This is a genomic window from Paenibacillus aurantiacus (assembly GCF_042431225.1).
GTDB lineage: Bacteria > Bacillota > Bacilli > Paenibacillales > Paenibacillaceae > Paenibacillus_Z > Paenibacillus_Z aurantiacus.
This window is the reverse complement of the sequence record NZ_JBHMDO010000044.1, coordinates 55,350-169,664: the sequence shown is the minus strand read 5'-3', so window position 1 is coordinate 169,664 and position 114,315 is coordinate 55,350. Positions and strand designations below refer to the sequence as shown.

Here is a 114,315-nt window from a genome sequence, read left to right as displayed (position 1 = left end):
CTTGAGCGGGCTGAAGCCCGTGATCCCGTGGATCGTAATATCGCGGAACATCTTCTCGCGCGGCCGCAAATAATGGACGTTGCCAGTCGCGATGACCGGCTTGTTCAGCTTGTCCCCGATTTCGCATACGCGGCGAAGCGCCTGCTCGATCTCCGCGCGGCTGCCGACAAGGCCTTTGTCCACCAGGTGCATGTAGAATCCGACCGGCTGGATCTCCAGCACGTCGTAATATTCCGCGACATCTTCGGCTTCCTCGAGCGATTTGTTCAGCACCGCCTCGAAAAATTCGCCCTTCTCGCAGCCGGATATAATAAGCAGCCCTTCGCGCATATCGGACAGCTTGCTCTTCGGAATGCAAGGGACGCGCTTGAAATACTCCGTATGCGACATTGAGATAAGCTTGAATAAGTTCTTCTTGCCGACCGCGTTAAGCGCGTAGATGCCACAGTGGAACGGTCTGGAGTTCGAAATATCGAGACCGACGTAATCGTTCAGCATATGAAGATTCGTAATATTGCGGGCGACCGCGTCGCCGATCAGGCCGAACATGACGCCGCCCAACGCGATCGAGTCATCGATGGCGCGGTGGTGGTTCTCGAGGCTGATCTTGTATTTGTCCGCCAGCGTATTCAACCGGTGATTCTTCATGCTCGGATGGAGGAAACGGGCGAGCTCTAACGTGTCGAGTACGGGATTGGTTACTTCCGGCATGCCGAATCTCTTGCACGCCGCCTGAATGAAGCCCATATCGAACTTGGCGTTATGCGCGACAAGCACCGCATCTCCGACGAACTCCACGAACTCCCGCAGCTTCGGTTCGAGTTCGGGTGCGCCTTGGACCATCTCGTTCGTAATATTCGTCAGCTGTTGGATGTGATAAGGAATTTCCTCATGGGGATCAATGAACGTCGTGAAACGATCGATCTCCTTGCCCTCCTTCATCTTCACGCCCGCCAGCTCGATAATCTTGTTGTTAATGACCGACAGACCGGTCGTCTCGATATCGAATACGACGTAAGTCGCCGTCTGCATCACTTCATCCCGCGAATTCAGCACCATCGGCACGGCATCGTTAACGACGTTCGCTTCAAGGCCGAACAACACCTTGATCCCGTTCTTCTTGCCAGCCTTCGCCGCTTCCGGGAAACATTGAATGTTGCTGTGATCCGAAATCGCGATCGCCTTATGTCCCCACTTCGCAGCCTGTTTAATATAGACGTCCACCGGCGTGACCGCGTCCATCGTGCTCATCGTCGTATGGAGATGGAACTCGACGCGCTTCTCAGCGGCGTCATCCGTCGGCTCGGATGGCGCTTTGACCTCATGCAAATCGGAAGGCATCATCACAAGCTCCGGCTCCATCATGAACCGGTCGTATTCGACGCGCCCGCGCGCCTTCACCCATTTGCCGTTCGCCAGATTGCTGAGCACCTTGACGTCTTCCTTCGTCTTGGCGAACATCTTCATCGCGATCGAATCCGAGAAGTCGGTCAGGTTGAATGTGAAGAGCGTGCTGCCATTGCGCAGCTCTTTCACTTCGAGACCGAAGATCGTGCCCTGTACGGTGATCTTCTTCTCTTCCTCGATAATGTTCATGATCGGCACCGGCGGCTCCTTGATATCATAGCCGACCACAAGCGGAACTTCGCCTTCGTCAAGCGGCGGCGCTTCCTCCACCGGCACGCTGTTCATCATGGCCTCGATGACTTCGCGTTCTTCCTGCTGCCGTTTCTGGATAAACTGCTCGATATGCTCGTTGTTCACTTTGCCTACGGTCATCTTCATCTTCGGCGTCCGTTCGAACTGCCGCTCGAAAAATTGAACCGCCATCTCGTCGATCCGTTTCTTGCGCGCCAGCTCCAGACTGATCTCGTCCATCAGATGAAGCGTCACAAGACCGCCTTCCGCTTCGACCTGCGCTTTGCTGAGCCAGCCGTTGACGGATGCGTTGTTCTTCTGCACCCACTCCACGAACGCGGGCCAATATTCGCGCACGATCGTATCCGTATGCAGATCCTCTTCGTATGCGAACATGATATGAATCTCCGCTATATGCGCGAATTTAGCCTGCACACTGCGGCAGAATATACTAAATGCCGGCAAAGGCACCAAAGACGCTTTGCGAATGCAAAACGTCCACTCCCGGTTGCTGCGGCTTACGATGACTTTGTCAATATACCCGTCGCCAAAATGCTCTGCCGTTAATTGCGGCGACAACTCCGCCTGCTTCATGAGCAATTCGAAACGCTGTCGCTTTTCCCCGGTATGGCTCACCCTTCTTCCTCCCCAAATAAATAATCCCCTACAAGCGGTCGTGGTGAACGATCAGCGCTTCTGCAACTTGTAGGGGAGTGACAATCATTATGAAAAGGTTACGTTACGGCTACATTAATAAGCGCGTGCGAACACGACAGTATGCTGGGCTTCCTCGCCGCAGCATAGACACTTCGTCTTCTTCTCGGCCGGTTCGAACGGAATGTTGCGGCTCGTCGCGCCCGTCTCTTCCTTGACTTGTTTCTCGCACGCATCGGAGCCGCACCAGCCGGCCAGCGAGAATCCGCGCTTCTCTTCGAGCAGCGCCTTCATCTCATCCAGCGTCTCGACCGAATAGAAGTGCTCCGAACGGAACTGCAAAGCTCGATTATACATGTCCGCATGGATTTCGTCCAGCATGCGCTGCACTTCTTCCAGCAAATTATCCTGCTTGATAATACGCTTCTCACCGGAGATCCGCGATACGAGGACGGCTTGTCCATTCTCCATGTCGCGAGGACCGAGCTCGAGACGGATCGGCACGCCGCGCATTTCGTACTCATTGAATTTCCAGCCCGGGCTGACGTCGCTGCGATCGTCCACTTTGACGCGGACGCCGGCTTTCTTCAACTGCGCGAATAGCTCGTCCACGCGGCCAACGACTTGCTCCCGCGTCTTCGGCGGTCCGATTGGAATCATGACGACCTGGGTCGGCGCAATCTTCGGCGGCAGCGCAAGACCGCGGTCATCGCCATGCACCATGATCAACGCGCCAATCAAGCGGGTCGATACGCCCCACGACGTCGTATGGCAATATTGCAGCGTATTGTTGCGATCCAAATATTTGATATCGAACGCGATCGCGAATTTATCGCCCAGGTAATGGGATGTGCCGGCTTGTACCGCACGGCCGTCTTTCATCATCGCTTCGATGGAGTACGTATCCACCGCGCCCGCAAAACGCTCCGATGGCGTTTTCTGCCCGACGATGACCGGAATCGCGAGCACGTCTTCCGCGAATTCCTTGTACGTATTCAACATTTGCATCGTTTCTTGACGCGCTTCCTCTTCCGTCTCGTGCGCCGTATGGCCTTCCTGCCACAGGAATTCGCTCGTACGGAGGAATGGCAGCGTGCGCTTCTCCCAACGAACCACGTTCGCCCATTGGTTAATCAGCACGGGCAGATCGCGGTACGACTGTATCCACTTCGAATACATGTGCCCGATGATCGTCTCGGAGGTCGGACGAATTGCCAGACGCTCCTCCAGCTTCTCGCCGCCTGCTTCGGTTACCCAAGGCAGTTCGGGGTTAAATCCTTCGACGTGCTCCTTCTCCTTCTGGAAGAAGCTCTCCGGAATGAAGAGCGGGAAGTAAGCATTGCGGTGGCCCGTTTCTTTGAATCGACGGTCCAGGTCGCTCTGAATGTTCTCCCAGAGGGCAAAACCCTCCGGACGGAATACGATGCAACCCCGCACCGGAGAGTAATCCATCAGCTCCGCTTTCTTAATAACGTCGATATACCATCTGGAGAAATCCTCGCCCTGCGGCGTAATCTCTGTCACAAACTGCTTCTCTTTCGACATGAACGCTCTACTGCTCCCCTCTTACCAATCGCAAAATATCATTATACGTCACGGCCACCATCAGCAGCATGAGCAGCGCAAATCCGATAAAGTGGACCATGCTCTCCCGATTCGGATCGATCGGTCTGCCGCGGACCCCTTCAAGGCCGAGGAACAGCAACCGGCTTCCGTCCAACGCCGGAATCGGCAGCAAATTGAATATCCCCAAATATAAACTGAGTACCGCCGTCCATTTGGTCAACTGCGCGATGCCTTGCTGGGCAATTTGTCCTGTCACCTGCGCGGTTCGAACCGGACCGCCTAGATCGTCCATCTTGAATTGGCCCAGGATAAGCTTCTTGAAGCCGTCGAATATCATAATGGTCCAATTCTTCATATCCAGACCGGCAAGCTTGAACGATTCGGCGAAACCCGCCGGTCTCGTCTCATAGAATGACGCGGCACGGATGCCGATCTTACCGTCTCCGGATTCCGGGTCCAGCTCCGGCGTTATTTTGATATCCAACTTCTTCTCATCGCGTGTAACCGTAAACGTTATCGGCTTGTTCGGCGATTTGCTGATCATCGAGATCATTTTGTCTTGATCCGTGCCGACCGGCTCCCCATTGATCGCGACGATGACATCGTTCGTCTTCAACCCCGCCTTATCGGCCGGTTTCCCCGCAACAATCTCCCCGATAAATAGATGCTTTGGCGTATCGAGCGGCACGCCGGCCATCTGGAAGAACGCAAAGAACAAGACGAACGCCAAAATAAAGTTCATGACCGGTCCCGCCACAATGGCCAAGGAACGTGCGCCAACCGTCTTGCTGCCGAATTGACGATCGCGCGGCGCAATCTGGGTCTCTCTGCCTTTGGCAATGAGCATTGCCTGCGGATGTACGCTATACACTTCGCTGACGCCGTCGGCGTTCAACGTCACTTTCAGCCGGTCTTCCAAATCGATCGTTTCGACTTCACCGCGAATGACGTTCGTCCGCTCGTCGAGGCGGTCCAAATAAAAGCGGGTTACTTTGTCGGCTGCGATTCGCAATGCGACAGTCTGGCCGGGCTGAATTTCAACTAACTCCGGATCTTCGCCTGCCATGCGGACGAATCCGCCGGCCGGTACGAGTCTAAGCGTGTAGCGGGTTTCACCGCGTTTGATCGAAAATAACTTCGGTCCAAAACCAATGGCGAATTCTCTAACCAAAATGCCCGCGCGCTTCGCAAAATAATAGTGACCCCACTCATGGATGGTCACGATGACGAAGAATACCAGCACGGTCATAAAGACGACCTGTATCATGTGCATCGTTTCGAGCCTCCTGTTCGCAACGGCCTGTACTTAGATTATCATTATTCTCCCGTCCGATACAAGAGAACCGGTCTTTCAGACCGCCCCCGCTTCTCCTCTTGCCCATGCGTCCATTGCCGTGATGGCTGCCACGTCCGGCAGGTCTGTCACCTGATGTTTCTCCAATACGGTCTCGATGACTCGTTCTATATCCAAGAAGGCGATCTCGCCTTTCAGGAACCTGTCCACCGCGATCTCGTTGGCCGCGTTGAATACCGTTGGCGCGGATCGCCCCAAGCGACCGCTCTCGAATGCCATGCGCAGGCACGGATAACGATCAAAGTCCATCTCTCGAAAATGCAGTTTGCCGATTGCGGCCAGATCGAGCGCCTCCGTCGGCGTCGGCCGCCGCTCCGGAAAGGTAAGCGCGTACTGAATCGGCACCCGCATATCCGGCATGCCGAGCTGCGCTACAACGCTGTTATCCACGAACTCGACATACGAATGAATAATGCTCTCCGGATGGATCAACACCCCGATTTGGTCATACGTCACGCCGAATAGCCAATGTGCCTCGATGACCTCCAGACCTTTGTTCGCCATGGTCGCCGAGTCAATCGTAATCTTGGCGCCCATCGACCAGTTCGGATGATTAAGCGCTTGCTCCACCGTCACGCCGTTCAACTGATCGCGCGTCTTGTCGCGGAATGAACCGCCCGATGCCGTGAGCGTAATCCGTTTGATCGCTGCGCGACTCTCACCGTTCAAGCATTGGAAGATCGCCGAGTGCTCACTATCGATCGGTAGAATGGAGACGCCTTTGCGAGCAGCTTGCGACATGACCAGATGTCCGGCCGTTACAAGTGTTTCTTTGTTCGCAAGACCAATGTTCTTCCCAGCCTCGATCGCAGCCAATGTCGCATTCAACCCTCTGCTGCCCATGATCGCGGTTACGACCGTGTCGGCATCACCGCCCGCAGCTAGCTCCACGAGCCCTTCCTCGCCGTAGACGACTCGCGTTCCCGCAGGAAGCAGCGAAGCCGCTTCGTCCGCCAGCTCCCGCGTGGCTAGGCAAACGCTCTTGGGCCGGAACCTTTGGGCTTGTTCGATTAACAGCTTGATGTTGCCGCCTGCCGCCAAGCTTTCTACTTCGTACAAATCGGGATCGTTCGCTACTACATCCAGCGTTTGCGTACCGATTGAACCGGTCGAGCCGAGAATCGTTAATTTTTTCATCGATGCACACCTATCCTTCTCTTAAAACGGCAGCAGACCGGTCATTAGCAGCAGCGGGAACACGATGATCCAGCTGTCGCACCGGTCCAAAACGCCGCCGTGCCCCGGGAGCAGCGATCCAGAGTCTTTAATGCCGCGCACCCGTTTGTAGGCGGATTGAATCAAATCCCCGAGCTGGCCGGCTACCGCGGCTAGGATCCCGATCCAAAACGCGTCGGCGAATGCGATCGTATCCGGGTATATTGCCGCGAACAACAGCGCTACCGCTAGCGCAAGCAATACACCCCCGACCGAGCCTTCGATCGTTTTGTTCGGGCTGATCGCCGGCCATAGCTTATGCTTGCCGAACGCCTTCCCGAAGAAATACGCACCGATATCGGACGACCAAATTGCACAGAACGCGACGATCGTGGCGAGCAGGCCATGTTCGTCCGCGCTGCGTACTTCATGCATAGCCTGAAACCCTACCCCGACGTAAAGTGCGCCCAGCAGGAGCAACGCCGCTTCGTCGAGTTTCACTTGGTTTTTGGTAAACACGGTTATGCTCAGCAATCCGAACATGAGCAACCAAAGAATGAATTGGAAGCTTGGCTCGCCCAACGACCATTCTTGCCAGGGCAGCATCAGCGCCAGCACGCCGGCAAATCCAACCAGCGAAGCCGGGTGCGTCCAATTCATGCCGTTCATCCGTACATATTCGCCATAACCAATGATTGCCAGCAGAAGCAGCAAGCCATAAAAAAACCAGCCGCCTATTATCGTCAACACGATAAAAAAACTGCCGGCGATAACGCCGGTAATAATACGTTGTTTCAACTTTTTTGTCACGCTCCAGTAAGCCGCAGTCGATTACAATCCACCATAGCGGCGCGCCCTACGCTGATATTCACGTATTGCCTCGTTAAAATGTGCTTCCGAGAATTCTGGCCAGTAAACATTCGTGAACCACAGCTCGCTATAAGCTAATTGCCAGAGCATGAAGTTGCTTAGGCGCAGCTCGCCGCTCGTCCGGATGAGCAGATCCGGATCCGGCATGTCGCTCGACAGCAAATATTGCTCCAGATGCGATTCGTTCAGCTCATCAGCCGCTAGCTTGCCGTCGCGAACATCCTCGCCGATCCGGCGTACCGCCTCCATCATCTCTTTGCGACTGCCGTAATTCAGGGCGAAATTAAGCACAAGTCCCGAATTGCCGGCGGTTTGCCGCACCGCTTCTTCAACGGCCTGAAGCGTATGCGGAGGCAGATCCTCTTTATGTCCCATCATGCGCACCTGGACGTTCTTCTCGATCAGCTCGGCCAGTTCAATGGATAAAAACTCCTGCGGTAATTTCATGAGAAATTCCACTTCGGCCTTCGGCCTTTTCCAGTTCTCCGTCGAGAAGGCGTACAAGGTTAAATATTTGACGCCAAGCCGATCCGCTTCCATCGTAATTCGCTTGACGGTCTTCATCCCGGAGTGATGACCCGCAATTCTTGGCAGACCGCGATTTTTCGCCCATCGGCCATTGCCGTCCATAATAATGGCGATATGCTGCGGAATATTGTCGGCATCGAGTACGTCCTGCGAAGCGTCTTCCGGCGCTTTGGCGAATTTCGTTTTCAGTCGCTGAAACATAAGTCATCCCCTCCCACCGTTAGACGCATAATGGATGCAACAAACCCCACCTATCGGAGGGGCCGGTGAGTTTTGATTATACTTCCATGATTTCTTTCTCTTTGGCAGCCAGCACTTTATCGACCTCAGCCGTGAACTTATCCGTCGATTTCTGGATGTCCTCCTGGTGACGGCGGGATTCATCTTCCGAGATCTCGCCTTTCTCCAGCTTCTTGATATCATCGTTCGCGTCGCGGCGAATGTTGCGGATCGCGACTTTCGCTTCTTCACCGAACTTCTTCGTCAGCTTGACGAGTTCAGCGCGGCGCTCTTCAGTCAGCGCCGGGATCGAAAGGCGGATGCTCGCGCCGTCGTTCGATGGCGTCAGGCCCAAGTCCGACTTCATGATGGCTTTCTCAATCGCGGACACGGACGATTTGTCCCATGGCTGGATCATCAAAGTGCGAGTGTCCGGCGTGTTGATGTTCGCCAATTGATTGACCGGCGTCATCGCGCCATAATATTCAACCTGTACCCGGTCAAGCAGGGCAGGCGTTGCACGGCCTGCGCGAAGGGTTGCCAAATCGCGTTTCAGCGCACCAATCGCCTTATCCATACGTTCTTCAGCGTTTTTCTTGATTGCTTGAGGCACGAATTACACACTTCCTTTCACGATTGTACCGATTTTCTCTCCGAGTACGACACGTTTGATATTGCCTTGTTCCGTAATCGAGAACACGACCAGCGGGATGTTGTTGTCCATGCATAGGGACGTGGACGTGGAGTCCATGACGCCAAGATTGCGGTTAAGCACATCCAGATACGTCAGCGTCTCGAACTTCTCTGCCGATGCATCTTTGAATGGATCCGCCGAGTAGACGCCATCCACCTTGTTCTTCGCCATCAGAATGACTTCCGCTTCGATCTCTGCGGCGCGAAGCGCTGCCGTCGTATCGGTCGAGAAATACGGATTGCCCGTTCCTGCCGCGAAGATGACGACACGGCCTTTCTCCAAGTGACGGATCGCCCGGCGGCGGATATAAGGCTCGGCGATTTGCTGCATGGCGATCGAGGTTTGCACGCGCGTCGGCACGTCGATGGCCTCGAGCGCATCTTGAAGCGCCAGTGAGTTCATTACAGTAGCAAGCATTCCCATGTAATCGGCAGTCGCACGATCAATGCCTTTGGCCGTTCCTGCGATTCCGCGCCAAATGTTCCCGCCTCCGACGACAATCGCAACTTCGACATTCAATGCTACGACTTCCTTCACCTGCTCGGCAATCGACGAAATAACGGACGCTTCAATACCATATCCAATATCGCCGCTTAGCGATTCGCCGCTTACCTTGAGCACAATACGTTTATACACGGGATTCTGCAACGTGTTTACCTCCAATTCGAACCCTAGGGTCCGGTGCTAGATTTGAAATCGGTTCATTGTCAAAAAATAAAAGCGGGGCGAACGCCCCGCCCCGCCTAGTGCGTTCGGATTTACAGTTTTGCTTGCGACATAACTTCAGCTACGAAGTTGTCTTCTTTTTTCTCCAGACCTTCGCCCAGTTCATAACGAACGAAACGACGGATCGAGATGTTCTCGCCGATTGTGCTGATTTTTTCTTTCAGCAGTGTCGAGATTGTTTTGTCCGGATCTTTAATGAAGTTTTGCTCAAGGAGACAGAACTCCTCGTAGTATTTCGAAAGGCGGCCTTCAACCATTTTCTCGACGATTTTCTCCGGCTTGCCTTCGTTAAGGGCTTGTGCCGTCAGAATTTCGCGCTCTTTGTCCAGCTCTTCTTGGGATACTTCTTCACGGCCTACGAATTTAGGGTTAGCCGCCGCGATTTGCATCGCGATGTCGCGCGCGAACTCGCGGAATTGGTCTGTCTTTGCAACGAAGTCGGTTTCGCAGTTGATCTCGACCAGAACGCCGATCCGTCCGCCAGCATGTATGTAGGATTCAACGACACCTTCAGTCGCTACGCGACCTGCTTTGTTGGCTGCTGCCGCAAGACCTTTCTCACGCAGAATTTCAGCCGCTCTTGTCAGATCACCGTTTGCCTCTTCCAGCGCTTTTTTGCAATCGAGCATGCCTGCGCCCGTTTTTTCACGCAATTCTTTAACTGCACTCGCATTAACTGCCATAGCTTATAGACCTCCTGAAGGGTTCGTAAGTTTACGTTCAAAAAAAGGGCGGTGAGAGGCTTAACAGCTTCTGACCACCCTTTCTTGCTGTCTTATGAATAAACGACTTAAGCCGTCGTTTGCTCGCCTTGGTTAGCTTCAACGATCGCGTCAGCCATTTTCGCTGTAAGAAGCTTAACAGCACGGATAGCGTCGTCGTTGCCTGGGATAACATAATCGATCTCGTCCGGATCGCAGTTCGTATCAACGATACCTACGATTGGGATACCGAGTTTGCGAGCTTCCGCTACTGCGATACGCTCTTTACGCGGGTCGATGATGAACAGCGCGCTTGGCAGACCTTTCATGCCTTTGATACCGCCAAGGAATTTCTCGAGACGATCTTTCTCTTTGCGGAGAATGATAACCTCTTTCTTAGGCAGTACGTTGAACGTGCCGTCCTCTTCCCACTTCTCGAGGGTTTTCAGACGATCGATACGCTTCTGAATCGTTTGGAAGTTAGTCAGCGTGCCGCCGAGCCAACGTTGGTTGATGTAGAAGTTGCCGCAACGCTCTGCTTCTTCTTTAACCGAATCTTGAGCTTGTTTTTTCGTGCCGACGAAAAGGATCGTGCCGCCTTCTTCCGCTACCGAGCGAACGAAGTTGTAAGCCTCTTCGACTTTCTTAACTGTTTTTTGCAGGTCGATAATGTAAATGCCGTTACGTTCTGTGAAGATATAGCGATCCATCTTTGGGTTCCAACGACGAGTCTGGTGACCGAAGTGTACCCCAGCTTCGAGAAGCTGTTTCATGGAGATAACTGCCATCTTCAACACCTCCTGGGTTTGGTTTTGTGTTATCCTCCGTCCGATCTCATCTTCCGCCAAAACTTCGACCGAGCCGAAGCACCCTTGACGAAATTAATCGACGTGCGTTTTTAACACCGAGAATTACTATACCATATCTGGGTAGCCCATGCAACATGGACTTGCGTACTTTGACGAATGTTAACTATTATTAGCCGTTTTCGCCGTTGCATTCGCTTTACGTGCCTCGATTTCGGCTTCCGCTTTCTTGGCCTGTATCGGCGGACTGGTCAAAATATCGCGCACTTGCTTCAGCGTCAAGTTGCCGGAGAATCCGAAATATCCGGCTCGGACCGTCTTCCCTTTCATCAGCGTAAGCAACGCTTTCTTATCCGCAATGATTTTGCTTTCGTACAGTAAATCGGCGGCATCTTTGACACCCTTGCCCGGTAGAATGCGGATGATGATCCGTCCATTCGCCCCTTCAAATATCGGCGAGGTCGATTGCTTGACCCCCGCGGTGCCAGCCGTATTCCCCGTATTGGCAGTCGTGCCAGCGGCACTGCCGGCGGCCTGCTGCCCCGCTGTCTTCTGTCCCGTTGCAGGCGTCGTCTTCGCAGGCGTTTGCGTCGTGCCGGCGGCTGGTTTTTTGGTTGCCGCCCCGGCTTCTTTCTCTTGCGCGGCGATTTCGGCCTTTACTTTGGCCCGCTCGTCTTCTAGCATGAGATCGACTTCTTCTTGCGTGTACGTGTCCCCTGCCGCAAGCGGATTGGCGCTCCCGCTTTCATTCCCTTGTCCAATCAGAAATAGCTGAAGAAGAATGGTGCCGACGATAACCCCCGTCCCCATTCCGGTTAGAAACGAACGTTTACTCATGCGGCGCCACCTCTTCCTGCTTGGACAACTGTAATATCAGTTGCACTTCGCCTTTATTCATCCCAAGCTTCTTGGAGATCGATTCAATGGATTTCCCGCTCTGATACAGGTCGAACAGCTCCGGATAACGTCCTCGAATGGAGGTATCTTCTTCAGGCTCTTCCGGCTCAAAACTTACCACCGGCTCTGTGGCCAGTGGCGGGGTCTGATGAAGCGCTGCATGTTCAGCGTATGTAAGCTTATCCGTTATGTAGGAAGAAGGAATGGGGGCCGCCGACAACGCATGCTTGCCCATCTGACGTTCAAGCTCGGCGCAGCGTATTTCTAACTGCTTGATCCGCTCATCGTAAGCCTTCGCGTTCGTCTGTGCGTCTTTGCGCGACTTTGCGATCAACTCGACCATTTGGCGGTTTTCTTCTTCCATATTCTCCATAAACTGTTCCAGCGCCGCTTCCATACCATGCATGGAGTCAGTTCCTTGTGAATCGGGTTCTTTCGTCTTGCGGGGCATCATCATCCCGACGACAATGATCACCCCGCCAAGGAGCACGATGTAAAGCCAAGGTTGGTTCATTTCATCACCCGTGTTTTCTAAAAGATGCGACTAGAAGCTTATGTCGATATGCTTTCCTTTGAAAGGATGTTTACTCTCTTTCGTAGCATCTTCCGCATCTTTTTCTTCTTCGCCGCTCGCCAAGGTCGCTTTCCGTCTACCTTCGCGTTTAGAACCGGTGTCTTCCTTCAAGCGATGATCGTTAATATGCGCGTGGCCGCCGTTCTCGACAGCCGTACTCTTGCTGCGAAGCTGATCCGTATGCTTAAGCGTGTCGGTTTCCAACTTATTTTGTTCGGCATGCGCCCGATGAATGGCTTGCTGCTGCGTCATGCTCTGATCCGACACTTTCGGCACGGATACCTGAAAATCAATGGACCGGTAAGGCATATGCTTCCCCCCTGGTCATCGCTCATTTATTGATGAGTGCGAAATCAAGTATCAATTAGGCAGCATTACGATATCGCCTTCCGAATATCGGAAGCTCACGCGCTGCGCAGGATCTTTAATGAACCTGGTATAACGACCGATGACGATTTTGGAACCACCGTAAATCGTATGAATGACGTCGACTTTGGAGAGCTCCGTATCCTCCAGTGATCGTTCGATCTCGAGAATCCGGTCTTTCGTATGGGTAATATCGTCTACGGCTTGCCGTTTCGTGGCGGATAGCTTGATGCGAAGCGCAAGCTTGTCCGGCGCAAGCTGACCTGCGGCTGCCATCTGGTCGAGCAGCGTAAGCGCCTTGTCGGTCTTGTCCAAGTTGGCTGTGATCTCTTTGAGATGACCGCGAAGCTCCAATAGCTCCTCGCGCAATTCGGGCCGCACGCCGACTTCGATCGATGTAGGTGTAAACATGGTGTTGCCATATGTTCGGGCAATGACCGAATCGCCGGCTTGAATGGTTCCCCCAACGATCAGTCCTTTCGCGCCGCCGCATACTACGCTTCTGCCTGCTCTTACCTGCGAATGCATAATACTTTGCGTGACGAGCACATCTTCTCCAGCCGTGACGATGCCGTCTTGAATGAAGGTGCTTTTGATGTTCTTGCCTGCTTTGATATGACCCTTGTTATGCATCAGAATGCCGCCGGTAATCTCGATTGATCCGTCGGATTCAAGCTCTGCGCCTTCGACGCCGCCGACTACCCGTATATCCCCGGCAGCCCGCACCCGAAAGCCCGTCAGCACATTCCCGCGTATAACGACCGTCCCGACGAAATCGATGTTACCGACTTTATAATCCACGTCCCCGTTGACTTCGTAAACAGGGAAGACGTTGATTTTATTCTTATCCGTCATCGTGATTAGTCCGTCAATCGCGGAATAAAGCGCAGACTGATCTTGGCTGAGCACGACGTTCTTGCCGACCTTGAAGAAAGCTTCCTTCCCATTCCGGCCAACGGCTTCTTCGCCGGTCACCAGCTTGCCGTTCACACCAGGGGTCGCCGGCATTTTCTCCGCAATCAACTGACCGCGCTTTACGTTCTTCAGCTGCGTAATTTCCTTGAAATCGACGCTGCCATCCTCCAGTTCCGCGGGCCGCTGCCGATTCTCCATCATGTCGTAGGTGTATTGAATATAGCCATCATTACCCGCAACCGCCGGTTCACCCTGCGCAATGACGACCTGCTTGTTCATAAAAGATTTCGGATTCGCCACCAGACTGTCGATGAGCTGCTGCGCGATACCGTGCTTAACCCCTTTGTCATTCAAAAAGGCTGCCCAATCTTCGGAAGTAAATGCAATGGTGTCCTCTGTCCCAAGCAGCTGCAGCGTCGCCGTCAGCTTGTCTTGCGAGATCGAAATCACGGCCAATGATTCCAATGTTTCCGAAGCTGACATGACACACTCTCCCTTTGTGTTTTAATGCTGCATAAGTTGATCTTTCTGTTTGTCCAGCGCACCCCTTAGCCGAAGTATCGCCTTCGAATGCAACTGCGAAATACGGGAAGGAGACAAGTTCATCACTTCCGCAATTTCGCTGAGCGAAAGCTCTTCGTAATAAAACAAGGAGACGACGGTACGTTCTTTCTCCGTCAGCTTCTCAATGCCGCGAATCAAGGAATCCTTCAAATAAAACTCATGCACTTTATGCTCCGGATTTTTGGCTTTCTCGTCCACCAGCAGCGAAAGTCTTGTCTCCGATTCCTCTTCGCGAATCGGATCCTCGAGGGAGCATACCGTCGTCACTGCGATTTCCTGAAGCATGTTCTGGAATTCCTTCTCGCTCACATTTAAATATTTGCTGATTTCGCTGTCGGATACTGTGCGCATATATGTTTGCTCCAACTTTTGGTAGGCTTCTTCGATCCGTTTCGCCTTTTCTCGAACCGATCTTGGCACCCAATCTCCCTGCCGCAAGCCGTCGATGATCGCGCCGCGAATTCGCCAAGACGCATACGTCTCGAATTGAAGCCCGCGTCGATAGTCAAATTTCTCGATGGCATCGATAAGCCCCATTACGCCATTACTTGCCAAGTCGTCTTTAGACACGTTTTTGGGCAGTCCGATCGCCATCCGGTTGGTTACGTAGTCAACTAAAGACAAGTAATCCTCGATCAGCCGCTTTTTCGCTTCTATGTCCCCGTCTTCTTTCCATTTCTGCCAAATTTCGATATTGGACAGATGAGGCGTTTTCGGCTCAATCATCGTCTCACTCTCCTGTCAAGTGACGTATAGCTTTGGCTAGTTCTTCTGGGTCCCGGTTCTGGGTCGACACTAACTTCTCTGGCTGCAACGGTTTGAATACCGGTTGTTCCTCCGAGTTAACCGAAGGCTGCTTCCCGTTCATTTGCTCCCGGAGCAAATCGGAAAGCTCGTCGCTTTCATCAGGTGTTGCATAATCAACGCGTCGACCTTTGCTCTCGTCTTCAAGCACATCGGTCAGAATCGTCTGCTCCGGAGCTGGCTGGCGAGTAATAAAGGCAAGTACCGCCCGGAACAAATAAGCAAGCACGAAAAATGCCACAAACGCATATACGCAGCGCACTGCCGATATAAGAAGTCCGTTGCTGCCCATCGAGGCCAGCATCGTGAGCAAGCCGCCGATCATGCCGAGGGCGGCATTCCAGCGCCATGTCCCAATCATGAATTAAATCTCCTTTGCGCCAAACTGAACGCTGCGAATAACGAGTATTCCGGTTGCGCTGCTAAATTCGATCGTTCTTCCGAAATTGCCGCCCGTATCTTCCGCAACTAAAGGGATGGAAAACTTGCTTAGCGCGGCCTTGCACGATTCCACGTTACGCGGCCCGATGCGCATCGTATCGCTCTGCGATGAGAAAGCGAACATCTGAGCGCCCCCGGCCATTTTAGCCTTCATCCTACCGAGCAACGCGCCAGCTTGCTTCATCCGTTCGATTAGATCGGGGATGGCGGTATCAGCATATTTCGCAATATTTAATGTGGACTCCCTGGCGATGTCAGAGGATGGCAGCATCACATGGGCCATGCCGGCAATCTTGCTTTTCTCATCGAAGAGCGTAAGTCCGACACACGAACCGAGCCCTGTTGTCTTCAATACTTGTCCGCCGAGCGCAATGTTTAAATCCGCCATGCCTACTTTCACCATGATGTCTTGATTCATTCGGTCGGCACTCCCAGGGCGCTGAAAATTTTATCGAATGATTCCGGATCAGGAATAAGGAAGAAGAACCCTTCGACTTCTTCGTGACCTTCCAAAAATTTCGTATCGATGAGCAGCGCAGAATCCCCCATCTCACCATACAGCATCAATCCGTAGCTCAACACGGCCCCTGCCATATCGATGGCAACGGACGGAACGGTGGGCCCCATGGATAGCTGCGTGAAATCGGCAAGCGACGAGAGGTAGGAACCCGCCAATATGTTGCCGATTTCGGACAATGCGGAAAATTCCATTTCGGTATAGCCAAGCTCTTCCCGATGCTCGATGGCCAGTAAGTTGCGGAGCATTTTGCGGGCGGAGTCTTCCTGGATCAGGAAGAACATGTGGCCCGGCGCGTCGCCTTCAACGCGCAGATAGACGGCAATGACGACCTGCTCGGCACCGCCGACTTTATCCGCAACTTCCTCGAACGGGACTAAACTGACTGTAGGAACGTTCATATCAACCGGCTTGTCCAGCAGAAGCGACAAAGCCGTTGCTGCATGTCCTGCTCCAATGTTGCCGACTTCCTTGAGAACGTCCAGTTTGAATGCTTCCAGTTTCGATAGTGGGTTGTTCACTGTTTACCCCTCAATTTCCAGAATCTGATCGATTTCTTTCTGCTTGAGCACTTCTGCCAGATTCAGCATAATCAACAGTCGATTCTCGCCGATCTTAGCTACACCGCGCAAGTATTTCGCCCGGATGCCACCGACAATTTCTGGCGGGGTCTCAATGTTGTCGCTGTCGATGTCGATAACATCATTAGCGGAATCGACGATAAATCCGATTTCCACATCGCCTACGCCAACGATAATGATGCGGGAATTCTCCGTCGAAATGGATTCCTCCAATCCGAAGCGGCCACGAAGATCGATAACCGGCAGCACAACGCCACGCAGGTTAATAACCCCTTTGATAAAGGAAGGTACTTTCGGGACGCGCGTGATCGGCATCATGCGTTCGATCGTTCTTACTTTCTCAACCTCAATGCCATACTCTTCCTCGCCGAGACCAAACACGATTACTTTCAATTCTTCGCCCATACGTAATCCCTCCCTTATTTAATTAGCGCATTCGGATCGATGATCAAAGCAACTTGTCCGTCGCCAAGAATGGTCGCCCCCGAGATGGCATCAATATTCGTTAAATAGTTGCCCAGCGACTTCAAGACGATATCGCTTTGGCCGATGAACTCGTCCACTAGGATGGCGACCAGCTTCTCGCCTTTGCGGATCACGACGATCTCCGTCTCGGCTTCGCCGTTCTCTGTCCAAGATGTGCACTCGAGAATTTTGCTAAGCGAGATAACCGGAATGACCGAACCGCGGAACTCCATCATGAACGATTTGTGCACGGAGCGAATTTGCTCTTTGCGAATGATGCCCGTCTCCACGATCGACGAGAGCGGGATCGCGTATTTCTCAGCACCAAGCTTCACAAGCATAGCCGAAATAATCGAAAGTGTCAGTGGCAATTGAATGGAGAAAATAGAACCTTTCCCCTCTTGCGAAGTCACGCTGACATTGCCGCCCAGCGACGTAATTTTGGATTTGACGACATCCAAACCGACGCCTCGGCCGGATAGATCCGAAATTTTCTCCGCCGTGCTGAATCCCGGTGCGAAAATGAGCATGTTGATCTCGTTGTCCGTCAGACGCTTCGCTTCTTCCGGCGTCACGACGCCGTTCTTGATGGCGATTTGTTTCACTCGCTCACGGTTGATGCCATTGCCGTCGTCCTCAATCTCGATGAACACGTTGTTGCCGCTATGGAAGGCGCGGAGATGAACGGTTCCCGTCTCCGACTTGCCAGCCGCGACGCGCGAGGCGATCGATTCGATGCCGTGATCGCAAGAGTTGCGAAGCAAGTGTACGAGCGGATCGCCGATCTCGTCGATAACCGTACGGTCAAGTTCCGTCTCCGCTCCCGTGATCACGAGATCGATTTTCTTATCCAACGACTTGGCAATATCGCGCACCATTCGCGGGAATCGGTTGAATACGGATTCGACCGGAACCATCCGCAGTTTCAGTACGATACTCTGCAGGTCGCCGCTTACGCGCGCCATATGTTCGACCGTCTCGGTCAGATCGCTGCGGCGAATTTCGGTTGCCAGTTGTTCCAGCCGGACGCGGTCGATGAGTAACTCGCTGAAGAGGTTCATCAAAGCGTCAAGCCGCTCGATATCGACGCGGATCGTGCGGCTCACCGGCGCACCAGCCGCTGGACGCGGTTTGTCGTCCTTGGCCGCTTCCGCCTTGGCGACAGGCGCCGCCGCAGCCGGAATTGTCTCCGAAGTTGCTTGTGTTTCTTGCGCAGGCACCGGTGCAGGCGCTTCGTTCGTCCGGCGTCCCAGTTGGCTTAAGGAGTCCCGGTCAAGCTGGGTTACGTCCGCAGTCTCGATTTCCGAAACGGACAAGATGCCTTTGCGAATGTCATCCGCGCTCGAGGAGGAAATCATGAACACCGTGAACGACCGTTCGAATTTCTCCTGTTCGATGTCCTGTACGCTTGGGTGCGATTTGATGATTTCTCCAGCCCGCTCCAGGAAATCGAATACCATGTAAGCGCGAGCGGCTTTCAAGATACAGCCTTCGCTGACGTTAACCACGATGTGGTAGACCGAAAGGCCGGAATCGATCGACTGCATAAGCACAGAAGTTTGATATTCATCCAGCAGCGCCGCCGCGTCATTCGCAGCATCGGTCGTCTCGCTGCTCGCCGGAGCCGCCTCCGCAGTTTCCGCCGGCGCGGGCGCATCTGTCTTGTAGTCACCTTTGACGATCGATTTGAGCGCGGTAACGATCGTGGTGACGTCCAGTTTGCCCGTCCCTCCGCCAATGACGTCCTGGACCATGTTCTCGAGTGCATCCAAGCCTTTGAATAATGTATCGAAAATGAAGCTGTCCATCTTGATCTTGTTGTTGCGCACCAGATCGAGTACGTTCTCCATCTCATGAGTCAGCGCGGCCAAGTCCTCGAAGCCCATTGTTGCCGACATGCCTTTCAGCGTATGAGCGGATCGGAAAATAATCTGGACAATGCTCAAATCTTCCGGGTCGCTCTCCAGACGAAGCAAGTTCTCATTAAGCGACTGCAAATGATCGTTGGACTCATCAATAAACATCGATAAGTATGCGTTCATATCCATTGCCTGGCACCTCCTGTTTGGTATGAATCTAATCCTGACCGATCGTTACCGCATAACCGCGTCGACGATCGCGCCGGCTATCCGTCCTAGCGGAACAACCGTCTTGGCAGCGCCGTTCTCCACGGCTGATCTTGGCATTCCGTAGACCACGCACGTTTCTGCGGATTCCGCGATGGCCGTTTTGCCGCCGCTTTCCATCAACGTCTTCATGCCCTTAGCGCCATCGCTTCCCATCCCCGTCATAATGACGGAGTGGCGTTGAAGCTCAGTAAACGGCGCGCAGGACTCGAACATGACGTCGACCGAAGGTCTATGCCCGCCGCGCGGCGGCTGTTCCGTCAATCGGATGTAATACCCTTGGCCGTCCTTGGCAAGCTCCATATGAAGTCCGCCCGGCGCAATGTACACCACCCCGGCGTATACCCGTTCGCCGTTGACGGCTTCCGTCACTTGCAGCGCGCTGAATGAATCCAGTCGCTGGGCAAGGGAATGGGTGAACTTCGGCGGCATGTGCTGCACGACCAGCACGGGAGCCGGCAAATTCTCCGGCAGCGCGGTAATCACTTCATGCAGCGCTCTTGGACCGCCGGTCGACGTACCGATCGCGACCAGATGGCGGAAATTGGTTTGCTTGGCCGTCTGCTTCTTCACTCTCGGCGTGATCGGTTCATCCATCAAATCAGCCGCGATCGGCAATGGCTTGCTCGCGCTCGCAGCCGCCGGCTTCACCTCCGGCTTCGCTTCCGGTCTTGCCTCGGTTCTCGCTGCAGCCCCTCTCAGCTCCTCAGCGCTTTTGGCAGCCGGTTTAGGATCCGGCTTAGCGACCGCGGCAGCCGGCGTGTTGACGGCGGGTCTCGGCGGCTCGGCGTTCTTCTTCGGCTCCGGTTTTGGCGAGACGGCGGCCGCTGGCTGAGAAGAAGCTTGTTTGCGCTCAGGCGGCTGAACAACAGCGCTGCGCTGCTTTTCCGGTTCGACTGCTTTTTGAGGGACAGGCGCCTTGATCTCGCGGGCAGCAGGTTTCACAGCGGGAACAACCGGTTGCTTCGGAAGCTGCTGCTTTTGAGGTTCAGCCTGTTCTTCTTGAACCGTCACCGGATGTACAGGCTGCTCCTTCGCGGTAAATTCGTCGAGCGCCGGTCTGTCCTCGATGATCTCGGCTTGACCCGATTGCATTTGCGCCGCCATTGCGGCTTGCCATTCTTGCCATTCGGCTGTCTGCCGCTTCCTCGCGGGTTCTACTGCTGCACGAGGTATTTCAGCCGCCAACGCCTCTTCTGGCGCATCTTCGTCCACCTCGGTCGGTGCTATGGACGCCGAGACGTTCGATTCCACGGCGATACGCAGCTTCTCCAACATTTGGTCGCCGACGGTCTTAATATCCGGCGAGGTCGGTCCCGCAGGTTTGCGGATAAAGTCGAATGCGCCGAATTGCAGCGCCTTGATCGTCATTCTCGTTCCGTCGTCGCTAGTGCTCGACATCATCACCGTCGGCGTCGGTCTTTTGCTCATGACCTGCACGAGCGCTTCCAAGCCGTTCATCTCGGGCATTTCCAAGTCCATCATGATGACATCCGGCTCCATCAGCACGGTCGCATCGACCGCCTGACGTCCGTTGGAAGCCGTAGCCACGATTTCGAACTGCTTATCTGCGTTTATCATATCGCTAATAATTTTCCGCATAAACGCGGAGTCATCCGCGACAAGTACACGATATAGTGCCATGGGCTTCCACTCCTCAAAGGATTACTTAGATCGCCTGAACATTTTGTGTATAAATCCTTTGATCCCGTTCGCCGACACGTCGGGATCCGCTGGAAGGTCGCAAAATTGCTTCGCTATCGCCATTACGTCGCGCGTCGCTTCGGAAGACGGATAGGCTAACGCGAACGGAATTTGTTTTTTCACCGATTTGGAAACATTCGGATCGTCCTGCACGATGCCGAGGAACGGCAGTGCCGTGTCGAGAAACCGCTGGGCGACGAGCCCGATTTTGTCAGCCGTCGCTTTGCCCTCTTTCAAGTCCGTCGCGCGGTTGACGACCAGCTTGAAGTTGACGTTATGCTCCATTCCTTTCACCATCTTGATCAAGGCATAGGCATCGGTGATCGAAGTCGGCTCCGGTGTTGTCACCACGACCGTCTCCTGGGCCGCCAGAATGAACTTAACCGTTTCTTTGGAGAGTCCTGCGCCTGTATCAAACAGGATAAAGTCGTACTCTCCATGCAGTTTCTCGATCTGCTCTTCAAAATAATCAAGTTCTTCGGCGGTTAAATCCAGCAGATCTTGAAACCCGGAGCCACCTGCAATGAAGTGCACCCCGCTAGGTCCTTCCTGGATAATCTCCCAGATCGTTTTTTGCTGTTTTAGCAAATGGTACAAATTATAGGTTGCGGATACGCCCATCAAAACATCGATATTCGCCATGCCGATATCAGCGTCGAAGACGAGCACTTTTTTGCCAAGCTGTTGGAGGGCGATCGCGAAATTCAAGCTGAAGTTCGATTTGCCGACGCCGCCTTTGCCGCTGGTAACCGTGACGACCCGCGTCTTCCGGCTATTCTCCTGCTGCTGCTCGTAGGATTTCACCATATGGCGTAAAGCTTCCGCTTGGTCATTCATTGCTCATACGCCCCCAATAACTGCTCGACGTAAACATCTGTCTTGAACGTGGTGATATCGTCGGGAACGGTTTGGCCGTATGCGATGTATGCGGGATGCAAATCATGCTGTATGGCTAAGTTCAGGATTGCGCCGAATGCGTCCGTTTCGTCTTGTTTCGTATACAGTACCTTCTCGATACCGTACTTGGTGAAATGGCCGGCCACGGTGGACATATCCTTGAATTTACTCGTTAAGCTCAGTACAAGGTATGTCTCGGATTGCTGATTCGTCTGGAGAAGGCTGTTCACTTCCGATACATACAATTCATTGCGGAAATTGCGGCCCGCCGTATCCATAAAGATGAGTTCCCGATCTTCCAGTTCCTTGAAAGCCCGGGACACTTCAGCTGGGGAAAATACGACCTCCAGCGGCACGTTCAAAATGTTCGCATAGGTGCGGAGCTGATCGACTGCCGCGATCCGGTACGTATCGGATGTAATGAATCCGACTTTGCGCCCGCTCTTGAGCGTCTGTTCCGCCGCCAATTTCGCGATCGACGTCGTCTTGCCAACACCCGTCGGACCGACAAAATGAATGACGCGCGTGTCCCGTTGTATACCCTTGGCGGCTTTGCCGCTCATCCATTGCGTTAATACCGTTCTTGCTTGTGCCCACACATCAGCATGCGTGAGCTCTGCCTCCGCCACACCCGCGACCATATCGGCCACTTCAGTGATCAGCTTCTCGATCAGCTCGGCGTTGACTTCTTGGTCGATCATCCGCGTATGGAGCGCTTGTATCGGTTCAGGCAGCCGTTTCATCTGCTGCTGCTTCGACATTCGCACAATCCATTGCTTCATGTCTCGTATTTCGTCCAACAGCGCGGCATCATCCAACTTGGCATTCCCTTGGGATATGGCTGCTTCCGATCGAAGCGCTGCCGGGGGCTGCGGGACCGGCTGGGCAACGGCCGCGGGCGATGCTGGTCTTGGCTCCGTCGTCCGCGGTGCTCCATAAGCTGCCGCGGCGGCTTTGCTAGAAGTTGCGGGCGGGTTCAACACCGCCGTCGCCGCTCCTTCCTGCTGCCTGCTGCTCCTTGCGAGCTCAAGAGACTCCAGGATAGCCGTCTGCGCAGCGCTTGGGGACAGCTGCGCTGGCTTTGCCGCGGGTACCTGAGGCTTCGGCGCGGATGCCGGCTTCGCCGCGCCAGTCTCGACGGCGGCGATGACCTCCATCTTCTTCTTAGCGAACATGCCGAGGAATCCGCCGATCCGGATTTCTTTCGTATTCAAGATGACCGCATCTGCGCCGAGATCGCTGCGGATCATCGGAAGCGCTTCTGGAAGCGCGTTAACGATGTACCGTTTTACCTTCACAGGTTGACCACCCCAATGCTTTGAACTTCTACGCTAGGTTCTAATTCGCTATAAGAAAGCACCGGTATATCCTGCATCGTCCGCTCGACGATCTGACGCAAATACATGCGGATCGTTGGCGAAGCGAGTACGATCGGCTGGTTGCCCGACTGAATTTGCCGGTTAACCTGCTCTGTCAGCTTCTGATAAATCGTTTGGGTCGAGATCGGGTCCAGGGCCAAATAGCTGCCCTGATCGGATTGCTGCACAGACTCGGCGATTTTCTTCTCGAGCGACGGTCCAACCGTAATGACGCGCAGCTTGTCACTGTTCTGCGAGAACTGCTGCGTAATTTGGCGCGACAGCGCTTGTCTTACATATTCGGTCAGAATTTCCGGATCTTTGGAATATTGTCCCTGATCGGCCAGCGTCTCGAAAATCGTGACCATATCCCGGATCGATACTTTCTCCCGGAGCAGTTTCGACAATACCTTCTGTACGTCCCCGATGGACAAGATGGAAGGTATGAGTTCGTCGACCAGCGCCGGATAGCTCTCTCTAACGTTATCCACAAGCGCCTTCGTTTCCTGGCGTCCGATCAGTTCGTGTGCATGGCGCTTGACGATTTCCGTCAAATGCGTGGCGACGACCGAAGGCGGATCCACAACGGTATATCCGGACAGTTCCGCACGTTCCTTCGTCGGTTCGTCGATCCAAATCGCGGGCAGTCCGAACGCGGGTTCGGTCGTCTCGATACCGATGACCGAATCGTCGTCATAACCGGGAGACATGGCCAGATAGTGGTTAAGCAGCAGCTCGCCGCGCGCCACGGTGTTGCCTTTGATTTTGATGACGTATTCGTTAGGTTTCAACTGAATATTGTCTCTTATTCGGATGACCGGTACGACTAAGCCGAGTTCAAGCGCGCATTGACGCCGAATCATAATGATCCGATCAAGCAAGTCGCCGCCTTGCTGCGTATCCGCCAGCGGAATAAGGCCATAGCCGAATTCGAATTCGATCGGATCGACTTGAAGCAAACTGATCACGCTCTCAGGGCTGCGCACTTCCTCGATCTGCTGTTCTTCCTGCATCAGCTCTTCCTGCTGCTCCTGTTGCTTAATCGTATTCTGCATGCGGTAAGCTCCAAACGCGATCAGCCCGGCGAACGGAAGCGTGGCAATCGGACCGATCGGCGTGAAGAGACCGAGCATGGCGACCGTTCCGGCTACGATATAAAGCAGTTTCGGATAACGGAACAATTGCACTTGAAGGTCATAGGCCAAATTGCCTTCGGAAGCCGCACGCGTTACGATCAGACCGGCCGCCGTGGAGATCAAAAGCGCCGGCACTTGGCTGACGAGACCGTCGCCGATCGTCAAGACCGAGAATGTCTGGAGAGCGTCTTGGAAGCTCATGCCGTGGACGACCATGCCGATTATAAATCCGCCAATCAGGTTAATGATGAGGATGATGATCGAAGCAATCGCATCGCCTTTGACGAATTTGCTGGCACCGTCCATCGAGCCGTGGAAGTCAGCTTCACGTTCAATTTTGGAGCGACGCTCTCGCGCTTGCGTCTCATTGATCAGGCCGGCGTTCAAATCAGCGTCGATACTCATCTGCTTACCTGGCATCGCGTCGAGGGTGAATCTCGCCGCAACTTCCGCTACGCGTTCGGAACCTTTGGTAATGACAATGAACTGCACGACAACGAGAATAAGGAAGACGACGAAGCCGATCGCAATCTGACCGCCAGCCACCCAGCTGCCGAATGTCGCGACGACGTGACCCGCCTCGCCTTTGGACAGAATGTTGCGCGTTGTCGACAGGTTAAGCGCCAGACGAAACAGCGTTGTTATGAGCAGCATTGCCGGAAAAATCGAGAAATCCAACGCTTCCTTGGAATTCATGGCGATGAGCAAAATCATTAGCGCCGTGGAAATGTTGATGACGAGCAAGACGTCCAACAGCCAAATCGGAAGAGGAATGATCATCATAAGCACGATGCCGATAATGCCGATTAAGATGATGAGATCCTTTGTTTTCATGCTGTTCCTCCTCCCACGCGTTCTGTGCCTTCATTACTTGGCTCTACCTTTGAGCCTATATACATATGCCAGTACTTCGGCCACGGCTTGGAACAAGTCTGCAGGAACGGCGTCCCCGATCTCAGCCCTTGCGTACAAAGCTCTGGCCAGCGGCTTGTTTTCCATCGTTATGACGCCGTTGTTCTTGGCGATTTCCCGGATGCGCAGCGCGACGTAATCCGCACCCTTCGCCACGATTGTCGGCGCCTCCATCTTCGACCCGTCATACCGCAGCGCGACGGCGAAGTGAGTTGGGTTCGTGATGACCACGTCTGCCTTGGGCACGTCGGACATCATCCGCTGCATGGCCATCCTGCGCTGCCGCTCGCGGATTTTCCCTTTGATCAAAGGATCGCCTTCCGATTTCTTATATTCGTCCTTGATATCCTGTATGGACATCCGAAGGCTTTTCTCGTGTTCGAATTTCTGGTACATGTAATCAATGAGCGCCAATACTACGAGGATGGCGCCAATGGTAATACCAAGATTCATGACCAGATGAGCCGTAAAGCTAAGCATATTCTCAACCGGTACATGAGCAAGCTTCATAATATCGCCAATCGATCCCCAAAGGGTGCGGTACACCATGAATCCAATAATGGTCAGCTTCAAAATATTTTTCAGAAACTCGACGGCCGAACGCATCGAGAAGATGTTTTTGAAGCCTTGAAGCGGGTTCAGCTTGCTGAATTTCGGCTTCACGCTCTCGCCCGAGAAGAAAAATCCGATCTGCAAGAACGTGCCGACCATCGCGAATATAACGGTGATGGCAAGAATTGGCGCGAGCAAATATGCACCTTGTATGGTAATGTCCGTAAAGAGGGTCATAATGTTCTCGGTCGTGAGATTCATGGACAGCTTCTGCTGGAAGAGCAAGCCGAACATGCGAAACAACCGATCTTTGTAGTAGCTGCCGAGCATCAACAGACACAGGAGAGAGAAAAGCAGAATTAGGGCCCCCGGAAGCTCTTGGCTTTTGGCGACTTGGCCTTTTTTGCGCGCCTCCTGCCTTTTCTTCGGCGTCGCTTTCTCCGTCTTCTCTCCGCTAAACAGCTGGAGGTCAAGTCTTAAGCGGTACGTATGCAAGCGTAAGTCCCTCCTACTGCTCCGCCCGAGCCTGAACGATTCCGAACAACTTCTCCAATGCGCTGAACATCAACGTAAAAATGTTCTCGAACAGATCGATCAGCCCTGGCATTAATGCCGCCAACAGAAGGAAGCCGATCAAAATCTTCATCGGTGCCCCGATGACGAACACGTTGTATTGCGGCGCGGTTTTGGCCAGTAAACCAAGACCCGCGTCGACTAGGAACATCGCCACGACAAGCGGTGCCGACATCTGCAGCGCTAGCATGAACGTATCCGCAAACGTTCGAAGTAGAAACTCCGAAATACTGCCGTCGTATACCCGCGCGAATAATTCGTTCGAGATTGGAATCCATTCATAGCTCTTAAGCAGCGCGTTTAACAAAAAATGGTGTCCGTTCATGGACAAGAAGACGAGCGTGCCTACCATGAACTTGAAATTGCCCATCAACGGGGATGAGACGCCTGTTAGCGGATCGATGACATTCGCCATACCGAACCCCATCTGCAGGTCAATAAAAGCCCCCGCGGTCTGAATGATGGTAAAGAACAGATAAGCCGTATAACCGAGCAGCAGACCAGCAAGCACTTCTCTGATCACAGCCAGCACGTATGTAGCATCCGGCACGATCGTCTGCTTTAATCCGTAACTCAGAAAGATAAGCAGCGCGACGATAAAACTGAGTCCAACCTTCATCATCGTCGGCACCGTTCGAGTCGAAAAGACAGGTGCAACGACGAAAAAAGAGGTAATTCGACAAAAAATAAGCAAAAAAATAGGGAAACCTTCCAGAAACAGTTCCATCAAAAATTCCTCGGCTTATCCGATATATTTATAGAGATTGTTCAGCAGGTTATACGTGAAATCAACAAGTGTGTTCAATATCCATGGGCCGAAAATTAAGATGGACAACAGCACGGCTACGATTTTGGGTACAAAAGCGAGCGTCTGCTCCTGAATCTGGGTTGTCGCCTGGAAAATACTGACGACCAAGCCTACCACAAGACCGATAATCAACATTGGAGCGCTAGCTTTCATCGTTGTATACACGGCTTGCCCCGCCAAACGGATAACAAATTCTGCGTTCATGCCTCCATATCCCTTCCTAATGGACTCACGTGTTAAAACTCAGCAGCAGCGACTTGACGATGAGATACCAGCCGTCGACAAGCACGAAGAGCAAAATTTTAAACGGCAGCGAGATCATGACCGGTGGCAGCATCATCATCCCCATCGCCATGAGCGTGCTGGCCACGACCATATCGATGATCAGGAACGGGATAAATATCATGAATCCCATCTGAAAAGCGGTATGCAGTTCGCTCAGCGTAAAAGCAGGGACAAGCACGGTTAAAGGCACATCTTCATATGTCTTGGGTTTCTGCGTCTTCGTATAATTCAGGAAGAGCAGTAAGTCCTTCTCGCGCGTCTGATTGAACATAAATTTCTTCATCGGCACCGCCGCCTTGTTAAGTGCCTGCGTCTGCGTAATCTGGCCCTTTAAATATGGCTGCAGGGCGACTTCGTTCACTTGTCCCAGCGTAGGCGACATGATGAAAAAGGTTAGGAACATCGCGAGCCCGATCAGTACCTGGTTCGGCGGCATTTGCTGCGTACCGAGCGAAGTTCGGATGAATCCCAGCACGATGACGATTCGCGTAAAGCTGGTCATCATGACTAAAATGGCCGGCGCCACGCTGAGTATCGTAATCATCAGCAATAGCGACAGCGCGCTTGTCCCAGGCTGCTGCTGGCCATCCCCGCCGATATTGACGCTTACATTGGGCAACGGATCCGCGGCAAACGACTGGGTATGAAAAAATAGCGCAGCAAGCTGCAGCACGAGAAGAGTAAGTATAATTTTTTTATTCATTCGTCCGACAACCGATCGTTTTGATTTTCGTCCTTTAGCATCGACTCCACTTCCTGCCTCCGATCCGATTGCTTCCGCAGCCTGTTCTGCAGCAGCGATTGGAACGACTCCGGTTCCTGCCAAAGTTCATTCCCCGGTTCTTCTGCTTTCTCGCGACGTCGCAAACGATCGAACCATACTTTAACGGAAGCTGGATTCCAACCTTGAAATTGCTGTTGCTCCAGCGCTTCCATGATCGCTCTTGCTTCCTCCGGATCGTCGATCTTGTCCAGCAGCGCGACGTTCTCTCCTACGCCGACGACGTATACACGTCCGGATAAATCAATGATTTGCAGCGACTTGTTAGCCCCGAGCGGCACGCCGCCCAACGAACGCAAAGCCCGGTTCGTGATTAGTGTTCGGTTGCGCAGCGCAAGCCATCGAATAACGATGACGATTAAAACCGTTACCATCAAGAGGACGAAAACGACCCAGATGAGGTACCCCGTCATACTCGAACCCGGTATGTTCACGGTGTCCTCAGCCGGGTCGGCCGGCGTCCCGAGCCCCGCTCCCGAATCAGCTGCCGCTGCTGCAGCTCGTAGCAGCAGCGCGCCGAAGGATGCACAGCCCGCAGAAAGCAGGATAGACCGTCTCATACGAGTTAACCAAGCGTTTTCTTGATGGCTTCGATGACGCGATCCGCTTGGAAAGGCTTTACGATAAAGTCTTTGGCTCCCGCTTGAATCGCATCGATAACCATCGCTTGCTGACCCATCGCGGAACACATAATGACTTTCGCGTTGCCGTCCAGTTTCTTGATCTCCTTCAAAGCGACGATACCGTCCATCTCTGGCATCGTGATATCCATCGTGATCAAATCGGGCTTCAGCTCCTTGAACTTCTCGATCGCTTGCGCGCCGTCCTGTGCTTCGCCGACTACCTCATAGCCGTTCTTCGTGAGAATATCGCGGATCATCATTCTCATAAAAGCTGCATCATCTACAATCAAAATACGGTTAGCCATCGTTTTTTCCTCCTAGAATCACACGTTAGTTATTGTAGTTTCTGAATACGATCCCATTGGCTGACAATGTCGGTAACCCGCACGCCGAAATTCTCGTCAATAACGACAACCTCGCCTTTCGCGATAAGTTTATTGTTCACCAAAATGTCGACTGGCTCACCGGCAAGCTTGTCCAGTTCGATAATGGAACCTTGCGATAACTCGAGAATATCCTTAATTTGCTTCTGAGTTCTACCTAATTCTACAGTGACTTTCAGTGGGATGTCGAGCAATAAATTCAAGTTCGAGTCATCCGCTTGTCCAAATCCAGCGCCTTGGAAGTTGCCGAATTGCACAGGCTGTACGTTCACGTTGCGGTTGCCCACACCGCCATAAGTTTGTGGCGGCATGCCATAACCCGGCATTCCATAGCCTGGCATCCCATAGCCCGGCATTGCGGCTGCTGGAGGCATCATCGGCATACCCGGTTGCCCCGGCATCCCTTGAGGAGGCATCATCGGCATCCCTTGCGGCGGATAGCCCATTGGCTGCTGATATGGATCATAAGCAGGCGCGCCCGCTGCCGCAGGCTGTTGGGCAGGTGCATGAGCGGCTGCCGCCGCTGCCGCCGGTTGTGGCGCAGGAGCCTGCGCTGCAGGGGCAGGCGCCGCCGCTGGCGCTGCTTGCGGTTCGCTCGTTCCGCCCATCAACGTCGAAACCATCTCTTGCGCGAAGTGAATCGGCAGCAGCTGCATGATTTGCGAGTCGATCAGATCGCCGATCGTTAGACGGAATGCGATTTTGATGAACAGGTCTTCCGGCGGGAGCCGATCGACGCCTTCGCCTTCCGATACATTAAGGATGTCGATTCCGGGTGGTGAAATATTCACGAAACGGTTAAAGATCGTCGACATCGATGTCGCGGAAGAGCCCATCATCTGGTTCATCGCTTCCTGAACCGCGCTGATATGGATCTCGTTCAATTCTTGGTTCGGATCGACATCTCCACTGCCGCCGAGCATCAAGTCCGCAATGATCTGGGCGTCTCTGGTTTTGATCACGAGCGAGTTGATGCCTTCGAAGCCATCGACGTATTCAACCGACACGGCGACATGAGGCTTCGGGAACTCGTCGTCGAGATCCTTCCTATTAATAATGGATACTTTCGGCGTCGTGATATCGACTTTGCGGCCCAGCAGCGTAGATAAAGCCGTCGCTGCGCTCCCGAACGTGATATTGCCGATCTCGCCAAGCGCATCCTGCTCGATGGAGCTCAAATATTCACTCAGCTCTTCAATCGGACCGCTATCCGATTTCGACGTATCGGGTTCATCGGAAGACTGACGCAGTAAGGCATCGATTTCCTCTTGCGATAAGTAGTCTTTACTCGTCATAACTTTCCTCCACTCCTTCGCTCTCGCTGAGTACTTGATCAATTTGAATCGCCAATCGTTCCCTGATCGAGCCTGCACTTCCGATATATTTAAGCTTGTCGCCGACTTTGATGTCTAACCCTGAAGTAATCGGCTTGTTCAACGCGATGACGTCGCCGACGCTAAGGCCGAGGAACTCTTGAATGTTGATCGACGATTGACCGAGCTCGGCCACGATCGACAGTTTCGCCTTGCTGACGCGATTCTTGAGCACCTCGACCTCTTCGGGCGCTCTTGTTTTCTTCTGCGACACGAACCAATGGTGAACGGACAATCTAGACATGATCGGCTCAATGACGACATGGGGAATACATAAGTTGATCATACCCGTCGTGTCCCCGATCTTCGTGCTGAGCGAGATTAAGGCAATCGTTTCGTTCGGCGAGACGATCTGCATAAACTGAGGATTGGTCTCCAACGCTTCCATACGCGGCGAGATGTCGATGACCGTCTTCCATGCTTCCTGCAGACTTTCGAGCGTACGGCCGAAAATGCGCTCCATAATCGTTGTCTCGATCTCCGTCAGCGCGTTGATCTTGGAAGGCGCGGTGCCTTGGCCGCCAAGCAGCCGATCCACCATTGCAAAGGCGACGTTCGGATGAACTTCGAGCACCATGCGGCCTTCAAGCGGTTCCGCTTCGAAAATGTTCAGAATTGTCATTTTCGGAATAGAGCGTATAAATTCGTCATAAGGCAGCTGTTCAACCTGCACGACGCTGATCTGGACGAACGTCCGCAATTGTGCCGAGAAATAGGTTGTCAGGAACCTGGCGAAGTTCTCGTGAATCCGCGTCAAGCTGCGGATATGGTCTTTCGAAAAGCGTACGGCGCGCTTAAATTCATAGGAGCGGATCTTGCGCTGGGTCTCTTCTTTCTTTAGTTCTTCCGCGTCCATTTCACCGGATGATAACGCTGCAAGCAGCGCGTCTATCTCGCTTTGCGATAATACATCAACCAATGTTTCTCCCCCCTTTCAAGGATGCGTCAAAAGCCTGACTAGATCTGTGCGACCAAAATGTTCGTAATCGTAACGTTGACAAGCTTGCCTTCGGACGACTCGGCTAACTTTTCGTTAATCAGGTTAAGCAGTTTTGATTTTAACGCATCCTTGCCTTGCGAGCCACTGACTTCTTCTGGATTGCTATCGCCGAGCGTGCTGATAATAATCGGCTTGATCGCGAACTCCTTGATTTTCTCGAATTCTTCTTTCGTCTCTGCCTTATCTAGTTGGAAGGCAAAGTCGATTTGCACAATATATGTGGGATCCGACAAATTCGTTTTGATCCCTGTCAACTCGCTTGTCACCGCAACTAGCTCGTCGGCGGTAATTTTCTCCGCCTTCACGTTCTGTACGCTCTCTTTTGCCTGGTTGGCTGAATCATTAGATCCACCGCCCAAAATGTTGTTGAACAGAACGATCGCCACGACCGCAATGAGGGTTATGGCAAGCAAAATTGTGATAAGCCAAGGCAGCATTTTTTTCATCGTTATGGACCCTCCGATTGTACGCTCTTGATTGTCGCGGCGTTCACGCCAATCGCTTGCAAATATGTCTGCATGGAGGAAATGACGTCCGTCGCTTTCTCCCGCACCATGAATTTCTTCCCGGTTGTCAGCGTGAGCAGCGTATCTGGCGTCTCTTCGATCACTTCGATAAGTAGCGCGTTCACGAATATCGTCGTGCCGTTCAAACGCGTTACAGCAATCATGTAAATCCCCCTCAAGGATAAGGGGAGGACTTGACCTCCCCTATCTTACTTCAGAACTGTTAGGAAAAAATTAACGAATTATTAGCGCTTCAGGTTAACGACTTCTTGCAGAATTTCGTCGGATGTCGTAATAATACGGGAGTTCGCCTGGAAGCCGCGCTGCGCGACGATCATCTCCGTGAACTCCGCCGTCAACTCGACGTTAGACATCTCGAGCTGGCCTGCCACGATCGATCCTGTACCGGCTTCGGCGCTGGCAGCTTCGCTCAGCTCGGCTGCTCCGTCAGGATTGGCGTTGGCTGTAAGTTGGTACAGGTTGCCGCCAATCTTCTCAAGACCGCTAGGATTGTTGACTTTCACAAGGCCGATTTTGAAGTCGGTCGCAGCCGTTGTGCCATCGGCATTCACGCCAATAATCGAACCGTCGCTGGAGATAGAGAACGATTTGACTTCGGGAGCGAGCGTGATTGGAGCGCCGTCCGAACTCAGTACGAACATTCCGTCCGCGTTAACCAATTGGTTGTTCGCATCTAGCGTGAAATTGCCGGCGCGAGTCAAGTAAGGGGTTGCTTGCGAGCCGTCGCCGGTCGCGGTTACGGCGAAGAACCCGTCCCCATCGATGCGGACGTCCGTCGGCACATTCGTGGTGACCGCGCTGCCCGGCGTGTGGACCGTATCGATCGAAGCCGTTGCGACGCCCAGGCCGATCTGTTTGGCGTTCACGCCGCCCTTCACGCCTTCTGTCGGAGCCGTAACGCCGGACACCGTTTGGCTAAGGATATCCTTGAACATGACGCGTCCTGCTTTAAAGCCGACCGTGTTCACGTTCGCGATGTTGTTACCGATGACGTCGAGCTTTGTTTGGAAACCGCGCATACCTGAAACACCGGAGTACATAGATCTTAGCATTCGTAGATTACCTCCTGAGTATTGGGTTTATGATTGCCTTTTTTGGTTGTGGGCGCATCAGTCGGTCAGCAGCCCGCGGCTTCCTCAATAGAGGTCCGGCCGTGTGGTTTCATGCATGTCGATTACGAGATAACAACTGCGCTATCGATCTGCGTAAAAACGTTGTCTTTCAAGCTCTTGCCATCAATCGCGGTAATGACGGTTCGGCTAGGCACATTTACAATCATGGCGACATCTTTGCATATGACCAGCGAATCCTTTGCCCCTTTTGCGGCTGCCTGGTCAATCGCGCCTTCAATCTTGCTTAACGTGTCGACGCCGAGGGTTATCCCGCGTTGGCGCATTCTGGTCTCCGCATGCTGGCTGAACTTGAGCACTTGACTGTCCAGCATGTCTTTAAAAGCTGTGCCTGGCGTCGTATTCGACACCGTCTTCCCAAGCGATCTAACGCCGGGGGTTCCAATCTGCAGCTGGCCTATCGTTAGACGGTTATTCACTTGCTCCTTCACCGCCTTGTCCGATCGAAACAATCTTGTCTAGAGGAATCGACTCGCCATCTACAACTGCATACTGAATGCTGTCCCGGACTACGATCGAATCCACTTTACCCGACTTCAACGTCGTGCCGGACTCATTGGTTTGGTACCATTCCACGTTCTTGTCGATCATGCTCGAGGCCAGGCCCAAATTCTGACTTAGCTTGCCCATATTTTCGGACATGTTCATCAATTGTTCGACCGACGAGAATTGAGCCATCTGCGCAATAAAATCCGTGTCCTGCAAAGGCTGCATCGGATCCTGGTTTTTGAGCTGCGTCACAAGGATCTTCAGAAATTCGTCTTTTCCGAGAGTGTTCATTTTATTCGAAGCGCCGGATGCTTGCGTGCTGCTTGCCGAAGACGTACCGGATATCGTGTTTGCCATCGCTCTTTCACCTCCGTTCCGACCAAGGGCTTAATGTGGTGTTATACCGTCGTGTTAATCTCTCTGCCAAAGCCCAAAGTTCGGGTCACTGCTTGTTCAACGGCCGCTTGCTCCGCTTCAGGATTAAAACCATTTATTTCGTTAATCGCATCGCGGTTAGAACCGCCCTGTTTGGTGGAATGCTGATCACGAGTACCTCTGCCGTGCCCGCTGTGGAACATGTTCGACTCGAAGGCGTTCGAGCTTTGCGTTACTTCCAGCCGATCGACTTGAAGTCCCTGCGTCTGCAGTTGGTTGCGAAGCTGGGCCATCTGGTTCTCCAGCATGTCCTTCGCCGCCGACGATTCGGCTACGAATACCGCCGTTAATTGCCCGTTATGCACCGCGATCCGAATATCCACTTGACCGAGATGAGCTGGAGCCAAGGAAATTGTCGCTTCGGAAAGGCCGTCTTTCGTCTTCACGCTAAACTGATTTACCAGCATGTCCTTCATCTTCTCGGCGAACTTCTCCGCCGGAACCGGCTGCGGCATGACGAGTTTGGCGCTTTGATCTACACGCGGCTGATTATCTGGCGTCGTCATCGCGACCGGTACGGCCGTTCCTTCGGTGCTAGTCGATTCCATCGACTTGGCAGCGGCAGTCGGCTCGGCCGAATTCTTCTCCTCTGTCGGCACGACTGTCGTCAGTACGCTAGCATGGAGAAGCTGCGCGCCCATCCGATGCAAGTGCGAAGATTGTGCCGGAACGGATGCCGAGCTTGTCTCGTCCGCGATACCGCTTGGTACTTCCGTCGCGGCACTCGCGCCGTTAACCGCTTGATCTAGCGCCTTTACCTGCTTTGTGATTGCCGTCATCATGTCTTTGCTAATGGCGCCGGCCCTGTCCTGTTGAAGAACGGCTTGAAGATCTTTCAGCATCCCTTGCAATGCTCCGATCGTTGACTCACTGCCGGAACCAGTCACCGTAAGGTCTGTCGTCTGCTGCGTTTGGACCGCCTGCTGCAATTGCGGCATCGATTCGAGCATAGCGAGCAGGTTGTCTAGGTCTCCGAGTATACCGGGCATATCTTCGGTTGTCACTGGTTCATCTTGGTCCGCGTCTTTCAGATCGTCAAGCTGTTCCAGTAAGCCTTCGACGAACGATGCAAGTTCTTCAGCTGTCGGGGTCGCGCTTAGCGTCGTCGGCGTCTTGGTTTGCGCCGTGTTTTCGGTAGTATCAGCTGCTTGCGACTTTGCGGTCGGATCCGCTTCTACCGTTTGCGCATCCGTATTATTTACCGAATCCGTCTTATTTTGATCTACTTCCGATTTGCTGTTCGCGCTCTTCATAGTCTGATCCAGCTTCTTGCTGAAATCGCCAGAGGCGCTTTTATCCGACATCGATGTCTTATTGAGGGAAGAAGGTTGCGTATTGGCTGTCGGTGCGGGTTGCACTGCCGCCGTCGGCATCATAGTTGTCATGGGCATCATAGTTGTCACCTCCTTTCAAATGAATTATTTACCGGTCATCAGCTTGGAAACAAGCTGTGCTGTAATTCCTTCATTTAATGAAGACATTTCCGACAAAATCGATGAACGTGCTGAGCTGTCTACTGCATTCAGGATCCGTAACACTTTGCTAGGGCTCACCTCCGACATTTTGATCAGAAGCTCCGCAGCCTTAGCCGCAGGCATATTCGTGAACGTATCTTTTAACTGCGTCGTGTCCAGCGAGGAGGACGGTTCTGCTTTCGTCGTCGCTTGTTTATTCAGGCGGGCTTGAAGTGCCGCAATCTGCTGGTCTTTCGCCGACTTGATGTCTTTCAGCTTCACGGTCGCCTCAGCGGCCGTTTTCGGCGTCATCTTCTCCAGCACCTTCGCTTGATCATCCGTCCGCATCGAGTTCAACACGAGCACCGCTTCGTCCAGTTCCATTGCTTCCATAATAGGAGCGGCCTTACTTGGCGACATCTTCGCGTAAGCATCGGCTAGCGCTTTGATTTTCGCCGCGTATTCTTCGTCGCTCAGCTTCGACGTATCGTTTTGTTCCTTCTGCGCGCTAAGCTGCTTTACTTGATTCTGAAGGTCACTGATCTGCTTATCCTTGGCCGTCTGTTCGCCGGTAGCCGCCTGCAAAGCCTTTTCCTTCGCCGATAACTGCTGTTTCAGCTGTGCAATGACCGCATTTTGCTCGTCGACCGCTTTGGCGGCCGCGGCAGCATCTGCGTTCTCGCCATCCCCTGTCGAAGTCTCGCTTTTCGCAACTGGATCAGGCAGCACTTCATTCAGAAACGGGATGGAGTCGCCGACAGTCAGCACCTTGTTCCTCAGATCGAAGTTAAACAACGTGAGCAGCACGCCGAGCAAGACAATGGTGAACAGGATCGGAGTGACAAAAAACATGAATCGCTCGAACCCGCTATATCCCTTCTCCGCTTCCAATTCTGACACGAAATACCCCTCCTCCGGTCTTTTAGCGCTCTGTTGTTATATGGGTTAAGCCGGCGCGACGTATCGGACCGTCGCGATTTCGTCCAGCTCGTTCTGTTCCTGCAGCATCATAACCGCGCGGTACTGATGTAAAGCTTTATCTTTGGCTTTTAGCCAAACTTTCTCATCCTGCATTTTCTCGGTCAGCTTCGAACGGCTGAGCTCGACTTCGCGCTGTGCTTTGCGAATATCGGCTTGCTTGTGCGTAATGCGGGAATCGATGTAATCGACATACCGCTGCATGTCAAGCAACTCGGCAAGCGACGTGCCCCCGCTCGCGGCATCCTGCAGTTGGTCCATCCACGCGCTTCGTTCGGCGATCAATTCGCTTAGCGAAGCTTCTTCCGCCTGCAGCTTGCCGATGGCCGCCGATAATACCGACTCGGCTTGCGACTTCTCGCTTGCCTTCAAGTCGACGATTTTTTGATACGCGTACTTAAACTTGGCCATCCCTTACGATCAGCTCCGTTCGAATTCACTTAACAGCGCCTGCACAGCTTCTTCGTAGCTTACTTTCTCCGTCGTCTTCTGACGGGTGAACGTGTTAATGGTGCCGATTCTATCGATCGCGCGGTCAATTTCCGCATTTGAACCTCGTTGGTACGCCCCAATATTAATGAGGTCTTCCGAATCTTTATAAGTAGCGAGCAGCCGCTTCAATTCGTTAGCCGCGTCCTGCTGTTCTTCCGGCACGATCTCCTTCATAACACGGCTGATGGACTGGAGCACGTCGATGGCCGGATAGTGGCCTTTCTGCGCAATTGCCCGGCTCAGCACGATGTGGCCGTCCAATATGCCTCGCACCGCGTCTGCAATCGGCTCATTCATATCATCGCCGTCCACAAGCACGGTATAGAACGCCGTAATCGAACCTCTCGGACCTGTCCCCGCACGCTCCAACAACTTCGGCAAATTCGCGAATACGGATGGCGTGTATCCGCGCGTCGCCGGCGGCTCGCCGATCGCAAGTCCGACTTCCCGAAGCGCTTGGGCGTAACGGGTTACCGAGTCCATCATAAGCATCACGTTCAAGCCACGGTCGCGGAAGTATTCCGCGATGCTGGTCGCAATCAAAGCGCCTTTCATCCGGATCAGTGCAGGCTGGTCAGACGTCGCGACGATCACGACCGATCGAGCTAGACCTTCTGGCCCCAAATCCTTCTCGACGAACTCGAGCACCTCGCGACCACGTTCGCCGACAAGAGCTATGACGTTCACATCGGCCGAAGTGTTTCTAGCAATCATCCCCAAGAGCGTACTCTTGCCGACGCCAGAACCAGCGAAGATACCAATACGCTGCCCCTGACCTACGGTGAGCAGTCCGTCTATTGCTCTCACGCCGACTGTCAGCGGCGTCTTAACCCGCGGTCGGGAGAGCGGGTTGCTCGGCTCGTTATGCGTCGAGTAATGCGGCATTCGAGCTGGGAGCATCGAGCCGTCCAATGGCTGTCCCAATCCGTCGAGCACTTTGCCCAGCAGCTCGGATCCGACTTGCACGGTTAGCGGCTTGCCGGTTCCGACGACGTCGCAACCCGGGCCGATCGAGGCCAGCTCACCGAGCGGCATGAGGATCAATTTATTGTCTCGGAAGCCGACGACTTCCGCTTTAAGCGGCTTAGCTGCTTTCGTCGGGTAGATATAGCACACATCGCCAATGCTTGCATCCGGACCTTCCGACTCGACCGTCAAACCGATAACCTGCGTAACTTTACCGTTCACCCGTATGGGATCGATCGGACGCATATGTTCGATATATTTCATCGGATCCAGCTTAAGCGTGGCCATGTTATGCCCCCTCTTCGCTAGGCTGCAGCGCCAGCTGCATCAGCTCGCGTTTGATTTCGGACAACTGCGTATCTATCCGGGCATCAATACTACCAAAGGCAGAACGAATGACGCAACCACCGTCTTTTACCGTTACATCCGGCACAATTTGGAGCTCGGCTTGCGAGTCAATCGCCAAGTGCAGTTCTTCGCGGGCTGCTTGGATAAAATTAAGCTGCGATGGCGATACGCACAGCGTGATAACACCTTGTTCGCGTCTTCTGGTCAGTGCCTTCGTCACTTGCTCGATCGTCCATTCCGGGGACATGGCCAGCTGCTTGCCAATGATTTTCTCTGCAATGGAGATACTAAGTTCCACGAGGAACGGTTCTGCCTCTTGGATGATCTCTTCCTTCATGCGGTAGGCGCCCTCAAGGATCGTCTTCGCTTCTCCAAGCGATGCTTCCCATTGCTGGTGAATCTCTTGCTCGGCTTCCTCGCGCCCTTCGTTATATCCGATCTGATAGCCTTCGCTTCGCATCTGCTCGAAGTGCTGCAGGTCCAGCTCGCGGCGCTCCTGCCACCATTGTTCAATGGCGGCATTCGCATCGTCCATCATCGCCTGGATTTCGGCTGTCGTCTCTTCCATTCGCTGCTTCGCGAAATTCTCGGCATCTTGGATGATTTGGTCGCGCAGCGAAATTGTTTCTTCATCGGGACCAGCCGGGGTGTTTCGATTAGCCCCGGACTGGGTATTAGCATAATAGTTGCGGAAAACTTCCAGACGCTTTAGATCGTCTATAGAAACAACATGGGTAGATTTATGAAGGCTAGACAATGATATCATCTCCTCCGCCACGAGCGATGATGATCTCACCCGACTCTTCGAGTCGACGGATCGTCGCTACGATACGAGTTTGAGCTTCTTCAACGTCACGCAGCCGTACAGGACCCATGAACTCCATTTCTTCCTTGAATGTTTCCGCCATCCGTTTGGACATGTTACGGAAGATGGCTTCGCGTACTTCTTCGCTTGCCACTTTAAGCGCAAGCTGAAGATCTGCGTTCTCGATATCTCGAATGATGCGCTGAATCGCGCGGTTGTCGATGTTGACGATATCTTCGAATACGAACATACGCTTCTTGATTTCTTCGGCCAGTTCCGGATCTTGAATCTCGAGCGCGTCAAGAATCGTGCGCTCTGTGCCGCGGTCGACACCATTAAGGATTTGTACGATCGACTCGATACCGCCAGCGCTCGTGTAGTCCTGCGTAACCGTCGAGGACAGCTTCTGCTCCAGAATACGTTCGACGTGCGCAATAACTTCCGGCGACGTGCTGTCCATGAGCGCGATACGTCTTGCAACTTCCGCCTGCTTCTCCTGCGGGAGGGAAGACAAGATGGAGGCCGATTGATCGGCGCCCAAGTAAGACAGCACCAAGGCGATTGTCTGCGCGTTCTCGTTCTGAATGAAGTTGAGAATCTGACTAGCGTCGGCTTTACGCGCAAAGTCGAACGGGCGAACTTGCAGCGTTGCCGTTAGACGGTTGATGACTTCCAGCGCTTTCGACTCGCCGAGCGCTTTCTCGAGAATCTCTTTCGCATACGTGATACCGCCTTGCGAAATATATTCTTGCGCCATGCAGATCTGGTGGAACTCGCTTAGAATCGTATCCTTGTCTTCGCTGTCGACCTTGCGAACATTCGCTATCTCCAGCGTAAGCTGTTCGATCTCTTCTTCACGCAGATGTTTAAACACCTGGGCGGATACTTCCGGACCTAAGGAGATGAGAAGGATGGCCGCCTTCTGGCGACCACTGTAACCTTGCGCGACTTTAGCCATTTACATTCCTCCTATTCGTCAGCAAGCCATGTACGGAGAAGGTTAACAAACTCTTCTGGTTTGTTCTTAGCCAAGGTCTCAAGCTGCTTGCGCATTTGATTGTCGTTGCCGCCCATCTCCATTTCGACCGTAGCGTAGTCGATTTTGTGCGGCGTTAAGACTTCCTCTGCGAGCATCTGCTGCTCTGCTGCCTGTTTGCGGCGGCGTTTCACAAGCATGAATCCGAGCGCACCGATTAATACAAGCGCTGCTGCGCCGATACCGATCGCCATCGTCATCGAGATGCCGGACGTTGTGGACGTGTCATCCGAAGCCATGAACGTCAGACCGCTGATCGAAATTTTCTTCGCGATAATCGCATCGTCGTCTACATTTTGTCCCGATTCGCGCAATTGTGCACGAACGAGGGAAGACAAAAAATCGTTTACGTACGTTTTCGCATCATCGCTAAGTTTGGACTTGTCCACCGCTACGCTGATGGATAGGTCTTTAATCACATAAGGAGCGGACTCGATCTGGTTATTGATCCGGTTAAACTCATAGTTCGTCGTACGGCTGTTATCTTCAGAACTGCTCGAATCGCCGCCCGTCGTCGCTTGGTAACCCGGTACATCCGTCGATCCCGTGCCGGCTACGCCGCCGGAACCGCTCGAGCCCGTCGAAGACGAGGAATTCGTCGCTTCGCTTACGATAATCCCATTATTATTATTATTCTCAAGCGGCTTGACCAGCTGCTCGTCCGTTTTCTTTTTGTCGAAGTTAAAGGAACTCGATACGTTCACAACCATATTATCAAGCCCGACGATTTTGCCAAGCGTCTGCTGAATGCTGCGTTTGACTTCACTCTCGTACTTTTTCTGAATTTGGAAGTGGTTCTCGACCGTTGTCGAGCTATCGACGCCGCCAGCATCGTTGGAAGCGGTCAGCTCGCCTTCCGCACTTGAAATCGTGATGTTCTCAACCGCAAGCTTAGGAACTGAAGTTTTCACGAGATTATAATAGCCGTCTACTTCTTTCTGTGTCGGGCGATAACCCGGTTTGAACGTAATCATGATCGAAGCGGAAGCAGGTTCTTGTTCTTCCGTGGAAAGAAACGCGCTTTCTTCCGGCAGTGTAACGAGTACATTTGACTTTTGTACGCCGTTCATGCCGTTGAGTAGACGTTGAATTTCGCCGTTCAGCGCACTCCGGTATTTCACATCGAACTCTCGGTCTGTCGAACCAAACGGCGACGAACCTGAGGCGAAGGACTCAAAGCCGATCGAACCATTCTGAACAAGACCTTGTGAACCCGCTTCAACCTTTACCTTCTCGGCATTCGCTGCTGGCACGAGGATGTTCTGACCGCTGTTGGCCAGTTGATATGGAATGTTGTTCGAATCCAGGTAGTTCATGACCGCCGCAGAGTCCGTCGAATCCAGATTCTGAAACGCCAGCTCATACTGGGTCTTGGAGAACACCATCGTGAGCAATACGACGGTGATAACTAGGACACCAGCAGTCGCGCCGATCATTACCTTTTGCTTCTTCCCCATCCCCGTCCACAACTGTGCGACTTTAGTCTTATATTGGTTGAATGTTTCGTTCACGACTTCACCTCACTTATTCGTAGTTGTCGAACCGTCGTTTGACGATCTATTACAACTGCATCCGCATGATCTCTTGGTAAGCTTCGACAACCTTGTTGCGGACTTGTGAAGTTAGCTGCAAGCTTAGTTCCGCTTGGGACGATGCAATCATAACTTGCGAGATATCCGCTTGTCCAACCATATATTTATCCGTTAATACCTGCGCATTCTTTTCTTGGCTCTGCACGCTATTTAAAGCATTTTGCAGGAAATCACCGAACGTTTGCGTCATTTCAGCCGGCGTTTTGTCCTTCATGGCCGTATTCTGCGCTGATTGGATCGTCGTCAAAGGATTAAACGTCGTTTTCTGAATCAAGTTGATCCCTCCACTTTATAGTCGCTTGTTCTTATCTATCCCTTAAGCTCTTCCGATCTCCAGCGCTTTCGAGAACATCGCTTTCGTCGTGTTGAGCGCCGTTACGTTCGCTTCATAAGAACGAGAAGCCGTAATCATGTCGACCATTTCCTTCGCAATGTCGACGTTCGGCATTTGTACATAACCATTCGCGTCGGCATCCGGATTCGTCGGATCGTAGACTTGTTTGAAAGGCGTCTGGTCTTCCACGATCTTCGAGACTTTCACGCCAGCGGCTTTCGAAGACGCCGTCCCGTTGATCTTACCGTTTAGCACATCCGCAAACGATGGCGTCGTCGGCTCGAGTACAACCATCTTACGTGCATAAGGGACATACTGTCCATTCACAAATTTAGCGCGCGTTGTCTCAGCATTGGCAATGTTGGATGAGATAACATCCATCCGCAGCCGCTGAGCGGTTAAGGCGGAAGCACTTACATCGAAGCCATTCGTGATTCTCATCTATTAAGCCCTCCCATCGATGCCGGTCCGCATCATCTTCACGTCATGGTTCAATTGCTGGATATAGAAGTTGTAATTCAACTGGTTCTTGGCAAGCAATGTCATCTCGCGGTCGATATCGACGTTGTTCTCGTTGTTGTTCATGATCGTCGACTCGTCGGTGACCACTTTCCCTTGAGGCTTCGACCCGCTGTTGCCAATCGGAATATGCCTCGTATTGGTAAGGCGCCCCGCTAGTCCGGCCGAAGCTCCCATGGATTGTTGAAGTGTCTCTTCAAAAAGGACATCCGAACGCTTGAATTTTGGTGTATCCGCATTGGCGATGTTGTTCGAAATGACACGTTGTCGCATTTCCGAGGCGCCAATCGCACCTTCCAAACGGTTGAAGTGCGCTCCATTCAAGAGGTTCATCATTCAATACCCCCATTTTCATAGTGTTTTCATGGTGTCTTCTCTAGATATTCAACAGATTGTCTGACATTCCTTCTTTGTTCGACAAAAGTTTATATGGTTTTCCTGGATATCGTGTCGATTAAGATCGACAAACTAATATTCTATTTTTCGGACCTAGAATACAATAAGAAAAAAGCCCTATCTTTTAGTCAGATAGGACTTTAGGTGTTTGAAAATGCTGTTAGTTTTCTGTTAAGAAACTGTTATTCCTTATTCTTCTTCAGCTCCAATATGAGCTGAGGATTAAGGATTTTGATATATGTCCCTTTCATGCCAAGGGAGCGCGTCTCAATTACGCCGGCACTTTCCAGTTTGCGCAACGCATTCACGATAACCGACCGGGTAATCCCGACACGGTCTGCGATTTTGGAAGCGACGAGCAGACCTTCCTTCCCGTCCAATTCATCGAAAATATGCTCGACCGCTTCTTGCTCGCTGAACGACAAGGATCCAACCGCAACCGCGACTACCGCGCGACTTCTGGCTTCCTGCTCGATCTCCTCTGCGCGTTCACGCAAAATTTCCATCCCCACAATGGTCGAGCCGTATTCCGCCAAAATCAGGTCATCGTCTCCGAACGGTTCGGCATTGCGCAGCAGTACAAGCGTGCCCAGCCTATCGCGTCCGCCAACAATCGGCACGACCGTCATTTTCTCCGCTCCTGCCATAGCTGGGAACGAATCGCGAATCCCTTCATCCGGCGCAACGTTGGTCACGGTCTCCTGCATGTGCATGAACCGATCGTTGCTTTCAACGGGGAATCTGAGCTCCTCTGACGGAAGAGCTCTCAGCTGCTCGTGTTGAAACGGTCCTACTGCCGCGCAACCGAGCACTTTCCCTCTCCGGCTGACGACAAAGACGTCCGCTTGTATCGTTGTGCACAGCACCTCCGCCATTTCCCGGAAATTGAGCGCTCCTCCGGCCGCCCGCTGCAGCAGCCGGTTAAGCGTTCTAGTTTTTGCAAGTAAAATCATTAGTAAGCCTCCTACGATCCTGTCCGTACCTTTATAAAATATATTGACTCAAATCACGGTTCTTCGCAATATTTCCTAACTTCTCCCTCACATATTCCGGTGTGATGGTGAGACGTTCAAGTGAAAGCTCCGGCGCTTCGAATGATAAGTCTTCGAGCAGCTTCTCCAAAATGGTATGCAGTCTGCGCGCGCCGATGTTCTCGGTATTTATGTTGACATCGGAAGCAATCGTCGCCAATTCCTTAATGGCATCTTCCGAAAATTCAATCTCTATGCCTTCGGTCTCCAGGAGCGCCGTGTACTGCTTCGTTAGCGCATTCTTCGGTTCCGTTAATATACGGACAAAGTCTTCCATGCTCAGACTCGTCAGCTCGACGCGAATCGGGAAACGACCTTGGAGTTCTGGAATCAAATCCGAAGGTTTCGCCACATGGAATGCACCTGCCGCGATGAATAAAATATAATCCGTTTTGACGGAGCCGTATTTCGTGACGACGGTCGACCCTTCCACGATTGGCAAAATGTCGCGTTGGACGCCTTCGCGGGAAACGTCAGGGCCGGAGCCGCGAGATGGACTGGCGATTTTATCAATTTCGTCGATGAAAATAATACCGCTCTGTTCCGCCCGAACAATCGACTCCGAGATGACGTCATCCATATTGATTAGTTTGTTCGCTTCTTCTTGCGTCAATACTTTACGCGCTTCCTTAATCGGCAGCTTGCGTTTCTTCGTCCGCTTCGGCATGAGCTGGCCGAATAGTTCCTGCATATTCATGCCGCCCATACCGCCCGCGTCTCCCATGCCCCCTTGACCGGATAACATGTCGAGCATCGTCGGAGTCGTGTCTTCGACGTCGATCTCGATGGTCTGGTTTTCGAGTTTGCCGGCTTCCAGCTGCTCCTTGACGGATTTGCGCCGGTCAAGGAGAGAAGGATCGTGCTCCTGCGGCTCTTCCGCTTCATCCTTGCCGGACTGACCGCCAAACAGCATTTCAAGTGGATTCTTACCGCTCTTCGGCTTCGTGGCCGATGGCACGAGCAGTGTCACAATTCGCTCGTTCGCCTGTTTCTCTGCGCGGTCGCGAACCTGCTCGGTTTTCTCGGCCTTCACCATGCGGATTGCCGTTTCCACCAGATCGCGAACCATCGACTCCACATCGCGGCCCACGTAGCCGACTTCCGTAAACTTTGTCGCCTCCACTTTGACGAATGGGGCGTTCACGAGCTTCGCCAGTCTCCGCGCAATTTCAGTTTTCCCTACACCTGTCGGTCCGATCATCAAAATGTTTTTCGGCACGATCTCATCCCGCAACGCTTCATCCAGCCGGCTGCGGCGGTACCGGTTACGCAGTGCGACCGCCACCGAACGTTTAGCCGATTTTTGACCAATGATATATTTGTCCAGCTCAGCGACGATTTGACGCGGCGTTAACGCTTCATTTCCCATCGATTATCCCTCCGTCCGAGTGGTGTCGTCCAATTACTCCAGCTCTTCCACAACAATATTCCGATTCGTGAATACGCATATATCCGCGGCGATCTCCAAGGCAGCGCGCGCCATGTCTTTCGCTTCCATATTCGAGGCATGGCCCTTCAACGCACGCGCGGCTGCTAATGCAAAGCTGCCGCCCGAACCGATGGCCAGCACGCCGTCGTCCGGTTCGATAATTTCGCCGCCGCCCGAAATGAGGAGCATGCCGCTCTTATCCATAACAATCATCATGGCTTCCAGCTTGCGCAGTACCCGATCCGACCGCCAGTCTTTGGCAAGCTCGACGGCCGCACGCTGCAGATTGCCATGATGCTCCTCCAATTTGCCCTCGAATTTCTCGAACAACGCTATGGCATCTGCAACCGAACCCGCAAAACCCGCGACGACTTGACCGCGATATAAACGGCGTACTTTCTTGGCCTGATGTTTCATGACCATACTGTTGCCGAACGTAACCTGTCCGTCGCCCGCGATTGCGCCTTGCCCGTTATGCCTCACCGCACAGATCGTCGTGGCATGAAACTGCATTTCCATTGCACTGCCCCCAATCCGCCTAATAGAATCCATTCCATCTATGAAGAACGATGTCAACTTGACATGCTAATGTTCGATTATCAAAAAGGAAACAGCGGCCGGCATACCGGTTCCCGCTGCGGTTGATCTTATTAAGTAACGTTGCTTCCACGTGTTGCTCGGATCAATCGGATAATCAGATGTTAACCTTGTACCGGGTTGCCTTCCAAATTCTCAGCTTGGAAAAGCGCTAACCGGTCCAACGCGCGGCCGGCAATGGCCTCATTCTTTTCTTTCTTCCCTTTCATTCGCTTCTCCAGCGGCGGGAACAAACCAAAATTCGCGTTCATCGGCTGAAAATGTTTAAAATCGGCAGTCGTGATATAATGCGCCATGCTGCCGAGCGTCGTATCCTCTGGCATCACGATCGGATCCAACCCGCGCGCCAATCGTCCTGCATTCAGCCCGGCGATCAGTCCGGATGCGGCCGATTCGACGTACCCTTCGACCCCGGTCATTTGGCCGGCGAAGAATAGATTGTCTCTGCGCGCAAACTGATACGTAGGCTTCATGAGTTTAGGCGAGTTGATGAACGTATTGCGGTGCATGACGCCGAAGCGAACGAACTCCGCCTGCTCCAAACCCGGAATAAGCGAGAAGACGCGCTTCTGCTCGCCCCACTTCAGATGGGTCTGGAATCCGACCAGATTGTACAGCGTGCCTGCCGCGTTATCTTGACGAAGTTGAACGACCGCGTACGGCAATTTGCCAGTGTGCGGGTTGATGAGACCAACCGGCTTCATCGGACCGAACAGTGCGGTCTGCTTGCCCCGGCGCATCATAACTTCGATCGGCATGCAGCCCTCGAAATATTGTTCCTTCTCGAATTCCTTGAGCGCTGCGGTCTCGGCCGTAATAATCGCGTCGTAGAAGACATTGAATTCTTCTTCCGTCATCGGGCAGTTCAGGTATGCCGCCTCGCCTTTGTCATATCTGGAAGCCAGGTATACTTTCGACATATCGATCGAATCTTTCTCCACGATCGGCGCAGCCGCATCGTAGAAGTAGAAATATTCTTCGCCCAGTAACGCCTGAATTTCCTTCGAAAGGCTGTCCGCCGTAAGCGGCCCCGTCGCGATGACGACAATGCCGTCCTGCGGGATTTGTTTCACTTCTTCCGTGCGCACCTCGACAAGCGGATGCTCCTTCAACAATCGTGTGACATCCCCGGAGAATCCGTCCCGGTCTACGGCCAAAGCCCCTCCTGCCGGAACCGCGTTGCGGTCCGCGCAATCCATGATGAGGGACTTCATGCGACGCATCTCTTCTTTCAGGACGCCTACCGCGTTCTGAAGCCCGTTCGCGCGAAGGCTGTTGCTGCACACCAACTCGGCGAAATTATTCGTGTGATGCGCCGGCGTCTTGGTCTCCGGACGCATTTCGTACAATGTCACGGGTACGCCCTGGGAAGCAATTTGCCATGCGGCTTCGCTTCCCGCCAAGCCCGCGCCGATTACGGTTACTCGCTGCTGCTGTTCTGACAAAACGTGTACCTACCTTTCTTCTATGCGAAATCAGGCTGGATTCAACCTTCCGCCTGATCCGCCTCTTCCACCAATTCCTCGGAGAAATCGCATTGGGTGCACACATGCTTGGCTCCGCTGCGGTTGCGCTTCTCCACCATCGGTCCTCCGCAGGAAGGACACGGTTTGCTAACCGGTTTATCCCACGAGACGTAATCGCAGCCCGGGTACTGATCGCATCCGTAGAATACGCGTCCCTTCTTGCTTCGCCGCTCGATGATTTTCCCTTCGTGACATTTCGGACATTCGACGCCGATGTCTTTCACGATCGGTTTCGTATTACGACAATCCGGGAATCCGGAGCACGCTAGGAACTTGCCGAAACGCCCCATCTTGTACACCATATGTTTGCCGCACTTCTCGCATGTCTCGTCGGAAATTTCATCTTGAATTTCGATTTCTTTCATTTCGTCTTCGGCTACTTCCAACCGTTTCTCGAACGACTCGTAGAATTGTCCAAGCACGCGGACCCAATTCTCCGTGCCTTCCTCGACATGGTCAAGGTCGCCTTCCATATGAGCGGTGAACTCGGCATCCAGAATCTCGGGGAAAAATTCCTCCATTAGTTGGATAACCAGCTCGCCAAGCTCCGTCGGGACGAATTTCTTCTCCTCGATCGCGACGTACCCGCGTTTCTGTATCGTCTCCAGCGTAGGCGCGTACGTACTCGGACGGCCGATTCCGACCTCTTCCATCGTGCGGACCAGTCTGGCTTCCGTATAACGCGGAGGCGGTTGAGTAAAGTGCTGCTTCGGCTCGATCGCTTCCGAAGTCGCCTCATTGCCGACGGCCAGCGGCGGAAGGAACTTCTCCTCCTCGGTCGTGCCGTCGTCGTTACCTTCTACGTAAATCTTCATGAAACCGTGGAATTTGACCTTCGATCCGGCAGCGCGGAACGTCGCCGAACCTACCGTCAAATCAACGGTCATCGTATCCAGAACGGCTGAAGCCATTTGGCTGGCGACGAACCGTTCCCATACCAGTTTGTACAGACGGAATTGATCCCGGCTCAAAAATTCCTTCACCGATTCCGGATCCCGCAGCACCGACGTCGGACGAATCGCTTCGTGCGCGTCCTGGGTGTTGCTGTTCTTCTTCGTGTAGATTCTCGGCTGATCGGGCACGAACGAAGGGCCGTACTTCTCTTCGATATACCCTTTCGCCTCTTCCTGCGCAACAGGCGAAATCCGCGTCGAATCCGTACGCATGTACGTGATTAAACCGACTGTACCTTCTTTGCCAAGATCGACGCCTTCGTACAGCTGCTGCGCAACCGACATCGTCTTGGAAGCCCGGAAACCGATCTTCCGCGCTGCCTCCTGCTGCAATGAACTCGTAATGAACGGCGGCGCCGGATTGCGCAGCCGTTCCTTCTCCCGCACGTCGGCGACTTGGAACGTTCCGGTCCCCATGGCGGAGAGCACTTCCTGCACTTCCTGTTCGTTGCCGAGCTCCCGCTTCTCGCCGTTCATGCCGTAGAACTTCGCTTCGAATGTGGAGTTCCCGTGCTTCAGCTGGGCGGTGATCGTCCAATATTCTTCCGGCACGAACGCGTCGATCTCATTCTCGCGATCAATGATCAGTTTGACCGCAACCGACTGCACGCGTCCAGCCGACAGCCCCTTCTTAACTTTCTTCCATAAGAGCGGGCTGATCTTGTAGCCAACTAGACGATCGAGAATGCGACGCGCCTGCTGGGCGTTCACCAAATCCATATTGATCGGTCGCGGGGTCTTGAAAGCGTCCTTGACGGCCTGCTTCGTAATTTCGTTGAATACGACGCGGCATTGATCTTTCTCGTTCAGTTCCAAATAATGCGCCAAGTGCCATGCGATCGCTTCGCCTTCGCGATCGGGGTCAGCTGCGAGATACACTTTTTTCACTTTCTTGCTGGCATCCTTCAATTCCTTGAGAACGCTGCCTTTACCGCGAATCGTAATATATTTAGGGTTGAAATCGTTCTCGACCTCAACGCCGATCTGGCTCTTGGGCAAATCGCGAATATGACCCATGGAAGCTTTGACGATAAACTTGCTGCCAAGGTACTTGCCGATTGTCTTGGCTTTAGCCGGCGACTCGACAATAACGAGCGAATCTGCTGCCATAATGCGTCCTCCTCTCCGTTAACCGCTATGTAACGCTGTATAATGAACCGGGATGCTGTTCAATCTTCCGTTTTATAGTTAAATTTATCAGAATCGCGTGCAAAAGTCCAAAAGGATAGCCAGTGGCCTCGTGCAGCTCGTCCAACGTCCGGGTTCTATCCTGCAATAACCTGTAGATATGGTCCTCTTCGACGCTCATGGCCGGCTGCTCTAAGGGGGCAGATCCGGTACGCGTCCGTTGCTTGTTCTCATGCTGTATTAAGGCGGGCATCCAAGGAAATTCTTCAATTACGTGCTCGGCATCGGTGATCAGTTTAGCCCCGCATTCGCGAATCAGCCGGTTCGTGCCAGCGCTCTTGGGCGAAGAGATCGGCCCGGGTACCGCGAACACTTCGCGCGACATATCCAGCGCCTGCATAGCCGTGATAAGCGAACCGCTTCGTTCGGCAGCCTCGATCACAACCGTCCCCACCGATAATCCGGCAATAATCCGGTTGCGCAGCGGAAAATGTCCGGGATGAAACGGCGTGCCGGGCGGCACTTCGGACAAAATAAGCCCCTGCTCCTGCAATTGTGCGTATAAACCGCGATTTTGCGGCGGATAGACGACGTTAACTGGCGTACCGAGTACAGCGATCGTTGATCCTGCTTCACGGATCGCTCCCTCATGCGCGAGAGCATCGATGCCCCGCGCCATCCCGCTTACGATCGTTAACCCTCTTGATGCCAGCGCTTTGGATAAATCCAGCGCCGCTCTTCGTCCGTATGCCGTCGGACCTCGCGTACCCACTATGGCGACGCCAGGGCCCTCCAGCAACTCCTTGCGCCCTATTGCATACAGCACCCATGGCGGCTGGGGGATATGTCGAAGCAGCTTAGGATAATCATTCTGACACGGGGTGAGCAGCTCAATGCCTCTCTCACGCGCAGCCTCTCTTAGATTCTCCGCAGCCGCTCTTCGCATCGCAACGCAAGCCGCGATTGCAATCTCTGGCTTCATGCCGAACTGATGCTGCCAATCGGCAGGGGCGTAATCGGCATATTGCTCCCACGCTCCATGCTGGACGACCTTCCGAATCGTCTGCCAGCCAATGCCTGTCGTTTCGTGGAGGACAATGATGATAGCCTCCATGATCGATTGATTATTTTGCTTCATTAATACATCCGTCCCTTCTTCGAAGGGCGGACCCGCATCCTTACCCTATTGTGCTTGACCAGGAAACAGATTGCAAGCCGCAACCTTCGATAAGATCGTAATTTTTCTTAAAAATTAAAAAAAGCAACCTTTCGTTTCCGAAAATTCGGAAAATCGAAAGGTTGCTTACCTTAAGCTTCGCTATGATTAATGAGTTTTACATTTCTCGAGCAGACCTTGCTCTTCGAGCACGGATACGAGCGTGGAACCCATATCCGACGGAGTAGGCGCTACTTTGATGCCGCAAGCTTCCAGCGTTGCGATTTTCTCGGCTGCCGTACCTTTGCCGCCGGAGATGATCGCGCCCGCGTGACCCATGCGTTTGCCTGGAGGCGCCGTTGCGCCGCCGATGAAACCGACTACCGGTTTCTTCATGTTCGCTTTAACCCACTCTGCTGCTTCTTCTTCGGCCGATCCGCCGATTTCGCCGATCATGATGACCGCGTACGTGTTCGGATCGTCGTTGAACATGCTCAGAATATCGATGAACTCGGAACCTTTAACCGGGTCGCCGCCGATGCCGACTGCAGACGATTGGCCAATGCCGCGAGTCGTCAGCTGATGGACCGCTTCGTACGTGAGCGTTCCGCTGCGGGATACGACGCCTACATGGCCTTTCGTGTGGATGTAACCCGGCATAATGCCGATTTTGCACTCGCCTGGCGTGATGACGCCCGGGCAGTTAGGACCGATCAGGCGGGTTTTCTTGCCTTCCATGTAACGGGAGACTTTCACCATGTCCAGAACCGGAATGCCTTCTGTGATACAAATGACGAGGTCCAGCTGCGCGTCTACCGCTTCCAAGATCGCGTCTGCAGCGAATGCAGGCGGTACGTAAATGACCGATGCGGTAGCGCCTGTTGCCGCTACGGCTTCGACAACCGTGTTGAATACTGGCAGCGATTTCGTTTCGCCGTTCTCCAGTTTAATATCGACGGTCGTGCCGCCTTTGCCTGGCGAAGTGCCGCCAACCATTTGCGTACCGTAGTCGAGTGCGCCCTTGGCGTGGAACAACGCTGTTTTGCCCGTGATGCCTTGAGTAATGACTTTTGTATTTTTGTCAACCAAGATACTCATTTCGAGACTCACATCCCCTGTATGAATTCATATGCCGCGGCGCCAGCGGCTCGCGGGCTACAAGTAAGGTATTACTTTACGAGCTCGACGATCTTCTGCGCACCGTCGGACATGGATTCGGCAGCGACGATGTTCAGTCCGGATTCGTTCAGCAGCTTCTTGCCGAGTTCCACGTTCGTGCCTTCGAGACGAACGACGAGCGGACGGTCGAGTCCGAGCTCTCTGGCAGCGGCGATAACGCCTTCCGCGATAATATCGCACTGCATGATGCCGCCGAAGATGTTAACGAAGATCCCTTTGACTTTATCGTCGGAGAGAATGATTTTGAATGCTTCGGTAACTTTCTCTTTCGTAGCGCCGCCCCCAACGTCGAGGAAGTTGGCAGGGTCGCCGCCGTAGTACTTGATGATGTCCATCGTCGCCATGGCAAGACCTGCGCCGTTAACCATACAGCCGATGTTGCCGTCGAGCGCGATGTAGCTTAGATCGAATTTGGATGCTTCGATTTCTTTCGCATCTTCTTCGTCCAGGTCACGCAGCGCTTGAATGTCTTTGTGACGGTACAGCGCGTTGGAATCGAAGTTCAATTTGGCGTCCAGCGCCATTACGTTGCCGTCGCCGGTCACGACGAGCGGGTTGATTTCTGCGATCGAGCAGTCCTTGTCCACGAACGCTGTGTACAGCGCGATCATGAAGTTCGCCGCTTTGTTGACGAGCTCGTTCGGGATATTGATGGCGAACGCCAGCTTCTTCGCTTGGAACGGCTGGAGGCCGACAGCTGGATCGATCACTTCTTTGAAAATTTTCTCCGGCGTGTGCGCGGCAACTTCTTCGATCTCCGTGCCGCCCTCTTCGGACGCCATCATGACGACGCGGCCAGTCCCGCGATCCACGACTACGCCAACGTAGTATTCTTTCTTAATGTCGCAGCCTTGCTCGATAAGCAAGCGCTTAACTTCTTTGCCTTCAGGTCCCGTTTGGTGCGTCACGAGCGTCTTGCCGAGAATTTCGGATGCGTACGCACGTACCTCGTCCAAGTTTTTGGCAACTTTAACGCCGCCTGCTTTACCGCGGCCGCCTGCATGGATTTGCGCTTTTACGACAACGACTTGGGTGCCGAGCGATTCCGCAGCCGCCACCGCTTCGTCAACCGTGAATGCAACTTTGCCTTCAGGTACGACTACACCATACTGCTTAAGCACTTCTTTGCCTTGATACTCATGGATATTCATTGACGAAAATCCTCCTATCCGCAGTCAAAATACTACGTATGTACACACAAAAAACCTTCACTATTGTAACATACATCCGTCAGCTATTACCTTATTTTCTGTGTAGAAAAACCGCGTTATTTTGATATGGATTTCATCTCAAAATGAGATGATAGAAGCATCCTGCTCACGTAAAGTCGCATGATGAATCCACCTGGCGCACAGTTGCATGCAACAATACAGCCAAAGGGTAGGATGTCCGTTCGCATGTCAAAATATGAGCCATGAGCCAAATCGCCCGACATCCTACATAGACGCGCATTCTCCCAGAGAACGAGCATCGCTGCTGCCGATTGACACTTGACGAATTGCCCTCTATGATGAGGATAATCAAAATGTGGAACGGATTTGTGAGGAAGCACCTTCATCCGAAATGACGGAGGTGCTTTTTTTGTGTTTGTCGCGATATGTGGCGCAAGCGTATATGGAATCGAAGGGAAATTAATCGCGGTAGAAGCGGATATCGCGAGCGGTCTGCCCCAAGTGAACGTCGTCGGACTGCCTGACCCCGCCGTACGCGAATCCGTGGAGCGGGTAAGGGCTGCAATTAAGAACTGCGGGTTCACTTTCCCGCTGGAACGCATCACGATTAATTTGGCTCCCGCCGACCTGCGTAAGGAAGGCACCGCGTTCGATCTGGCGATCGCCGCGTCGATCCTGGCTGCAAGCGCGCAGCTGAAGCCGGAAACCTTAAGCGGGACGCTCGTGCTTGGAGAATTGGCGCTTAGCGGCGAGGTGCGGGCTGTGCCAGGCGTCTTGGCCATGGTCGAGCAGGCCAAGTTAAGCGGCATGAGAAAAGTTCTCCTCCCGGCCGACAATGCGCCGGAGGCCTCCTTTATCGGTGGCATGGAGCTGTTCGCCTTACGGCATTTGAGCCAACTTCAGGGCGGCTTAGAACGATGGGAATCGCTCCGTTTCGACCCTGCCTCGGTGTCGCATCTGCCTAAGGGAGCAGAGCGTCCTGTGCATGGCGATTTCGGCGACGTTCTCGGCCAGCATCATGCGAAGCGAGCTCTCATGATCGCCGCCGCCGGCAATCATAACGTTTTATTCAGCGGCCCGCCGGGTACGGGCAAAACGATGCTTGCCCGACGGCTTCCCGGCATCATGCCGCCCCTTGGGGAAGAAGAGGCGCTGCAGGTCACCAAGATCTACAGCTCGGCTGGCAAACTTCCGCAAGGTGTCCATTCGCTGCTGCGCGAACGCCCTTTTCGGACGCCCCACCATACGATATCGGCTGCGGGTCTCATTGGAGGAGGTTCAATTCCTAGACCAGGCGAAGCGACGCTCGCGCATCATGGCGTCCTCTTTTTGGACGAGCTGCCTGAGTTCTCGAGAAATGCGCTTGAAGTTCTCCGTCAGCCGCTCGAAGATCGGGATGTGACCATCGCGCGTTCGAGAGCCGTTTTTCGTTTCCCAGCTCGTTTCCTGCTCGCCAGCTCCATGAATCCCTGCCCGTGCGGTTATTTCGGTCATGATATGGAGGATAAGCGCTGTCAGTGCAGCGAACTTGCGATTTCGCGTTATCGCGCCAAAATCTCCGGCCCCTTGCTGGATCGGATCGATATGCACATCGAAGTCGCTCGGCCGGCCAACGCGGAGGAGCTTCAACCAGGGATGTCCTCCGCCGAGATGCGTACGCATGTTCTAGATGCCCATGCCCGCGGACAGGAACGGAACAAACTTACGGGAGCGCCTCTTGCGGAATTGGCCGGCGCCTCGCTTCAACGTGCCGTATCCCGTACCAGGGAGGCGAACGAATTACTTAAATTAGCTTTCGATTCACTAGGCGTAAGTCTTCGCGCGCATGATCGCATATTGAAGCTCGCCCGTACGATCGCGGATATGGAGCGTTCCGAACTCGTCGACGCGCAGCATGTCGCGGAGGCGATCGGATACCGAAGCCTCGACCGCAACTTGCATGCGCATTAAGCGGTTATCGTTAGCCAACAATGCAGCTCCACTTAAACAGCCGAACACTCGAATAGCAAGCAGAACCCATTATTCCTCTCCTTGGTGCGATACTCCATGCTCCCTGATCAAGCAACGGACGACTAGGTGTAACGCGTTACACCTAGTCGTCCGCCAAGACAAGAACCTCCTTGCTCCCCCGCCTCCGATGCGGCGCGATACGCGTGCTTAGCATCAAGCAGGGTAACAAGGAGGTTTCTAGTATACGTGAACGATCAGAACGCAGACTCGATATGACGAAACTCCGCTACCTCGTCCGTGAACCGATCCAACGTGATAGCCGCGACGTCGAAACGTACGGGCACGCCGGCGTACCCGTTCTGACGCAAATAAACTTCGGCAAGCGAGCGCACCCGGTACTGCTTCCGATAATCGACCGATTCGGCAGCGGTGCCGAATCGCCCTCCGGAAGTCCGCGTTCTAACCTCGATAACGACGATCGTGCCCTCATACTCCGCCACGAGATCCAATTCCCCCGACCTGCAGCGCCAATTCCGGTTCAAGATCCGGTAGCCTTCGGACATGAAGTGTCTCGTCGCAATCTCTTCGCCGAGCTTGCCCGTCGCGTTTCTTCGGCTGCGATGCGGCTGCCGCGCGGTCATGACCGCTGCTCTCCCGCCCGTTTGTCCGAACGATAAACAAAGCTTAGAATCTCAGCTACAAGCATATACAATTCGGGTGGAATTTCCTGGGCAATATCCAGCTTCGCCAACACTTCGACGAGCGATTTATCTTCCTGTACGGGCACCCCGTTCTCGGCGGCTTTCTCGACGATGGCGTCTGCGATTCTGCCGCTTCCTTTCGCGACGACGACCGGAGCCGAGCCTTTCCCCGGCTCGTACTTTAATGCGACCGCTTTTTTCGCAGGCGATGGCTGCCTCTTGCCGCTTGATTGATTTTGCTTCATGCCCGATAGTCCACCCCCTTGTAGGGTTTGGACGCATAAGCCGTTTGGACGGGCGATGGCGCCACCGCGGACGGCGTGTCGGAAGCAAATGCGAGACGATCCGGCAGCGGCGTAGCGCGCAGCGAAGACAGCTGATAACCGGCTTGTTTCAATGCCTCCGTAATTTCCGAGCGCGAGCCGTCAAGCAAGCTCTCGATGGCTGGATGATCGTTCCATAGCCGAAGCGAAACGATCTTGTCCACGACTTGCACATCGACGATTGTATCGCCCAGCGATTTCATGCGCAAATCAAACATGAGCCGGCAGTTGTCCGCGTCCAGTTCGCCTTTGCGCCCTCTCCGCGTCTGAATATGAATCGAAGCTGTCTGGTCGCCATTAGCCGTCTTAAGTGGAATAAACATCGTCACATGCGTAAATGGCGATCCGTTGCGTTCGGGTGACAATAGCAGCTGTTGTCCGGTAATTTGCTGAATAAGCTGCTGCGCGGTCTCCTTGAGCGCTGGAGGGACATCGTCGCTACCAGCCAGTGACATCAGCGCATGTTTCATATTATCCGCCGGGCTTGACGACTCCGCTCTTGCCCCTGCACTTATCATATCGGCCGTTTGCGTCAATTGCCCCTGCGCGAACGCCGCTCGCTCCGTCAAGCCCGATCCCCCACTGCGATCCGGCAAGCCCGTACCCGGAACTTTGCCCGCTTGATCGGTCGTATTATCAGCAGGCTTAACCGCTTCCTGCGCTTGCGCCTGCTTATGGGATTGCGGCGACTGGTCGACTGGCGTAGCCGCGCTTCCTTGCTGCGAGGGCAGCGTGACTCGTGCCGCTTGCGCACCTTGCTGCGAATCCACGGGCGTAGAAGGGCGAGCTTCTGCTCCCTGCGGCGACGTAGAAGCCGCAGCCGCAGGCGTTGTCGACTGCTGTGAAGCCGTAGAAGCTGTCAACTGAGATGTGTGGGCAGCTGCGGCTATTTCTTGCCCCCTTGCCAACAGTGGCGTCTGAGCGGCCTGAGCAACTTGCTGCGGCGTCCGCTGCTGCTCTGCAGTCCTTGCTCCTTGCCGCGTATTTTCGGCTTGTTCAAGATTGTCTGTGCCAGCTTCTACGATCGGCTGCTCATCACGGACAGCCTGCGCAAGCAATCGTTCATGATCCACGCCGAACCACTTCATAAGCTGACCTAACGCGCCTCCGAGCTGATTGCGAGTAGTCGTGCTGACGTCCGCTTGCCTCGCGACGCGGCCGTCGCCTTGAGCCGAAACCGGCACCGGAGCAGGCTGAGCCGACTTGCTGCCCGCACGTTCATCCGGCGGCTCCATCTTCTGCGGCATGGACTCCCCTGCCCCAACGGATTGTGTGACAACGCCGGATTTGCCGCCACGCGTCGTGGATGATTCACTTTCTTCCGGCAGCTGCATCAAATCCGCGCCTTCCGCCAGCAGCTGGGCAACTCTTGCAGCCGCCGCCTGCGTGGGGCTTCCGCTCCCTCCATCCGAATTTTGCGCCGGTCCGAGAAATTGCGCTAGTCCGCTCTCCAGCTTCTGAAGCAGCTCGTGCACCGGCGGTCCGCTCAGCGCCTGATGGAGCGAATTCATAGTCGTTTCCGTCATTGGCAGCCCCCGCTTCACGGCAACGGCAGCGGTTTGCATCCAGCTCTGCATGTCGACTTTGGCAGGCTTCATCTCCGCAGCTTGCAGAAACTGCCCGATTACTTGCTTATTCAGCGTAATACCGCTTCGGCGCAAATCGCGAACCAGCTCCCCCGCCCACTTCGTCTCTGGCAATCCGAGTGACTTAACCCATTCTTTCACCGTTTCATCGGAGGGGGTAGCGGTTTGCGCATCCACCGTCTTCATGACGATCGGACCGTTGTCCGTCTGAGGCTGAACTTGAAACATCGCGCTTTGTCCGGGAGCCAAACTCGTCTCCAGCTTCGCCCGCACCTGACTTGAACCAATCTGGATCAGCGCCTCGTTATCGTCCATTGTCTGTAGAACGACGCCCCGTACGACTTGACCAGCCTTCAATTCAAGCGCCTTGCCTTCGCCCTGCTGGACATCCCCCACTAGACCTCGCATAACCTGACCGATATTCATGCGACATTCCTCCTCTCGCCCACCTAAGCGGCCCATCCGCCCCTCGATGCGCCAAGCCTTGCCAGGCTCACGCTATTAGCCTTATTATCGGCAAAAACGCGATTCCTGTTAACCTTTGCCGATAAAATCATATCCCTTAACAACAACAAAACCGGACATGGCGTTCCACTGCGGTGCTCCCGCGGAACTGCCTGCCCGGCATCCTGATTTTCCTGATTAGGTAACTCATCAAAACAATACTTGCTGCTCCACGAACAGTTTGCCCAAAAACGAGCGTCTGTGGAGCGGGCTCGGACCATATTCGAGCAGCTTCTCGCGGTGCAGTTTCGTCGCGTATCCCTTGTGAATCGCGATGCCATATTCCGGATACATCTGGTCCCACTCGCCGGCGCAGAGCCGATCGCGCGTCACTTTGGCGATAATCGACGCTGCCGCGATCGATTGGCTGAGTGCGTCGCCCTTAATAATCGCCAGCTGCGGAATCTCGATATCCACCTTCTCCGCGTCGACGAGCAAATAGTCCGGCTGCGATCCTCCGAGCTGTTCGACTGCCTGTTTCATGGCGAGCCTTGCGGCCTGTTTGATGTTGATCTCGTCCACGACAGACGCGCTAATCCGTGCCGCCGCCCATGCGAGGGCCGATTCCGTAATCGTCTCGTAGAGCGCCTCGCGCTTCTTCTCCGAGAGCTTCTTGGAATCGTTAATGCCATCAAGCACAAGACCTTCTGGCAAGATGACGGCAGCCGCCACCACGTCGCCGAACAGACAACCGCGCCCTACTTCGTCAATGCCGGCGATGTGCCGGTAACCCTGTTCCCACAGTCCGGTTTCGTACGTAAGCATGCCTAGTCTCTCCCGTTCCCCCACGGTGCTAACCGAGTTTCTTCCTGGACGCGGGCGTTTAGAAAAAATCTTCCGGCGCTTCGAAGGACAATTTCCCCAACTTGCCCGCGCGAAGTTCTCTCAAAATAATGCCCGACGTTTTCTCCAAATCGACGCGTCCGCCGCTGACCAGACAACCGCGCTTGCGCCCGATATCTTCCATGACGCGCACGATCTCGTCCGAATCCTCCGGATCGGTTGGCGGCTTATCCACGCCGAACCGTTCTTCGATCATCGGCCAGTACCGCTTCACCAATACTTTGATCGAGAAGAACGCCACATCTTCGATATTGATAACCTGTTCCTTGATCGCCCCGGTCATGGCAAGCATATAACCGACCATCTCGTCCTCGAACTTCGGCCAGAGGATACCCGGCGTGTCCAGAAGTTCCATTTCCGTGCCGACTTTGATCCACTGCTGGCCTTTAGTTACGCCCGGCCGGTCGCCAGTCGCGGCAATGTTGCGTCCCGCCAGACGATTCGTAAGCGTGGATTTGCCAACGTTCGGAATGCCCACGATCAAAGCGCGGATAGCGCGAGGATTCATCCCTTTGGCGATTTGACGCGCGATTTTCTCGTGCAAAATCTTCTTCGCCGCAGCCGGCACTTCGCCTACGCGCGCCCCCGTTGAGGAATCGAGCGCCAGGCTCGCATGTCCTTCCTTCGCGAAAGCCGCCATCCACTGTTCGGTCGTGCGCGGATCAGCCAGGTCGGCTTTATTCAATATGATCAGCCGAGGCTTGCCTTGCAGAATCTCATCCACCATCGGGTTACGGCTGGAATACGGCACGCGCGCATCCAGCAGTTCGATGGCGAGATCGATCAGTTTCAATTTATCCTGAATTTGTCTCCGGGCTCTCGTCATATGCCCCGGAAACCATTGTATGGTCATGCTGCCTTTCACCTCATCCGTGTTTAACGAACTTCAACTTATCCAGCGGCCAGAAAATAAAGTCCGCACGTCCGACAATCCGATCGTATTGCACGAAACCGATCATTCGGCTGTCCTGGCTGTTGGAACGGTTGTCGCCGAATGCCAGTACGGTTCCTGCCGGCACGGTATCTTCCGTAACCGTATCGTTCGGGAACCCTTCCCGCGTGTTATACAGCTCGCCGCGCGCTTTCGCCGCCGCGATTGCCTCCGCCAGGTACGGCTCTTCGACTTTCTCGCCGTTTATGTACAAATCGTCGCCTTCGTATTTGATCTTATCGCCCGGTACGCCGATGACCCGCTTAATAAAGTCGCGTCCTTGGTCAGGAACCTCAAAGACGATGACTTCGCCATGTTTCGGAGCCCGGATATCGTAGATGATTTTGTTGACGATCAAACGCTCGCCCGTAAAGAAGTTCGGCTCCATGGACTGCCCTTCTACGATAAAGGGAGCAAACAGGAACCATCGGATCACTAATACAAGCAGTGCCGCGATCGCCAGCGCTTTCACCCATTCCGCGATCTCGTTGCGGGCCTTGCTGCCTTTGGGTCGGTCCGGATTGGTACGGTGTTCATTCTCCGCTCTGCTGCGGCTTGGTTGGTCCAATTGCGTGCTGCCCTCGTGCGTACGGTCTTCGCCGTCCTCGTGTTTGCCGGATTGCTGGTCCATCTGCTTCCCTCCGTTCATGTCCCTTCCGAATAAAACGAAAAGGGGACTTACTATGCGCAAGCCCCCCTCTTGTCGTTCATTAACGAATCTCTTTAATTCTCGCAGCTTTACCGCGCAGGTTACGAAGGTAGTACAGCTTCGCACGACGGACTTTACCGCGACGAGCTACTTCGATCCGCTCCAGCTTCGGCGAATGTACCGGGAACGTTCTTTCAACGCCCACACCATACGAAATTTTACGAACCGTAAAAGTTTCGCTGATGCCGCCGCCGCGACGTTTGATAACAACGCCTTCGAACAGCTGGATACGCTCGCGGGAACCCTCGATAACTTTAACGTGTACCTTGAGCGTGTCTCCCGGACGGAAGTTTGGCAGATCTGTACGCAATTGTTCTTGCGTGATTGCTTGTACGATATTCATCTTTGAATCACTCCTTCCACCATAGACGTTCTTATCAGCTCGCCGATTCATCTGAGGAAACGGGTCGACACTGCATAGCGGACCGTCCGACTATAACAAAAAGCAACATTTGAAATATTAACATAAAACGCGGCATATTGCAAACTTATTTTTCCGCTCGCTGCTGTTCGAGCCACATTCGCTCTTTGTCGGTCAACTCCACGCGCTCGAGCAGCTCCGGACGCCGCTTCTGCGTTCGCAGGAGCGACTGTTCTCTACGCCACTGCTCAACCTTCGCATGGTGTCCGGACAGCAGCACCTCGGGCACTTCCCAGCCTCGAAAAACGGCCGGGCGCGTATAGTGCGGGTGCTCGATTAACCCCGTGCTGAACGAATCTGTGACGGCCGATGTCTCATTGCCAAGAACGCCTGGGAGCAGTCTGGCCACACTGTCAATGACGACCATGGCCGGAAGCTCGCCTCCCGTAAGCACGTAATCGCCAATGGAAATCTCGTCGGTGACCAAATGTTCGCGGATTCGCTCATCATAACCTTCATAATGTCCGCAAACGAAGATGAGATGCTGCTCGCCGGCCAGTTGCTCCGCTTTGCGCTGGGTGAACGGTTCGCCCTGCGGACACATAAGAATGACACGCGGAGCCGTCTCCTCGATTTGGCGGCTAGCCAAATCTTCCACCGCGGCAAATAATGGCTCCGGCTTCAGCACCATGCCCCCTCCGCCGCCGTACGGATAATCGTCCACCGTGTTATGTTTGTTGTTCGCGTAATCGCGGAAGTTAACCGCATTCAATTCCACGATTCCTTTGTCCCGCGCTTTGCCCAAGATGCTAGCGCCGAAGACGCCTGCGAACATCTCCGGAAACAAGGTCAACACGTCGATCCGCACGATTAGATCAATCCTTCCATCAACCGAACAGTAACCGTCTTCGACGCAATGTCAACGGTGAGCACGACTTCATCGATTACCGGTATAAGCACTTCTTTACCTTTAGCCGGCTTTACGACCCAGACATCATTCGCGCCTGGGCTTAAAATTTCGGTAATGACGCCGAGTTCTTGCCCTTCCTCGGTCACGACTTTGCAGCCGACGATCTCGTAGTGATAATACTCGCCTTCTTCCAGCTCGCCGAGATTATCCTTCGAAATCTTGATTTCCCATCCTTTATACTTTTCGACATCGTTTATATTATCGTAACCAGCTAATTTGATCATAAACATGCCCTTATGCTCGCGCGCGCCGGTAATCTCGATGTTCATTCGCTGTTTCGTCTCAGGGTGTTCGATAACGAGCTTGCTGCCCGGCGCAAAACGCTCATCGGCGAAATGCGTCTGCGAGATAACCTTCAGCTCCCCCCGGATGCCGTGGGTGTTAACGATTTTGCCTACGGTAAGCATATCTTGTTCGTTCATGATTGGGACTGCCCCTTTCCTGCATGCTTATTGTTCCATCGAAAAAGGGCTAGGATAAGGTATCCTAACCCTGCTTCGATGTACGATCGCTATGAAACAATATCGACCATGACGCGCTTGTCCGTCTTAACGGCCGCCGAGGAAACGACCGTCCGGAGCGCCTTTGCAATCCGTCCTTGCTTGCCGATCACTTTGCCGACGTCGCCGGGGTGAACGGTAAGCCGGTATACGGTGCCGCGATCGTCCTCTTTCACGTCGACGCGCACGTCCTCGGGGTGATCCACAAGAGCCTTCGCGATGACAAGAATTAACTCTTTCATGCAGCGGCCTCCGCTTTAGAAATATTATTTCTGAAGCTTCGATTCATGGAACTTCTTAAGAACGCCTGCTTGGGAGAGCAGGTTGCGAACCGTATCGGAAGCTTGCGCTCCAGTGTTCAGCCATTTCAGTGCTTTCTCTTCGTCGATCGTTACTTGAGCCGGTTGTGCAACCGGGTTGTAAGTACCGATTTCTTCGATAAAGCGACCGTCACGCGGGGAACGGGAGTCGGATACGACTACGCGGTAGAAAGGCGCTTTGTGCGCACCCATACGTTTCAAACGAATACGTACTGCCATTGTGTTTCACCTCCTTACAATAGTAGAGATGGGAAGATTAGAACGGGAATTTCATCCCTTTGCCCAACATCCCTTTCATGCCCTTCAAGCCCTTCATTCCGCCCTTCGGACCTTTCGGTCCCATCATGGACGAGAACTGCTTCATCATTTTCTTCATGTCGTCGAACTGCTTGATCAAGCGATTGACCTCGGCGATCGACGTGCCGCTGCCCGCGGCGATCCGCTTGCGGCGGCTATGATTCAAGATTTCGGGTTTCTGCTTCTCTTCCTTCGTCATCGACTTCACGATCGCCTCGACGCGGGAGATTTGCTTCTCGTCCACCTTGACGTTTTTCATTTCCTTCACTTTGCCCATGCCTGGAAGCATGTCGAGCAACTGATCAAGCGGTCCAAGATTGCGCACCTGTTCCATCTGTTCCAGGAAATCCTCGAACGTGAATTCTGCCGTGCGCATTTTGCGTTCCATCTCAGCGGCCTTCTCGGCATCGATGTTCGACTGCGCCTTCTCGATCAGGGAGAGCATGTCGCCCATGCCCAGAATCCGCGATGCCATCCGACTCGGATGGAACGGCTCGAGCGGCTCGATCTTCTCGCCGGTGGCGACGAATTTGATCGGCGTGCCCGTAACGGCTTTGACCGACAATGCGGCACCGCCACGAGTATCACCGTCGAGCTTGGTGAGTACGACACCTGTCAGCTCCAATTGACTGTGGAAGCTCTGTGCGACATTGACCGCTTCTTGACCTGTCATCGCGTCGACAACGAGCAGCACTTCGTCCGGCTTCGTCACCTCATGCACCATGCGAAGCTCTTCCATCAGCGCTTCGTCGATGTGCAAGCGGCCTGCGGTATCGATAATGACGTAATCGTTGCCGTGCTCCTTCGCGTGAGCAAGACCCGCGCGAGCGATCTCGACCGGCGACGTCTTGTCGCCCATCGTAAAGACCGGAGCGCCTATGCCTTCGCCGAGTACCTGAAGCTGCTTAATCGCGGCTGGACGATAAATGTCGCAGGCGACAAGCAAAGGACGATGCTTGTCCTTCATCAGCATTTTGGCCAGTTTGCCGGAAGAAGTCGTCTTACCGGCACCCTGCAGACCTGCCATCAGGATGACCGTCGGCGGACGGTTCGACTTCGCCAGCTTGCTCTGCGTGCCGCCCATCAACTCGGTCAATTCTTTGTTTACGATGTCGATGACGACCATTCCGGGTGTGAAGCTCTTCGTGACTTCCGCGCCAACGGCTTGTTCTTTCACCTTCGCGATGAAATCTTTGACAACTTTAAAGTTGACGTCGGCTTCTAACAAGGCAAGGCGCACCTCGCGCATCGCTTCGTTTACGTCATCCTCGCTCAGCTTGCCTTTGCCGCGCAGCTTGCCGAACACATTCTGCAACCGGCTTGTTAATCCTTCGAATGCCATGACCGTCACCTCGCTTAATGCTTATATGTAATGCTTATTCGTTCCCGTTCGTCTCCATCCCGCCCGATTCGATCATGCGCAAACCATCCGCGACGGCGGTTATCCGTTTGTTCAGCATGCCATCTGATTCGATCGCGCAAGCTTCCAGCTCGCTTAGCCATTGCTGTCGCGCATCATGCTTCGCAAGCAGCTTCAGCTTACTCTCGTAACCTTCCAGCACGGTCTCCGCGCGTTTGATGTGCTCGTAGACCGCTTGGCGGCTCACTTCGAATTCGGCGGCGATTTCCCCGAGGGAGTAATCGTCGTGAAAATAATATTTGAGAAAGATTTGCTGTTTCTCGGTCAACAGCGGCTCGTAGAAATCGAACAGCATGTTGATCCGGGTCGTCTTAGCAAGGGCATCGGGTCCTTGTACCGCCACCGTCATTCCCCCTCCGTCAAGGGCAAGACCTTTACACGTCTTAACCACGACGTTTATCATAGCCCATCCGGCATGTCGCTGTCAAGCATTTTCCCTTGTCACTTTTTACGATTCCGTCTCTTCGCCTTCTGCCGACTGAATGAGACCCGCGAACAGCGCGTGAACGAACTGCTCGGAATCGAATTCCTGCAGGTCGTCCATTTTCTCGCCCAGACCGACCAGCTTGACCGGCAGCTGCAGCTCATTTCGGATAGCGATGACGATGCCGCCTTTCGCCGTGCCATCGAGCTTCGTTAACACGAGTCCCGATACGCCGCTTTTCTCGCCGAACAGCTTCGCTTGGCTGAGCGCGTTCTGGCCTGTCGTCGCATCGAGCACGAGCAGCACTTCATGCGGCGCATTCGGCACTTCGCGCTGAATGACACGGAAGATTTTGTTCAGCTCATCCATCAGATTCGTCTTATTCTGCAGGCGTCCGGCCGTATCGCATAGCAATACGTCCACCCCGCGCTGTTTGGCCGCCTGAACGGCGTCGTACATGACCGCGGCAGGATCTGCGCCCGACGACTGCTTGATGACATCCACGCCGACGCGCTGCCCCCACACTTCGAGCTGCTCGATGGCGCCTGCACGGAACGTATCGCCCGCCGCCATCAGTACCTTCTTGCCTTCGCTCTTGAACTTGTGCGCGAGCTTGCCGATCGTCGTCGTCTTGCCAACGCCGTTGACGCCGACGAACAAGATGACGGTCAGTCCGCTAGGCGCCATATTCAACTTGTTATCCTCGTCACCCTTGAGCAAGCCGGTCAGCTTCTCGGAGAGCACCGGCTGCAGCTCGGAAGCGTCTTCGATCTTGCGCTTCTTCACTTCGACACGCAGTTCATCGATCAGCGTCATGACCGTGTTGACACCTACATCGGCTCCGATCAGAATTTCCTCTAGTTCCTCATAGAACGCCTCGTCGATCTTTTTGCGGCGCAAAATCAATTCTTCAACGCGTTCGACGAAAGCGGTGCGGGTCTTGGTCAACCCTTCCTTAAACTTATTCGTAACGCTCTCGGTCTTCTGCGAGATGCTTTCTTTCAGTTTCTTGAAAAAACTCACGTTATCCCTCCATCCAAATGGTGCCGAAAGCGTAAAGCAGCGGATCCGCTACATCCGATCCGCCGCCGCTTATCGTATTCTATACCGGTCGTACGACTTGACCGACCTTTCTCAGCCGCCTTAGGCGCTCTCCGCGGAGAACCGATCCTCTTCTTCCAGTTTGACGGAGACCAACTTCGAGACCCCGCCTTCCTCCATCGTGACACCGTACAGGACGTCCGCTTCTTCCATTGTGCCTTTGCGGTGCGTTACGACGATGAACTGCGTTAGCTCGGAGAACTCGCGCAGATACTGCGCGAACCTCGCGACGTTCGCTTCGTCCAGTGCCGCTTCGACTTCGTCGAGCACGCAGAACGGTACCGGCTTCACCTGCAAGATCGCGAACAGCAGCGCCATCGCGGTTAATGCCCGCTCGCCCCCGGACAGAAGCTGCAGATTCTGCAGCTTCTTCCCAGGCGGCTGCGCGACGATGTCGATGCCGCTATCCAGCACCCGATCCGGGTCGATCATGATCAGATCCGCCCGGCCGCCGCCGAAGAGTTTCGCGAACACGACGACGAAATGCCCGCGAATCGCCTCGAATGTCGTGGTAAAACGTCTCGACATCTCATCATCCATCTCGCGAATGACCTGATACAATGTCGTCTTCGCTTCGATCAGGTCGTTCTTCTGCTCATCCAGGAATTCGTACCGTTCCTTGACCCGCTCATACTCGTCGATCGCGCCCAAGTTCACTTCGCCCAGCGAACTTATTCGGCGCTTCAAGTCGCGCACTTCGTTCTGCAGCGCCTGCACATCTTCCGGGACCGGATATTTGGATTTCGCCAGCTCATAGCTGAGCTCGTATTCCTCGCTCAGCTTGCGCAGCAGGTTGTCGAGCTCGACATCGAGACGGTTCGCCGCGATTTCGGTCTGACGCATCTGTTCTTCCACATTGCGAAGCTGCGTGCGCTGTTCCTTCGTCTCGCTCTCGCCCTGCTCGAGCTCGCGCATCATTTCCGCCCGTTCGGCCCGTTTCAGATCCGTCTGCTCCGCGCACTTCTCTTTCTGGATGCGAAGCGCGTTCAGTTGTTCGGTCTGACGCACGCTCTCGTCCGCGTGCTGCGTGCCGTCTTCGTTCTGTCTGGCGAACATGTCTCGCAATCCGGACAGTTCTTGCTTCGAACGCGTGATATCGGCTCGAACACGGGAAGCTTGATCGTCGAACGCCTGTTTCTCCCGCTCGGCTTTCGCGACCGCGATCTTCAGATCGGTCAGCTGATCCTGCAGCTGCTCCTTGGCCGATTCGTTCGCCTTACGCTGCTCCTCGGCGATCCGAATCGCTTCCTGAAGCTTCGCTTCCTGCGCGGTCATCTCGCTCAGCTTGCGCTCGGCATCGGCCGCAGAGGCCTTCAACTGATCGCGCTCCGAGCGATGTCCCGTGCTGTCGGATTCGAACAGCTGCCGCTGTTCGCTCAAGTGTCGGTTCTCGTTCTCGAGCTGCTGCAGCTCGGCGCGCAGATGCTGCTCTTCGATGCGCCGCTGCTCGCCCTTGCCTCGAAGTTCGTCGATATTCTGCGTGCGGATCGATTGTTCCTTCCGCAAATCCGATATGTTGTCCCGCAGTTTGACGAGCTGTAGATCCGTCGTCTTCACTTCGGCATCCAGCTCTTCGATTTGACGCGTCCGTCCAAGCAGGCTCGCGCCTTTCTTCTGCAAGCTGCCGCCGGTCATGGAGCCGCCGGCATTGACGACGTCGCCTTCAAGCGTGACGACGCGGAACCGGTATTGACATTTGGCTGCGATTCGGTTCGCTTGCTCCAGCGTCTCGGCGAGCAGGACGTTGCCGAGGAGGTTCTCGACGATGGACGCATAGCGCGGTTCGCTGCTGACCAGATCAGCGGCCACGCCGACGAAGCCTTCGACGCTTGCTGCCATGCGTTTATCTTGTTCCGGCACGCTACGGCCGCGGATGACGTCTAGCGGCAGGAAGGTTGCACGGCCGAGCTGTCGCTGCTTCAGGAAAGCGATCCCGGCTCGCGCCGAACGCTCGTCCGTCATGACGATATGCTGCAGCGCAGCGCCAAGCGCGGTCTCGACCGCCGTCTCGATCCGTGCCGGAACGCGAATGAGTTCGGCAACAGCGCCATGCACGCCTTCCAATCCGCCGCTGGACCTGCGCGAAGCCTTCAACACTTCGCGAACGCCCTGCATAAAGCCGTCCATACCTTCTTGCATTTCTTTCATCGTATCGCGCCGCGAGCGAAGCGCTTCCAGCTTCTGCTCCCACTTGCGGGCGGCAGCTTGCGCCTCTTCCAGGAGCTTCTGACCGTTTTGCAGTCCTTCTTGCTCTGCCGTATATTTCTCGCGGGCGCTGGCGATATCCGCCAACGTTGCGTCCAATCTAGCTTTCAGATCGGTTCTGCGAGCCTCGAGTTTCCCATGCTGCTCCTGCCACTTCGACTGCTCCTCAGATAACCGTTCCATACGCCGCTGGAGCGCTTCCTCCTGCTGGCCTGCATAACGGATCTCGTTGCGTAGCTGAGCCATCGCGCTCATCACTTCAAGCAGCTCGCTCTTCAGCGATTCCTCCGCTTCGCCCGAATTCGCCGCCGCGGCGCCAAGCAGACGCGCTTCCTCTGACAGCAAGCGTCCACGCAGATCGGTCAGCTCCGCTTCGAGCGCAGCCGCCTTGCCACGGAACTCGGCCTCTTCCTTCGTAAGCGACGCGATTCGCTCGGTCAGCGCGCCGATCGAGCCTTCCAGCTGCGTCCGGTTCTGCTCGAGATTCTTCTTCCGCTCCTTCAGCACCTCGCCATAACCTTCGCATTTCTCGTACTCTTCGCTGTATTGAAGCATTGATTCATGCAGACGATCCAGCGTCTCCTCGATTTCACGCAGCTTGAGGCGATCCTTCTCGAGCAGGGCATCATGCTTACTCACGACGGTCGTCAGCGCGAGCTGCTCGTTCTCCAGCTTCTTCAACTTCTCGCTTGCTTCCGTCCATGAACGATGGACCGTCTCGATATTGTGCACGTACATGGAGATTTCAGAGCTCTTCAGCTGCTCGCGCAGTTCCTTGTACAGCCGCGCTTTCTCCGACTGCTCCTTCAACGGTTCGACCTGATCCTCAAGTTCCGATACCAGGTCATGAATGCGCAGCAAATTTTGCTCCGTATCGTCCAGCTTCCGCTGCGCTTCTCGCTTGCGCGACTTATATTTCACGATACCGGAAGCCTCTTCGAAAATACCCCGGCGATCTTCCGAGCGCGTACTTAAGATCTCTTCAATGCGGCCCTGCCCGATGATGGAATAGGCCTCTTTGCCGATCCCCGTATCCATGAACAGTTCCGTAATATCTTTCAGCCTGCATGGCTGTTTGTTGATCATATATTCGCTGTCGCCGCTCCGATGAACGCGTCTTGTGACGGTGACCTCATTATATTCGAGCGGCAGCGCATTATCGCTGTTGTCCAGCGTAAGCGATACTTCCCCGAAGTTGACCGCTTTGCGTGCATCGCTGCCGGCGAAAATGATATCCTCCATCTTCCCGCCGCGCAGGCTCTTAGCGCTCTGCTCGCCAAGCACCCAGCGAATGCTATCGCTGATATTGCTCTTTCCGCTGCCGTTCGGGCCGACAACCGCCGTAATGCCCCGGACGAATTCCAGTTCCGTCTTATCGGCGAACGATTTGAAACCCGCAAGTTCTATCCTTTTCAGGAACATAGCCTATGCCTTCACCTCAACGATTATTGTACCATACTTGTCTGAAAAGGACAGGCTGTTTTCACTGGCGTATCCTGCTGCCCGAGCGTTAAAAAATCCCGGTTTGCGGAGCAGACCGGGATCATGCATGGCTTTATAAGGATAACGGCGTTACGCCTCGCTGCCGAGCTTGCGCCAGGCTTCCGCGGCCGCTTGCTGTTCCGCTTCCTTCTTCGTGCGTCCAATGCCGGAGCCGAGCACGCGTTCGCCGATCGATACCTCCGCGACGAATTCACGGTCATGGGCAGGCCCCCGCTCTTCCGCGATGCGATATTCAATCAGCCCCATATTGTTGTGCTGCGCCTTCTCTTGAAGCATCGACTTGTAGTCTTTCACGAGCAATCCGCCGTCACCGTCGATATAGGGGAACATGTAGGTCTTCAAGAAGGCTTGTACCGCCTCCAACCCTTGATCGAGGTATATGGCGCCGACGAAGGACTCGAACAGGTCCGCCAACAACGCTTGTCTTTGGCGACCGCCTAGCTGCTCTTCCCCGCGGCCGAGCAGTACATGAGCGCCCAGTTCGAGCATTTCCGCAAACCGCGCCAGCGACGGCTCGCATACGATCGATGCGCGCATACGGGTCAACTGTCCTTCCGGCCGTTCCGGGAACGTCCGGTACAAGTATTCGGATACCGTTAACTGAAGAACCGCGTCCCCCAGAAACTCCAGCCGCTCGTTGTGCTCCGCGCTGCTCTTCCGATGCTCGTTGACATAGGATGTATGCGTGAATGCCTGCCGGAGCAGGCGCGGTTTGCGGAAACGAAGCTGCAGACGCTGCTGCAGCTCCTCGAATGCATCATGCTTCATATTTCTTCAAAATAATCGTCGCGTTGTGGCCGCCGAATCCGAATGAATTCGAAAGCGCAATGCGAACGTCCGCTTGACGAGGCGTGTTCGGAACATAATCCAAGTCGCATTCCGGATCCTGATCGTCAAGGTTGATGGTTGGCGGGATAATGCCGTTCTGCAGAGTCAAGCCGAGAATAACCGCTTCTACGCCGCCGGCCGCGCCGAGCAAATGGCCGGTCATCGATTTGGTAGAACTGACGGCCACCTTATATGCATGGTCGCCGAATGCCTTCTTGATCGCGCTCGTCTCGGACTTGTCGCCTACCGGCGTCGACGTGCCGTGTGCGTTGATATAATCGATCTGGGAAGGCTCAAGTCCGCCGTCCTTCAAAGCGCGGATCATACAGCGCGCAGCGCCGTCCGGATCCGGCTCCGTCATATGATGGGCGTCGCCGCTCATCCCATAGCCGATTACTTCCGCATAAATGTGGGCGCCGCGCTGCTGCGCGTGCTCCAAGGATTCCAGAATAAGAACGCCTGCGCCTTCGCCCATGACGAATCCGTCGCGTCCCGTGTCGAACGGGCGGCTTGCCTTCTCCGGCTCGTCGTTACGCGTGGACATCGCGCGCATCGAACAGAAGCCCGCAAGCCCCGTCGGGCGAATCGTTGCTTCCGCGCCGCCGCAGATCATAACGTCCGCGTCGCCGCGCTGAATCATTTTGTAGGAATCGCCGATGGAGTGGGTTCCCGTCGCGCAGGCCGTAACAGCCGTGCTATTCGGGCCTTTGGCGCCTGTCGCCATCGATACTTGGCCGGATGCCATGTTCGCGATCATCATAGGGATGAAGAACGGACTAACGCGCTTCGGGCCTTTCTCGAGCAAAATATTATGCTGGTCTTCCCACGTGCCAAGACCACCGATGCCTGAACCAACCATAACGCCTACCCGCTCAGGATCGACATTCTCGCCAATAGCAAGCTTCGCGTCCTTCACGGCCGATTGGCTCGCAACGACGGCAAATTGGACGAAACGGTCCATCCGGCGCGCTTCTTTCTTATCAATCCCGTAATCTTCCGGGTTGAAATTCTTCACTTCCGCCGCGATCTGGGTCGGATATTCGGAAACATCGAACGCTTCAATGTGCGAAACGCCGGATTTGCCTTCCATCAGATTACCCCAGAACTGCTGCAACTCGGAGCCGAGCGCTGTCATCACGCCCATGCCTGTCACTACGACTCTATGCTTCATTCTCTTCACCTCTTGGTTGAACTGCTAATGCAAACACGGTGATGCGCTGTATGTAATCTATGAAAATCGCGATAAGCGCTTGCTAATATATTCGGGTGGTCCTGGATAAAAATGAAGCGCAAGATGGAGAGAAGTCCCGTCTGTTACAACGGGACTCGTCCAAAATCTTACGTATGAGATTGTATGTAGTTTACAACTTCTCCCACACTGGTGATTTTCTCTGCATCTTCATCAGAGATTTCCATATCGAATTCATCTTCCAGCTCCATGACGAGTTCTACGACGTCAAGAGAGTCAGCGCCGAGGTCGTCTTTAAACGACGCTTCGAGCGTAACTTCAGACTCGTCAACGCCAAGGCGGTCGATAACGATGCGCTTCACACGTTCCAATACATCGGACATCCGGTTCACCTCCTCCAAAGTATTATACGAGAATTGAGGACAAAATGCCATACATGACACGGTGCCCGTCTGAAAGCGTTTAAGCACCCGTGACTTCGGCTACATGTACATTCCGCCGTCGACATGAATGGTTTGGCCTGTCATGTACGATGCCGAATCGGACGATAAGAATCGCACCGCGTTGGCGATATCCTCCGGTTGGCCCAGCCTCGCGAGCGGAATACCTTCCGAGAGCTTCGCGCGCGCTTCTTCCGGCAGTTTGTCCGTCATGTCCGTCTGGATGAACCCAGGGGCGACACAATTGACCGTAATCCCTCTGGAAGCCAGCTCCCGCGCGGTAGATTTCGTAAGCCCGATGACGCCCGCCTTCGCCGCTACATAATTAGCCTGCCCAGGATTGCCGAGCGCTCCCACGACGGAGGAAATATTAATAATCCGACCCGAACGCTGCTTCATCATCGGGCGCGTAACGGCCTTAATACCGTTAAATACGCCTTTCAGATTCGTCTCGATGACCTCGTCGAATTCTTCTTCCTTCATGCGCATGATAAGGTTGTCGCGCGTAATACCGGCATTATTAACCAAAATGTCAATCGCACCGAACGTATCGACAACCTGCTTGACCATTGCTTCGAACTCGGCCGCTTTGCCGACGTTCGCTTGAATGAGCAAAGAACGGCGGCCAAGCGCTTCGACCGCTCGCGCCGTCTCGGCTGCCGACGCTTCGCTGCCCGCGTAGTTTATGGCGACATCCGCGCCAGCCTCAGCCAAGGCGATCGCGATCGCCCGTCCGATTCCGCGGGAAGCACCGGTGACCAGCGCCGTTTTGCCTGTAAGTGATCCAAACAAGTGGATATCCTCCTTTTACGTTCAACTGTAGCCCGCCCGATTACCCGGCAGTTACCGCTTCGGCCGAGGCCGCGGTGTTAACGGAAATAACCGTAACCGACCTGTCGATCTTCTTGATCAGCCCCGCCAGCACCGTGCCGCTGCCGATCTCATAGAAGGTGTCGACGCCTTGGGCGATCAGATAGCGAACGCTGTCTTCCCAAAGTACTGGCGAATATACCTGCTCGGCGAGCAAGCGCCGGATGTCGTCTTTGCCGGCGACCGCTTCGGCCGTCACGTTAGCTACGACCGGAACAGCCGCATCGTTAAGCGAAAGCCCCGCCAGCACGTCAGCGAGACGGTCGGCAGCCGGCTTCATCAGCGAAGAATGGAACGGACCGCTTACTTCAAGCGGAATGACCCGCTTCGCGCCGGCCTCCTTGCCGCGCTCAACGACGGCTTGAACGCCGGCTGCCGTGCCGGAGACGACAATCTGCCCCGGACAGTTCACGTTGGCCAGCTCCACCGCTCCCGCTTCCGCGCTTACCTGCGCGCAAAGTGCGGCCAGCGCTTCGCGCTCCGCGCCCAGAGCTGCGGCCATGGCGCCCTGACCGCCCGGCACCGCTTGCTCCATGAATTCGCCGCGGGCCCGAACCGTGCGTACCGCGTCCTCGAACGACATGACGCCCGCCGCCACGAGCGCGCTATATTCGCCCAAACTATGGCCTGCCACGAAATCGGGCTTGATGCCGCTTGACTTGAACGCTTCAAGCAACGCTACGCTTACTGCAAGCAGCGCTGGCTGCGTGTTCGCGGTTTGCTTCAACGTCTCATCCGGCCCGTCGAAAATAATCGAGCTTAATGAAAACCCGAGCGCTTCGTCGGCGCGGTCGATGATGGCGCGGGAAGCCGCGATGTTCTCGTAGACATCCTTGCCCATCCCGACGGCCTGAGCGCCTTGCCCGGGGAATACGAATGCGATTTTACCCATAACTTCAACCTCCACGATAAATTCGGCTTACCAAACGAGCACGCTCGCGCCCCAGGTCAAACCGCCGCCGAAGCCAACCAGCACCAGCTTGTCGCCTTCTTGGACCCGGCCTTGCTCGACCGCCTCCGCGAGCGCGACCGGAATCGACGCCGCCGACATATTGCCGTATTTGTCCAGGTTGATCATGCTCTTCTCTTCCGATAACTCCAGGCGGTTGAGCGCCGATTGGATAATACGAATATTCGCTTGATGCGGGACGAGCAGGTCGATCTCGCTCTTGTCCATGCCTGCTTTGCGCAGCGCTTCTTCCGCCGCGCCGCCCATAATACGTACCGCGAACTTGAACACCTCGTTGCCGGCCATGAAGAGATAATGCGCTTTGCTGTCGACCGATTCCTTGGTCGACGGCAGTCTCGATCCGCCGCCGCGCACATTAAGCAATTCGCCGCCGCCTCCATCGGCTCCGAGCTCGAACGACTTGAAGCCCCGCCCTTCCGGCACGCGGCCGAGCACGACTGCGCCTGCTCCATCGCCGAACAGGATACACGTATTGCGGTCCGTGTAATCCGTGATGCGAGACAAACATTCCGCGCCGATGACGAGCACATGTTTGTACATGCCCGTTGCAATCATGTTCGATGCCGTCGCCAACCCGTAGATGAAGCCGGAGCAAGCAGCCGACAAATCGAAAGCGGCCGCCTTCTTCGCGCCCAGCTTCTCCTGTACCAAACAAGCAGTCGATGGGAAGAACATATCCGGCGTTATCGTCGCGACGAGAATCAAATCCAGATCTTCCGCCGCCACACCGGACGCCCGAAGCGCTGCCTCAGCCGCATGGAAGGCCAAGTCGCTGGTCGCTTGTTCCGGCGCCGCGATCCGGCGTTCCCGGATTCCGGTGCGGGTGACGATCCACTCGTCGTTCGTCTCCACCATTTGTTCCAAATCATGATTCGTCAGTATACGTTCAGGGACATACTTGCCCGTGCCAATAATACCTACCGGATATAATTGCATGCTGTTCACTCACTTCCCGCTGAATTCCGATGCGATTGCTTCGACCAGTCGGCTTTGAATCGCAGTGCGGGCTTTGCCGACCGCGTTCTTCACCGCTTGATCGTTCGACGATCCGTGACACTTCAGCACCAAACCGTTCACGCCCAGCAGCGGACCGGCTCCATGCTCTTTGTAATCCATTTTGGCGCGCATCGACGCGAGCTTCGGCTTGATCACCGCGCCCGCAAGCTTCGTCAGGAACGAGCTCATGATAGCGTCGCGAACGCCGCGCATGACGACGCTCGCCGTACCTTCCATTGTCTTCAGCAAAATATTGCCGGCGAAGCCGTCGCAGATGAGGACGTCGCAATTGCGGAGCAGCACATCCCGCGATTCCACGTTGCCGATGAAATTGATCGGCGCTTGCTCCAGCAGGGCGTACGCCGCCTTGGTTAGTTCGTTGCCCTTCATCGCTTCGGTGCCGACGTTCAGCAGACCGACGCGCGGGTTGTTCATGCCATGAACCTTCTTGCGGTAGATACTGCCCATGACCGCATATTGCGCCAAGTGCTCGGGCTTCGCATCCATGTTCGCGCCCAAGTCGAGCGCCAGCATACCGACATCATCCATCGTTGGAAGCATCGGCGCCAGCGCCGGACGCTCGATCCCGTCGATGCGGCCGACGATCAACAGTCCTGTCGTCATCAGCGCGCCCGTGTTGCCCGCCGAAAGCATCGCATCCGCTTTGCCCTCGCGAACGAGCGTGCCCGCCACGACCATGGACGATCCCTTCTTACGCCGGACCGCCTTCACCGGTTCGTCGTCAGGCCCGATGACATCGTCCGCATGCACGATCGTTACGTTCGCCGGCTTGCTGCCTGCAAGCAGCGGCTCAATCTGCGCGGTATCCCCGACCAACAGCAGCTGTGTGTCGGACCATTCTCTTGCGGCGGCCAGCGCCCCCTTCACGATCTGTGAAGGCGCGTGGTCTCCGCCCATTGCATCAATAGCGACCCGCAAGTTAGTTCCCTCCTTCGATGATCGGCTCTCCCGCGGACCGGTAAATGACGAAATGACCTTGGAAGACCATTTCGTCGCCTACGTACGAAAACACTTCCACCTTCGCCTTGTTCTTCTCGCCCGAAATCGATCGCACGTATGCCTTGGCAATGCATTTCTCGCCCAGCTTGACGGAACGCACGAATCGAATGTCGGCTGTTGCCGTCAGCGCGATCTCGTCGTTAATGACCGCGACGGCCAAGGAGTTCGCCTGCGCGAAAACATGATGCCCGCGGGCGATGCCAGTCCGCGAGAATACGTGCTCCTCGCGAATTTCAAAAATGGAGATCCCGCTCCGGTCCAACTGCAGATCGACGATATCGCCGATGACCTCATGGAGCGGGAGCGATTTGACTGCGTCATACGAACGTTCGGCCATCAATTTCAACCGTTCGCGGAGCTCCGGAATACCAAGCTCCATCCGGTCAAGCCTTACGGTTTGTATGCTGACCTTGAGCTGCCTTGTTAATTCCCTATCCGTAATAAATGGATTCTCTTCGATTAACTTGGATAATTGCTGATGCCGCTGCCGCTTCGGTACGCGTTCGATGGCCCGCACCACCTTTGCCGATATGTTGAGCCAGTATGTAACGCCTTGCGGCGGATAACCGCCCGCGAAGTTGGCGGTTGCGGGCGCAATCGAACTTAAATGCTAGCCGTGCGCTGCGCCAAACTTACAAGCAGCTATTATAACCTGGTACTAACTAGTATATAGAATAAGCCGTGCCGAAGCAATCACCCCGGCCAAATCGGCGATGAATCGGGCTTTCGCGATTCCTTCTTCGGACAAAAAAAATAGCACCTCACCGTGGGATGAAGTACTACTTGTAAGTTGAAACTATTGTTTAATGATCTCTCTCGCCTTATACGTTCCGCATACTTTACATACACGGTGAGCCAGTTTAAGCTCTCCGCATTGCTCGCATTTTACCATACCCGGTACAGCCAGCTTGAAATGCGTACGGCGTTTGTCACGACGGGTTTTCGACGTTCTACGTTGTGGTACTGCCATGTTTCCCACCTCCTTCACAGAATTGGGCAGCGCATGAAGCGCTACTTGTTGTCCTTGAATAAATCTTTCAAAGCGGCCAGTCTTGGATCGATGCGTTCGGTCGGACAGCCGCATGCCGATTCGTTCAAATTGGCGCCGCACGAATGACAAAGCCCCTTGCAGTCCTCCTGGCACATCGGGGTGAAAGGAAGCGCAAGCAGCATCGTCTCTTCGACGAGCGGCTCCAGGTCCACCTTGTCCTCTTCCACGACGATAATCTCCTCGTCCTCGGCGCCGTGCTTGGCGTTCTCGGGCTTGAAGCGTTCGTGAAACGGAACGACAATCGTCTCATGGACCGGCTCCAAACAGCGCGAGCAGGCCATCTCCAAATCCAGGGAAAGTTCTCCCTCGACGTGCGCGATGCCGACTTGTCCGTAGGCCTCGAGCGCAACCTTGAGCGGACCGGACTTCAGAATGTCTTTGCGGACTTCCTGCAGCCAATCGGTATTAAGGTCGGCCTTCAACGGCAACCGGGCGGCTGCTTTTGCCAGTTCCTGAACATGAATCTCCATATCATCACTCCAAACAAACAAAGTTTATTATATCGACGTTTAAATCGTTTTGTCAACATTTTCACTCGCATGATATAGTGAAAATACACTTGGGAAACGTTGGAGGGACGCTCGTGCGAACTGTCGGACTCATCGTGGAATATAACCCGTTTCATAACGGACATCTCTATCATTTGCAGCAATCGGTCAAAATAACGGAAGCGGACGCGGTCGTCGCCGTCATGAGCGGCCACTTCCTGCAGCGCGGGGAACCGGCGCTCGCCGATAAATGGACTCGGACGGAAATGGCCTTGCGCGGCGGCTGCGACCTCGTCCTCGAGCTGCCCGTCGCTTACTCCGCGCAAGCCGCGGAATGGTTCGGTTACGGCGCGGTCGCGACGCTGGCCGCGACGGGCGTCGTAGACACGCTGTGCTTCGGCAGCGAAGGGGGCGATCTCGCTCCAATGCGCCGCGTGGCCCAAGAGCTTGCAGCCGAAGGGCCCGTGTTCACTTCGCTCCTCGCGGACAAGCTCGCCGAAGGGGTAAGCTATCCGTCTGCTTACAGCGCCGCCGTACGGGCCTATATGGGCGCCACGGGGGATGCCGAAGCAGCCCACTTCGCCTTCGATCAGCCGAATAATACGTTGGGACTGCATTATCTGCTCGCGCTGGAGAGGCTCGGCAGCCCAATAACGCCGTACACGATCAAACGCGAAAAAGCGGGCTATGCCCAGACGGACATTACCGATGCTCGAATCGCCAGCGCAACCGCCATCCGCAAGCTTATTCTCGAAGACGGCTCCACGGGTGGTGCCGCCCCGTATATGCCCGGCACAACGCTAGATCTTCTCGCCAAGGGCTCAGCAGCGCGCGTGAGCTGGCGCTTGTTCGAGCGCCAATTGTTCCACAAGCTGCTCTCCGAGACTGCCCGGGCGCTTGCCGGATATCACGAAGTTACCGAAGGGCTGGAGCATCGGATCAAAAATGTACTCCCTTCGCTGCACGCGTTAACGTTCGAAACCCTGTTGGAGTCGCTTAAGACTAAACGTTACACCCGCACGAAGCTGCAGCGCGCGCTGCTAGCTATTCTGCTTGGCCACCACAAGGAGGACATGACCCGGGAGAAGCTGAAGCGCGGCGTCGAATATATCCGCGTGCTCGGTTTTACGCCCAAAGGCCGCCTTCTGCTCAAACGAATGCGAAAGGAAGCACACCTGCCGGTGCTGCTCAGCGCTGCGGACGCGCAATCTGATTGGCGGTATTTACAAATGGATGTTGAAGCTACGTCCGTCTACGCTTTGGCCAATCCGAATGCATCGCCCAGAGAATTGTTTCGCGATTATTATGGCACGCCCGTCATGGTGGAGCGCTAAGGTAAAGGGCCGGCTATCCGCCGGCCTCCGTCAGCACCCGCTTCGCTTCGCGAAGCGATCCAACGCCGATTACGCGCATACCGGTTCCGATCTCCGCCGCTTTCGCGATCGCCTCCTGCTCGTTCTGTTCCGGCACCAGAAATACGTCCGCGCCGGCCCGGTGCGCGGCGACGACCTTATGGGCCACGCCTCCAATCGCGCCGACCTTCCCTCCCGCGTCGATGGTGCCCGTCCCGGCGACGCGCAAGCCCGCCGTCAGGTCTCCTTCCGTCAGCTCGTCCAGCGTCTGGAGGGCGAACATAAGCCCGGCGGATGGCCCGCCGATCTCTCCGGATTGAATCTCGACCTCGTCTTCGGCATTGCCTGGCAGCATTCTGCGCAGCTCGGTCAACTTGCGCACACCGAGTGCTATCGCCTGCTGATCGGCGGTCGCTCCCGCTGACAGCTTGATCGAAACTTCCTTCTTCTTCCCTCCGCGAATAACGGCAACATGCGCTTGTCCAGAAACGGTGCCTCGTCCTAACGCCAACGTTAGCTCGCGAAGACTGGTAATTGGTCTGCCGCCGAAGAAGACAATCTCGTCCCCTGTCTGAAGTGCGCCGCCCGCGGCGCCTGCGTCGGAAACAACGACCGCATAAGGCTCGATTTGATACGGGATGCCCGCTTCCATGTAGGCTGCTTCTACCGCATCCGTCTGCGAGCCGCGCATCATGACCGTCTGCCTCTCCACGAATTCCGCCTTCGAACCGCCGCGGAACAAATCCCGCTTGCGAACCAATTCGATATCGCCATCCCAGAAAGAGCGAATCGACTTCCATGCGTTCGCGTACGACATCTGAACGGTCGTCAACATAAATGCTCCTGCCCCCGGCTCATCCGGGCGCGCAGCGCGAACGAGCGGTTTCGTATAGAAAGCAAGTCCCGGCTCATAGGCGGCGTAAGGCGTAGGCACGTACAGCAGCAGCGCCATGACCGCCGCGGTCAGCAGCCCCCAGCGAACGGCCGTCCCGGCAGCCCCTCCCCCGGTCAGCAGTTTCCTCGCGTTCATTCACTCACCGCCTTCGCGAAACTAGGTCTATCCAGGCTAAGACAAGCGTACACTTTAGTGCTGTTTACCATCCTTCACCTGTCACCCGATCGGAACTACTTTAATTACCGGGAGATGAAACATATGATCCGTACCCTGTTATTGTCCGGTTTGTCGCTGCTTGTCGTAGCCGGTATCATCGCAAGTCCCGGCGGCGCCTTCCAAGCTTCCCTGCAAGGGTTATCCGTCTGGTGGAACATTGTATTCCCCGGCCTGCTCCCCTTCTTGACCCTCTTGGAGCTGATGCTTGCGTTCGGGGCGGTCCACGGCATCGGTCAACTGCTGCACCCGCTCATGCGGCGCGCATTCAAGCTGCCTGGCGAAGCTGGCATCGCCGTTGCAATCGGCTGGAGCGGCGGATTCCCGGCCGGAGCCGAATCAGCCGGAGCGCTTCGCAAGCGCAACGCGGTGTCCCGCAGTGAAGGTCAACGGCTGCTCGCTCTCGCGCACATGCCGAACCCGCTGTTCGTGCTGCTCGTCGTCGGCGCCGGGTTTCTGCACCAGCCCGGAATCGGGGCGGCCATTCTCCTTTCAATCTGGGCGGCCGGCTTGCTTGTCGGACTAGCCCAGAGCTTGTTCGTCCGGGAGCAGCGGGAACATGTCGCGCCAAGTGCCGGCATCGGCGCGCTGCGACGTGCCGCCCGCGCCATGCAGGAAGCCCGCCGGCTGGACGGGCGCACGTTCGGCAAAGCGCTCGGAGACGCGGTGACGGCTTCGGTCGCCAAATTGATGGCGGTCGGCGGTTTCATGATCCTCGGCTCGGTCGCCGTGGAACTTGCAACGCCGCTCTTCCAAGGCAGCTTGCCACCGAGCCTGCTGCCCGCATTCATCGAAAGCCACATCGGCGCCTATATGACGTCGACCGCGCCATACTCCGACATTACCTGGAATGCGGCAGCAGTAGCGGCCGCGTTAAGCTTCGGCGGCGTTACGGCGCTGCTCCAAGCCGGAGGAGCGCTTGGGGCGGTCGACCTCAGCCTATGGCGGCTTGCGGTGAACCGGCTCTTTCAGGCCGGGCTTGCATATGTCATTGCGCTATTCATTGCCGAGCCGTCTTCGAGGCTTCTCGCGCCGCTGCTGACGAGCGCCCAACCGGTACTGCAGCAAGGAGACCACCTGCCGGCCGCCATCAGCTATCGGATATCCGAGCTTCCCGCCCTATGGAGCTACACCCCGCTGCTGTTCACCGCGTTCGCAGCAGCCCTCGGACTGCTTGTCCTGCTATCCATAGGCGCGTCTCGCAGAATCTGATGGCAGCCGCAGCGAAGCTATGTTACCTTTAACCGTACTTCTCGATCAGCGCCTTCTCCACGCCCGGCGGGACGAGGTCTTTGACATTACCATTGAACTTGGCGATCTCCTTCACGATGCTGGAGCTTAAATACGAGAACTTCGGATTCGTCATCATGAAGATCGTCTCGATCTCGCTGTCGAGCTGATGGTTCGTCGAGGCCATTTGCAGCTCGTACTCGAAGTCCGTCACCGAGCGGATCCCCCTTACGATCACGTGGGCCCCCCGGGAGCGCATGAAGCGTACGAGCAGATCGCGGAAGCTGTCGAGCGACACATTCGGCAAATCCTTAATTGCTTCGGCGAGCAATTCTTTCCGCTCGTCAACCGTGAAGAGCGGGCTCTTGCTCGTATTGTTCAACACCGCGACAATGACGTGGTCAAACTGCTTGGATGCCCGTTGGATGATGTCCAGATGACCGAGCGTAACCGGATCGAAGCTGCCCGGATATACGGCGATGCGTTTGACTAGGTCCGACATGTTAATGTTCCTCCGTTTGCGGCTCGCCGGCTCCCGGCTCATACCGGTACACCGTAACGGCGATATCGCCGTAACGAGCGTGCTTCAATTGTATGTATGAGCCGAACTGCTCCGGATAGACATGATCCGCATCATGCTCGACGACCACGCGGGCACCCTCCTCGAGCAGACCGCGATCCGCCAGTTCTACCATCATCGCGTCCATCTCTTTCATGCGATATGGCGGATCGAGGAATATGAGCGCAAAACGCTCTCCCCGCTTCTCCAGTACTTTGATCGCCCTGCCGGCCTCGTTGCGGTAAATCTCCGCTTGCTGCGTTAGGCCCGCGGCCTGCACGTTCTGCTTGATCACTTCTATGCTCAACCGTTCCATGTCGATAAACACGGCCTGTTCCATGCCCCTGCTTAACGCCTCGATGCCCAATCCCCCAGTACCGGCAAATAAATCCAGCACCCGTCCTCCATCGAAATAAGGACCAATCATACTAAAAACCGCTTCCTTCACCTTATCGGTCGTCGGGCGGGTGTTGTTTCCTGGTACCGCTTTCAGCGGGCGGCCTTTCGCCGTCCCTGCGATGACTCTCACTTGCTGTTTCCCCTTTCTGCTTTCAACCGGACTGCTGCTATCGTACCATACAATTTCGCTCTTGTTAAACCAGCCCCCCAATCCAGGCATCGATCATTTTAGGCATGCCGCCGCGCCCCTCCGTCTATACATGAGTAAACGAACGACAACTCCTATATTAGCGTCAGCGGTCAGACAAAACTGGAATGCTGCAGGTCAACTCGGAGTTACAAACCAACCGTTAGCGGAATGCTGCATGTCCTACTCTGGTTGGATACGCAAACCAATCCGCTAGCGAAATACTGCATGTCCAAGGTGAGCGGAATGCTGCATATCCAACTCTGGTTGGATACGCAAACCAATCCGCTTATGCAAACCAATCCATTAGCGGAATGCTGCATGTCCTACCGGACATGCAAACCAATCCATTAGCGGAATGCTGCATGTCCTACCGGACATGCAAACCAATCCGCTTGAGGAGCGTGAATGTATGGACGCCGGAACGCGATTGTTCCGAACAGCGCTGCTCGGCTTGGCCGGCAACCGCGCAGCGCGCAAGCTCTCCGAGCGGTACGGCATGCGGCTGGGCGCCAGCCGTTTCGTGGCCGGAGAAACGATGGAGGAAGCGCTCGGACACGCCAAGCGGCTGAACGATGCCGGCATCGCCGTCACCCTCGACCTGCTTGGCGAAAGTATCCAATCGCTGGATGAAGTCAAAGTTTGCGAGATCGGCTATGTCGATCTGCTGCAAGCCATCGACCGTGAACAGATAAACGGCAACGTCTCTCTGAAGCCGACGCAATTCGGACTGGCGCTTGACGCCGAGAGCTGCTTTGAAAGCATCCGAACCGTCGTGCGCGAAGCGGAACGCCTCGGGCTGTTCGTCCGGCTGGACATGGAGGATAGCCCGTGGACCGATGCCACGATCGGCATCGTAAGGCGTCTGCACGGGGAAGGCTTGAAGAACGTCGGGACGGTCATTCAAGCTTACCTGTACCGCAGTGTACAAGACGTGAAGCAGCTGAGCGCCGAGCGAATCAACCTGCGGCTTGTGAAAGGCGCGTACAAGGAACCCGGCAGCATCGCCTTTCCTGCCAAAAAAGACGTGGACAGCAATATGCGGCGCTTGATACGCGCCCGTCTGGAGAGCGGCGAATATACAGCCATCGCCACGCACGACGAGTCGATTATCCGCTGGGTCAAATCGTATGCGAGGTCGCGCCGGATTCCTAGAACCGCCTTCGAGTTTCAAATGCTCTACGGCATCCGGACGCCCCTCCAGGAGTCGCTCGCCCGCGAAGGCTATACCGTCCGCAGCTACGTCCCCTTCGGCCGAAGCTGGTATCCCTACTTCGTGCGGCGGTTAGCGGAGCGCCCCGCCAACGTCACGTTCATCGTGAAAAGCCTATTCAAGCGCGGCTAACGAGGAGGCGGCAATGATGAAAGAGCAACTCCCGATCTCCGTTCTGCCCGTTCCGTTCGATTGGGGGGCTGGACGCCGCGGCGCAGCCGCCGGTCCCGAGGCGGTCCTGCAAGCCGGACTCATCCGGCGTCTGCAGAAGCTCGGCTGCCGGGTGCAGCTTCGCTCCGGCGATTACTTGCCCAACACGGACCCAGACCGGCGTACGTCGGCCAAATTGAAACATTGGGGCCGCGTGCAGGCGATGAATGAGGCCTTGGCGCTCGAAGCGGCCGCGGCCATACGAGCCGGCATGTTCCCGCTTGCCATCGGAGGCGATCACAGTCTGGCGATCGGCACCGTCGCCGCCGCGGCGAAGACCCGGCACCGGCTTGGCGTGCTGTGGATCGACGCCCACGGCGACCTGAACACCCCGCAGACATCCCCTTCCGGTAATATTCACGGCATGGCGCTCGCCGCGCTGCTCGGGCTAGGCGATCCTCGATTTACAGGGATCGGCGGGCCGGGGGCGAAGCTGAACCCCCGCCATATCGCGCTTGTCGGCGCCAGAGAGCTCGACGCCGGCGAGAAGGAGTTGATCCGCGAGCTGGGCATCGCCTGCTTCACGATGCACGATATCGACCGCTACGGCATGGCGCGCGTGATGGAGAATGCCATCCGCGTCGTCGCCGATGGCACGGATGGCGTCCACTTGAGCTTCGACATCGACAGCGTCGACCCCGGCGAAGCGCCTGGCACGGGCACTCCGGTCCGCGGCGGCCTCAATTATCGGGAAGCGCATTTGGCCATGGAGATGCTGCACGAGGCGGCCATCGTGACATCGGCGGATCTGGTCGAGGTGAATCCGCTGCTCGATAATGGACATCGCACGGCAAGACTGGCTGTCGAACTGGCCGCTTCGTTCGTAGGGGAGCGCATTCTGTAGCCAGCGGGCATTGTCACGCAATTGGCCGGTAAGCGGGCGAACCCATGCAATGCCAGGTTATTCAAAAAAAACCTCCGGACCCAATCGGGCCCGGAGGTTGCTTTATGCGTACTACAGCGCCTCGCTTCATGCGGGGTACTGGAGAACATATTATTTCGTCGTTTCGGTCGCGGCGCCATTGCCCGCGCCTTCCGCCGGAGCGGCCGCACCGTCTTCGGTCGACGCTTTCTGTTCTGCCGCCTTCTTCTCGTCTTCCAGCTTGTTCGTGATCGTTGCCTTCGTACGCACCTCTTCGATCCAGGTGCTGGCCATCTCGGAGACCTTCTGATTCACGAGCAAGTCCTTGATGCTCGACTTGTTCTCTTCGAACGTCGATTGCTTCGCGGCCTTATGCTCGGTCAGCTTGATGATATGGAAGCCGTGCTCGGATTGGACGATGTCGCTCAGATCGCCCGGGTTCTTCAGAGCGAACGCCGCATTCTCGAATGACGCGACCATGACGCCTTTCTGGAAGAAGCCCAGATCGCCGCCGTTCACGGCCGACGTCGTATCGGTCGATTTCTCCTTCGCCAGCGTTGCGAAATCCGCGCCTTCCTTCAGCTGCTTCATGATCGCTTCCGCCTCTTGCTTCGTCGCGACGAGAATATGGGAAGCGCGTACTTGCTCCTGCGTATCGTAGCTCGCTTTGTTATCCTCGTAGTATTGTTTGACTTGCTCGTCCGTTACGCCTGTCTTCGGCTCCAAAATTTTGCGAAGTTTGACCTGCGGCGGAACTTGTTTCTTGAACGATTCCAATGTCAGTCCGTTCTGGGTGAGCGCCGCGTTGAACTCTTCATCGCTCGGGAAGTTCTTCTTGATATTCGCGATTTCCTTCTCGATGTCGGCATCCGTTACCGTAACGCCCGCTTTCTCCGCCTCCTGATTCAGCAGCTCGTCCGAAATCAGGTTGTTCAGCGTCGATTCGCCGCCTTGTTCGATCATCGCGTCGTACAACTGCTCCTTCGAGATCTTGACGCCGTTCACCGTGGCCATCGCCTCGCCCGAGCCGCCGCCGAACTTCGGTATCGCCAGCACGACGGCTAGCACGACGGCCAGTCCGATCGCGACGTACATCCAGCCTTTGCCGCTCTTCGGCTTGTCCGGCACAGGCGCGACTGCTGCCGCCCGAACCACTTCATCCGAGCGCTCCGCTGCTTCTTCCGTCTCCGAGAACGGCTCGTCCGAGCGAACTTCCTCAGCTTGTTCAACGCTACGCTCAGCTTGATCCGGCGCTACGCGGTCGGAAGTCGCATCTGCCGCTTGCTCGCGCAGCTCCTCCGTCCCGTTGCTTGCTTGCTCGCGGGTCTCTGTCTCGTTCCCCGTCGGTATGCCTTTGTCCTGCTGTTCTTTGTCGCTCAATGATAAAACTCCCTTCAGCATCTACGCGCTTGGCGCTATTGGCTTGACTCTCAATGACATAAATATAACAGAAGCTTATAGATTGAACCTTAAGAGAAGATAAAAAGTTAACCAACCTTATTCCGAACAGCCCCTCGCGCAAAATGATCCAGGTTGTCCGCTGCGATATGAAGCAGCCTGCCGCGCGCCTCCGCCGTCGCCCATGCAACGTGGGGCGTAATCGTACAGTTCGGCGCGCCGATCAGCGGATGATCAGCCGGCGGAGGCTCTGTGGACAGCACGTCGAGTCCCGCCCCCGCGATCCGCCCTTCCCGGAGGGCTTCAGCCAAGTCCGCTTCCACGATGTGCCCGCCGCGCGCCGTATTGATTAAATACGCGCCGCGCTTCATCAGCCCGATCGTCCGCTGATTGATCAAGCCGCTAGTCTGAGGCGTTAGCGGACAATGCAGCGTCACGAAGTCAGCTTCGCGCAGCAGATCTTCCAACGCCACATACCGGATTGCCGTCCACTCCGGCGCAAGGTTCGGCGTCCGCGTATGCACGAGCACGTTCATCCCGAACGCGGCCGCCACGCGCGCCACCTGTCTGCCAATGCCGCCGAAACCGACAATGCCGATCGTCTTGCCGTACAACTCTTGCAGCGGGAACAAGGAGAACGTGAAATCAGGGCCAGCCGTCCAACGACCCGCTCGCACCGCCAAGTCATGCTCCGCTACCCTGTGGCAATGATGAAGTACGAAAGCAAAAACAAGCTGCGCAACGGAATACGTACTGTAGTCCGGTACGTTCGTCACCGTTATGCCGCGCGCCGCTGCAGCCTCAACATCCACCACGTTATAGCCGGTCGCCAGTACGCCGATATAGCGAAGATTCGGGAGTGCGGCGATCATTTCCGACGGGAGGGCCGTTTTGTTCGTCATTACCACGTCCGCGTCCTTCGCCCGCTCCAGCACGAGCTCTTGTGGCGTGCGGTCGTAGACGGTCAGGCTGCCTAACGCTTCGAACGGCGCCCAGCTCAGATCGCCGGGATTGAGCGTATAGCCGTCCAGCACGACGATGTTCATTTATCCACTTCACCCCTTTACTTTTACCAAATATACACATTATACCCGAACTCTCTTCCGAAGAGGATAGGGAAGCGAATGAAATGGCCCGCTTCGATGCTGGCTGCTGCCGACGACGGTTCACCATCGCCTCCTTAAGTCGCCGTAGAGACTGTCCAAAAATTATTTCAGCCCCCATGTATAACGTTGGCCAAACTGGCAATGCTTAAGATATCGGCGTCGAGAGATGCCGTAGACAACCGCGGAGAAGACTTACGTTTCCCCATAAGCTCTTCGTCCGGTTTCTCCTCTCCCATGAAAGGGACTCCCGAAAGGGGGTCCCGGTTTTTTTTGTTTTCTACCGTTCCATCCCCCCGTCCAATCAAAAACGACCGCCCCTAATGAAAGGAAAGCGGTCGCTCTATAGTCAACTTTATCCCATGCGATCCAAGTAAGCTTTAACCCCGTGTACCGCTTCATCCAGCGTCTGGGCCGAAACCGTCCAAGCCGGCGCAGCGTTATACTGGTCCGCCGTGTAGGCATACCTAGGATCGTAATACGATTCCAGCAGCATCCGGACGGCCGGCTCGAACCGATCCGCCTGCAGACAGGATTCGATCTCGGCGGCAATCGGCGTATGGATGCGCGATTTGATGCGGTAAAATCCGTTCAGATACTCGTCCTTATACGCCACCGGGTAGTCTTCCATAATTCGCTTCACTCTCGACGCCATCGGCATCTCGATCCGGATCGGCGTGCCGTTCTCTTTTTTGCTCATGAGAAAATCAGGCAGCACCGTCTTCCCCAACCTCTTGCTTTCGGCCTCGAACAGTATATACGGCTCGTTCTGCAGGGCGATTAACCGCTCCAGCAGCAGCGCTTCGAACGCCTTCTGTTTGCGGGCTTTCATGCCCGCCCCGCCGAATATAGAGCCCCGATGGCCCGCCAGCGCCTCCAAATCCAAGACGGGATAACCTTCGGCTGCCAGCCGATGCAATATCGCCGTCTTCCCCGTCCCGGTGTGGCCGTGAAGCACGAACGCCTTCGGACGAATCTCGAACGTCTCGAGCGTCTCGACGACCCATTTGCGATAAGCCCGGAATCCTCCGCTGATCCGGTACACATGAATATCCATCAGCGAGAGAACGGTAGCCGTCGTCTTGCTCCGCATGCCGCCGCGCCAGCAGAACACGGCTTTCTTGCCTTTAATTTGGCCAATCTCTTTAATTAATGCTGGCAATTTGGCAGAGATGATCGCAAGTCCCCGCTCCTTCGCCGCCTGAATGCTCGTCTGCTTGTATAGCGTGCCAATCTCGGCCCGCTCCTCGTCGTTGAAGAACGGGATATTAAGGCTGCCGGGAATGGTGGAATCGCTATATTCGGAAGGCGACCTGACGTCAATGGTGGTGAGCTCGCCGGCGTCTCGCCGAGCGAGCAGTTCTTCGATGGTAATGTCCTGGAACAATCCGTTTCGCTCCCCTTGCGTGCATGTTTGCGAGATAGGGTTAGTGAACGACGACTTCGATGATGCCTGGATGCTCGTCGAGCACCTCGCCGATCAGGCTGGCTTCCACGCCGCGCTGGATCAACTGCTCGAGCATGCGATCGGCTTGATCGGCGCTGACGGCGATAAGCAAGCCGCCGGAAGTCACCGCGTCGCACAGGATATAGCGGTCAATCTGATCCATTCCCTCCGGGAACGTTACCGCTCCTTCGACATGGCTGAAATTGTTCTTCGTCCCGCCGGGCACGAAGCCCTGCTCCGCGAGTTCTCGGACGCGCGGAAGAAGAGGCACGCGAGCTTGGGCGATGCGAAGGCCCACCCCGCTGCCTTTCGCCATTTCGGAGGCGTGGCCGAGCAGCCCGAAGCCGGTGACGTCCGTGCACGCGTGGACGTCATATTCGTTCATGACTTCCGCGGCAGTCTTGTTCAGCGCGGCCATTACACCCGTGACCCGGGCGACTTCCTCCGGCGTTAACCGGTCCTTCTTGATCGAAGTCGTGAGAATCCCCACGCCGATCGGCTTCGTCAGGATGAGCTTGTCGCCGGGCTTCGCGCCTGCATTGGTCTTCACCTGTTTAGGATGGATTAAGCCCGTCACGGCCATGCCGAACTTGGGCTCCTTGTCTTCGATCGAGTGCCCGCCGACGAGCGTCGCTCCGGCTTCTCGTACTTTGTCGCCTGCTCCGCGCAAAATATCCGCCAATATCGCTTTGTCCAGCGTGGAGATCGGAAAGGCCACGATATTCAGTACGGTCAGCGGCTTGCCGCCCATCGCGTAAATATCGCTGATCGCGTTGGCCGCCGCGATTTGGCCGAACGAATAAGGGTCGTCCACGATCGGAGTGAAGAAATCGACCGTCTGCACGAGCGCGAGTTCGTCATTCAACCGGTATACGCCCGCATCGTCGCTCGTATCCAGCCCGACGAGCAAATCGGGATTCGGCGTTGCCGGCGGCAAGCTTCGGATGACCTGCATGAGATCCGCCGGGCCGATTTTGCAGCCGCAGCCGCCTTTCGTCGATAGCGACGTCAATTTGACCGGTTCTGATTGTGTCATGGTTTAATGGTTCCTTTCGTAAACCGATGATAGTGGAGGGCAGTTCATGGTCCCTATCGTACAGTATTGCCGAGCTACCGCAAAAATCGGACGGTAAGGGGGAATACTTATAAAGTTTTCGAATTCGCTACCGGGAGGAACAACATGTCTCAGCTTAACGGTTCAGTGCAAAAACCACCCGAAAACAACTTCAAATCGGCCCTGCTGGTCTTGCTCTTTCTGTTGATCGCCGCGGCTGGCCTAAGTTATGTGAAGTGGTGGCCTTATTATCATAAAGCGCTCGGCGCGATTACATCTCATACGATCGGCTCCTCCATCTTGACCGGCGGCGGAGCGGGTATGCCAGCCCCATCATGGTCTTCAGCCTGGAATTACGCCGTTACTTATTACAAGGCGGTATGGAAAGCCGCCGTGCTCGGCATCCTGCTCGGCTCTCTCGTTCAAGTGCTCATCCCTTCGGGCTGGCTGCTCCGCGTGCTCGGCAACAGCTCGATGAGAAACACCGCTATCGGCGGGCTTGCTGCCGTCCCCGGCATGATGTGCTCGTGCTGCGCGGCTCCGCTCGCGGTCGGCTTGCGCAAAAAGAACGTGTCGGCAAGCGCGAGTCTGGCCTTCTGGCTCGGCAATCCGATGATCAATCCCGCGACGCTGATCTTCATGACCGCCGTCCTCTCCTGGAAATTCACGCTCCTTCGCCTCGTCTTCGGCCTGATTGTTACGTTCGGGGTGAGCTATTGGGCCGGGCGGTTAGCCAAGGACGTCGAAGTGCCGCAGGATGACGTAGAGAAGACGATGCCGCATGAACATCCGTCCGCTCCGCTCTGGAAACGCTGGCTCGGCAGCATCTGGACGATGACCCTACATATCGTGCCCGCTTATTTCATCTCCGTCTTGGCCTTAGGCGCTGCCAGAGCCTGGTTATTCCCGTCGATCGGGGACGGGTCGTGGAACACCTTGCTTGTACTCGTCGTATTCTGCATTGCGGGCGCCCTGTTCGTCATTCCCACGGCAGCCGAAATTCCGATCGTCCAGACTTTCCTGTCGCTCGGCTTCGGAACGGGACCTGCGGCCGCTTTGCTCGTGGTGCTGCCGGCGGTCAGCCTGCCTTCGCTGCTGATGATCCGCCGCTCCTTCCCGCTTCGGGTCGTGGGGTTCGTATTTGCTTCGGTTGTCGTGCTCGGATTATTGAGCGGCGTCGTCGGCATGCTCCTTCTTTGAAATGCAGCACAAAAAGAGCGTTCGACGCAGGTCGGACGCTCTTTGGGTTTGCCATGGAGATCGCGGGCCAGCCAGTTAACCGAATACGATCCAGTAGTACACCACACTGACCGCTGCGCCGAAGAACGCCCCGGCAAGCACTTCGATCGGACGATGACCAAGCAGCTCCTTCAACTCTTCGCGCGGCTTCTTCGTATCGGCATCGTGATGGAGCATCGGAATCGTGCGGGCGATCCGGTTGATTAGCGAAGCATGCATGCCCGCGTGACGCCGGATTCCCATCGCGTCGTACATCGTAATCGCGCTAACGATGACCGCGATCGCAAAACCCGACGAAGAAACGCCATCGACAATGCCGATGGCCGTCGCCAGCGAGACGACCGCGGCCGAGTGAGAACTTGGCATTCCGCCGGTGCTGAAGCCGAGACCTACATCCCACGATCGCGTTGCGATGAGCTTGATCGGCACTTTCACGATTTGCGCCAGCACGATCGACAACAGGGCGGCCATGAGCGGAAAATTATGAAATAATGCCATTGTTCTCTCTCCTTTACATGAAGCGTCAGAATTAGCTTGACCCGAATCGTTCGCCTTCATTTCCGTTTCAGGAAAAAAGGACGGCCCCGCATGAGGCGCGCAGGTTCTCCTTACCATTTCGATTCCGAAAGCGCTACTTCCTATTACCCCGACGAAAAAAGCCACTACTCACCGCAGGGATCCCACTTGGCATGAGCGACAAAAGGACCGGCTGTTAGCCGATCCTTCGCTTCGACGCATCTTATTCCACGACGAACCGCACCTTCGTGCCGTCCGCGTAAGACTTCAGCTGATTGCTGATCCAGGCGCCCGCGCCGCGATTATCCTTCGGATGAACATAGTCGACGTCCGCGCCTTCGCCGCCCTCCGCACACATCGCCATCGGCCATTCATCGCGGTCATAGCCGTCTTTGACCGGCACGTCTTTGAGCGACGCTTGCCGGTTGGCCTCCGCGCCGTCCCTGTCGATGGTACAGATCGCCGATTCTCCGCTCGCGATCGCTCTCTTCATGTGCGCCCCGGTCTCGGGGTATCGATCCGCCGGGAATGTCAGCGTCACCGCCGCTTGGCTGGTCTCCTGACCGCCCGGTTGCGATGTCTCTTGACCATCGTGCTGCATCGTGAACGCTTTCCAGAAATACATCGCCGCGATGGCCAACGCCACCAAATAAAAGGCGCCTCTCTTCTTCATGACTGACTCACCTGTCCCTGCTCGTTCTTCAACCAACAAGGATTAGTATTTCAGAAAATGTCCGTCCCGTCAACGAAAGCGCGCCGCCTGATCGTTAATCGATCTCCGGGAGGTTCCCTAAAGACGCCGTTACAGAGCGCCCGATCGGCCAAGACGGAGCACGACCGCGAGCGTACGCCAAAACTCCAGCGAACCGCTCCTCTGCTGGATCACGCCGTCCAGATCATCGGATCCGAATTCTTGCACGAACCATGCCGGCGCGGCAATTGCACGTTCCGCCTCCAATACCTGCACCCGCCCGCTCAAGGACGCCAGCGTCGCATTGGCCGTTGCCTGCCCGTTCGTTAAGGCCGTCACTAGTCCCGACAGCTGCTTAACGCTCGCTTCCAACGCTTCGAACGACGCTCTCTCTTCCGCCGTCATCGGCACATCCCCTTTCACCAAATCGTAACGGTCCAGCCCATGGCGGTCGATGATCGCAATGAGCTTATCCGCATAATGCAAGTCCGTCGCATAACCGGCTTCCTGCAGCGCCCTGGCTGCAGAGCGCCCATCCGTATGCAGCGCCTCCCTGTACAAAGAACGGTTCCAAGACACGCCCCGTGCGATAAGATCCGAATGGTCCCGCACGCTATCCTGCCAGCTTGAATAAGCGCGAAAAGCGGCGTTCACCGTATAGACTGACCCGTCCAGGCGCTGCTCCTTGGTCGGCAGCACGACGCTGCCCGCCGGCCCCCTTCCCTTCATGCCAAACAGGTTGTTGCCCTGCACGGCAAGCTGGCTGTTCCCGCTGTTCGACTCCAAGATCGCCTGGGCGATCGTGATCGATGCCGGGACGCCGCTCAGCCGCTCGTCCGTCTGCGCTAACGGGGCCAGCGCCGCAATGAACTGTTCTCGGGTCAAGGCCACGTACTATCCCTCCCTCGTCGATCCACGCCGACCGACAAGCCAGCCTTAACTCCTGCCTATCTCCCCGGCCAGCTCCTCTTGTTCCTATCGTATGCGAAATGGTCGCAGTAGCCTGTACGAGTACACAGACAGCGCCAAATAGAAAGCCCGAATTTCACGACATGATAGCGCTATCAAGCTAGACACACGCCCGGCACGGCGGATGCATACGATATAGCACCATCCGCGAAGGAAGAAGAAGGTGTTGTCATGGACGTCCAGTTTACGGCGCTTCATTGGGTTTATCTGGCATTCATCGTGTTTATTCTGGGACTTCTTATTAAACGCCGCGATACGACGCTGATCTGCGTCGCCGGGATATTCACCCTCGGCATCATCGCGACCGAGACGCTCAGCGGCTCCGTCAGCGGCATATTTAACAGCTTTATCTATGCGATCAAAGAATTAATCGGCACCATTCTCATCATCTCCATCATCGTCGCGATGAGCCGCGTGCTCATTATTACCGGCATTAACGAAACGATGGTTCAGCCGCTAACCCGATTTCTGCGCACGCCGACAATGGCGTATTGGGGCATCGGTCTCATCATGATGGTAACCTCCCTGTTCTTCTGGCCGTCTCCGGCCGTCGCCCTCATCGGCGCCGTCCTGCTGCCGGTCGCCGTGCGTGTCGGTCTCCCCGCGCTTGGCGCCGCGGTCGCCATGAACCTATTCGGTCACGGGATCGCGCTCTCGGGGGACTATATTATTCAAGGCGCGCCCAAATTGACCGCCGATGCGGCAGGCCTTCCCGTCTCTGCCGTCATGGAAGCGAGCATACCGCTCGTCGCGGTGATGGGCATCGTCACGACGGTCGCCGCATTCTGGTACATGCGAAGAGACATGAAGCGCGGGACATGGCGGAGCGGCCTCGTCACGGACGGCAGCGCGGCATCCGAGGGCCTGACGCGTATCGTCCTGCCGGATAACGTACGAAAAAGCCTCGCCGTCCTTATCCCGCTGCTATTCGCCGCCGACGTCGTCGCGATGTTCACATTGAATTTGCAGGGCGGCGACGCGACCGCGCTCGTCGGAGGAACGGCCGTGCTGATTCTAGCCGCCGTTACGCTGCTGGCGCACCGGAACAAAGGGCTCGAGCAAACGACCGCTTACTTGATCGAAGGGTTCCAATTCGGATTCAAGGTGTTCGGCCCGGTCATTCCGATCGCTGCCTTCTTCTATCTCGGCGACGCCGGCTTCACGGCGCTGTTCGGGCCGGCACTGCCCGAAAGCTCTCATGGCATTGTCAACGACCTGGGCGTCGGGCTGGCTCATCACGTGCCGCTTAACGAAGCGGTTAGCGCCGTGACCGTGACCGTGACGGGCGCCATCACGGGTCTTGACGGCTCCGGCTTCTCCGGGATCTCGCTCGCGGGCTCCATCGCCCAACTGTTCGCATCCGCGATCGGTTCCGGAGCGGCCACCTTGACGGCGCTCGGCCAAGTCGCGGCGATCTGGGTCGGCGGCGGCACGCTCATCCCTTGGGCGCTCATCCCCGCGGCCGCCATCTGCGGCGTCAGTCCGTTCGAGCTCGCCCGCCGCAACTTGAAGCCGGTGCTGATCGGGCTTGCCGCGACGACGATCGTCGCGATGTTCCTCATTTAGCCTACAAAGTCAAAAAAACCACGAGCCTTTGATTCGCATCGATGGCTCGTGGTCTTTCTCTTGTTCGCGCATAAATGTTCAAGTAAGCAGGTATCTCACAACCCGTAAAATCGTACCGCATTCCGGTATAACGTTTCGGCTGCCGATTCGGGGGCGATGCCTTTGACCGCCGCGATTGTTTCCGCGACGGCGCGAACCATCCCCGGCTTCGTGCCGTGACCGGCGAACGGACCTTCGAACGGCCATGGACCGTCGGTCTCCGTCATGAGCAGCGCAAGCGGATATGAGCGGACAAGCGATTGAATCTCGGTCTCATAGATCACGTCGGGTGTGATGGAGACCATGCATCCAAGCGAGATCATTCGCTCCACCGTAGCGGCGGCGCCTTTGAACCAGTGAAAGTGGGCGCGTGTCACGCGATGCTTCTCCAGCAATTCGAGCGCTTTGTCCGCATCTTCGTAGACGGCGTGAAGGACGATCGGACGGTCCGTCTCCGCGGCGAAGCGGACGAATCGCTCCAGCAAGGCCAGATGGCCTGATTCGTCGAATGCCGCTCCGGCCTCCTCTGCTTCCGTCCGCATGTAGTAGGGCAGCCCGACTTCGCCTATCGCGAATTGTTCCCCTGCTGCATTGCGCTCCTGCAACCAAGCGAATAATTGATCCAGTTCCGCGTTTGCCGGCAGCGGCTGCTCCGGATGAAATCCGTAAGCGGGCATGACCCGCTCCGGCATTCGCAGCGCCCATTCACGCACCTTGCGGGATGATTCGAGATGCATAGACACAGCTACGACAGCCTCCACATCTTCGCGAGCCGCCTCCTCCAGTAGCGGTTCCTGATCGGCGGCGGCATATAGGTCCAAATGAAGATGGGCGTCAATGTAACGTAGTCGGTTCGTCGAGCGGTTGGTCGTCTGGATCATAGCTATCCGATCACCTCTCCCGTCGGCGTACCCGACCCATTCGCCGGTTTCAACAGATCGTAGATGGCCAGCTTATATGCATTGAACGACGGGTCCGTCCACAGCGCCTCGCTCCGCGGCCGCGCGAACGGCACGTCGATCTCCCGGATCACGGTCGCGGGCGAAGGCGATAGCACGATGATCCGGTCCGACAGCAGCAGCGCTTCCTCGATGCTGTGCGTCACGAACAACACGGAGCGGCGGTCCGCTTCCCAGAGCGACAGCAGCCACGTCTGCATATGGAGACGGGTCAGCGCATCCAGCGCGCCGAACGGCTCGTCCAGACACATGAGCCGCTGCGGGGAGAGCAGCGCGCGAAGGAACGACACCCGCTGCTGCATGCCGCCCGACAGCGTGTCCGGATAAGCATCGGCTTCCGCGGCCAAGCCGACCCGCGCCAGCCAGTCGGCAGCTTGCGCTTCTGCCGATCCCCGTTCGATCCCGGCAATCGTGAGCGCCATGACGATATTGGCCCGTACGGTCAGCCAGGGCAGCAGCGAAGCAGATTGCGGCATATACGCGATCCGCCCGCGCTCGCCCGTGACGCGCTGGCCGTCCATGCGGATTTCCCCGCGTGTCGGCTGCTGCAGCCCGCCGATCAGATGGAACAGCGTCGATTTGCCGCTGCCCGACGGTCCAATGATAGAGACGAACTCGCCTTCCTTGACATGCAGCGAAATATGGTCCAGCACGCGCTTCGTGCTGCGTCCTTCGGTGAACGTCTTCGCGATGTCCACCAGCTCTAACGCATATGGCATCATGCTTCGTTCACCTCCTTCCGCACCTTCCAGCGGACCGCATAACGTTCAATAAGCGCAATTGCGCCGAATAAGAGCAGGCTGAACAGCACGATGAGCAGAATGCCACCGAAGACGCGGCTCGTCTCCCAGCCTCTGGACGACAGGCGGATGTAGTAGCCTAGCCCTTCGTTCGAACCGAGCGCCTCCGCATAGATGGCGCCGATGACGCTATAGGAAGCGGCAATCTTCAGTCCTGCGAACAAGTGGCCGAGCGCCCCCGGCAGCTCCAGCTTCCAAAAGATCTGCTGCTTGCTTGCGCCGATCATACGCATATAATGCATCAACTTGGGATCCGCCTGCTGGAGTCCGGTCAGCATCGACACACTGACCGGGAAGAAGCAGACCAACAGGAGCAAGATGAGCTTCGGGAGCACGCCGAACCCGAACCAGATGACGAGCAGGTCGCCCAGCACGATGACCGGCACGTTCTGTGTCAGCACGAGCAGCGGATACAGACCCGCGCGGGCGCCCGGAATCAAATGCAGCAAAGCGGCGAGCGCAAGGCCCGCCGCCGTACCGGCCGCAAATCCAATCAGCGTCAGTCGAATGGTCGCTGCCGCGTGACCCATCAGCCTCGGCCATTCCGCCCCCATCTCATGAAAGACTGCCAGCGGAGACGGCAGTATCCATTCCTCGATGGCAAACAGCGCGACCGCCGCTTGCCATAAAACGAGGAAGCCAAGAAGGCATGCGACCGGAGGGCCTAATTTGCGCAACCCCCGGCTATTGCCCATCCGGATATTTCTCCAGAAGACGTCCCATCGAAGCGCCGTTCTCCGGATTGTAGTAGATTTTGATTTGGGAGATAACCGATGCGCAGCCCATCTCCGTCATCGCTTCGTTCATCTGCCGCACGACGTCCAGCAGATGCGTCAACTCGCCCTCCATGGTCGTCTCGAGCGGTGCGACGCGGTACGGCACGCCAGCTGATTTGATGATGTCGATCGCGCGGTCCACATAGGGAATGACGCTCTCGCCGCCGGGTGTCGTCGGTAAAATTTGAATGCTCACTAACGCGTTAGCCATGAATGAAGCCACCTTTCGTCTTGTTCGCGTTCGTCGTTATTGCGGGAGGAATTCGTTCGTGAACGCCTTGTCCGCTTCCAATTGCTTGTCGAGCAGCTTGTGGTCGTACATCCACTGCGCATAGTTCTGCCACACTTCGAGTTTCTGCTCGCCCCAGCGCGGCGCGTCGTCCCGATATTTGGGACTCAGCCACTTCTGGCTAGCGCGCACGAGCTCGGCGTTCAAGTCCGGCTCAGCCTTGATCAGCAGCTCCGCCGCATCGGCCGGGTTCGCGATCGCATATTGGTAGCCTTCCGCGGCGCCGGCGACGAATGCCTGCACGAGCTCCTTCTTCTCGGCGATCATCTTCTCGCTCGTCGCGAGCACCGGCGTATAATAATCCAACTTGTCGCTATAGTCGGTTAAATAGATCATGTTCAGCTTCTCGCCGCGCAGCTCGGCTTCGACGCCTGTCCACGCGTAATAGATCCACGCGAAGTCGATGTTGCGCTTCACGGCCGTGAAGAAATCCGCGTCGCCGATGCTGATGTTATTCACTTTGGAGGCGTCTGCCTGCTCCTCTTGCATCAGCGATTCAATGACCGCCTGCTCGGCTGGCGAGCCCCATCCGCCGTAAGTCTTGCCCTCGAAATCCTTCGGGGTCTTGATGCCTTTGTCCGCAGGAGAGGCGAAACCGGACGTATTATGTTGAATGACTGCGGCGAGGGATACGAGCGGCACGCCCTGAATACGAGCCTGCGTAATGCCTTCCTGATAGCTGACGCCGAATTCGGCCGCGCCGGAGGCGATCATTTTGTCCGCGCCTGCTTCGGTCGGCTGAATGATCTCCACATCGAGTCCATGCTCGCGGAAGAACCCTTTGTCGCGCGCTACGTACAAGCCGGTATGGTTCGTATTCGGCGTCCAGTCGAGCACGACCTTTACCTTCGTCAGCGGCTTGTCCCCGGCAGCGCCTTCCGCTTCTTTGCCGTCGGCTGTATTCGTCGATGCGCCGCTGCCCGCGGTCGCATTCCCATTGTCCGGTTGAGCCGCGTTGTTAGCCCCGCAGCCCGATAGGACGAGCATGAACGTCAACAGCGCCAGCCCCCATATACTGCTTTTGGTGCGATTCCCGTTCTTCCTCATACATCCTTGCTCCTTCCTGCATATCCAAGATGAGCGTTCGAAGCGATAAAGCATCCTCCTGTTCTCCATAAGAAAAAGCGTCCTCCGATTCGGAAGACGCTTCGCTATTGCGTGTTTCGGCCGCTGCCTGCTCGCCCAATTCAAAGGGGAAGCGGCATCGCGCCCGTGCAATTCCTACGCTGGCATTATCCAGATCAGGTCCAAGGGTCGGGATTTCTCGTCAATCCCCTCTCAGCCGGTCATCACCAGCTCCCCCATGCTATTCAGTTCGTCGCACCCCCTATTATAGCACCTGATGAGAAAAATACCATCCTTCTATGGAAATGGAGAAATTTCACCGCGCTGGGTCTCCTCCTACACCCTAGCCGCCATCCCGACGTAAGATGAAGCATCAATTTCCCGCGGGAGGTCAACAAATGAAAATGGTCGTTACGGGAGGAGCGGGATTCATCGGCTCCCGTCTTGTTCAAACCTTGCTCAACCTCGGGTCGGAGGTCCACGTCCTGGATAATTTATCGACCGGCAGTACCATCCATCCGCTTGCCACGCTGCATAAAGTGGATATTTGTCATCCGCAAGCGCGAGAGATGATCGCCGCGCTTAAGCCGGATGTCGTCTACCATCTGGCTGCGCAAGCCGATGTACAGCGATCCATCCAGGAGCCGGACTTTGATGCCAGCGTCAACGTCGTGGGCACGTTAAATCTGCTAGAGGCTTGCCGCCGCGCCAATGTCCGCAAATTCATCTTCGCCTCGACGTCGGCGGTGTACGGGAAGCTGCAAAAAGAAAAGCTGGTCGAAACGGATCCGACGCAGCCGATTTCATACTACGGTTTATCCAAAATCACCGCCGAACATTACATCCGTCTGTATCACGATTTGTACGGACTGAATTACACCATTCTCCGGTACGGCAACGTCTACGGACCGGGACAGACCGCTAAGGGGGAAGGCGGAGTTGTGGCCGTCTTCATGGATCGTATCGCGCGCGGCATGCCGCTGCCGATCAACGGCGACGGCGAACAAACCCGCGATTTTATATTTGTCGACGACGTGGCAGAGGCGAATATCGCGGCAATCCGGTTTGGCGATCAAGGTACCTTCCATGTCAGCACAGGCAGCAGCGCCTCCGTCAACCGGGTCGTCGACGTTCTGCAGGACATCCACGGCTCGCAGGTTCCCGTCCTTTATCGGGAGGCCAAAGCGGGCGATATCCAGGATAGCTGTCTCGATAACAGTCTGGCGGAGGCCGTGCTTTCATGGAAGCCGGCCATCTCCCTCGAGGAAGGACTTCTTCGAACGTACCAATTCCGCAAGCCGCAATAATTCGTCTATTATCGATACCAACAGCCTTGTTTCTCCGGCGGTTCCGACCGATCCGGGAAACAAGGCTGTTTCTTATGTGTCATATACGGTTCCTTGCAAGGAATAGGGACCGATGATCCGGGCCCGTTGTTCTTTCGAACGGACGGAGAGATAGAACAACTGCGTCCCGCCTTGCGCCTGAACCGTTTCGCTTTCAACGTATCTGGCCTTGAGGAAGCAACTTTCCAGTGTCCAATAAATAAGAGGGCCGCTTGGGGCATCCCGGCGCAGGATGACTTCAAGTTCCCCGGTATCCCAATGTGGCGGCTTATCCCACGCGATCTCCATCTTGAGCACGATGCGGTCGCCCGGGGATGTATCCGGAAGCAATACGGACGTCAACGTAATCTCCTCGTCGCCGACGAGGAAAGGCAGGAACGTGCCGGCAGCCGCTCCGTTCTTCTGCGTGAATTTCATGATCGTCCCTCTCTCCTCTCAAATGACGCTCAGCATATTCACGAATCGGCTCGTATATAGGGAAGGATTGAACTCCGCCAGCACGTGACGCTGCGCGTGAGTGCGAATATGCTCTCTTAATCCCACATGGTACATTAATTCCAGCGCTTCCTTGACGGCATGCTCGATGTTGCCCAGCGAATAGAATTTACCGGTCTCGTTATGGTAGATCGAGCTGGACACCCCGTCCGAACTCGTCGATAATACCGGGCACCTACAGCTCATCGCTTCCAAAATCCCGTACGGGGCTCCCTCCACCTTGGACGTCGAAATCAGCATGCCGCCCGAATCGCCGATCTTCGAGAATACCTGCTGCATCTCCGCGTTCGGTACGTTGGCTCGAATGGTTAATCGGTTGCTCAGATTGAGCGTACCGATCATCTGCGTGAACGCTTCCCGCTCCACCGGGTTCGCCAGCGACGGATCTTCGAACATCCACAGCTGCACCTCGGGCCGGATAGCTGCGATCGATGCGCCTACTTGCAGAAATTCGCGCCAGTTCTTGTTGTCCTCGATCCGGCCAATCCAAGCGATTACTGGGTTAGGAAGCTTTGGCAGCGACTGATAGGTGAACGAGGAAGCGTCGAAGCAGTTATTGAACTGAAACTGCGGAATATGCGGGTACAAGGTTTGGAAGATCGTCGAAATATGCGGCGTTTTCGGATTGAGCAATCCCGATACGTGCGAGTTGATGATCGGAGCGGCTTCGGTCAACTTCTCCCACGCCACTCGTTGGGGTCCATAGCCTTGAATTTCAAGTATAAATTTCCCACGATAACCCATCATTCGGAATCTCGGGAACGTCTGGTGATCGGTCGTGACGATAACGACGTCATACTTGCCGGCATCCAGGATTTGTTTGATGGTAATGTCATTGCTCGTCACGAAGATCGGGAGGTCGCCCGCGTTCTGCATGCCCGCTCCCCATTGGTAATAAAGGCAGTGTGCGTTAATGCCTGCCTCCCGAAGCGCAAGGCAGCGCTGCCGGTTCAACGTCTCCACGCCCCCGCTCGGGATGTAATAGACGAATAGGATGTTCATGGTTCTCTCCCTTCTGCCGTTAGCTCATCCGGATACAATCTTCCTGCGTAAATAGCGCCACCAAAGCCCCATGGTTTTTGACGTGGACCGTCACGCCCGTCGGATGATGGTTATTCAAATTCGTGACAAGCAGTAAGCTGAAGGAACCATAGTTCGTCGGCAGATTCGGAGCGACCGCCACCGCTCCCGGCGCCAAATGGAACAATCCGACGAAAATGACGTTATGCGGGGTCTCTAGCTCCACCAGCACGTCGAATTCCTCGCCACCGTTATTGGTGATCGTTAAGTCCGCGGACTCAATATACCGGCAATCGATCTTCTCGTAAGGGGCGGAGTTCAATCTGAATACGGACATGCGCTGTCCCTCCAAAGGTGAAATCGTTCCTTACTAGTTTATGTGAGTCTCTTCCAGGGGTAAGGGCATATCCATCCGGACATGTAACCATATGTGCGTCTCCGTCCACGATTGACCATGCAAGTTATCCTTATCTCGCATTTGATGTAGGAAGCTGACGCATTTATAAGAGAAAGGAAGATACGATTTGAAACTATCCGCCTTGAAAGGGACTTACGACGCTATTTACAGCCTTGGCGATGTTTGTCTTGCCGGTATTCAAATGGAACACCATGGTATGCGTCATGTCGCCGGCCCGCTCGATTGGATGGCTTCGTACAACTTGCCGCAAGTCATAAGGCTGCTGGCCAACCGTTTCGCGGGGTTTATGGATTACAACCACCTAAGGGTGGAAGGAATGGCTGGCGAGAAAATTTATCTGGTGAAGGAGATGGAATACGATATTCTGTCCAATCACGACTTCTTCGTCCATAATAACTTCCCGCCTCATCTAGCCGCCTACCCGGAAATTAAAGCCAAGTACGACCGCCGCGTCTCACGCTTTCTTGAAAAAGCTGCCAACAGCAACAAAATCCTCTACATCCGAACGGAAGCAACGTTCGAGCAAACAATCGAGCTTCAGGCGGTTCTCGCCGGATTGGTAGCCAACGATTTTCGTCTGCTCATCATCAATCACGATCCCGTGCCTGGCATCGTCGAGCTGGACTGGGGCATCGACAAAGTATGCGCGCTCCAATTGCCTAATGATGAGAAATGGAACGGCAACAATCACTTATGGGCGCAGATTTTTTCGCATATCACGCTAACCGAGAACTGAATGAGAAGAGCGCAACAAGCGCTGTTTAACCGCCTTCTTGACGGATAACAGCGCTTGTTTGACGTTCCGGGTTAGGAAGGAGGCTACCTGAATAGACCGGTTAGAACGACGCCTAACTAGGCATAGACGACCCCGCTTAAATGGCAAATGTTGCAAATCTGGACGTGGTTGCCGTGGGCTAACACGCACATGAAAAAGTTTTGGGTGGGATGCAATCCGTGCTCTGCATGATTGAACGTGATAACGCCGGTAACATGACTTGCCACCGTGTGATTGATTTCCGTGACCAACTCTCTACGATGCGCGCCTTCTCGGTACAGCCGGATGGTTATGACCGTATCCGCATCGGCGCCTATGTTATGAACGCCGAAGGTCCCCGTGATTTGTATCCGATTGCCGACCACAATATTTTTCAAAAAAACGTTCGTTAACTGAAGCTCTTCGCCCGCAGGGAGTACAAAGGGCATCTGATAGGGCTCACCACATCTATTCGCTTCATTGAATGAATAATCACGCACGAGACCCAAATCGTTCTCCTCCTCCATCGAATCAATGGTCTGCATCGGAATGTCAGCCAGCAAATACTCATAAAAATTTCGGTAACGAAGAATAAAATGATGCCGTGTGTAATTCGACAACACTTTATTCCTTGCGGCGCTTCGAATGCTTTGGTGCCATTCCGCATGCTGCAATAGATTGATAGCTTGCATCATGAAATCTTCTTCCTCTTGGCTCGTGCGGGCGATCAGCAGCCCGTCTACATTCGGATCGATGAGATCTACCCACCCTCTTACGGAAAAAGCCACAACAGGAACCGCGGCTGCCATCGCCTCGAGACCGCTAATCGGGAATCCTTCGCTCGGAGAAGTAGAAGCCAAAAGATCCGTTATCTTGAGAATACTATGAACGTCTTCCCTCGCTCCGAATATGAGCAGCTTCGGAAAAAGCGGCGCAGCTGCATGCTCCACTTGGTCCCGCAGCGGCCCATCCCCCACCATGATAAAGCGATATCGATCATGAGTATCAGAAGCGATTATTTTTTGAGCGATAGAAATAAATTTAAGCGGATCTTTATCCGTATTCAGTCTGGCGATATAACTAATGACCTTTTTGTCGGACGGAATACCGAAGACCTGCTTCAGCGCGATGACTTCTTCTGTCGTCCCGGGACGGAACAATTCCGTATCGACGCCGTTTGGTACGATGTCGATTTTTTGGGGGTCGATTTGAAACAGTTCCTGCATGGTTTGTTTTAATGAAGCTTTACATATCGTGTACTTATCGATCCAATTGTCGTATTGACGGGAATGGCGGACGTGATCCCAAGCTAGCTCCGGGACATAATCATGAAGCAGCGACACCGTTTTGACATGAGGAAATTTGGACTTCAATCGAGGCAGCATATTATACCCGACTTCGCTGTTATTAATATGCACGATTTGAATATCCCTGGTTTCGATTAAATGTAAAATCAATGGTTCCATCTGAGCAGGGGTGTCGAATAAGAGGGGCATTTGAAACACTTCATCGCTGCAGCTATCGAAGCGCTCGAACCAGGGACTTTCCGCTCGCAAAGTCGTGACCAGCGTAATGTGATACAGCTCTCTTGGCAGTCCTTCAATCAAATCGAGAAAGAACTTCTCCGCTCCCCCAACAATCAACCATGGCATCATAAGCATGAGTCTGGTCTTTTGCCGGGAAACGGGTAGAGTCGCATAGGGATGCGCGGCGTATTTCCAATCCGTTATTTGCATGTTCGATGGATGAGGCCCTTTGGATAAGAGACCCTGATCTAATGCTTGATAGAGGTCGGGATATTTTTGGCGCATATTTCGTTTAATTTGTTCATAGCGGGTCAGCAATTCCGCTGATCTAGTAAAACCATGTCTACGATAGAAAAACAATACCTCGGGAATTTGAAATCCTTCCCACCCTTTGGCAGCGAGTTTGATCCAGAATTCCCAGTCGTCATACCCATCCCCCTGCTCCTCGAATCCGTTGGCTTGTTCCCAGGCCACTTTCCTGAATAAGGAGTTTCCGATAACAATATTTTCGTTCAGCAACCGTTCAAACGAGTACGGAGGAGGCGTCCAGGTCCAAGATTCGTTGCCGAACATTTTTAAATGGCAGGTGACGAAACCGACCTCAGGGCGCGTTTCCATGACCCATGTACCTTTTTCAAGCAATGTCGGATGTATTCTGTCATCTGCGTCCAATCGAAAAATATATTTTCCTCTTGCTTCTCGAATCCCATTATTTAAGGCGGCCGACACGCCTTGGTTCTTCTGATGTATCACTCTGGTTTTCGGTTTATGGAGCTGCTTCAGCAGTTCAACCGTGAACGGATCCGTCGATCCGTCATTGACGACGATAATTTCAAAGTCCTGAAGGGTAGAAGCGAGGCAAGAGTCAATGGCTTCCTCAAGGAACTCGCCATAATTATAGCAAGGTATAACGATCGAAACCCATGGCGGCACATTATTGCCCCATAATGACATCCTACAAGCACCTCCTCATACACGAATCGGATGCAGACCACGGCTCAATTGCGTCACAAGTGCGCCCAATCAAGCTTTCTGGAATAATATCAACGCTTCCTCGAGCAAACAAAGCCTTGGGTAGATTCTCATCTCCACCGGGTTAAACGCGGATAACGTCGTCATCACTTCGTTCCAATCGAAAATGTTGTTCAAATACCCTTCATGCAGTTCCCGCTTTTTAAAAGTCGTCGTACCAAGGCCGTGAAAGAAATTAACGAGTACAAAGCCGCCGCTGATTCGATAGAGCTCCGAGAATCCGGCTTCCCAGTTATCAAGATGGTTTAATACGTCTTTGCAGTAAACGAATTCGAAGCTATTATCCGCGAACGGGAGATTCAAAATATTCCCTTCCATGAAATTGCCCTCCGGATACTTTAGCCGGCAATGCTCAATCATCTGTGGCGTGATATCCACACCCGTATAATCCATGTTGGGGTTAACGGTCTTTGCGCCTAAAAAATCCACCCCGGGCCCGCAGCCCACTTCGAGCATTTTGTTTACCTTCAATTGTTCTAACAATGACCGGTATAACTGTCGGATCGGTTTGTTGTACCCTTCGTCCGCATTTTGCAGAAATAAGTCCGGATTCACCCGGCTCCAAAATGACGTAATATCCATCTCGCTTCACCCCTTATTCGTTGATTACGTATGCCAGCACAGTCGAATCCGGCAGCTTGTATTCCTTTGGCAGCGCAGCGAATAGATGATTCCATACCGCATAGTCGACCCGGGGCTCGTGATCCACCGTCTGAACCGCAAAGATCCGGTTATACAAATCGCCCCGTACCCAAAAGACAGGATGCATGGAAATCCCCCTTAAACAGAATGTGAAACGACAGCCGAATAAACTTGAAGCAGCCGATTAATCATGAGCTCCATCGACCAGTGCTGAACTGCCCACGATTTGGCGTTTTCCCCCAGCCGCTTGCGATATTCGTCGTGCTCCAGCAGATGATGGATTTGGTGGAACAGCGTGACCGGGTCGCCGACCGGCGAGATCAACCCCGTCTTGCCGTGTTCAACCATTTCGGGCAAACCGCCCGCAGAGGAGACCAGCGCCGGCAGTCCCGCCAGCTGCGCCTCCATGACGGAAAAAGGCTGGTTATCTTGGAGACATGAATGGACGAAAATATCAGACTGAAGGAGAAGGGCCGGAATGTCATCGCGTCTCCCCAAAAAAAGCACGTCCTGCTGTAAAGAAGCATCCAGCACCTGTTGCTGCAGTTCTTCCTGTTTATCGCCATCCCCGACGATCCAGCACACCCAATCCTGACGAATCTGCTTCAGAAACGCTAAGGCGGAAATAAGAATGTTGATGCCTTTCACAAATACAAGGCGAGCGGGAAAAATGATCACCTTCTTACCCGGTGGCCGCTGAATAGGCGTGCCCAAGCTCGTCTTGTTCCAAAAGGAAGTCGCATCTAATCCGTACTGAAAGACGGCCACTTGGTGTTCGGGAACGCCATGCCGATGGACAAGCATGTTTTTCTGCCACTGGTTCGCCGTAATCGTAATGTTGGACGAAGTGGCCCCGTAATGTTCGATCGAGTTGAAATAGCGCCAAGGCGGAGAATTTTCAATCACCCCCAACTCAGAGTTCATGCCAAAATGGTTCATCATTTCCAAGGCGACGGAGCCGTGGAGATGCGCCACCAACGGTACCCGCTTCGGCTTCACGCGGCTGATGGCACGGGCGGCGAAGACATCTTGCGTATGGATAACATCGTAACCGTCTAGTCCGAAGTAAGCTGCGGATAGCTCCATGCAATAACGGTCTATTTCATATTGTCTAATAATTTCGTGCGGACCAAGATGCAGCAACGGCGATTTCGCCGCATCCAGCTTAGAATCAAGAAGGGGCAAGAGCTTATCCTTGGACAGCTCGAGCCCACGATTAACGATATGGAACTTCTTATAATCGGGACTATTGCCCAGGAGATCGACTTCATGTCCCATCGCTTCGAGATGCTCCTTGATTTGGGACATGAACTTCCAAACGCCGCCAACATGAGGAATTAGCCAATAGGTAGCCAATAAGATTTTCATAAAACCCCTCCGGATCAGCAATGCAACATCCATACGATTGTATAGCGCCTCGTGATCGATGAATTGAATAGTCTAATCGGTAATCGGGCGACGCAACACGTAAGGCGTAAGTATTCGTAATATATTAGGAAACGACTAGGAGGGGCACGGCGTTTCCTCCATGCTTTTCGCCCGTCTACCTCCTGCTGCTGTTCCTTGGTTGGGCAGCGGGCAGCTCGCTTGCGATGTCGCTTGAATCCATCCTTCCCGTGAAAGCGCAAAAAATCCATAGTTTCTCCTCTTACTCGGGGTAATTCCCTTCCCTTGTAATGGATAGAAACTATGGATTGTCGATCGAACTATCTATGAAAACGACTACCCTCGTCCTGGCCGGAACTTCTGCGTATAGGCTCTCGCTTCCTCCGGGCTCGTGACCCGGTTGCGGCCCCATTCGAACAAAATACGGTCAATGTATCGCAGATGCACTTTGCCCGCGAACACCGCTTCCTTCAGCGCGAAACGGATCAACTCGTCCGAATACCGGTCCTGGTCGATCCATATGCTGATCGTCTCGCATTCCATCGGCGACAGCGGCCGCCCGAATTCCTGCTCGAAGACGGTGAACAGATCGCTCGCTTTGACCTCTGGTACGCGTTCTGCCCGGCTGGCCTGCATCGATTCGCGCGTGCCGTCCGACAGCCACTCTGCCGAGCGAATTACCCATCCGTCCCAGTTGTAGCACTCCGACTGCACGCCAGTCAACGGATCGACATGCTCATCGATGGACAGGAAGCCTTCCTTCATGAGACGGCCTAGCAGCTGATGAGCCGTCTTCGGCGTCACGCCAAGCCGATCTGCCAACTGTTCCGGCGTTGGAAAGTCAACGCCCTCAAGTTGACGGAATGACATCAGTTGAAGCAGCAGCAGAAATTCGGTATCGGATAGGCCGATGCCGGGATAGGCGCGAAGTAGGCCGGCCGGAACGACTAGGCTCCCGCCGTTCATGGCGGACGCCATTCCCCTGGCGTAGGCTTTCCACATCTCGTTACTCATCCGCTCCCCCTCCTCTTCGCCGGGTCGTGCCGGCGGTTACGGATACAGACGATAGAGCATCCGCGGGAACGGAATCGTCTCGCGCACGTGATCCAAGCCGCAAATCCACGCAACCGTACGCTCAAGGCCGAGTCCGAAGCCCGAATGCGGCACCGAGCCGTATTTGCGCAGATCCAGATACCATTGATACGCCTCTTCGGACAGTTCATGCTCCTTGAAGCGTTCGGCCAACAGCTCCGGATCGTCGATGCGCTGGGAGCCGCCGATAATCTCGCCGTATCCTTCCGGCGCGATCATGTCCGCGCACAGCACCACTTCCGGGCGGTTCGGATCCGGCTTCATATAGAACGCCTTGAACGATGCCGGATAATGCGTGATGAAGACCGGCTTGTCGTATTTCTCGGCAATGGCCGTCTCGTGCGGCGCGCCGAAATCTTCGCCCCATGGGATGTCGAAGCCTTGCTCGTTCAGGAACTTGATCGCGCCGTCGTACGTGATCCGCGGGAACGGCCCTTGAATCGACTCTAGCTTGGAGATGTCGCGGCCAATCGCCTCGAGCTCCTTGCGGCAGTTCGTTAAGACGGACTGCACGACGTAGCTGATGAACTGCTCCTGCACCCGCAGGTTCTCCTCGTGATCGACGAACGCCATCTCTGGCTCGATCATCCAGAACTCAATCAGGTGGCGGCGCGTCTTCGACTTCTCGGCGCGGAACGTCGGCCCGAACGAATAGACTTTGCCGAGCGCCATTGCGGCCGCTTCCATGTACAACTGACCGCTTTGCGTCAAGTATGCGTCCTCGTCGAAGTACTTCGTATGGAATAGGTTCGTTGTGCCTTCGCAGGACGATGGCGTCAGAATCGGCGGATCGACCAGCGTGAAGTCGCGCTCATCGAAGAATCGCTGAATGGAGCGAATGATCTCGGCGCGGATGACCATAATCGCACGCTGCTTCGGCGTACGCAGCCACAGGTGGCGGCGGTCCATGAGATAATCGACCCCATGCTCCTTCGGCGTGATCGGATATTCTTCGGTCAGCTGGATGACTTCGATGTCTTCCACGGTCAACTCATAGCCGGATTGGCTGCGCGGCTCTTCCCGCACGATGCCTTTCACGTATACCGAAGACTCCTGGGTCAGCGACTTGGCCGTGTTCCATACCTCTTCGGATACTTCGCTCTTCACGATTACGCCCTGGATGTAGCCTGTACCGTCGCGCAGCTGCAGAAATTGGATTTTGCCGCTGGACCGCTTATTGTTGATCCAGCCGCCCATCCAGACAGACTCGCCCGCATGCCCGCCAATCTGTTTAATCGTCGTCAATGTTCTCATGGGCAACGCTTCCTTCCTTTGGTGTTCCTAGTACTTCCCTTATCGGTATTACTTGCTTTTCACGAGATTATACGTATCGCGCGCGATGAGCAATTCTTCGTTGGTCGGCACGACCAGTACCTTCACGCGGGAGGCATCTGTGGAAATGAACCGCGCTTCCTTCGAGCGGATATTGTTGCGCTCGTTATCCAGCTCCGCGCCAAGGAACGTAACGCCGTCCACGACGGCTTGGCGCACGACGGAGGAATTCTCGCCCACGCCTGCCGTGAACACGATCGCGTCAATACCGTTCATGGCCGCCGCGTATGCGCCGATATACTTACGCAGACGGTATGTATACATATCGAAGGCCAGCTTCGCGTTCTTGTCGCCTTCCTTCATCGCGTCCGTAATCTCGCGCATGTCGCTGCTCAAGCCGCTAATCGCCTGCAAGCCGCTGTGTTTGTTCAGCATCGAGCTGACCTCGCTGAGCGTCAGATCTTCCTTGTTCATCGTGAACGGCACGATCGCCGGGTCCATGTCGCCGCTGCGCGTTCCCATCATAAGTCCTTCGAGCGGCGTCAAGCCCATGCTCGTATCGAACGACTTGCCTTCGAGAATCGCGGTACAGCTAGCGCCGTTGCCGATATGGCACGTCACCATCTTTAGCGATTCGAGCGGTTGACCGATAACTTCGGCTGCCTTGTGGCTGACGTAATCGTGCGACGTGCCATGGAATCCGTATCGGCGGATTTTGTGCCGGCGATAGAGCACCATCGGAATGGGGTACAAGAAGGATTCCTGCGGCATCGATTGATGGAAGGCCGTATCGAAGACGACCGCTTGGGGCACGCCGGGCAGGTTCGCTTCGACGGCTAGAATACCCATCATCGCCGGCGGATTGTGCAGCGGCGCCAGATCGAACAGCTTGCGGATCTCGAGCTTCACTTCCGGCGTGACGACCGTCGACTGCTTGAAGCTCTCGCCGCCGTGAACGACGCGATGTCCGACAGCTTTGATCTCGGTCATCGCCTTCAGCACGCCATGTTCCGAGTGCGTCAGCAGATCGATGACTTTGCGAACCGCCGTGTTGTGGTCGAGGATTTCGCTCACTTGGCGAACTTCCGGCTTATCGGTCGGCTCGTGGGTGACGATGGAGGAATCCATTCCGATCCGCTCGACACGGCCCTGCGCGAGTACTGCCTCGTTCTTCATATTATACAGCTGGTACTTGAGCGACGAGCTGCCAGCGTTCATGACTAATACGATCATATGCGGTCCCCGTCCTTGTCATATTTGAAAAATCCGATACCGGACTTGATGCCTAAATGTCCGGCGCGCACCATTTTCTTCAGTACGATCGAAGGGCGGTACTTCAGCTCCCCGTATTCGCGGAACATCCGATCGAGCGCAGCCAATACGGAGTCCAAGCCGAAGCGGTCCGCCATCTCGAACGGGCCATGCTGGAACGAATAGCCGATACGCATCGCGCTGTCGATATCCTCGGCGGAGGCGACGCCTTCCTCGAGCACGTGAAGCGCTTCGTTAATGAACAAGCAGATAAGACGCGTAGTCACGAAACCAGGCGACTCGAATACCATGACGCCTTTCTTCTGAATGACGTCTTCGACGAATTCCTTCGTTTGGTTGAACGTCTCATCGCTCGTCTTCAATCCGCGTACAATCTCCACCAGATCGGTCTTCATGACCGGGTAAACAAAGTGCATCCCGATAACACGTTCCGGATAGGCCGTCACGCCCGCCAGCTCGGTCAAGCTAAGCGTCGACGTATTGCTAGCCAAAATCACGTTCGGCCCGCACAGACGATCAAGCTGATCGAACACGATTTTTTTGCTGTCCAAGTCCTCCGTGATCGTCTCGATGACCAGCTCGCATCCCGAAAGGTCCGCCAGCTTATGAATCGGATGAATTCGGTTCAGCACAAGCTTCTTCTCGGCTTGCGTGAGCGCCCACTTCTCGATTTGCTTATCCAGGCTGAGTCCGATCGCGCTCATCGCCTGCGACAAGCGTTCGGCCGATTGCTCGGTCACATATACGTCAAGCCCTTTGAATGCGAGCATTTCCGCGATGCCTTGTCCCATCGTTCCGGCGCCAATGACGCCCACTTTACGTATGTTCAACGTTTCATCCTCCATTGAAGCAGATCGTATATTTGTAGTATAAGTGATGATCCGCTATCTATCCGCTCTATATTATAGCCGTTTTGCCCCCCATGGGCTAGCTGTTCCCTCAAGGCGCTTTTGAGACATTATTGTGAACAAAGTCGCAATTGTTAGGCAATAATGAATTGCGTATTAGTCATCTTGACGGAGCAGCGGCAGACAAAATCGACACAAACCGACGGTGAGGCGGTTTAATAATGGATCATCACGTCATATTAAGGATGAAAAACAAAAACGCCGTGCAGCGATTAGCTGTACGGCGTCGAACGTTATGCAGACTGCGTAGTTGGTTCATTCGGACTGTTGCCGAGCAGCGTACGGAATCGGTCCCCATCAATCGTCTCTTCTGCGATCAACACGTCAAGCGACTGAAGGAAAACGTGGCGCTGCTCATTAAGCATGAGCTTGACGCGATTCATTAATTCGTCGAGAATCGCCGCGTTCACGTGCGCCCATTTGTCCGGCGTCATCATCGAGTTGTCGACGATGCCCATCTCGGTCAAGCCGGATTCCACCATCGAGCGGACGATGTTCATCGCTTGATCGAAGTCGCCGCGGGAACCGGTGCTGCGGTCGCCGTAGAACAGCTCTTCGGCGGCAGCGCCGCCAAGCGCGACCATAATCTGACCTTCCAAGAAAGCTCGCGTATACAAGTAGCGATCCTGCTGCGGATTATGACGCACGTAACCAAGCGCTTGACCGCGCGGCGACAAGGCGACTTGGGATACGCTGCCGGGGCGAACAAGCTCTGCCGTAATCGCATGGCCCAGCTCGTGAAGGGCGACGCGCTCGCGTTCTTCCTTCGTCGCTTCGCGGTCGGTGCGCTCGCCCATCATCACTTTATCGATCGCCATCGACAAATGCCGGTTCGAGATCGTATCGCTCTCTTCGCGAAGCGCATAGATCGCCGCCTCGTTCATCACGCTCTCGAGCTGAGCGCCGGAGAATCCGAACGATTCCGATGCCACTTTCTCCAGATCCGTCTCTGCGGCCAGCGGTTTGTTCCGGGCATGAATGCTCAGAATATGCGAGCGCCCTTTCTTGTCCGGCAGATCGACCGTAATATGGCGGTCGAAGCGTCCCGGGCGCAGCAGCGCCGCGTCGAGCATTTCCTTGCGGTTCGTGGCCGCGATGAGCAGGATACGCGGCGATTCCGACGTATGAATGCCGTCCATCTCCGTCAGAAGCTGGTTCAGCGTCTGGTCGTATTCGCGATGCTGCCCGCCGTCGCGTTTGCCGCCAATTACATCGATCTCGTCGATGAAGACGACAGCGCTCGTTTTGTTCGCCTTGATGGCTTTCTGACGCGCTTCTTTAAACAAATCGCGAATGCGGCTCGCACCGACGCCGACGTACATCTCGACGAACTCCGCGCCCGATGCGGCGACATAGATGGAATCCGTATAACTTGCAGCGGCTTTAGCCAACAGCGTTTTACCCGTTCCCGGAGGGCCCGTAAGCAGAATGCCCTTCAACGGGCGAATGCCCATCTTTGTAATCTGCTCCTCATGGACCAGAAAATCGAGCGCTTCGATCAGTTCCTGCTTCGCACGGTCCTGACCGCCGATCTCTTCGAAGGACAACGGCGCAGCCGGGCGAACCTTCGTTCTGCGGTCGCCGCCAATGGCGGCCAGGTTGCCGCGCGAGCGCGCCACATAGATAACGCCAGTCAAGATCGCGGCGGATACGACTAGCGGCATAATGTTAATATGGGCGATGAACTGAAGGAAAATAATCAAGACCGGAATAAAACCAATCGCGATTTCCTTCGAATAGTTACGCATTCGGCCACACCCCCAGTTGATTCGGCGTACGAGGCAAAATCACGTGCTTGACAGCCTCGCCATCCTTCAAAGTAATGTATACGTTCGTCTCGTCCATCTCCGACGTGGCGGTAACGCCTTTATACTGATTCTCGATCGTGACCATCGCCGCCGGAATTTGCGCATATTGCCGGTTCTCCATCGCCTGCGCGATATCGAACAGCTTGGCCGACCAGATATCGTTAAGCTTCTCATCCGCCTGCTTGTTCTGGATCTGAAGCTCCAGCGTACGGTTACCGATGACCGAATCGCCTTTCTCCGCGATGGTGTCATAGACTTTGCGGATGTTCGCGTCCGGCTTCAGCGTCAACTGTACGGTTACGTTGTCGCGTCCGACGACCGGAGTCGCATTCGCAACGCCCGGCACTTCTTTCACGATCTGCTCCAACGGCTGGACTGTCGCCACGTTCCGGTATGCATACCATCCCCCGATAAGCAAAGATGCGGACAATACGGCGGTCATCATCGTTGGGAGTACTTTTATTCTCATGGCTGAAAAGCCCCCTCTCGCATAATCGTCAATTCCGTCTATCTCGATATCAATACTAATCTGATATACTCTAGTATAGCATACATGATAGATCAATCTTGTGTGTAAGTGCTGGCAGTCTTGGCA

General features: G+C 55.0%; 117 protein-coding genes and 1 riboswitch (1 of these 118 cut by a window edge). Of the genes, 9 read left to right on the top strand and 108 right to left on the bottom strand.

The annotated features are described in order from the left end of the window. The 55 genes from ACFFSY_RS27685 to sucC all read right to left on the bottom strand — a co-directional run. Positions 1-2,274, bottom strand: partial view of a PolC-type DNA polymerase III gene (locus tag ACFFSY_RS27685; RefSeq protein ID WP_377500258.1) — the 5' portion only. 2,058 nt of this gene lie to the left of the window's left edge; only the first 2,274 of its 4,332 coding nucleotides appear in the window; its start codon is at positions 2,272-2,274; the stop codon falls past the left edge of the window. Positions 2,275-2,388: 114 nt separating this feature from the next. After that, positions 2,389-3,837: a proline--tRNA ligase gene (gene proS, locus ACFFSY_RS27680; RefSeq protein ID WP_377500256.1), complete on the bottom strand. Its 1,449-nt coding sequence runs from the start codon at positions 3,835-3,837 to the stop codon at positions 2,389-2,391. Positions 3,838-3,844: 7 nt separating this feature from the next. Continuing rightward, entirely contained in the window at positions 3,845-5,131 is a 1,287-nt protein-coding gene (gene rseP, locus ACFFSY_RS27675) for an RIP metalloprotease RseP (protein ID WP_377500254.1), read from the bottom strand. A gap of 78 nt (positions 5,132-5,209) precedes the next feature. After that, on the bottom strand, positions 5,210-6,349 hold the full coding sequence (locus ACFFSY_RS27670; RefSeq protein WP_377500252.1) for a 1-deoxy-D-xylulose-5-phosphate reductoisomerase: 1,140 nt from the start codon (positions 6,347-6,349) through the stop codon (positions 5,210-5,212). 21 nt (positions 6,350-6,370) lie between these two features. Beyond that, positions 6,371-7,165, bottom strand: coding sequence for a phosphatidate cytidylyltransferase (locus ACFFSY_RS27665; protein ID WP_377500250.1), 795 nt, complete (start codon positions 7,163-7,165; stop codon positions 6,371-6,373). A 33-nt stretch (positions 7,166-7,198) separates the two neighbouring features. Then, entirely contained in the window at positions 7,199-7,966 is a 768-nt protein-coding gene (gene uppS, locus ACFFSY_RS27660) for an undecaprenyl pyrophosphate synthase (protein ID WP_377500248.1), read from the bottom strand. A 76-nt stretch (positions 7,967-8,042) separates the two neighbouring features. Further along, the gene (gene frr / locus ACFFSY_RS27655; protein ID WP_377500246.1) at positions 8,043-8,597 is read right to left on the bottom strand and encodes a ribosome recycling factor; all 555 of its coding nucleotides are present in this window, start codon (positions 8,595-8,597) and stop codon (positions 8,043-8,045) included. A 3-nt stretch (positions 8,598-8,600) separates the two neighbouring features. Beyond that, positions 8,601-9,326 (bottom strand): UMP kinase, encoded by a 726-nt coding sequence (pyrH, locus tag ACFFSY_RS27650; protein WP_377500244.1) that lies wholly within the window; start codon positions 9,324-9,326, stop codon positions 8,601-8,603. Between the two features lie 110 nt (positions 9,327-9,436). Further along, positions 9,437-10,087, bottom strand: coding sequence for a translation elongation factor Ts (tsf, locus tag ACFFSY_RS27645; RefSeq protein ID WP_377500242.1), 651 nt, complete (start codon positions 10,085-10,087; stop codon positions 9,437-9,439). Positions 10,088-10,194: 107 nt separating this feature from the next. Further along, positions 10,195-10,893, bottom strand: a complete 699-nt coding sequence (gene rpsB / locus ACFFSY_RS27640) for a 30S ribosomal protein S2 (protein WP_148928125.1) — start codon at positions 10,891-10,893, stop codon at positions 10,195-10,197. Between the two features lie 180 nt (positions 10,894-11,073). Beyond that, complete coding sequence (locus ACFFSY_RS27635) at positions 11,074-11,748, bottom strand: hypothetical protein (protein ID WP_377500240.1); 675 nt, start codon at positions 11,746-11,748, stop codon at positions 11,074-11,076. Further along, on the bottom strand, positions 11,741-12,322 hold the full coding sequence (locus ACFFSY_RS27630) for a hypothetical protein (RefSeq protein WP_377500238.1): 582 nt from the start codon (positions 12,320-12,322) through the stop codon (positions 11,741-11,743). Before ACFFSY_RS27630 ends, ACFFSY_RS27635 begins: the two co-directional genes overlap by 8 nt. 30 nt (positions 12,323-12,352) lie before the next feature. Beyond that, a complete protein-coding gene (locus ACFFSY_RS27625) occupies positions 12,353-12,691 on the bottom strand; it encodes a hypothetical protein (RefSeq protein ID WP_377500236.1) in 339 nt (112 codons plus the stop codon). 51 nt (positions 12,692-12,742) lie between these two features. Further along, positions 12,743-14,146: a flagellar assembly protein A gene (locus ACFFSY_RS27620; RefSeq protein ID WP_377500234.1), complete on the bottom strand. Its 1,404-nt coding sequence runs from the start codon at positions 14,144-14,146 to the stop codon at positions 12,743-12,745. A 21-nt stretch (positions 14,147-14,167) separates the two neighbouring features. After that, positions 14,168-14,953 carry a FliA/WhiG family RNA polymerase sigma factor gene (locus ACFFSY_RS27615; protein WP_377500232.1) on the bottom strand — a complete coding sequence of 262 codons (786 nt, stop codon included), beginning with the start codon at positions 14,951-14,953 and terminating at the stop codon, positions 14,168-14,170. A 4-nt stretch (positions 14,954-14,957) separates the two neighbouring features. After that, entirely contained in the window at positions 14,958-15,392 is a 435-nt protein-coding gene (locus tag ACFFSY_RS27610; protein ID WP_377500230.1) for a hypothetical protein, read from the bottom strand. 3 nt (positions 15,393-15,395) lie between these two features. Next, entirely contained in the window at positions 15,396-15,890 is a 495-nt protein-coding gene (locus ACFFSY_RS27605) for a chemotaxis protein CheD (RefSeq protein ID WP_377500228.1), read from the bottom strand. Then, positions 15,887-16,510, bottom strand: a complete 624-nt coding sequence (locus tag ACFFSY_RS27600) for a chemotaxis protein CheC (protein WP_377500226.1) — start codon at positions 16,508-16,510, stop codon at positions 15,887-15,889. Before ACFFSY_RS27600 ends, ACFFSY_RS27605 begins: the two co-directional genes overlap by 4 nt. A gap of 3 nt (positions 16,511-16,513) precedes the next feature. Beyond that, positions 16,514-16,975, bottom strand: coding sequence for a chemotaxis protein CheW (locus tag ACFFSY_RS27595; RefSeq protein ID WP_377500224.1), 462 nt, complete (start codon positions 16,973-16,975; stop codon positions 16,514-16,516). 14 nt (positions 16,976-16,989) lie between these two features. Then, complete coding sequence (locus tag ACFFSY_RS27590; protein ID WP_377500222.1) at positions 16,990-19,083, bottom strand: chemotaxis protein CheA; 2,094 nt, start codon at positions 19,081-19,083, stop codon at positions 16,990-16,992. 45 nt (positions 19,084-19,128) lie between these two features. Further along, positions 19,129-20,805: a chemotaxis protein CheB gene (locus ACFFSY_RS27585; RefSeq protein ID WP_377500220.1), complete on the bottom strand. Its 1,677-nt coding sequence runs from the start codon at positions 20,803-20,805 to the stop codon at positions 19,129-19,131. Positions 20,806-20,826: 21 nt separating this feature from the next. Beyond that, on the bottom strand, positions 20,827-21,702 hold the full coding sequence (locus tag ACFFSY_RS27580) for a MinD/ParA family protein (RefSeq protein ID WP_377500218.1): 876 nt from the start codon (positions 21,700-21,702) through the stop codon (positions 20,827-20,829). Next, entirely contained in the window at positions 21,699-23,060 is a 1,362-nt protein-coding gene (gene flhF / locus ACFFSY_RS27575) for a flagellar biosynthesis GTPase FlhF (protein WP_377500216.1), read from the bottom strand. The genes ACFFSY_RS27580 and flhF overlap by 4 nt, the downstream gene beginning before the upstream one ends. Next, the gene (flhA, locus tag ACFFSY_RS27570; RefSeq protein WP_377500214.1) at positions 23,057-25,090 is read right to left on the bottom strand and encodes a flagellar biosynthesis protein FlhA; all 2,034 of its coding nucleotides are present in this window, start codon (positions 25,088-25,090) and stop codon (positions 23,057-23,059) included. Before flhA ends, flhF begins: the two co-directional genes overlap by 4 nt. A 33-nt stretch (positions 25,091-25,123) precedes the next feature. Then, positions 25,124-26,215, bottom strand: coding sequence for a flagellar biosynthesis protein FlhB (gene flhB / locus ACFFSY_RS27565; protein ID WP_377500212.1), 1,092 nt, complete (start codon positions 26,213-26,215; stop codon positions 25,124-25,126). Positions 26,216-26,228: 13 nt separating this feature from the next. Beyond that, positions 26,229-27,020 carry a flagellar biosynthetic protein FliR gene (fliR, locus tag ACFFSY_RS27560; RefSeq protein ID WP_377500210.1) on the bottom strand — a complete coding sequence of 264 codons (792 nt, stop codon included), beginning with the start codon at positions 27,018-27,020 and terminating at the stop codon, positions 26,229-26,231. Positions 27,021-27,035: 15 nt separating this feature from the next. Further along, complete coding sequence (gene fliQ, locus ACFFSY_RS27555; RefSeq protein WP_377500208.1) at positions 27,036-27,305, bottom strand: flagellar biosynthesis protein FliQ; 270 nt, start codon at positions 27,303-27,305, stop codon at positions 27,036-27,038. Positions 27,306-27,330: 25 nt separating this feature from the next. Continuing rightward, on the bottom strand, positions 27,331-28,089 hold the full coding sequence (fliP, locus tag ACFFSY_RS27550; RefSeq protein ID WP_377500206.1) for a flagellar type III secretion system pore protein FliP: 759 nt from the start codon (positions 28,087-28,089) through the stop codon (positions 27,331-27,333). Further along, positions 28,086-28,727 carry a flagellar biosynthetic protein FliO gene (locus tag ACFFSY_RS27545; protein WP_377500204.1) on the bottom strand — a complete coding sequence of 214 codons (642 nt, stop codon included), beginning with the start codon at positions 28,725-28,727 and terminating at the stop codon, positions 28,086-28,088. Before ACFFSY_RS27545 ends, fliP begins: the two co-directional genes overlap by 4 nt. A 5-nt stretch (positions 28,728-28,732) precedes the next feature. Then, positions 28,733-29,095 carry a response regulator gene (locus ACFFSY_RS27540; protein ID WP_148928144.1) on the bottom strand — a complete coding sequence of 121 codons (363 nt, stop codon included), beginning with the start codon at positions 29,093-29,095 and terminating at the stop codon, positions 28,733-28,735. 29 nt (positions 29,096-29,124) lie between these two features. Next, positions 29,125-30,468 (bottom strand): flagellar motor switch phosphatase FliY, encoded by a 1,344-nt coding sequence (gene fliY, locus ACFFSY_RS27535; RefSeq protein WP_377500202.1) that lies wholly within the window; start codon positions 30,466-30,468, stop codon positions 29,125-29,127. Then, positions 30,458-31,465, bottom strand: coding sequence for a flagellar motor switch protein FliM (gene fliM / locus ACFFSY_RS27530; protein WP_377500200.1), 1,008 nt, complete (start codon positions 31,463-31,465; stop codon positions 30,458-30,460). Before fliM ends, fliY begins: the two co-directional genes overlap by 11 nt. A 38-nt stretch (positions 31,466-31,503) precedes the next feature. Continuing rightward, positions 31,504-31,992, bottom strand: coding sequence for a flagellar basal body-associated FliL family protein (locus ACFFSY_RS27525; RefSeq protein WP_377500198.1), 489 nt, complete (start codon positions 31,990-31,992; stop codon positions 31,504-31,506). Positions 31,993-31,994: 2 nt separating this feature from the next. Beyond that, positions 31,995-32,216 (bottom strand): flagellar FlbD family protein, encoded by a 222-nt coding sequence (locus ACFFSY_RS27520; RefSeq protein ID WP_377500196.1) that lies wholly within the window; start codon positions 32,214-32,216, stop codon positions 31,995-31,997. 81 nt (positions 32,217-32,297) lie between these two features. Next, positions 32,298-33,125: a flagellar basal body rod protein FlgG gene (gene flgG, locus ACFFSY_RS27515; protein ID WP_377500194.1), complete on the bottom strand. Its 828-nt coding sequence runs from the start codon at positions 33,123-33,125 to the stop codon at positions 32,298-32,300. Positions 33,126-33,247: 122 nt separating this feature from the next. Beyond that, entirely contained in the window at positions 33,248-33,622 is a 375-nt protein-coding gene (locus ACFFSY_RS27510) for a TIGR02530 family flagellar biosynthesis protein (RefSeq protein WP_377500192.1), read from the bottom strand. After that, positions 33,615-34,049 (bottom strand): flagellar hook capping FlgD N-terminal domain-containing protein, encoded by a 435-nt coding sequence (locus tag ACFFSY_RS27505; RefSeq protein WP_377500190.1) that lies wholly within the window; start codon positions 34,047-34,049, stop codon positions 33,615-33,617. The genes ACFFSY_RS27510 and ACFFSY_RS27505 overlap by 8 nt, the downstream gene beginning before the upstream one ends. 41 nt (positions 34,050-34,090) lie before the next feature. Then, positions 34,091-35,521, bottom strand: a complete 1,431-nt coding sequence (locus tag ACFFSY_RS27500; RefSeq protein ID WP_377500188.1) for a flagellar hook-length control protein FliK — start codon at positions 35,519-35,521, stop codon at positions 34,091-34,093. Positions 35,522-35,545: 24 nt separating this feature from the next. Then, on the bottom strand, positions 35,546-36,481 hold the full coding sequence (locus ACFFSY_RS27495) for a MotE family protein (protein ID WP_377500186.1): 936 nt from the start codon (positions 36,479-36,481) through the stop codon (positions 35,546-35,548). A gap of 45 nt (positions 36,482-36,526) precedes the next feature. Further along, complete coding sequence (gene fliJ, locus ACFFSY_RS27490) at positions 36,527-36,970, bottom strand: flagellar export protein FliJ (protein WP_377500184.1); 444 nt, start codon at positions 36,968-36,970, stop codon at positions 36,527-36,529. Positions 36,971-36,979: 9 nt separating this feature from the next. After that, positions 36,980-38,305: a flagellar protein export ATPase FliI gene (gene fliI, locus ACFFSY_RS27485; RefSeq protein WP_377500182.1), complete on the bottom strand. Its 1,326-nt coding sequence runs from the start codon at positions 38,303-38,305 to the stop codon at positions 36,980-36,982. A gap of 1 nt (position 38,306) precedes the next feature. Then, complete coding sequence (locus ACFFSY_RS27480; RefSeq protein WP_377500180.1) at positions 38,307-39,122, bottom strand: FliH/SctL family protein; 816 nt, start codon at positions 39,120-39,122, stop codon at positions 38,307-38,309. Next, positions 39,115-40,128: a flagellar motor switch protein FliG gene (fliG, locus tag ACFFSY_RS27475; protein ID WP_377500178.1), complete on the bottom strand. Its 1,014-nt coding sequence runs from the start codon at positions 40,126-40,128 to the stop codon at positions 39,115-39,117. Before fliG ends, ACFFSY_RS27480 begins: the two co-directional genes overlap by 8 nt. An 11-nt stretch (positions 40,129-40,139) precedes the next feature. Then, positions 40,140-41,717 (bottom strand): flagellar basal-body MS-ring/collar protein FliF, encoded by a 1,578-nt coding sequence (fliF, locus tag ACFFSY_RS27470; protein ID WP_377500176.1) that lies wholly within the window; start codon positions 41,715-41,717, stop codon positions 40,140-40,142. A 49-nt stretch (positions 41,718-41,766) separates the two neighbouring features. Continuing rightward, a complete protein-coding gene (gene fliE / locus ACFFSY_RS27465; protein ID WP_377500174.1) occupies positions 41,767-42,072 on the bottom strand; it encodes a flagellar hook-basal body complex protein FliE in 306 nt (101 codons plus the stop codon). Between the two features lie 42 nt (positions 42,073-42,114). Further along, positions 42,115-42,573, bottom strand: coding sequence for a flagellar basal body rod protein FlgC (flgC, locus tag ACFFSY_RS27460; RefSeq protein WP_377500172.1), 459 nt, complete (start codon positions 42,571-42,573; stop codon positions 42,115-42,117). A 3-nt stretch (positions 42,574-42,576) separates the two neighbouring features. Next, positions 42,577-42,984, bottom strand: coding sequence for a flagellar basal body rod protein FlgB (flgB, locus tag ACFFSY_RS27455; protein WP_377500453.1), 408 nt, complete (start codon positions 42,982-42,984; stop codon positions 42,577-42,579). 245 nt (positions 42,985-43,229) lie between these two features. Further along, positions 43,230-44,000: a GTP-sensing pleiotropic transcriptional regulator CodY gene (gene codY / locus ACFFSY_RS27450; RefSeq protein WP_377500170.1), complete on the bottom strand. Its 771-nt coding sequence runs from the start codon at positions 43,998-44,000 to the stop codon at positions 43,230-43,232. Positions 44,001-44,031: 31 nt separating this feature from the next. Then, a complete protein-coding gene (gene hslU, locus ACFFSY_RS27445) occupies positions 44,032-45,447 on the bottom strand; it encodes an ATP-dependent protease ATPase subunit HslU (RefSeq protein WP_377500169.1) in 1,416 nt (471 codons plus the stop codon). Between the two features lie 33 nt (positions 45,448-45,480). Further along, on the bottom strand, positions 45,481-46,026 hold the full coding sequence (hslV, locus tag ACFFSY_RS27440) for an ATP-dependent protease subunit HslV (RefSeq protein ID WP_377500167.1): 546 nt from the start codon (positions 46,024-46,026) through the stop codon (positions 45,481-45,483). Positions 46,027-46,208: 182 nt separating this feature from the next. Next, the gene (gene trmFO / locus ACFFSY_RS27435) at positions 46,209-47,549 is read right to left on the bottom strand and encodes an FADH(2)-oxidizing methylenetetrahydrofolate--tRNA-(uracil(54)-C(5))-methyltransferase TrmFO (RefSeq protein ID WP_377500165.1); all 1,341 of its coding nucleotides are present in this window, start codon (positions 47,547-47,549) and stop codon (positions 46,209-46,211) included. 41 nt (positions 47,550-47,590) lie between these two features. After that, positions 47,591-49,693, bottom strand: a complete 2,103-nt coding sequence (gene topA, locus ACFFSY_RS27430; protein WP_377500163.1) for a type I DNA topoisomerase — start codon at positions 49,691-49,693, stop codon at positions 47,591-47,593. Between the two features lie 25 nt (positions 49,694-49,718). After that, positions 49,719-50,849: a DNA-processing protein DprA gene (gene dprA / locus ACFFSY_RS27425; RefSeq protein ID WP_377500161.1), complete on the bottom strand. Its 1,131-nt coding sequence runs from the start codon at positions 50,847-50,849 to the stop codon at positions 49,719-49,721. 186 nt (positions 50,850-51,035) lie between these two features. Further along, positions 51,036-51,965 carry a succinate--CoA ligase subunit alpha gene (gene sucD, locus ACFFSY_RS27420; protein WP_148928165.1) on the bottom strand — a complete coding sequence of 310 codons (930 nt, stop codon included), beginning with the start codon at positions 51,963-51,965 and terminating at the stop codon, positions 51,036-51,038. A 71-nt stretch (positions 51,966-52,036) separates the two neighbouring features. Beyond that, positions 52,037-53,197, bottom strand: coding sequence for an ADP-forming succinate--CoA ligase subunit beta (gene sucC, locus ACFFSY_RS27415; protein WP_377500159.1), 1,161 nt, complete (start codon positions 53,195-53,197; stop codon positions 52,037-52,039). Between the two features lie 432 nt (positions 53,198-53,629). On the opposite strand from sucC, the gene ACFFSY_RS27410 reads away from it, so the two are divergent. Further along, positions 53,630-55,168: a YifB family Mg chelatase-like AAA ATPase gene (locus ACFFSY_RS27410; protein WP_377500157.1), complete on the top strand. Its 1,539-nt coding sequence runs from the start codon at positions 53,630-53,632 to the stop codon at positions 55,166-55,168. A 254-nt stretch (positions 55,169-55,422) separates the two neighbouring features. Here the strand turns inward: ACFFSY_RS27410 and ACFFSY_RS27405 are convergent, their stop codons facing one another. The 25 genes from ACFFSY_RS27405 to ACFFSY_RS27285 form a co-directional block, all read right to left on the bottom strand. Then, positions 55,423-55,809 carry a YraN family protein gene (locus ACFFSY_RS27405; RefSeq protein WP_377500155.1) on the bottom strand — a complete coding sequence of 129 codons (387 nt, stop codon included), beginning with the start codon at positions 55,807-55,809 and terminating at the stop codon, positions 55,423-55,425. Next, on the bottom strand, positions 55,806-56,114 hold the full coding sequence (locus ACFFSY_RS27400; protein ID WP_377500153.1) for an EscU/YscU/HrcU family type III secretion system export apparatus switch protein: 309 nt from the start codon (positions 56,112-56,114) through the stop codon (positions 55,806-55,808). Before ACFFSY_RS27400 ends, ACFFSY_RS27405 begins: the two co-directional genes overlap by 4 nt. Further along, positions 56,111-58,204 (bottom strand): TP0910 N-terminal domain-containing protein, encoded by a 2,094-nt coding sequence (locus ACFFSY_RS27395; protein WP_377500151.1) that lies wholly within the window; start codon positions 58,202-58,204, stop codon positions 56,111-56,113. Before ACFFSY_RS27395 ends, ACFFSY_RS27400 begins: the two co-directional genes overlap by 4 nt. A 228-nt stretch (positions 58,205-58,432) precedes the next feature. Further along, a complete protein-coding gene (gene rnhB, locus ACFFSY_RS27390) occupies positions 58,433-59,047 on the bottom strand; it encodes a ribonuclease HII (protein ID WP_377500149.1) in 615 nt (204 codons plus the stop codon). 58 nt (positions 59,048-59,105) lie between these two features. Beyond that, positions 59,106-59,978 (bottom strand): ribosome biogenesis GTPase YlqF, encoded by an 873-nt coding sequence (gene ylqF / locus ACFFSY_RS27385; protein ID WP_377500147.1) that lies wholly within the window; start codon positions 59,976-59,978, stop codon positions 59,106-59,108. A 13-nt stretch (positions 59,979-59,991) separates the two neighbouring features. Continuing rightward, positions 59,992-60,687, bottom strand: a complete 696-nt coding sequence (gene lepB, locus ACFFSY_RS27380) for a signal peptidase I (RefSeq protein WP_377500145.1) — start codon at positions 60,685-60,687, stop codon at positions 59,992-59,994. A gap of 79 nt (positions 60,688-60,766) precedes the next feature. Further along, the gene (gene rplS, locus ACFFSY_RS27375) at positions 60,767-61,108 is read right to left on the bottom strand and encodes a 50S ribosomal protein L19 (protein ID WP_148928174.1); all 342 of its coding nucleotides are present in this window, start codon (positions 61,106-61,108) and stop codon (positions 60,767-60,769) included. Positions 61,109-61,253: 145 nt separating this feature from the next. Then, positions 61,254-61,994, bottom strand: a complete 741-nt coding sequence (trmD, locus tag ACFFSY_RS27370; RefSeq protein WP_377500143.1) for a tRNA (guanosine(37)-N1)-methyltransferase TrmD — start codon at positions 61,992-61,994, stop codon at positions 61,254-61,256. A 2-nt stretch (positions 61,995-61,996) separates the two neighbouring features. Further along, entirely contained in the window at positions 61,997-62,518 is a 522-nt protein-coding gene (rimM, locus tag ACFFSY_RS27365) for a ribosome maturation factor RimM (protein ID WP_377500141.1), read from the bottom strand. Between the two features lie 89 nt (positions 62,519-62,607). Then, positions 62,608-62,838 carry a KH domain-containing protein gene (locus tag ACFFSY_RS27360; RefSeq protein ID WP_148928177.1) on the bottom strand — a complete coding sequence of 77 codons (231 nt, stop codon included), beginning with the start codon at positions 62,836-62,838 and terminating at the stop codon, positions 62,608-62,610. Between the two features lie 24 nt (positions 62,839-62,862). Next, a complete protein-coding gene (gene rpsP / locus ACFFSY_RS27355) occupies positions 62,863-63,135 on the bottom strand; it encodes a 30S ribosomal protein S16 (RefSeq protein ID WP_377500139.1) in 273 nt (90 codons plus the stop codon). Positions 63,136-63,172: 37 nt separating this feature from the next. After that, entirely contained in the window at positions 63,173-64,555 is a 1,383-nt protein-coding gene (ffh, locus tag ACFFSY_RS27350) for a signal recognition particle protein (protein ID WP_377500137.1), read from the bottom strand. Between the two features lie 34 nt (positions 64,556-64,589). Then, positions 64,590-64,982, bottom strand: a complete 393-nt coding sequence (locus ACFFSY_RS27345) for a putative DNA-binding protein (protein ID WP_377500135.1) — start codon at positions 64,980-64,982, stop codon at positions 64,590-64,592. A gap of 99 nt (positions 64,983-65,081) precedes the next feature. Next, on the bottom strand, positions 65,082-66,080 hold the full coding sequence (gene ftsY / locus ACFFSY_RS27340; protein WP_377500133.1) for a signal recognition particle-docking protein FtsY: 999 nt from the start codon (positions 66,078-66,080) through the stop codon (positions 65,082-65,084). A 120-nt stretch (positions 66,081-66,200) separates the two neighbouring features. Continuing rightward, entirely contained in the window at positions 66,201-69,785 is a 3,585-nt protein-coding gene (gene smc / locus ACFFSY_RS27335) for a chromosome segregation protein SMC (RefSeq protein ID WP_377500131.1), read from the bottom strand. Positions 69,786-69,935: 150 nt separating this feature from the next. Beyond that, positions 69,936-70,634, bottom strand: a complete 699-nt coding sequence (gene rnc / locus ACFFSY_RS27330) for a ribonuclease III (RefSeq protein ID WP_377500129.1) — start codon at positions 70,632-70,634, stop codon at positions 69,936-69,938. Further along, on the bottom strand, positions 70,624-71,865 hold the full coding sequence (gene fabF / locus ACFFSY_RS27325) for a beta-ketoacyl-ACP synthase II (RefSeq protein WP_377500127.1): 1,242 nt from the start codon (positions 71,863-71,865) through the stop codon (positions 70,624-70,626). Before fabF ends, rnc begins: the two co-directional genes overlap by 11 nt. A 167-nt stretch (positions 71,866-72,032) precedes the next feature. Next, positions 72,033-72,266, bottom strand: coding sequence for an acyl carrier protein (gene acpP / locus ACFFSY_RS27320; RefSeq protein WP_148928185.1), 234 nt, complete (start codon positions 72,264-72,266; stop codon positions 72,033-72,035). Between the two features lie 99 nt (positions 72,267-72,365). Then, entirely contained in the window at positions 72,366-73,115 is a 750-nt protein-coding gene (gene fabG / locus ACFFSY_RS27315; RefSeq protein ID WP_377500125.1) for a 3-oxoacyl-[acyl-carrier-protein] reductase, read from the bottom strand. Positions 73,116-73,155: 40 nt separating this feature from the next. After that, the gene (gene fabD / locus ACFFSY_RS27310) at positions 73,156-74,085 is read right to left on the bottom strand and encodes an ACP S-malonyltransferase (RefSeq protein WP_377500123.1); all 930 of its coding nucleotides are present in this window, start codon (positions 74,083-74,085) and stop codon (positions 73,156-73,158) included. A gap of 27 nt (positions 74,086-74,112) precedes the next feature. After that, the gene (locus tag ACFFSY_RS27305; protein ID WP_377500451.1) at positions 74,113-75,099 is read right to left on the bottom strand and encodes a beta-ketoacyl-ACP synthase III; all 987 of its coding nucleotides are present in this window, start codon (positions 75,097-75,099) and stop codon (positions 74,113-74,115) included. A 9-nt stretch (positions 75,100-75,108) separates the two neighbouring features. After that, positions 75,109-76,098 carry a phosphate acyltransferase PlsX gene (plsX, locus tag ACFFSY_RS27300; RefSeq protein ID WP_377500121.1) on the bottom strand — a complete coding sequence of 330 codons (990 nt, stop codon included), beginning with the start codon at positions 76,096-76,098 and terminating at the stop codon, positions 75,109-75,111. A gap of 1 nt (position 76,099) precedes the next feature. Next, positions 76,100-76,699: a transcription factor FapR gene (gene fapR, locus ACFFSY_RS27295; protein ID WP_377500119.1), complete on the bottom strand. Its 600-nt coding sequence runs from the start codon at positions 76,697-76,699 to the stop codon at positions 76,100-76,102. A gap of 276 nt (positions 76,700-76,975) precedes the next feature. Continuing rightward, positions 76,976-77,149: a 50S ribosomal protein L32 gene (gene rpmF / locus ACFFSY_RS27290; protein ID WP_006211382.1), complete on the bottom strand. Its 174-nt coding sequence runs from the start codon at positions 77,147-77,149 to the stop codon at positions 76,976-76,978. A 41-nt stretch (positions 77,150-77,190) separates the two neighbouring features. Beyond that, a complete protein-coding gene (locus tag ACFFSY_RS27285) occupies positions 77,191-77,700 on the bottom strand; it encodes a YceD family protein (protein WP_377500116.1) in 510 nt (169 codons plus the stop codon). A 113-nt stretch (positions 77,701-77,813) separates the two neighbouring features. On the opposite strand from ACFFSY_RS27285, the gene ACFFSY_RS27280 reads away from it, so the two are divergent. Continuing rightward, positions 77,814-79,052: a nucleotidyltransferase gene (locus ACFFSY_RS27280; RefSeq protein WP_377500114.1), complete on the top strand. Its 1,239-nt coding sequence runs from the start codon at positions 77,814-77,816 to the stop codon at positions 79,050-79,052. A 13-nt stretch (positions 79,053-79,065) separates the two neighbouring features. Here ACFFSY_RS27280 and ACFFSY_RS27275 read toward each other — a convergent pair whose 3' ends face one another. Beyond that, on the bottom strand, positions 79,066-80,100 hold the full coding sequence (locus ACFFSY_RS27275) for a YlbL family protein (protein ID WP_377500112.1): 1,035 nt from the start codon (positions 80,098-80,100) through the stop codon (positions 79,066-79,068). A gap of 123 nt (positions 80,101-80,223) precedes the next feature. On the opposite strand from ACFFSY_RS27275, the gene ACFFSY_RS27270 reads away from it, so the two are divergent. Continuing rightward, positions 80,224-81,390, top strand: a complete 1,167-nt coding sequence (locus ACFFSY_RS27270) for a nucleoside recognition domain-containing protein (RefSeq protein WP_377500110.1) — start codon at positions 80,224-80,226, stop codon at positions 81,388-81,390. A 28-nt stretch (positions 81,391-81,418) separates the two neighbouring features. On the opposite strand, the gene coaD is transcribed toward ACFFSY_RS27270, so the two are convergent. Further along, positions 81,419-81,910 carry a pantetheine-phosphate adenylyltransferase gene (gene coaD / locus ACFFSY_RS27265; protein WP_377500108.1) on the bottom strand — a complete coding sequence of 164 codons (492 nt, stop codon included), beginning with the start codon at positions 81,908-81,910 and terminating at the stop codon, positions 81,419-81,421. Between the two features lies 1 nt (position 81,911). Then, positions 81,912-82,550 (bottom strand): 16S rRNA (guanine(966)-N(2))-methyltransferase RsmD, encoded by a 639-nt coding sequence (gene rsmD / locus ACFFSY_RS27260; RefSeq protein ID WP_377500449.1) that lies wholly within the window; start codon positions 82,548-82,550, stop codon positions 81,912-81,914. Positions 82,551-82,965: 415 nt separating this feature from the next. On the opposite strand from rsmD, the gene ACFFSY_RS27255 reads away from it, so the two are divergent. Next, on the top strand, positions 82,966-83,898 hold the full coding sequence (locus ACFFSY_RS27255; RefSeq protein ID WP_377500106.1) for a proline dehydrogenase family protein: 933 nt from the start codon (positions 82,966-82,968) through the stop codon (positions 83,896-83,898). 16 nt (positions 83,899-83,914) lie between these two features. After that, positions 83,915-84,820: an arginase gene (gene rocF, locus ACFFSY_RS27250; RefSeq protein ID WP_377500447.1), complete on the top strand. Its 906-nt coding sequence runs from the start codon at positions 83,915-83,917 to the stop codon at positions 84,818-84,820. A gap of 150 nt (positions 84,821-84,970) precedes the next feature. Here the strand turns inward: rocF and ACFFSY_RS27245 are convergent, their stop codons facing one another. From ACFFSY_RS27245 to selD, 4 genes are all read right to left on the bottom strand, one after another. Further along, positions 84,971-86,218 (bottom strand): foldase protein PrsA, encoded by a 1,248-nt coding sequence (locus tag ACFFSY_RS27245; RefSeq protein WP_377500104.1) that lies wholly within the window; start codon positions 86,216-86,218, stop codon positions 84,971-84,973. 107 nt (positions 86,219-86,325) lie between these two features. After that, positions 86,326-87,282 carry a D-2-hydroxyacid dehydrogenase gene (locus tag ACFFSY_RS27240; RefSeq protein WP_377500102.1) on the bottom strand — a complete coding sequence of 319 codons (957 nt, stop codon included), beginning with the start codon at positions 87,280-87,282 and terminating at the stop codon, positions 86,326-86,328. 412 nt (positions 87,283-87,694) lie between these two features. After that, complete coding sequence (gene mnmH / locus ACFFSY_RS27235; RefSeq protein WP_377500100.1) at positions 87,695-88,726, bottom strand: tRNA 2-selenouridine(34) synthase MnmH; 1,032 nt, start codon at positions 88,724-88,726, stop codon at positions 87,695-87,697. Positions 88,727-88,766: 40 nt separating this feature from the next. After that, positions 88,767-89,822 (bottom strand): selenide, water dikinase SelD, encoded by a 1,056-nt coding sequence (gene selD / locus ACFFSY_RS27230; RefSeq protein WP_377500098.1) that lies wholly within the window; start codon positions 89,820-89,822, stop codon positions 88,767-88,769. A 144-nt stretch (positions 89,823-89,966) separates the two neighbouring features. On the opposite strand from selD, the gene ACFFSY_RS27225 reads away from it, so the two are divergent. Further along, the gene (locus tag ACFFSY_RS27225; RefSeq protein WP_377500096.1) at positions 89,967-91,040 is read left to right on the top strand and encodes a permease; all 1,074 of its coding nucleotides are present in this window, start codon (positions 89,967-89,969) and stop codon (positions 91,038-91,040) included. A 75-nt stretch (positions 91,041-91,115) separates the two neighbouring features. On the opposite strand, the gene ACFFSY_RS27220 is transcribed toward ACFFSY_RS27225, so the two are convergent. From ACFFSY_RS27220 to ACFFSY_RS27210, 3 genes are all read right to left on the bottom strand, one after another. Next, complete coding sequence (locus ACFFSY_RS27220; RefSeq protein ID WP_377500094.1) at positions 91,116-91,577, bottom strand: divergent PAP2 family protein; 462 nt, start codon at positions 91,575-91,577, stop codon at positions 91,116-91,118. A gap of 241 nt (positions 91,578-91,818) precedes the next feature. Beyond that, positions 91,819-92,268 (bottom strand): NucA/NucB deoxyribonuclease domain-containing protein, encoded by a 450-nt coding sequence (locus tag ACFFSY_RS27215; protein WP_377500092.1) that lies wholly within the window; start codon positions 92,266-92,268, stop codon positions 91,819-91,821. 129 nt (positions 92,269-92,397) lie between these two features. Then, positions 92,398-93,177: a glycoside hydrolase family 73 protein gene (locus ACFFSY_RS27210; RefSeq protein WP_377500090.1), complete on the bottom strand. Its 780-nt coding sequence runs from the start codon at positions 93,175-93,177 to the stop codon at positions 92,398-92,400. A gap of 249 nt (positions 93,178-93,426) precedes the next feature. Between ACFFSY_RS27210 and ACFFSY_RS27205 the strand changes: the two genes are divergently transcribed. After that, positions 93,427-94,821, top strand: coding sequence for a hypothetical protein (locus tag ACFFSY_RS27205; protein ID WP_377500088.1), 1,395 nt, complete (start codon positions 93,427-93,429; stop codon positions 94,819-94,821). A gap of 95 nt (positions 94,822-94,916) precedes the next feature. On the opposite strand, the gene ACFFSY_RS27200 is transcribed toward ACFFSY_RS27205, so the two are convergent. From ACFFSY_RS27200 to ACFFSY_RS27180, 5 genes are read right to left on the bottom strand one after another with little or no spacing between them, the layout of a single operon-like run. Next, positions 94,917-95,741: a TatD family hydrolase gene (locus ACFFSY_RS27200; protein ID WP_377500086.1), complete on the bottom strand. Its 825-nt coding sequence runs from the start codon at positions 95,739-95,741 to the stop codon at positions 94,917-94,919. 2 nt (positions 95,742-95,743) lie between these two features. Next, the gene (locus ACFFSY_RS27195; protein ID WP_377500445.1) at positions 95,744-96,538 is read right to left on the bottom strand and encodes an ABC transporter ATP-binding protein; all 795 of its coding nucleotides are present in this window, start codon (positions 96,536-96,538) and stop codon (positions 95,744-95,746) included. Then, on the bottom strand, positions 96,538-97,314 hold the full coding sequence (locus ACFFSY_RS27190; protein ID WP_377500084.1) for an ABC transporter permease: 777 nt from the start codon (positions 97,312-97,314) through the stop codon (positions 96,538-96,540). Before ACFFSY_RS27190 ends, ACFFSY_RS27195 begins: the two co-directional genes overlap by 1 nt. Further along, complete coding sequence (locus ACFFSY_RS27185; RefSeq protein ID WP_377500082.1) at positions 97,304-97,606, bottom strand: thiamine-binding protein; 303 nt, start codon at positions 97,604-97,606, stop codon at positions 97,304-97,306. Before ACFFSY_RS27185 ends, ACFFSY_RS27190 begins: the two co-directional genes overlap by 11 nt. A 36-nt stretch (positions 97,607-97,642) precedes the next feature. Further along, positions 97,643-98,731: an ABC transporter substrate-binding protein gene (locus ACFFSY_RS27180; RefSeq protein WP_377500080.1), complete on the bottom strand. Its 1,089-nt coding sequence runs from the start codon at positions 98,729-98,731 to the stop codon at positions 97,643-97,645. Positions 98,732-98,885: 154 nt separating this feature from the next. Next, positions 98,886-98,997, bottom strand: a riboswitch (TPP riboswitch). A gap of 150 nt (positions 98,998-99,147) precedes the next feature. On the opposite strand from ACFFSY_RS27180, the gene ACFFSY_RS27175 reads away from it, so the two are divergent. After that, complete coding sequence (locus tag ACFFSY_RS27175) at positions 99,148-100,056, top strand: NAD-dependent epimerase/dehydratase family protein (RefSeq protein WP_377500078.1); 909 nt, start codon at positions 99,148-99,150, stop codon at positions 100,054-100,056. Positions 100,057-100,128: 72 nt separating this feature from the next. Here ACFFSY_RS27175 and ACFFSY_RS27170 read toward each other — a convergent pair whose 3' ends face one another. Genes ACFFSY_RS27170 through ACFFSY_RS27160 form a run of 3 tightly spaced genes read right to left on the bottom strand, consistent with a single transcriptional unit; the run spans position 100,129 to position 101,947 of the window. Further along, positions 100,129-100,512 (bottom strand): hypothetical protein, encoded by a 384-nt coding sequence (locus tag ACFFSY_RS27170; protein WP_377500076.1) that lies wholly within the window; start codon positions 100,510-100,512, stop codon positions 100,129-100,131. Between the two features lie 18 nt (positions 100,513-100,530). Beyond that, positions 100,531-101,592: a glycosyltransferase family 4 protein gene (locus tag ACFFSY_RS27165; RefSeq protein WP_377500074.1), complete on the bottom strand. Its 1,062-nt coding sequence runs from the start codon at positions 101,590-101,592 to the stop codon at positions 100,531-100,533. Positions 101,593-101,611: 19 nt separating this feature from the next. Further along, on the bottom strand, positions 101,612-101,947 hold the full coding sequence (locus tag ACFFSY_RS27160) for a hypothetical protein (RefSeq protein ID WP_377500072.1): 336 nt from the start codon (positions 101,945-101,947) through the stop codon (positions 101,612-101,614). A 187-nt stretch (positions 101,948-102,134) separates the two neighbouring features. On the opposite strand from ACFFSY_RS27160, the gene ACFFSY_RS27155 reads away from it, so the two are divergent. Continuing rightward, positions 102,135-102,764 (top strand): DUF1796 family putative cysteine peptidase, encoded by a 630-nt coding sequence (locus ACFFSY_RS27155; protein ID WP_377500070.1) that lies wholly within the window; start codon positions 102,135-102,137, stop codon positions 102,762-102,764. A gap of 116 nt (positions 102,765-102,880) precedes the next feature. On the opposite strand, the gene ACFFSY_RS27150 is transcribed toward ACFFSY_RS27155, so the two are convergent. The 10 genes from ACFFSY_RS27150 to ACFFSY_RS27105 all read right to left on the bottom strand — a co-directional run bounded on the left by ACFFSY_RS27150 (position 102,881) and on the right by ACFFSY_RS27105 (position 114,189). Continuing rightward, complete coding sequence (locus tag ACFFSY_RS27150; RefSeq protein WP_377500068.1) at positions 102,881-105,262, bottom strand: glycosyltransferase; 2,382 nt, start codon at positions 105,260-105,262, stop codon at positions 102,881-102,883. Between the two features lie 69 nt (positions 105,263-105,331). After that, a complete protein-coding gene (locus ACFFSY_RS27145) occupies positions 105,332-105,922 on the bottom strand; it encodes a class I SAM-dependent methyltransferase (RefSeq protein WP_377500066.1) in 591 nt (196 codons plus the stop codon). A 13-nt stretch (positions 105,923-105,935) separates the two neighbouring features. Continuing rightward, positions 105,936-106,109 carry a hypothetical protein gene (locus ACFFSY_RS27140; RefSeq protein ID WP_377500064.1) on the bottom strand — a complete coding sequence of 58 codons (174 nt, stop codon included), beginning with the start codon at positions 106,107-106,109 and terminating at the stop codon, positions 105,936-105,938. 11 nt (positions 106,110-106,120) lie between these two features. Next, positions 106,121-107,350, bottom strand: a complete 1,230-nt coding sequence (locus ACFFSY_RS27135) for a glycosyltransferase family 4 protein (RefSeq protein WP_377500062.1) — start codon at positions 107,348-107,350, stop codon at positions 106,121-106,123. Between the two features lie 354 nt (positions 107,351-107,704). Continuing rightward, positions 107,705-108,382 carry a DnaD domain protein gene (locus tag ACFFSY_RS27130; protein WP_377500060.1) on the bottom strand — a complete coding sequence of 226 codons (678 nt, stop codon included), beginning with the start codon at positions 108,380-108,382 and terminating at the stop codon, positions 107,705-107,707. Positions 108,383-108,418: 36 nt separating this feature from the next. After that, a complete protein-coding gene (asnS, locus tag ACFFSY_RS27125) occupies positions 108,419-109,714 on the bottom strand; it encodes an asparagine--tRNA ligase (RefSeq protein WP_377500058.1) in 1,296 nt (431 codons plus the stop codon). Between the two features lie 48 nt (positions 109,715-109,762). After that, the gene (locus tag ACFFSY_RS27120; protein WP_377500057.1) at positions 109,763-110,965 is read right to left on the bottom strand and encodes an acetate kinase; all 1,203 of its coding nucleotides are present in this window, start codon (positions 110,963-110,965) and stop codon (positions 109,763-109,765) included. Beyond that, positions 110,962-111,849 carry a 3-hydroxyacyl-CoA dehydrogenase family protein gene (locus ACFFSY_RS27115; protein WP_377500055.1) on the bottom strand — a complete coding sequence of 296 codons (888 nt, stop codon included), beginning with the start codon at positions 111,847-111,849 and terminating at the stop codon, positions 110,962-110,964. Before ACFFSY_RS27115 ends, ACFFSY_RS27120 begins: the two co-directional genes overlap by 4 nt. A 296-nt stretch (positions 111,850-112,145) precedes the next feature. Then, positions 112,146-113,660, bottom strand: coding sequence for an AAA family ATPase (locus ACFFSY_RS27110; RefSeq protein WP_377500053.1), 1,515 nt, complete (start codon positions 113,658-113,660; stop codon positions 112,146-112,148). After that, positions 113,653-114,189 carry a hypothetical protein gene (locus tag ACFFSY_RS27105; protein ID WP_377500052.1) on the bottom strand — a complete coding sequence of 179 codons (537 nt, stop codon included), beginning with the start codon at positions 114,187-114,189 and terminating at the stop codon, positions 113,653-113,655. The genes ACFFSY_RS27110 and ACFFSY_RS27105 overlap by 8 nt, the downstream gene beginning before the upstream one ends. Between the last annotated feature and the right edge of the window lie 126 nt (positions 114,190-114,315).

What these genes read in the sequence shown, in the direction of transcription:
- proS (WP_377500256.1), bottom strand. Translation starts at nt 3,837, where the DNA reads ATGTCGAAAGAGAAGCAGTTTGTGACAGAGATTACGCCGCAGGGCGAG.
- rseP (WP_377500254.1), bottom strand. Translation starts at nt 5,131, where the DNA reads ATGCACATGATACAGGTCGTCTTTATGACCGTGCTGGTATTCTTCGTC.
- ACFFSY_RS27670 (WP_377500252.1), bottom strand. Translation starts at nt 6,349, where the DNA reads ATGAAAAAATTAACGATTCTCGGCTCGACCGGTTCAATCGGTACGCAA.
- uppS (WP_377500248.1), bottom strand. Translation starts at nt 7,966, where the DNA reads ATGTTTCAGCGACTGAAAACGAAATTCGCCAAAGCGCCGGAAGACGCT.
- tsf (WP_377500242.1), bottom strand. Translation starts at nt 10,087, where the DNA reads ATGGCAGTTAATGCGAGTGCAGTTAAAGAATTGCGTGAAAAAACGGGC.
- rpsB (WP_148928125.1), bottom strand. Translation starts at nt 10,893, where the DNA reads ATGGCAGTTATCTCCATGAAACAGCTTCTCGAAGCTGGGGTACACTTC.
- ACFFSY_RS27635 (WP_377500240.1), bottom strand. Translation starts at nt 11,748, where the DNA reads ATGAGTAAACGTTCGTTTCTAACCGGAATGGGGACGGGGGTTATCGTC.
- ACFFSY_RS27630 (WP_377500238.1), bottom strand. Translation starts at nt 12,322, where the DNA reads ATGAACCAACCTTGGCTTTACATCGTGCTCCTTGGCGGGGTGATCATT.
- ACFFSY_RS27625 (WP_377500236.1), bottom strand. Translation starts at nt 12,691, where the DNA reads ATGCCTTACCGGTCCATTGATTTTCAGGTATCCGTGCCGAAAGTGTCG.
- ACFFSY_RS27620 (WP_377500234.1), bottom strand. Translation starts at nt 14,146, where the DNA reads ATGTCAGCTTCGGAAACATTGGAATCATTGGCCGTGATTTCGATCTCG.
- ACFFSY_RS27615 (WP_377500232.1), bottom strand. Translation starts at nt 14,953, where the DNA reads ATGATTGAGCCGAAAACGCCTCATCTGTCCAATATCGAAATTTGGCAG.
- ACFFSY_RS27610 (WP_377500230.1), bottom strand. Translation starts at nt 15,392, where the DNA reads ATGATTGGGACATGGCGCTGGAATGCCGCCCTCGGCATGATCGGCGGC.
- ACFFSY_RS27605 (WP_377500228.1), bottom strand. Translation starts at nt 15,890, where the DNA reads ATGAATCAAGACATCATGGTGAAAGTAGGCATGGCGGATTTAAACATT.
- ACFFSY_RS27595 (WP_377500224.1), bottom strand. Translation starts at nt 16,975, where the DNA reads ATGGGCGAAGAATTGAAAGTAATCGTGTTTGGTCTCGGCGAGGAAGAG.
- ACFFSY_RS27590 (WP_377500222.1), bottom strand. Translation starts at nt 19,083, where the DNA reads ATGGATATGAACGCATACTTATCGATGTTTATTGATGAGTCCAACGAT.
- ACFFSY_RS27585 (WP_377500220.1), bottom strand. Translation starts at nt 20,805, where the DNA reads ATGGCACTATATCGTGTACTTGTCGCGGATGACTCCGCGTTTATGCGG.
- ACFFSY_RS27580 (WP_377500218.1), bottom strand. Translation starts at nt 21,702, where the DNA reads ATGAATGACCAAGCGGAAGCTTTACGCCATATGGTGAAATCCTACGAG.
- flhA (WP_377500214.1), bottom strand. Translation starts at nt 25,090, where the DNA reads ATGAAAACAAAGGATCTCATCATCTTAATCGGCATTATCGGCATCGTG.
- fliR (WP_377500210.1), bottom strand. Translation starts at nt 27,020, where the DNA reads ATGGAACTGTTTCTGGAAGGTTTCCCTATTTTTTTGCTTATTTTTTGT.
- fliQ (WP_377500208.1), bottom strand. Translation starts at nt 27,305, where the DNA reads ATGAACGCAGAATTTGTTATCCGTTTGGCGGGGCAAGCCGTGTATACA.
- fliP (WP_377500206.1), bottom strand. Translation starts at nt 28,089, where the DNA reads ATGAATAAAAAAATTATACTTACTCTTCTCGTGCTGCAGCTTGCTGCG.
- ACFFSY_RS27545 (WP_377500204.1), bottom strand. Translation starts at nt 28,727, where the DNA reads ATGAGACGGTCTATCCTGCTTTCTGCGGGCTGTGCATCCTTCGGCGCG.
- ACFFSY_RS27540 (WP_148928144.1), bottom strand. Translation starts at nt 29,095, where the DNA reads ATGGCTAACCGTATTTTGATTGTAGATGATGCAGCTTTTATGAGAATG.
- fliY (WP_377500202.1), bottom strand. Translation starts at nt 30,468, where the DNA reads ATGACGAGTAAAGACTACTTATCGCAAGAGGAAATCGATGCCTTACTG.
- ACFFSY_RS27525 (WP_377500198.1), bottom strand. Translation starts at nt 31,992, where the DNA reads ATGAAAAAAATGCTGCCTTGGCTTATCACAATTTTGCTTGCCATAACC.
- ACFFSY_RS27520 (WP_377500196.1), bottom strand. Translation starts at nt 32,216, where the DNA reads ATGATTGCTGTAACGCGTTTGAACGGCACGACGATATTCGTGAACGCG.
- flgG (WP_377500194.1), bottom strand. Translation starts at nt 33,125, where the DNA reads ATGCTAAGATCTATGTACTCCGGTGTTTCAGGTATGCGCGGTTTCCAA.
- ACFFSY_RS27505 (WP_377500190.1), bottom strand. Translation starts at nt 34,049, where the DNA reads ATGGCAAACACGATATCCGGTACGTCTTCGGCAAGCAGCACGCAAGCA.
- ACFFSY_RS27500 (WP_377500188.1), bottom strand. Translation starts at nt 35,521, where the DNA reads ATGATGCCCATGACAACTATGATGCCGACGGCGGCAGTGCAACCCGCA.
- fliJ (WP_377500184.1), bottom strand. Translation starts at nt 36,970, where the DNA reads ATGGCCAAGTTTAAGTACGCGTATCAAAAAATCGTCGACTTGAAGGCA.
- fliI (WP_377500182.1), bottom strand. Translation starts at nt 38,305, where the DNA reads ATGGCCACGCTTAAGCTGGATCCGATGAAATATATCGAACATATGCGT.
- fliG (WP_377500178.1), bottom strand. Translation starts at nt 40,128, where the DNA reads ATGGCTAAAGTCGCGCAAGGTTACAGTGGTCGCCAGAAGGCGGCCATC.
- flgC (WP_377500172.1), bottom strand. Translation starts at nt 42,573, where the DNA reads ATGAGAATCACGAATGGCTTCGATGTAAGTGCTTCCGCCTTAACCGCT.
- flgB (WP_377500453.1), bottom strand. Translation starts at nt 42,984, where the DNA reads ATGAACCTCTTGAATGGAGCGCACTTCAACCGTTTGGAAGGTGCGATT.
- codY (WP_377500170.1), bottom strand. Translation starts at nt 44,000, where the DNA reads ATGATTTTACTTGCAAAAACTAGAACGCTTAACCGGCTGCTGCAGCGG.
- hslU (WP_377500169.1), bottom strand. Translation starts at nt 45,447, where the DNA reads ATGGGAAATGAAGCGTTAACGCCGCGTCAAATCGTCGCTGAGCTGGAC.
- hslV (WP_377500167.1), bottom strand. Translation starts at nt 46,026, where the DNA reads ATGGAAATGCAGTTTCATGCCACGACGATCTGTGCGGTGAGGCATAAC.
- topA (WP_377500163.1), bottom strand. Translation starts at nt 49,693, where the DNA reads ATGGCAGCAGATTCGCTCGTTATTGTCGAGTCGCCGGCTAAAGCCAAG.
- dprA (WP_377500161.1), bottom strand. Translation starts at nt 50,849, where the DNA reads ATGAAGCAAAATAATCAATCGATCATGGAGGCTATCATCATTGTCCTC.
- sucD (WP_148928165.1), bottom strand. Translation starts at nt 51,965, where the DNA reads ATGAGTATCTTGGTTGACAAAAATACAAAAGTCATTACTCAAGGCATC.
- sucC (WP_377500159.1), bottom strand. Translation starts at nt 53,197, where the DNA reads ATGAATATCCATGAGTATCAAGGCAAAGAAGTGCTTAAGCAGTATGGT.
- ACFFSY_RS27405 (WP_377500155.1), bottom strand. Translation starts at nt 55,809, where the DNA reads ATGACCGCGCGGCAGCCGCATCGCAGCCGAAGAAACGCGACGGGCAAG.
- ACFFSY_RS27400 (WP_377500153.1), bottom strand. Translation starts at nt 56,114, where the DNA reads ATGAAGCAAAATCAATCAAGCGGCAAGAGGCAGCCATCGCCTGCGAAA.
- ACFFSY_RS27395 (WP_377500151.1), bottom strand. Translation starts at nt 58,204, where the DNA reads ATGAATATCGGTCAGGTTATGCGAGGTCTAGTGGGGGATGTCCAGCAG.
- rnhB (WP_377500149.1), bottom strand. Translation starts at nt 59,047, where the DNA reads ATGCTTACGTACGAAACCGGACTGTGGGAACAGGGTTACCGGCACATC.
- ylqF (WP_377500147.1), bottom strand. Translation starts at nt 59,978, where the DNA reads ATGACCATACAATGGTTTCCGGGGCATATGACGAGAGCCCGGAGACAA.
- lepB (WP_377500145.1), bottom strand. Translation starts at nt 60,687, where the DNA reads ATGGACCAGCAATCCGGCAAACACGAGGACGGCGAAGACCGTACGCAC.
- rplS (WP_148928174.1), bottom strand. Translation starts at nt 61,108, where the DNA reads ATGAATATCGTACAAGCAATCACGCAAGAACAATTGCGTACAGATCTG.
- rimM (WP_377500141.1), bottom strand. Translation starts at nt 62,518, where the DNA reads ATGAACGAACAAGATATGCTTACCGTAGGCAAAATCGTTAACACCCAC.
- ACFFSY_RS27360 (WP_148928177.1), bottom strand. Translation starts at nt 62,838, where the DNA reads ATGAAAGAGTTAATTCTTGTCATCGCGAAGGCTCTTGTGGATCACCCC.
- rpsP (WP_377500139.1), bottom strand. Translation starts at nt 63,135, where the DNA reads ATGGCAGTACGTATTCGTTTGAAACGTATGGGTGCGCACAAAGCGCCT.
- ffh (WP_377500137.1), bottom strand. Translation starts at nt 64,555, where the DNA reads ATGGCATTCGAAGGATTAACAAGCCGGTTGCAGAATGTGTTCGGCAAG.
- ACFFSY_RS27345 (WP_377500135.1), bottom strand. Translation starts at nt 64,982, where the DNA reads ATGACGGTGGCGGTACAAGGACCCGATGCCCTTGCTAAGACGACCCGG.
- smc (WP_377500131.1), bottom strand. Translation starts at nt 69,785, where the DNA reads ATGTTCCTGAAAAGGATAGAACTTGCGGGTTTCAAATCGTTCGCCGAT.
- rnc (WP_377500129.1), bottom strand. Translation starts at nt 70,634, where the DNA reads ATGAAGCATGATGCATTCGAGGAGCTGCAGCAGCGTCTGCAGCTTCGT.
- fabF (WP_377500127.1), bottom strand. Translation starts at nt 71,865, where the DNA reads ATGAAGCATAGAGTCGTAGTGACAGGCATGGGCGTGATGACAGCGCTC.
- acpP (WP_148928185.1), bottom strand. Translation starts at nt 72,266, where the DNA reads ATGTCCGATGTATTGGAACGTGTGAAGCGCATCGTTATCGACCGCCTT.
- fabD (WP_377500123.1), bottom strand. Translation starts at nt 74,085, where the DNA reads ATGGGTAAAATCGCATTCGTATTCCCCGGGCAAGGCGCTCAGGCCGTC.
- ACFFSY_RS27305 (WP_377500451.1), bottom strand. Translation starts at nt 75,099, where the DNA reads ATGCAATTATATCCGGTAGGTATTATTGGCACGGGCAAGTATGTCCCT.
- rpmF (WP_006211382.1), bottom strand. Translation starts at nt 77,149, where the DNA reads ATGGCAGTACCACAACGTAGAACGTCGAAAACCCGTCGTGACAAACGC.
- ACFFSY_RS27285 (WP_377500116.1), bottom strand. Translation starts at nt 77,700, where the DNA reads ATGGAGATTCATGTTCAGGAACTGGCAAAAGCAGCCGCCCGGTTGCCG.
- ACFFSY_RS27275 (WP_377500112.1), bottom strand. Translation starts at nt 80,100, where the DNA reads ATGAACGCGAGGAAACTGCTGACCGGGGGAGGGGCTGCCGGGACGGCC.
- ACFFSY_RS27270 (WP_377500110.1), top strand. Translation starts at nt 80,224, where the DNA reads ATGATCCGTACCCTGTTATTGTCCGGTTTGTCGCTGCTTGTCGTAGCC.
- coaD (WP_377500108.1), bottom strand. Translation starts at nt 81,910, where the DNA reads ATGTCGGACCTAGTCAAACGCATCGCCGTATATCCGGGCAGCTTCGAT.
- ACFFSY_RS27255 (WP_377500106.1), top strand. Translation starts at nt 82,966, where the DNA reads ATGGACGCCGGAACGCGATTGTTCCGAACAGCGCTGCTCGGCTTGGCC.
- rocF (WP_377500447.1), top strand. Translation starts at nt 83,915, where the DNA reads ATGAAAGAGCAACTCCCGATCTCCGTTCTGCCCGTTCCGTTCGATTGG.
- ACFFSY_RS27240 (WP_377500102.1), bottom strand. Translation starts at nt 87,282, where the DNA reads ATGAACATCGTCGTGCTGGACGGCTATACGCTCAATCCCGGCGATCTG.
- selD (WP_377500098.1), bottom strand. Translation starts at nt 89,822, where the DNA reads ATGACACAATCAGAACCGGTCAAATTGACGTCGCTATCGACGAAAGGC.
- ACFFSY_RS27225 (WP_377500096.1), top strand. Translation starts at nt 89,967, where the DNA reads ATGTCTCAGCTTAACGGTTCAGTGCAAAAACCACCCGAAAACAACTTC.
- ACFFSY_RS27220 (WP_377500094.1), bottom strand. Translation starts at nt 91,577, where the DNA reads ATGGCATTATTTCATAATTTTCCGCTCATGGCCGCCCTGTTGTCGATC.
- ACFFSY_RS27215 (WP_377500092.1), bottom strand. Translation starts at nt 92,268, where the DNA reads ATGAAGAAGAGAGGCGCCTTTTATTTGGTGGCGTTGGCCATCGCGGCG.
- ACFFSY_RS27205 (WP_377500088.1), top strand. Translation starts at nt 93,427, where the DNA reads ATGGACGTCCAGTTTACGGCGCTTCATTGGGTTTATCTGGCATTCATC.
- ACFFSY_RS27200 (WP_377500086.1), bottom strand. Translation starts at nt 95,741, where the DNA reads ATGATCCAGACGACCAACCGCTCGACGAACCGACTACGTTACATTGAC.
- ACFFSY_RS27195 (WP_377500445.1), bottom strand. Translation starts at nt 96,538, where the DNA reads ATGCCATATGCGTTAGAGCTGGTGGACATCGCGAAGACGTTCACCGAA.
- ACFFSY_RS27190 (WP_377500084.1), bottom strand. Translation starts at nt 97,314, where the DNA reads ATGGGCAATAGCCGGGGGTTGCGCAAATTAGGCCCTCCGGTCGCATGC.
- ACFFSY_RS27185 (WP_377500082.1), bottom strand. Translation starts at nt 97,606, where the DNA reads ATGGCTAACGCGTTAGTGAGCATTCAAATTTTACCGACGACACCCGGC.
- ACFFSY_RS27180 (WP_377500080.1), bottom strand. Translation starts at nt 98,731, where the DNA reads ATGAGGAAGAACGGGAATCGCACCAAAAGCAGTATATGGGGGCTGGCG.
- ACFFSY_RS27175 (WP_377500078.1), top strand. Translation starts at nt 99,148, where the DNA reads ATGAAAATGGTCGTTACGGGAGGAGCGGGATTCATCGGCTCCCGTCTT.
- ACFFSY_RS27170 (WP_377500076.1), bottom strand. Translation starts at nt 100,512, where the DNA reads ATGAAATTCACGCAGAAGAACGGAGCGGCTGCCGGCACGTTCCTGCCT.
- ACFFSY_RS27165 (WP_377500074.1), bottom strand. Translation starts at nt 101,592, where the DNA reads ATGAACATCCTATTCGTCTATTACATCCCGAGCGGGGGCGTGGAGACG.
- ACFFSY_RS27160 (WP_377500072.1), bottom strand. Translation starts at nt 101,947, where the DNA reads ATGTCCGTATTCAGATTGAACTCCGCCCCTTACGAGAAGATCGATTGC.
- ACFFSY_RS27150 (WP_377500068.1), bottom strand. Translation starts at nt 105,262, where the DNA reads ATGTCATTATGGGGCAATAATGTGCCGCCATGGGTTTCGATCGTTATA.
- ACFFSY_RS27145 (WP_377500066.1), bottom strand. Translation starts at nt 105,922, where the DNA reads ATGGATATTACGTCATTTTGGAGCCGGGTGAATCCGGACTTATTTCTG.
- ACFFSY_RS27140 (WP_377500064.1), bottom strand. Translation starts at nt 106,109, where the DNA reads ATGCATCCTGTCTTTTGGGTACGGGGCGATTTGTATAACCGGATCTTT.
- ACFFSY_RS27135 (WP_377500062.1), bottom strand. Translation starts at nt 107,350, where the DNA reads ATGAAAATCTTATTGGCTACCTATTGGCTAATTCCTCATGTTGGCGGC.
- ACFFSY_RS27130 (WP_377500060.1), bottom strand. Translation starts at nt 108,382, where the DNA reads ATGAGTAACGAGATGTGGAAAGCCTACGCCAGGGGAATGGCGTCCGCC.
- asnS (WP_377500058.1), bottom strand. Translation starts at nt 109,714, where the DNA reads ATGAGAACATTGACGACGATTAAACAGATTGGCGGGCATGCGGGCGAG.
- ACFFSY_RS27120 (WP_377500057.1), bottom strand. Translation starts at nt 110,965, where the DNA reads ATGATCGTATTAGTCATGAACGCTGGCAGCTCGTCGCTCAAGTACCAG.
- ACFFSY_RS27115 (WP_377500055.1), bottom strand. Translation starts at nt 111,849, where the DNA reads ATGGAGGATGAAACGTTGAACATACGTAAAGTGGGCGTCATTGGCGCC.
- ACFFSY_RS27110 (WP_377500053.1), bottom strand. Translation starts at nt 113,660, where the DNA reads ATGCGTAACTATTCGAAGGAAATCGCGATTGGTTTTATTCCGGTCTTG.
- ACFFSY_RS27105 (WP_377500052.1), bottom strand. Translation starts at nt 114,189, where the DNA reads ATGAGAATAAAAGTACTCCCAACGATGATGACCGCCGTATTGTCCGCA.